The organism is Streptomyces sp. T12 (assembly GCF_028736035.1).
Classification (GTDB): domain Bacteria; phylum Actinomycetota; class Actinomycetes; order Streptomycetales; family Streptomycetaceae; genus Streptomyces.
In genome coordinates this window covers 1892038-2007380 of the sequence record NZ_CP117866.1, presented here as the reverse complement: position 1 = coordinate 2007380, position 115343 = coordinate 1892038, and the positions used below count along the sequence as shown (strand labels likewise).

Sequence of the window (115343 nt, the reverse complement as noted above, 5' to 3'; positions counted from 1 at the left end):
CATCACCATGAAGGTGCCGGTGCCGTACGTCGACTTGACCTCGCCCTCGGAGAAACAGGTCTGGCCGAACAGGGCCGCCTGCTGGTCGCCGAGCGCCGAGGCGACCGGGATGCCGCCGAGCAGGTCGCCCAGCTTGCCGCCGGTGACCTCGCCGTAGACCTCGGCGGAGGAGCGGATCTCGGGCAGGATCTGCAGCGGCACGCCGATCGACTCGGCGATCTTGTCGTCCCACTCCATGGTGTGGAGGTTCATCAGCATGGTGCGGGAGGCGTTGGTGACGTCGGTGACGTGCTTGCCGCCGTTGACACCGCCGGTCAGGTTCCAGATGACCCAGGTGTCCATGGTGCCGAAGAGGATGTCGCCGGCCTCGGCGCGCTCCTTGAGGCCCTCGACGTTGTCCAGCAGCCAGCGGGCCTTGGGACCGGCGAAGTAGGAGGCGAGGGGAAGGCCGGTCTCACGGCGGAAGCGGTCCTGGCCGACATTGCGGCCGAGCTCCTTGCAGAGCGCGTCGGTGCGGGTGTCCTGCCAGACGATGGCGTTGTGGACGGGCTCACCGGTGTTCTTGTCCCACAGCACGGTGGTCTCGCGCTGGTTGGTGATGCCGATGGCCTTGATGTCGTCACGGGTGATGCCGGCCTTCTGGATGGCTCCGGCGACGACTTCCTGGACGTTGGTCCAGATCTCGTTGGCGTTGTGCTCGACCCAGCCCGGCTTCGGGAAGATCTGCTCGTGCTCCTTCTGGTCGACGGAGACGATACGGCCGTCGCGGTCGAAGACGATGCAGCGGGACGAGGTGGTGCCCTGGTCGATGGCGGCGATGAAAGGGCCGGCGGTGTGGGCGTCGGTCACTGTGTGCTCCTGGAAGTTCCGTGGTTATGGGGCTTTACGTACGGCGCGCGCTGAGAGTTTCGGTGCTCCTCACCCGAACGGGTGAGGAGCGGTGCTCCTAAGCGAAGGCGACGTTGTAGATGCCTGCCGCGATGGCGCCGCCGATGAGCGGGCCGACCACCGGGATCCAGGCGTAGCCCCAGTCGGAACCGCCCTTGTTGGGCAGGGGGAGAAGGGCGTGGACAATGCGCGGACCGAGGTCACGGGCCGGGTTGATCGCGTAACCGGTCGGGCCGCCGAGCGACAGGCCGATCGAGACGACCACGAGCGCGGTGATCAGGGCGCCCAGGGTGCCCAGGCCCTTGCCGCTGTCGTTCAGGCCCTGGGTCAGGACCGCGAGCACCAGCACGACGGTGCCGATGATCTCCGTGAGGAGGTTCTGCACCGCGTGCCGGATCTCGGGACCGGTGGAGAAGATGCCCAGGACCGGGCCGGCGCCCTTCTCCTGTGCCTCGACGGCCTTGGCCGCGGTGGCCTGCGCGCCCGGACCGCCGACGATCTCCTTGTCGGTGAGGTGGGCGTGGAACTGGCCGTAGTAGGCGACCCAGACCAGGGCCGCACCGATCATGGCGCCGAGCAGCTGTCCGGCGAAGTACGTCGGAACGTTGCTCCAGTCGTTGTCCTTGATCGCGAGTGCGACGGTCACGGCCGGGTTCAGGTGGGCGCCGGACAGCGGCGCCGAGGTGTAGACCGCCGTGAGTACTGCGAAGCCCCACCCGAAGGTGATGGCGAGCCAGCCGGCGTTACGAGCCTTGGAGGCCTTCAGCGTGACAGCGGCGCAGACGCCGCCGCCGAGCAGGATGAGTATGGCGGTACCGATGGTCTCGCCGATGAAGATGTCGGAGCTGGACACCCGCGACTCCTTTGTCCTTCGTCCAGGGGAAGCCGAACCCCGGGTCCCTCCGGTGGTTCGCGTTGCCCTCGGGGGTGAGAGCGATGCCGGCCCTTGGCGTTGTCACACTCTAGCGCGTATTGCCGGTAGGTGTTCGACAATGCCGACCGATGGACGGGAGTCTTGCCCCGGCGTCAGGCGTGCGTCAAGGGTCCTGTTATCGAATGCTCGATCGTTATCGGATGTGTTGATTTATCGACACTGCCGGATCGGATGCGTACTGCCACGTAGGGGACACGGTGCGTTCCGTCCGGGTGATTTGCTTGGCTCTGTCCGGCTATGCCGAAGAACGGAACGCCCTATGACGTCCCGTTTGCCGACTCCCGTGCCGTGCGGTGCTCAGAACCGCCCGGCGCCCAGATCCCGCGACACCGCGCGGGCGCAGTCCCGTACCGCCGCGATCAGCTCGGGACGCAGCTCGCCGTCCCGGCACAGCCGCTCCACGGCGCCCGTGATGCCGACCGAGCCGACCGGCATGCGGCGCCGGTCGTGGATGGGGGCGGCGACCGAGGCGACGCCCTCCCAGGTCTCCTCGACGTCGGCGGCGTATCCGCGCGCGCGTGTCATGTCGAGGATGTGCTCGAAGCTGTCCAGCTCGCACACGGTCCGGTCCGTGAAGGCCTTGCGGTCGGCCTCTATCGCCTCGCTGTGCGCGACCGGGTCGTACGCCGACAGGACCTTGCCGAGGGCCGTGGAGTGCAGGGGCTGCATGGCCCCGATCTCCAGCACTTGCCTGCTGTCGTCGGGCCGGAAGACGTGGTGCACGATCAGCACGCCATGCTGATGCAGCACGCCCAGGTAGACGCTCTCCCCGCTGGAGCGGGCCAGGTCGTCCGTCCACACCAGGGCGCGCGCCCGCAGCTCGTGCACGTCCAGATAGGTGGTGCCCAGGCGCAGCAGCTCGGCGCCCAGCTGGTAGCGCCCGGAGGCGTCGTCCTGCTCGACGAAGCCCTCCTGCTGGAGGGTGCGCAGAATCCCGTGGGCGGTGCCCTTGGCGAGGCCCAGTGACGAGGCGATGTCCGACAGGCCGAGCCGCCGCTCACCACCTGCGAGGAGTCGCAGCATCGCGGCCGCCCGCTCGAGCGACTGGATGTTCCGTGCCATCGCCGTACTGCCTCCGTCCCCTTCGAGCGTCGACCATGCGACGTCGCTGCCGCTGTTCGGCAATGTCGAACACTACTAGTCGATGCCGACCTCCCGCTAATGGTCGGTCGGCATCCGTCCTCTTCTGTTGCGTCACCCGTATCCGGGAATGGACCCCGCCGTCATCCTCGTCCCGCCCCGTGGACGCCCCTGACCATTCGGCGGCGGTCCCGGCTACTCTGGCGGCGTGCGCCCCCTGCGGACGGACCCGCAAAGGGCGCAAAGCCGACAGCCGTCGCATTCCAGGGAGCCCTTTCATGGCCTCGTTGCCACCGACCCCTTCCGCCGACAGCCGGACCCGTGTGTCCGCCCTCCGTGAGGCGCTCGCCACCCGTGTGGTGGTCGCCGACGGAGCGATGGGCACCATGTTGCAGGCCCAGGACCCCACCCTCGAGGACTTCGAGAACCTCGAGGGCTGCAACGAGATCCTGAACCTCACCCGGCCCGACATCGTCCGATCCGTCCACGAGGCGTACTTCGAAGCGGGCGTGGACTGCGTCGAGACCAACACCTTCGGCGCCAACCACTCGGCCATGGCCGAGTACGACATCGCCGACCGGGTCTACGAGCTGTCCGAATCGGGCGCCCGTATCGCCCGAGAGACCGCCGACGCGTTCGGCGCCCGCGACGGCCGCCAGCGGTGGGTGCTCGGATCGATCGGACCCGGTACGAAGCTGCCGACCCTCGGCCACATCGGCTACGGCACGCTGCGCGACGGCTTCCAGGCGAACGCCGAGGGCCTGCTCGCCGGCGGTGCGGACGCCCTGATCGTGGAGACCACCCAGGACCTGCTGCAGACGAAGTCGTCGATCCTGGGCGCCCGGCGCGCCATGGAGGCGACCGGCACCGACGTGCCGCTGCTGGTCTCGATGGCCTTCGAGACGACCGGCACCATGCTGCTCGGCTCCGAGATCGGCGCCGCGCTGACCGCGCTGGAGCCCCTCGGCATCGACATGATCGGCCTGAACTGCTCGACCGGCCCCGCCGAGATGAGCGAACACCTGCGCTATCTGGCCCGGCACTCCCGCACCCCGCTGCTGTGCATGCCGAACGCCGGCCTGCCGATCCTCACCAAGGACGGCGCCCACTTCCCGCTCGACCCCGAGGGCCTGGCCGACGCCCAGGAGACCTTCGTACGGGACTACGGGCTGAACCTCATCGGCGGCTGCTGCGGCACCACCCCCGAGCACCTGCGCCAGCTCGTCGAGCGGGTCCGGGAAGCCGCGCCCGTGGAGCGCCGGCCGCAGCCCGAGCCCGGCGCCGCCTCGCTCTACCAGACGGTCCCGTTCCGCCAGGACACCTCCTACCTGGCCATCGGCGAGCGCACCAACGCCAACGGCTCGAAGAAGTTCCGCGAGGCCATGCTGGCCGCCCGCTGGGACGACTGCGTGGAGATGGCCCGCGAGCAGATCCGCGAGGGCGCCCACATGCTGGACCTCTGCGTGGACTACGTCGGCCGCGACGGCGTCGCCGACATGGAGGAGCTGGCCGGCCGCTTCGCCACCGCCTCCACGCTGCCGATCGTGCTGGACTCCACCGAGGTCGACGTCATCCAGGCCGGCCTGGAGAAGCTCGGCGGCCGCGCGGTCATCAACTCCGTCAACTACGAGGACGGCGACGGCCCCGAGTCCCGCTTCGCCAAGGTCACCAAGCTGGCCCAGGAGCACGGCGCCGCGCTGATCGCGCTGACCATCGACGAGGAGGGGCAGGCCCGCACCCCCGAGAAGAAGGTCGAGATCGCCGAGCGGCTCATCGAGGACCTGACGACGAACTGGGGCATCCTCGAGTCGGACATCCTCATCGACACCCTGACCTTCACCATCTGCACCGGCCAGGAGGAGTCCCGGGGGGACGGCATCGCCACCATCGAGGCGATCCGCGAACTCAAGCGCCGCCGCCCGGACGTACAGACCACCCTCGGCCTGTCCAACATCTCCTTCGGCCTCAACCCGGCCGCCCGCATCCTGCTCAACTCCGTCTTCCTCGACGAGTGCGTCAAGGCGGGCCTGGACTCGGCGATCGTCCACGCGTCGAAGATCCTGCCGATCGCCCGCTTCAACGAGGAAGAGGTGCAGACGGCCCTCGACCTGATCTACGACCGCCGCGCCGAGGGCTACGACCCGCTGCAGAAGCTGATGGCCCTGTTCGAGGGCGCCACCGCGAAGTCCCTCAAGGCCGGCAAGGCCGAGGAACTCGCCGCCCTCCCGCTGGAGGAGCGCCTCAAGCGCCGCATCATCGACGGCGAGCGCAACGGCCTGGAGGCCGACCTCGACGCGGCCCTCCAGGACCGCCCCGCCCTGGACATCGTCAACGAGACCCTCCTGGACGGCATGAAGGTCGTCGGCGAGCTGTTCGGCTCCGGGCAGATGCAGCTGCCGTTCGTGCTCCAGTCCGCCGAGGTGATGAAGGCCGCCGTCGCCTACCTCGAACCGCACATGGAGAAGACGGACGCCGACGGCAAGGGCACCATCGTGCTGGCCACGGTGCGCGGCGACGTGCACGACATCGGCAAGAACCTGGTGGACATCATCCTGTCCAACAACGGCTACAACGTGGTCAACCTCGGCATCAAGCAGCCGGTCTCGGCGATCCTGGAGGCGGCCGAGGAGCACCGCGCCGACGTCATCGGCATGTCCGGGCTGCTCGTGAAGTCCACGGTGATCATGAAGGAGAACCTGGAGGAGCTCAACCAGCGCGGCCTGGCGGCGAACTTCCCGGTGATCCTCGGCGGCGCGGCCCTCACGCGCGCGTACGTCGAGCAGGACCTGCACGAGATCTACGAGGGCGAAGTCCGCTACGCCCGGGACGCGTTCGAGGGCCTGCGCCTGATGGACGCCCTGATCGGCGTCAAGCGGGGCGTGCCCGGCGCGAAGCTGCCCGAGCTCAAGCAGCGCCGGGTCAGGAGCACCGCCGCCACGGCCGTACTGGACGAGCGTCCCGAGGAAGGCCACGTCCGCTCCGACGTCGCCACCGACAACCCGCTGCCCGAGCCGCCGTTCTGGGGCACCCGCGTCATCAAGGGCATCCAGCTCAAGGAGTACGCGTCCTGGCTCGACGAGGGCGCCCTCTTCAAGGGCCAGTGGGGCCTGAAGGAGACCCGCACCGGAGACGGCCCGTCGTACCAGGAACTCGTCGAGACCGAGGGCCGCCCGCGACTGCGCGGCCTGCTCGACAAGCTCCAGACGGACAACCTCCTCGAAGCGGCCGTGGTCTACGGCTACTTCCCCTGTGTCTCCAAGGACGACGACCTGATCCTCCTGGACGAGCACGGCAACGAACGCACCCGCTTCACCTTCCCGCGCCAGCGCCGCGGCCGCCGCCTGTGCCTGGCGGACTTCTTCCGCCCGCAGGAGTCGGGCGAGACGGACGTCGTGGGCCTGCAGGTGGTCACCGTGGGCTCGCGGATCGGCGAGGAAACCGCGCGGATGTTCGAGGTGAACGCCTACCGCGACTACCTCGAACTGCACGGCCTGTCCGTGCAGCTGGCCGAGGCGCTCGCCGAGTACTGGCACGCGCGCGTGCGCTCCGAGCTGGGCTTCGCCGGTGAGGACCCGGCCGACATCGAGGACATGTTCGCGCTGAAGTACCGAGGTGCCCGCTTCTCGCTGGGCTACGGCGCCTGCCCGAACCTGGAGGACCGGTCCAAGATCGCCGACCTGCTCCAGCCGGAGCGCATCGGCGTCCACCTGTCCGAGGAGTTCCAGCTGCACCCCGAGCAGTCCACGGACGCGATCGTCATCCACCACCCGGAGGCGAAGTACTTCAACGCCCGCTGACACCGCTCCGCGCGCCGCCCGTCGATCAAACCAGGCGTTTCAGCCGCGGGAGTCGTACACTGGTCGGTCCACCGCAGGCCGGTCCCCTTCGTGGGGACCGGCCTGATCGCCCCTTCAAGGAGGTACGTGGATGACCAGCACGGTCCCCGCACCAGGAACCCGTACGGCCGAGGGCTCAGCCCTGCAGGCCGTGCTGCTCGACATGGACGGAACCCTGGTGGACACGGAGGGCTTCTGGTGGGACGTCGAGGTCGAGATCTTCGCCGGCCTCGGCCACACGCTCGACGACACCTGGCGCCATGTCGTGGTCGGCGGCCCCATGACCCGCAGCGCCGGATTCCTGATCGAGGCCACCGGCGCCGACATCACCCTCGCCGAGCTCACGGTGCTGCTCAACGAGGGCTTCGAGGACCGCATCGACCGCGCCCTGCCGCTGATGCCGGGGGCCGCCCGGCTGCTGGCCGAGCTGGCCGCGTACGAGATCCCCACGGCCCTGGTCTCCGCCTCGCACCGGCGCATCATCGACCGGGTCCTCACCTCGCTCGGCCCCCAGCACTTCGCGCTGACCGTCGCCGGCGACGAGGTCCCGCGCACCAAGCCGCACCCGGACCCGTACCTGTTCGCGGCGGCCGGACTCGGCGCCGACCCGGCCCGATGCGCGGTCGTCGAGGACACGGCGACCGGCGTCGCCGCGGCCGAGGCTGCCGGCTGCCATGTGGTGGCCGTGCCGTCCGTGGCACCGATCACCCCGGCCGCCCGGCGCACCGTGGTGACCTCGCTCGAAGAGGTCGATCTGGCATTCTTGCGCGGGCTGATGGCGGCGTGACAACGGAAATACGATCGGCGTTCACGCAGCGTGCAACATCGATAGCGCGAGAATTCCGCAAGGAAATTCGAACGTGTCCGATGGCTGAATTCCGGTGCCCGCCAAGACCGTTCAGTTTGTGACGTTCGCCACGCGAAAGGGGGTCGACAGGCCGGTCGGGTCGTGATCTTCGGCCTCTTTCGGTGACTCTGCGCGAGTCCTTGTGTCCCAATTGATGGGATGGCGCACGAATCCTTCCACTGTCAGGTTTTCGTTGCGTCCGCACCCGGTTTCACTCCGTGATGAGGCCTCAACTCCGGTGGCTTCGAACCCTCCTGCAGGTGCGGACTAATCTCGTCGCGAGAACATCGCCCTAACCCCCGTGATCCGCCGCAACACCCCTGCATGCCGGGTACACGGAGTCGACAGCTGGAGAAACCCGAGCATGAACCGCAAGACTTTGGTGCTGCCGGCCGTCATCGGCCTGCTCGCGCCGGTTCTCGCCGCCTGTGGCGGAACCGACAGCGGTAGCGACAACGGCGACGCGATCGTCGTCGGCACCACGGACGCGTTCACTGCCTCGAAGGACGCTCCCGCCCCGCTCGACCCGGCCTACGCCTACGACGTCGGGACCTGGAACATCCTGCGCCAGACCGTGCAGACCCTGATGATCCAGCCGCGCGGCGAGGGCGACCCGGTGCCCGAGGCCGCCCAGAGCTGCGGCTTCACCGACAGCGGCAACGAACGCTACGCCTGCACCCTGCGCGAGGGCCTGAAGTTCGCGAACGGCGACCCCGTCACCGCGGCCGACGTGAAGTACTCCATCGACCGCGCCCGCTCCCTCAAGGCCGACAGCGGCGTCTTCGCGCTGCTGTCCACCATCGACACCGTCGAGACCAAGGGCGACCGCGAGGTGATCTTCCACCTCAAGACCGCCGACGCCACCTTCCCCTTCAAGCTGTCCACCCCGGTCGCCGGCATCGTCGACCCGGACATCTACGCCAAGGGCAAGCTGCGCGACGGCTTCGAGGTCGACGGCTCAGGCCCGTACACCCTCCAGGCCGAGGTCAAGAACGACGAGCTGGTCTCCGCCGTGTTCACCAAGAACCCCGACTACAAGGGGAGTCTGAAGGTGAACAACGACAAGGTCGAACTGCGCAACTTCGCCGACGCCGACGAGATGGGCACCGCCCTCGACCAGGGCGACATCGACCTGATGACCCGCACCATGTCGCCCGAGCAGATCCAGAAGCTGTCGGCCGACTCCGACGACAGCGTCGACCTCGTCGACATGTCCGGCCTGGAAATCCGCTACCTGGCCTTCAACACCGATGCCCCGAGCGTCCGGAGCAAGGCCGTACGCCAGGCGATGGCCCAGGTCATCGACCGCGGTGAACTCGTCTCCAAGGTCTACGGCTCCCAGGCCGAACCGCTGTACTCGCTGGTCCCCGCCAGCATCACGGGCCATTCCAACGCGTTCTTCAACAAGTACGGCGACCCGAGCGTGACCAAGGCCAAGTCGCTGCTGGAGAAGGCGGGCATCACCACCCCGGTGAAGCTGACCCTGCACTACACCACCGACCACTACGGCCAGGCCACCAAGAAGGAGTTCGAGCTGCTGCAGAAGCAGCTCAACGGCAGCGGCCTGTTCGACGTCGACATCCAGGGCGCCCCCTGGGCGACGTTCCGCCCCGCCGAACAGAAGGGCGAGTACGAGGTCTACGGCATGGGCTGGTTCCCGGACTTCCCCGACGCCGACAACTACCTCGCGCCGTTCCTCGACAAGGACAACTTCCTCGGCTCGCCGTACGCCAACAGCACGATCCGCAACACCCTCATCCCGGAGTCCCGCCGCGCGGCCGACCGGCTGTCCGCCTCCAACAGCCTGACGGACATTCAGGACATCGTCGCCAATGACGTGCCCGTGCTGCCGCTGTGGCAGGGCAAGCAGTACGTCGCCGCGGGCGACGACGTCACCGGCACGGCGTACGCGCTCAACTCCTCCTCGACCCTTCAGCTGTGGGAGCTCGGCCGTGGCGTGAGCGGCTGACGTCTCCCGCGCCCGGCGCCCACGACCATGGCGCCGGGCCCGGCCCGGGATCCAGGACGCGGCCCGGGCGTCTCACAACCGACGACAAGGCACTCGTACGTGAACATGCGCAACCAGTGGCCGGTCCTGCCCGTCGTGGCAGGGCTGGCCTCAGGCCTGCTGACCGGCTGTGGAACCGAGACGGGGGACTCCGGGGGGACCGGCACCTCGGTGGTCATGGGGATGTCGGACGACGTCCTGGCCACCGACCCCGCCTCCGGCTACGACCCGGGCTCGTGGCTGTTGTTCAACAACGTCTTCCAGTCGCTGCTCAGTTTCCCCAAGGGCGCCACCGAACCACAGCCCGAAGCCGCCGAGCAGTGCACCTTCTCCGACACGGAGGCCAAGGTCTACAAATGCACGCTGCGAGACGGGCTGAAATTCAGCAACGGTGACGCGCTCACCTCCGAGGACGTCAAGTTCTCCTTCGACCGCATGCTGAAGATCAACGACCCCGACGGCCCCTCGGTCATGTTCCCCACGCTCGACAAGGTCGAGACACCGGACGACGCGACCGTCGTCTTCCGGCTCAACACCCCCGACGCCACCTTCCCGAGCAAGATCGCCTCCGGTGCCGGCTCCATCGTCGACGAGGAGCAGTACGACGCGAAGGGCCTGCGCAAGGACGGTGACGCGGTCGGCTCAGGCCCGTACAAGCTGGACACGTTCGACGACGACGAGGCCGTCTTCTCCGTCAACGAGTACTACAAGGGCACGGCCGACGTGCAGAACTCCGGTGTGACGCTGAAGTTCTTCCACGGCGACCAGGACGCCCTGAAGAAGGCCCTGCTCGCAGACGAGGTCGACATCGCCTACCGAGGCCTCACCGCCGGCGACATCGCCGACGTCGAGAAGTCCGGCGGCGACTCCGGTGTCGAGGTCGTCGAGGGCAGCAGCGCCGAGGTCCAGCACCTGGTCTTCAACATGGACGACCCGGTCACCGGAAAGCTCGGCGTCCGCAAGGCCATCGCCTACCTCATCGATCGTGACGCCCTCATCAAGGACGTCTACCAGGGCACGGCGAGCCCGCTGTACTCGATCATCCCGGCCGGTATCGGCGGCCACAACACGGCCTTCTTCGACACCTACGGCGCCCGCCCCTCCAAGGCCAAGGCTGCCGCCGCGCTGCAGGACGACGGCATCACCGGCAAGGTCAAGCTGACCCTGTGGTCCACCCCGTCGCGCTACGGCCCCGCCACCGACCAGGAGTTGAAGGCGATAGCGCAGCAGCTCAACGACAGCGGCCTGTTCGACGCCGACGTGCAGTCCGTCGCGTTCGACCAGTACGAGAAGGACATCGCCGACGGCAAGTACGGCGTGTACGTGAAGGGCTGGATCCCGGACTACCCGGACGCCGACAACTTCACGGCCCCCTTCTTCGGCAAGGGCAACGTGCTGAGCAACAACTACAGCAACCGCTCGATCACCGGCTCGCTCATCCCGCGCACCGCCGCCGAGAGCGACCGCTCCGCGACGGACGACGAGTTCGGCCGGCTCCAGGACATCGTGGCCAGGGAACTCCCCGTCCTCCCGGTCTGGCAGGCCAAGCAGTACGCGGTCGTCCGCGACAACGTCTACGGCCTGGAGTACTGCCTCGACGCCTCCACCGTCTTCCGCTTCTGGGAGCTCAGCAAGGGCTGACGGAAGCCGTACCTGCCGTACACGCACGGAGGGCGCCCCTTCTCGAGAAGGGGCGCCCTCTTCGCTGCGCTTCAGGCCCCGCGCCGTGACGCGGACCCCTCACCGTGACGCGGGCTCCTACTGCGCGCCGGGGCGCACCAGCCCGCTCTCGTACGCGTACACCGCGGCCTGCACCCGGTCCCGCAGGCCCAGCTTGGTGAGCACATGGCCCACGTGCGTCTTCACGGTGGTCTCGCTGACGAACAGATCGGCGGCGATCTCCGCGTTGGACAGGCCCCGCGCCACCAGCTTCAGCACCTCCACCTCGCGCTCGGTGAGCGTATGCAGGGTGTCCGGAACGGGCTCGTCGCCGGACGGCAGATGCGTGGCGTACTTGTCGAGGAGCCGGCGCGTGATGCTCGGCGCGAGCATCGCCTCACCGGCGGCGACCACACGGATCGCCTGCACCAGCTCATTGGCCGGGGCGTCCTTCAGAAGGAAGCCGCTGGCACCCGCCCGCAGCGCCTCCACCACGTACTCGTCGAGATCGAAGGTGGTCAGCACCAGCACCTTCGCCGGGCCGTCCCGCCCGGGCCCGGTGATCTGTCGCGTCGCCTCGACACCGTCCATCCGGGGCATGCGGATGTCCATCAGAACCACGTCGGGCTGCAGGGCCCGCACCTGGTCGAGAGCTTGGAGGCCGTCGCCGGCCTCGCCCACGACCGCGAGGTCCTGCTCCGCTTCCAGGATCATCCGGAAGCCGGTGCGCAGCAGGGGCTGGTCGTCGACCAGTAGGACGCGGATGGCCACGTAAGTCTCCTTCGCTAGTCCGGCCCCATTCTGCCCTGCGTGTCGCCGCCGGACTCGCCCGCCCTGACCGGCAACGACTGCATCTCCCGGGGGCCAACCCCCGGACCCCCGGCCGGACCTGGGTCAGTCACCCTCACCGGCAGCGGATACGGTGGGGGAGTGCCGCCGAATTCCGGGCAGTGGGCCTGGTGGTCGCACCAGCCGCACAGCTTCGTCGGCCGGGGACGCCACTCGCCTGTCTCCGTCGCCTGCCGGATCGCGTCCCACAGCGCGAGCAGCTTGCGCTCCACCCGCTCCAGGTCGGCGAGGACCGGGTCGTACGTCAGCACGTCACCGCTGCCGAGGTAGACGAGCTGGAGCCGGCGCGGGATCACCTGCTTCAGCCGCCACACGACGAGCGCGTAGAACTTCATCTGGAACAGCGCACCCTCGGCGTATTCGGGCCGGGGCGCCTTGCCGGTCTTGTAGTCGACGATCCGCACCTCGCCCGTGGCCGCCACGTCGACGCGGTCGATGATGCCGCGCAACCGCAGCCCCGAGTCCAGCTCGGCCTCGACGAACAGCTCACGCTCGGCGGGCTCCAGCCGGGTCGGATCCTCCAGACTGAACCAGCGCTCCACGAGCCGCTCCGCCTCACCGAGCCATGTCGCCAGCCGCTCGCCCTCGGGGTCGTCCTCGAACAGCTCCACGACCTCCGGCCTGCTCTCCCGCAGTCGGTCCCACTGGCCGGGAATGAGGGACTTGGCGCGCGGCGCGGTCCGCTCGGCGGCCGGGGCGTCGAAGAGCCGCTCCAGCACCGCGTGCACGAGGGTGCCCTTGGTCGCCGCCGCGCTCGGCTTCTCGGGCAGCCGGTCGATCACCCGGAACCGGTAGAGCAGCGGGCACTGCATGAAGTCACTGGCACGGGACGGCGACAGCGAGGCCGGCGGTATGGCCGGGCGCGCGGCCACGCCGACCGCCGTGGCCGCACCCGCACCCGCCTCGCCCGCGTCCTCACCTGCCTCGACCGTCGCCACCGCACTGTCCGCCCCCGCCGGGTGCGGCTCCGGCCCCGCTGGGTACCCGTCCGCCACCGGCCCTGTCGCCGACGCGACGTCACTGCCGCAGTCCGCCGCGGCACCCTCCGTGCTCGTCTCCATGTCCACAGACCTTACGGCCCGCCACTGACAGTGACCCAGCCGCCGCCGTTGGGCCTGCGCCCGCGGGGGAAACTGAGGGGGTGCCGGGGCGAAAGGCGTCACCATGGCCGCATACCATCGACCACAGACCCATCCGCCCGGCAGGCGCGGAAGACGCTTCGAACGAGGGGACACCGTGGACGAGAGCGGCGGGAGCGGGCAGCCGCGGTCCGGCACCGACGAGTCGACCGATCGCCGAGCGGACCGTATGACCCCGGCCACCGACCCCACACGCCCCGACCCGGCCCCGAACGCCGAACAGCCCACGGACACTCAGCCAGGGGACACCGACCGGGACTCGCAGGACGAGGCCCCGCGACACTCGCGGGGCGCGGACACCCCGAGTGACACAGGCGGCGAGGCAGACAGCGAGAACAGCGACAGCGAGAACAGCGGGAACGGCCCTGCGGGTCGGTCACCGGCGCAAGAGCTCGCAGCCGACTCCGCGCCCCGGGCACCGCACGGCTCCACCGACGGTGAGGCAGCCCGTCAGGCGCCGGAGGCACCCGTAACCCAGCAGGGCCCCGACGACACCGCTCATGACCCCACGGCACCCGCGTCGCCCCAGCCCCCCGCGCAAGCGGCCCCCGACGCCGACGCCGACGCCGACGCCGACGCCGACGCGCACCCGCGCCCGCACACCCCCACCAAGCCGGACCACCAAGCCACCCAGCCCCACCCCACCCCCAGCCACCCCGGCCACGCCCTCGCCCACTCCGGCGCGGGAAAGACCCGCCCGCCCCAACGCCCCCGGGAGCCCCGAGGCGGGTTGCTGATGGGCCGGCCGTTCGGCGTTCCCGTGTACGTCGCCCCCAGCTGGTTCCTCGTCGCCGCCCTCATCACCTGGGTCTTCGGCGGGCAGCTCGACCGGGTATTGCCCGAGCTCGGCGCCGCCCGCTACCTCGTCTCCCTCTTCTTCGCCGTCGCCTTCTACGCCTCCGTCCTCGTCCACGAACTCGCGCACACCGTCGCCGCCCTCCGCTTCAAGCTCCCCGTGCGCCGCATCCAGCTGCAGTTCTTCGGCGGCGTCTCCGAGATCGAGAAGGAAGCCGAGACACCGGGACGGGAGTTCGTGCTCGCCTTCGTCGGCCCGCTGCTCTCCCTCGTCCTCGCCGGCGTCTTCTACGCAGCCATGCAGACCGTCGAACCCGGCACCGTACCCGGCGTCCTGCTGGCCGGCCTGATGGTCTCCAACCTCATCGTGGCCGCCTTCAACCTGCTCCCCGGCCTGCCCCTCGACGGCGGCCGCATGCTCCGCGCGGTCGTCTGGAAGATCACCGGCAAGCCGATGACCGGCACCATCGCCGCCGCCTGGATCGGCCGCGCCCTCGCCGTCTCCGTCCTCGTCGGCCTCCCGCTGCTCACCCAGTCCGGAGCCCTCGGCTCCGACGCCGTGGACAACGTCGGCATGGACACCGTCATGGACGCCCTGCTCGCCGCCATCCTCGCCGCGATCATCTGGACCGGCGCCGGCAACAGCCTGCGCATGGCCCGCCTGCGCGAGCACCTCCCCGAACTGCGCGCCCGCACCCTCACCCGCCGCGCCGTCCCGGTGGAGACCGACACCCCCCTCTCCGAGGCCCTGCGCCGCGCCAACGCCGCCGGCGCCCGCGCCCTGGTCGTCGTCGACGCCGACGGCAACCCCCTCTCCCTCGTCCGCGAGGCCGCCATCGTCGGCGTACCGGAACACCGCCGCCCCTGGGTCGCCGTCAGCGGCCTCGCCCAGGACCTGACCGACGGCATGCGCGTCTCCGCAGAGCTGGCGGGCGAAGAACTCCTCGACGCCCTGCGCGCGGCTCCGGCGACGGAGTACCTCGTCGTCGAGGAGACCGGCGAGATCTACGGCGTCCTGTCCGCGGCGGACGTGGAGCGCGCCTTCGTGAAGGCCATGGCCCGCCCCAGCTGAAGCACCGGCACACACGCGTGGTCGGCGACCCCCAGAAACGCCGGTAGGCTGTTCACATGTCCGAACCGACCGGTGCCGCCCGCAGGCGCGGGCCCTTCAAGGTCGGGGACCAGGTTCAGCTGACCGACCCCAAGGGCCGCCACTACACGTTCACGCTCGAGGACGGGAAGAACTTCCACACCCACAAGGGTTCCTTCCCGCACGACGAGCTGATCGGCGCTCCCGAGGGCAGCGTTGTCCGCACCACCGGGAACGTCGCCTACCTCGCGCTGCGCCCCCTGCTCCCCGACTACGTCCTGTCCATGCCCCGCGGCGCCGCCGTGGTCTACCCCAAGGACGCGGGGCAGATCCTCGCCTTCGCCGACATCTTCCCCGGCGCCCGCGTCGTGGAGGCCGGCGTCGGCTCCGGCTCGCTCAGCAGCTTCCTGCTGCGCGCCATCGGCGACCAGGGCATGCTGCACTCCTACGAGCGCCGCGAGGACTTCGCCGAGATCGCGAAGCAGAACGTGGAGCGCTACTTCGGCGGCCCGCACCCCGCCTGGCAGCTCACCGTCGGCGACCTCCAGGACAACCTGAGCGACACCGAGGTCGACCGCGTCATCCTCGACATGCTCGCCCCCTGGGAGTGCCTGGAGGCCGTCTCCAAGGCGCTCGTCCCCGGCGGCATCGTCTGCTGCTACGTCGCCACCACCACCCAGCTCGCCCGGACCGTGGAGTCCATCCGCGAGATCGGCTGCTTCAACGAGCCGACCGCCTGGGAGACGATGATCCGCAACTGGCACATCGAGGGCCTGGCCGTCCGCCCGGACCACCGCATGATCGGCCACACCGGCTTCCTGCTCACCGCCCGCCGCCTCGCCGACGGCGTCGAGCCGCCCATGCGCCGCCGCCGCCCCGCCAAGGGTGCCTACGGCGAGGACTACGAAGGCCCCAACGCCGACGGAGGCGCCGGCCGCTGAGGCGGCCTCGTGCCGCATTCAACGAACAAGCGCTGTGGCCGAGTTCCCGGAACACCCCCGGAACTCGGCCACAGCGCCTTTGTGTTGACGCAACACCAACAACCGACAATCCGAACGTCGCACAACACCCGTACGCCCCCTCCGCACCCCCAACCACCGGACATCCGGCACCGGAACTCCACACCCCGCCGTTCCCCCGGACTGTGACGTGTGGCACCATGCTGGCCACCCCCACCCCACCGGCACAGCCCTCACAGGAGACGCTCCTAGTGCAGCAATCCGCCGTCCCGGAACTGGCACACACTCACACCCGACCCATGCACTGGCTCGCCACCGCCACAGCGGTCGCCGGCGTCGTGGCCCTCTCCTCGGTCCTGCAGCCCAACTCGGCGACGGCGGCCCAGACAGCCGGCCCGGAAGCGAAGAACGCCCCCGCGGCCACCACACCCCCCGACCCCACCGGCGTCGACTTCCCGCTCGAATGCGGGCCGGTGAAGGCGATCGTGGTCAAGAAGGCCACCGGAGACCTGGACGGCGACGGCAGCCCCGAGACCGTGGCCGTCGTCCACTGCGACTCACCCATGGGCACCCCGCCCGACGGCCTCTACGTCCTCACCCGGACCACGGAGACCGCCGCGCCCCGCCTCATCGCGACCCTCATCAACCCGAAGGACAGCATCACCGTCAGTGACGTCGCCGTCCGTGACGGAGCCGTCGTCACCGACCTGCTCGGCTACTCGTCCATCGACGTACCGCGCTGCTGCCCGGACGTGAAGAACAGCGCGAAGTGGCAGTGGAAGAACGGCGCGTTCGTCCGCTCGACACCCGCCGGTGCCCACAGCGTCTGACCCATGTCACCGGCACATGTGAGAAATCAGACAGTCGTAACACCCCGTATGCGCAAGGTCACTCGGCGTCCGGACCGTACACCTCGACCTTGTCCGAAACGCGACGCACATGGATGCACTCGCCCGGACACTCCTTCGCCGAGTCCACCACATCCGTGAGAAGCGGCAACGGAACGGGCGTTGTGGCCCCCTTGGCCTGCAACAGCTCGTCCTCGCCGCTCTTCACATAGGCCAGACCGTCGATGTCCAGCTCGAACACCTCAGGCGCGTACTGGGCGCAGATGCCGTCGCCGGTACAGAGATCCTGATCGATCCAGACCTCCAGCACCTCACCGTCGACCCCGGCCGCCTGCTCCACGCTCATCTCTCCTGCCGTTGCTACGCCGAGCCGTACGGGAATCCGGCCAGCTCTGACGGGTGTTGAACACTTCGACCCTACCTCCGGCGGCTTCCCAATCATGTTCGGTGGGTATTCCCCTGGCGTGAGGGAGAGCGCAAGGGTGAAGATCGGACACACCTCGACAGTCTTTGTGATCTAGGGGTTTCAATCGACACCCACCCAGGTAGGGTCTGGAAGCGTCCAGCTCCCCTTGGAGGAGGTGAGGACCGTGGCAGCCCACGACGACGACATGAACCGCGGCATCCGCCCGGGACGAGGGTCCGACGACCCGGCCGGGCAGATCGCCTACCTTGAGCAGGAGATCGCCGTCCTGCGACGCAAGCTCGCCGACTCTCCGCGACACACGAGGATTCTCGAAGAGCGGATCGTCGAGCTGCAGACCAATCTGGCCGGCGTCTCCGCACAGAACGAGCGACTGGCCAACACGCTCCGTGAGGCCCGCGACCAGATCGTGGCCCTCAAGGAAGAAGTCGACCGGCTCGCACAGCCACCGGCCGGCTTCGGTGTCTTCCTGCAAGCCAACGAGGACGGCACCGCCGACATCTTCACCGGAGGCCGCAAACTCCGCGTGAACGTCAGCCCGAGCGTCGAACTCGACGACCTCAGGCGCGGCCAGGAACTGATGCTCAACGAAGCGCTCAACGTGGTCGAAGCCATGGAGTACGAGAGCGTCGGCGACATCGTCACCCTCAAGGAGATCCTCGAGGACGGCGAGCGCGCCCTCGTGGTGGGGCACACCGACGAGGAACGGGTGGTACGGCTCGCCGAGCCACTGCTGGACGTCACCATCCGTCCCGGCGACGCCCTGCTGCTCGAACCCCGCTCCGGCTATGTCTACGAGGTTGTCCCCAAGAGCGAGGTCGAGGAACTCGTCCTCGAAGAAGTACCGGACATCGGCTACGAACAGATCGGCGGTCTGGGCAACCAGATCGAAATGATCCGCGACGCAGTCGAGCTCCCGTACCTCTACCCCGACCTGTTCAAGGAGCACGAACTGCGCCCACCCAAGGGCGTCCTCCTTTACGGCCCCCCCGGATGCGGCAAGACACTCATCGCCAAAGCCGTCGCCAACTCGCTGGCCAAAAAGGTCGCCGAAGTCACCGGCCAGGCCCAAGGCAAGAGCTTCTTCCTCAACATCAAGGGCCCCGAGCTCCTCAACAAGTACGTCGGCGAAACCGAGCGACAGATTCGCCTCGTCTTCCAGCGAGCCCGTGAAAAGGCCAGCGAGGGCACACCCGTCATCGTCTTCTTCGACGAGATGGAATCCCTCTTCCGCACCCGCGGATCCGGCGTCAGCTCGGACGTGGAGAACACCATCGTCCCCCAGCTGCTCGCCGAGATCGACGGCGTGGAAGGCCTGCAGAACGTGGTCGTCATCGGCGCCTCCAACCGCGAGGACATGATCGACCCCGCCATCCTGCGCCCTGGCCGCCTGGACGTGAAGATCAAGATCGAACGTCCCGACGCCGAGGCCGCCAAGGACATCTTCGGCAAGTACCTCACAGAACGCCTCCCACTGCACCCCGAGGACCTCGGCGAACACGGCGACAGCAGGACGACCACGGTCCAGAGCATGATCCAGACCGCCGTCGAGCAGATGTACGCCGAATCCGAGGAAAACCGCTTCCTGGAAGTCACCTACGCCAACGGCGACAAGGAAGTCCTCTACTTCAAGGACTTCAACTCCGGCGCCATGATCGAAAACATCGTGGGCCGCGCCAAGAAAATGGCGATCAAGGACTTCCTCGAACACAACCAAAAGGGCCTCCGCGTCTCCCACCTCCTCCAGGCATGCGTGGACGAGTTCAAGGAGAACGAGGACCTGCCCAACACCACCAACCCGGACGACTGGGCCCGCATCTCCGGAAAGAAGGGCGAACGGATCGTCTACATCCGCACCCTCATCACCGGAAAGCAGGGCGCAGACACCGGACGCTCCATCGACACGGTGGCGAACACCGGTCAGTACCTGTAAAAGGCAGGGCGGCTGCGGGTGCCCTCACCGGGTACCCGCAGCCCACTGTTTTTCAGGCCAGAACCGGAACACGAGGCGTGCAAGGCAATGACGCAAATGATCTCCCCACCAGCGCAGAGGCGTTCTAGGCTCTTCCGTACCGCCGAGTCGCGCAGTGCGGGGACGGGCACCGCACACGCAACCGAGCGCCAGCGGTATCTGTGCGGCGCCCACGACCGAGGGTGCCGCCGGGCAAGGAGGGCCGCATGACCGTACGGCGAGTAATGGGCATCGAGACGGAGTACGGGATCTCCGTCCCCGGCCACCCCAACGCCAATGCCATGCTCACCTCATCCCAGATCGTCAACGCCTACGCGGCGGCGATGCACCGGGCCCGCCGGGCCCGCTGGGACTTCGAGGAGGAGAACCCGCTGCGGGACGCGCGAGGCTTCGACCTCGCCCGCGAGGCCGCCGACTCCAGCCAGCTCACCGACGAGGACATCGGCCTGGCCAACGTCATCCTCACCAACGGAGCGCGACTCTACGTCGACCACGCGCACCCCGAATACAGCGCGCCCGAGGTCACCAACCCACGGGACGCCGTCCTGTGGGACAAGGCCGGCGAGCGCATCATGGCCGAAGCCGCCGAACGCGCCGCCCAGCTCCCCGGCGCCCAGCCCATCCACCTCTACAAGAACAACACCGACAACAAGGGCGCCTCCTACGGCACGCACGAGAACTACCTGATGAAGCGGGAAACCCCCTTCTCCGACATCGTGCGCCACCTCACCCCCTTCTTCGTCTCCCGCCAGGTCGTCACCGGAGCAGGCCGCGTCGGCATCGGCCAGGACGGCCACGAACACGGTTTCCAGCTCAGCCAGCGAGCGGACTACTTCGAGGTCGAGGTGGGGCTGGAGACCACCCTGAAGCGCCCGATCATCAACACCCGCGACGAACCCCACGCCGACGCCGAGAAGTACCGCCGCCTGCACGTGATCATCGGCGACGCGAACCTCTCGGAGATCTCCACGTACCTGAAGCTGGGTACGACGGCCCTGGTCCTGTCGATGATCGAGGACAGCTTCATCGCGGTGGACCTGGCCGTCGACCAGCCCGTACGCACACTCCACCAGGTCTCGCACGACCCGTCCCTCAAGCGCCTGATCACCCTCCGCAGCGGCCGCACACTCACCGCCGTACAGCTCCAGATGGAGTACTACGAGCTGTCGCGCAAATATGTGGAGGAGCGCTTCGGCGCCGACGCCGACGAGCAGACCAAGGACGTCCTCACCCGCTGGGAGGACACCCTGAACCGCCTCGAACGCGACCCCATGAGCCTCGCCGGCGAACTGGACTGGGTCGCCAAGCGGGAGCTCATGGAGGGCTACCGCCGCCGCGACAACCTCGACTGGGACGCAGCCAGGCTCCACCTCGTCGACCTCCAGTACGCCGACGTACGCCCTGAAAAGGGCCTCTACAACCGCCTCGCGGCCCGGGGACGCATGAAGCGCCTCCTGGACGAGACGGAAGTCGAGAGGGCCAAGGCCAAGCCGCCGGAGGACACACGCGCGTACTTCCGCGGGCGCTGCCTGGAGCAGTACGCCGACGACGTCGCCGCGGCCTCCTGGGACTCGGTGATCTTCGACCTGCCCGGCCGGGACTCCCTCCAGCGTGTTCCAACCCTCGAACCACTTCGCGGAACGCGAAATCACGTCAAGGAGCTCCTGGACCGCTGCCGCACCGCAGAGGACCTGGTCAGGGTCCTGTCAGGCGGCTGAGGGGTACTCGGGCGGTGTCGGCCGGACGTCGGCTGGGCAGGGTGGAAAACCCGGCGTCCGGGAATCATCGAGATGGCCCCCGTACGTTGGAGAAACTGCGGGGCCGATGTCAGACCCGGCTTGTAGGGTCTGATCATCACCGATCGGCAGGAAAGCCGACCTGTCGACCATGTCGGGCGAACTGAGCGGGGTGAGGGATATGGCAACCAAGGACACCGGCGGCGGACAGCAGAAGGCCACGCGTTCCACTGAGGAGGTCGAGGAGCAGGCGGCAGAGACGCAGGCTTCCGAGGACCTCAAGGAGCGGCAGGAGAAGCTGAGCGACGACGTGGACTCGGTTCTGGACGAGATTGACGATGTCCTGGAGGAGAACGCCGAGGACTTCGTTCGATCATTCGTTCAGAAAGGCGGCCAGTAGCCTTCGAATCGAAGGTTACGGTGGGGTTCGAGTTGACAAGCGAAGAGAGCGTGAAGCGCTGCGTGCGGTGCGGTGAGGACAAGCCGTACGCAGCCTTCGCTCGTAGGCGGTCCAATCTGGACGGTCTGCAGCGACACTGCCGGGATTGCGCGTCGGACTATCACCGGACGCGTCAGCAGGGCCTCGGCCGGAAGGTCCGCCGGAAGGTTGAGGTGCCCGAGGGGCACAAGCTCTGCTTGAAATGCGGCGAGGTAAAGCCGTGGAGCGAGTGGCACCGCAACGCAACGGCCTCAGACGGGCTGTCGACGCGCTGCAAGGCGTGCCGAGCCGCCGAGGGCCGCGCGGGTCACTTGAAGCGCCACTACGGCCTCACCGAAGCCGAGCGTGACGAGATGGTTGCCTCTCAGATGGGGCTCTGCGTGATCTGTCTGAAGGCTCCGGCCGTACATGTGGATCACTGCCACAAGACGGGTAGGGTCCGTGGCGTACTGTGCTTCAACTGCAATTCGGCCATCGGCAAGTTGGGCGACGATCCCGACGCCGTCCGCCGGGCCGCCGCTTACTTGGAAGGAATCGCGTGGAAGCCAACACTCGTAGCACCGGGCGTCTACCAGCTGCCTTCCTGACGCCTGGGTCGTCCTCGTTCGTGGACTTTCTCTCCGAGCATCAGCCGGAGCTGCTGCCCGGCAACCGGCAACTCCCACCCACGCAGGGCGTGATCGAGGCGCCGCACGGGACGACCATCGTCGGTGTGACGTTCCCGGGGGGCGTGGTGCTCGCCGGTGACCGTCGGGCCACCATGGGCAACGTCATCGCCCAGCGCGACATCGAGAAGGTCTTCCCGGCCGACGAGTACTCGGCCGTGGGTATGGCCGGTACGGCCGGTCTGGCCATTGAGATGGTGAAGCTCTTCCAGTTGGAGCTGGAGCACTTCGAGAAGGTCGAGGGTGCGCAGCTGTCGCTGGAGGGCAAGGCGAATCGTCTGTCGACGATGATTCGGCAGAACCTGGGGATGGCCATGCAGGGGCTGGCCGTGGTGCCGATCTTCGCGGGGTATGACGTGGATCGGGAGAAGGGGCGGATCTTCTCCTACGACGTGACCGGTGGTCGTTCCGAGGAGACGGGTTACGCCGCCACCGGTTCGGGGTCGATCTTCGCGCGTGGTGCCATGAAGAAGCTCTTCCGTGATGACCTGAACGAGGCCGAGGCCACGACGCTCGTGGTGCAGGCCCTGTATGACGCGGCTGACGACGACTCGGCGACCGGTGGTCCCGATGTCGCCCGCCGGATCTACCCGATCGTCACCGTGATCACCGAGTCCGGCTTCCGTCGGCTCAGCGATGACGAGTCCTCTGAGATCGCCCGTTCCATCCTGGAGCGGCGTCTGGAGCAGCCCGACGGCCCGCGGGCCGCGCTGCTGTAGGCGGCGGGTCGGTCTTATCAAGGTGATCCTGTGACTTCGACAGAAAGGGACGGATAACCGGTGTCGACGCCGTTCTATGTCTCACCCCAGCAGGCCATGGCCGACCGGGCGGAGTACGCCCGTAAGGGCATCGCCCGTGGCCGCAGCCTGGTCGTGCTGCAGTACGCCGACGGCATTGTCTTCGTCGGCGAGAACCCGTCCCGCGCGCTGCACAAGTTCAGCGAGATCTATGACCGGATCGGCTTCGCGGCGGCCGGCAAGTACAACGAGTACGAGAATCTGCGGATCGGTGGTGTGCGGTACGCCGATCTTCGTGGTTACACCTACGACCGTGACGATGTGACCGCCCGTGGTCTTGCCAACGTCTACGCCCAGACGCTGGGCACGATCTTCTCTTCCGCGGCGGAGAAGCCGTACGAGGTGGAGCTGGTCGTCGCCGAGGTCGGTGAGACTCCGGAGGGTGACCAGATCTATCGGCTGCCGCATGACGGCTCGATCGTGGACGAGCACGGCTCGGTCGCGGTCGGCGGTAATGCCGAGTTGATCAGCAACTATCTGGATCAGCGTCATCAGGACGGCATGAGTCTTGCCGAGGCTCTCAAGCTGGCGGTCCAGGCTCTGTCCCGTGAGTCGAACGGCACGCAGCGGGAGATTCCCGCGGAGCGCCTGGAGGTCGCGGTGCTGGACCGTACGCGTCCGCAGTCGCGGAAGTTCAAGCGCATCGTCGGTCGCCAGCTGGCTCGGTTGCTGGAGGCGGGGGGAGCGGCCACCGAGGCCGAGAGCGCCGACGGTGCGGAGGACTCCGAGGACTCCGGCGGTTCCGAGGAGTAGCGCCAGCGTCGCTCGCTGATCTCATTTCGCCCGTACTGTGCCCCGGCCGCCCGCTCGGCCGGGGCACAGGGCGTTCGCGGCGGCTTCAGGGTGCGCTGGGCGGCGCTGTGGAGCCCCGTACGACGAGCTGGACCGGAATGTCGCCCCCTTGGGGCTCACGGCCTTCCAGGACCGCCAGGAGGGCTTGCATGCCGCGTTCCCCGAACAGTTCGGCGTCCAGTCGTACGGTGGTCAGTTCGGGGTCGATGGCGGTGGCGAGGGCGAGGTCGTCCAGGCCGGTGACGGAGATGTCGTCGGGGATGCGCAGGCCGAGGCGGCGTGCGGCCTTGTAGGTGCCGGCGGCGAGTTTGTCGTCGTCGCAGACGATCGCGGTGGGGCGGGGGCCCTTGGCGGAGAGTGCGGTTTCGGCTGCGGTGCGGGCGCCGTCGATGGAGATGGGGGCGCGGATCGTGAGCAGTGATGTGCCGGGCACCTCGCCGACGCGTGCGGCGAGTTCACGCGCGCGTACGTCGAAGGTCCAGGACGGCACGTCGGCCGCGAGGTGCAGGATGCGGCGGTGGCCGAGGGTGAGCAGGTGTTCGGCCACTTGGCGGATGCCGTCGGTGATGTCGAGGTTCACGGTGGCGGCGCCGAGGCTGCCTTTGGGGTCGCTGTCCAGCATGACCAGGGGGAGCTGGTCGCCGTGGATGGCGGTGAGGGCGTCGGCGGCCATGGAGGAGGCGATGACGCCGTCGAGGGCGGCCTGGGCGGAGGCGAAGGGGTCGCGGGCGGGGCCGATGCCCTCGGGGGAGGGGTAGAGGACGACGCCGAAGCCGTTCTGGGCGGCGATGCGGGCGGCGCCGGTGTAGACGCCGGCGAAGAACTCGGTCGTCAGGGCGGGGACGACGAGGAGGACGGTTCGGGTGTGGCCGAGGCGGAGGTTGCGGGCGGCGAGGTTGGGGCGGTAGCCCAGGTCGCGGGCGGCCTCGCGGACGCGTTCGGCGGTGGCCTCGGAGACGCGTCCGCGCCACTTGTCGCCGAGCACCAGGGAGACCGCGGCCTGGGAGACTCCCGCGGCCTGGGCGACGTCCCGGCTGGTGGGGCGGGTGCTGCCGTGTGCCACCGTGCACCTGCTCCTTCGTCTGGACTCATGAACAGCGCACATGGTACGTATGACGAAGGGCGTTATACGTAAAACTTCGGTGGAGGGCGGCGCGGCTGATGACCGGCGCATACGTGGAGATCCTCAGGGCGAGGCATGCCACGCGGCTGCTCGTGGGCACGCTCGTGGGCCGGCTGCCGAACGCTGTCGCCGCGCTCGCCATCATGCTGTTCGTGCGCGCGGAGGGCGGTTCCTACAGCCTTGCCGGGGGGCTGGCGGCCGTGTACGGGGTCGCCAATGCCGTGGGTCAGCCGCTGCTGGGGCGGCTGGTGGACCTGTACGGCCAGCCGCGGGTGCAGCTGCCCGCCGCGGTCGCCTCGGCCCTGGCGATGGCCGCGTTCGCCTTCGTGGGCATCGACCCGCTGCCGCTCGCCTATGCGGCCGTGGCCGCCTCCGGGCTGTTCACACCGCCCCTGGAGGGCGGTCTGCGGGCGTTGTGGTCGTCGGTCCTCCACAAGGAGAGCCAGGTGCACGCGGCGTATGCGATGGACGCGGTGGCGCAGGAAGTCATGTTCACCGTCGGGCCGTTGCTGCTCACGCTGTGCACGTCGTTGTGGTCGGCGCAGGCGGCGCTGCTCGTCCTGAACGCCATCGGGGTGCTGGGCGCCCTTTCGGTGGTCGTGTCGCCGCCCTCGCGCGCGTGGCGGTCGGCACCGCGTGAGGCGCACTGGCTGGGGGCGCTGCGCTCGGCCGGGCTGGTGGCGCTCCTCGCCTCCTTCCTGTTCGTCGGGATGGCGATGGGGTCGATCGCGGTGGCGGCCGTGTCGTACGCGGACGACAACGGCGGTGACGCGGTGTACGGCTGGCTGATGGCAGGCCTGGGGCTGGGTGCGCTGATCGGTGGCGTGGTGTACGGGGCGCGGCAGTGGAGCGGGGAGCCGGCGCGGCGACTGCGCCTGCTGGTGGCGCTTCTGGCGGTGTGTTACCTGCCTCTGATGCTGATGCCGGGTGCGTTCGCGATGACTCTGCTGGCCGTACTCGCCGGTGTGTTCCTCGCCCCGTGCATCGCCTGTGCCTTCGTGCTGGTCGACCGGCACGCGCCGCGTGGGACGGTCACCGAGGCGTTCTCCTGGCTTGTCACGACCTTCACGGTGGGTGCGTCGGTGGGAACGGGTCTGGCGGGGCCGGTCGTCGAGGCGGGCGGGGCCCTGTGGGGGTTCGCCGTGCCGAGTGCCGCGGGGGCCGTGTCGTTGCTGGTCCTGCTGGCCACGGGGCGGGTCCTCGCAGCTCCCGCGAAGGGGGCGGTGGTTGCGGCTTCATCGGAAAATGATCCAAACCGTGCCGTCGAACCCCGTTTCAGCTCAGGGGATCGGGCGTAATGTTCAGTCATGGACCGCCGCATTTTCGGGCTGGAGAACGAGTACGGCGTCACGTGCACGTTCAGGGGACAGCGCCGCCTGTCGCCTGACGAGGTGGCGCGGTACCTCTTCCGCCGTGTCGTGTCATGGGGCCGCAGCAGCAATGTCTTTCTGCGAAACGGCGCCCGCCTGTATCTCGACGTGGGCTCACATCCGGAATACGCGACACCCGAATGTGACAACGTGACCGAACTGGTCACCCACGACAAAGCAGGCGAGCGCATTCTCGAAGGACTCCTGGTGGACGCCGAACGACGCCTGCACGAGGAAGGAATCGCGGGCGACGTCTACCTCTTCAAGAACAACACCGACTCGGCGGGCAACTCCTACGGCTGCCACGAGAACTATCTGGTGGCCCGGCACGGGGAGTTCTCCCGGCTCGCGGACATCCTCATTCCGTTCCTTGTCACGCGCCAGTTGCTGTGCGGTGCGGGCAAGGTGCTCCAGACCCCGCGTGGCGCCGTGTACTGCGTCAGCCAGCGGGCGGAGCACATCTGGGAGGGCGTCTCCTCGGCGACGACCCGCTCCCGGCCGATCATCAACACGCGCGACGAGCCGCACGCGGACGCCGAGCGCTACCGGCGCCTGCACGTCATCGTGGGCGACTCGAACATGTCCGAGACGACCATGCTGCTCAAGGTCGGCGCCACCGACCTGGTGCTGCGCATGATCGAGGCGGGCACGGTGATGCGCGACCTGACCCTGGAGAACCCGATCCGGGCGATCCGCGAGGTCAGCCACGACATCACGGGCCGCCGCAAGGTGCGCCTGGCCAGCGGCCGGGAGGCTTCCGCGCTGGAGGTGCAGCGCGAGTACTACGAGAAGGCCGTGGACTTCTGCGAGCGCCGCGGTATCCGCACCGGCACGGTCGAGCAGGTCCTGGAGCTGTGGGGCCGCACGCTGGACTCGATCGAGGCCGAGGACCTCGACCGGATCGGCACCGAGATCGACTGGGTCATGAAGTACAAGCTCATCGAGCGGTACCGGGCCAAGCACAACATGACCATGTCGCATCCGCGGGTCGCTCAGATAGACCTCGCCTACCACGACATCCACCGCCGTCGCGGCCTGTACTACCTGTTGGAGAGGAAGGGTCAAGCCGCGCGTATCTGCAACGACTTGAAGATCTTCGAGGGCAAGTCGGTTCCGCCGCAGACCACTCGGGCCCGGCTGCGCGGTGACTTCATCCGCAGGGCCCAGGAACAGCGCCGCGACTTCACCGTCGACTGGGTGCACCTGAAGCTCAACGACCAGGCGCAGCGCACAGTGTTGTGCAAGGACCCGTTCCGTTCGGTGGACGACCGCGTGGAGAAGCTGATCGCGGGAATGTGACCCCGGAATTGAGGAAACGGACCACGGGCCCCGTACGTTCTCGTACGGGGCCCGCCGCACGCCTTAGAGTGGCGGGCGACCACAGTGCCGTCTGAGATCTGAGGAACACGTGCGCCGAATTGCCGGCCTTCTCGTCGTGCCGCTGCTGCTGCTCTCCGCGGCGGCCTGCGGCAGCGACGACGACAAGGGCTCCGACTCCAGCTCCACCAAGAACGGAGTGCCCGCGATCACCAAGGGTGCCGAGTTCGGGCAGAAGCCGACCCTGGCCAAGGGGGAGGGCGATCCGCCGAAGGAGCTGAAGGTCGAGGTCATCAAGGAGGGGGACGGCGCCAAGCTCAAGAAGGGCGATGCCGCCGAGGTGAACTACCTCGGTCAGGAGTACGACGAGTCCGAGCCGTTCGACAACAGCTTCGACCGCGGCCAGCCCTTCTCGCTCACCCTGGGTGCGGGTGGCGTCATCCAGGGCTGGGAGAAGGGGCTGGAGGGCCAGAAGGTCGGCAGCCGGCTGGAGCTGGTGATCCCCCCGGACCTGGGGTACGGGGCGCAGGGTCAGGGTGACATCAAGGCGAACGCCACGCTGGTGTTCGTCGTGGACATCGTGAAGGGCACGACCATCCCCGCGTCGGCGAAGGGGACGGAGGTCGCGCAGGACAGCATCGACCTGCCGAAGGTCGGCACGAACACCGACGGCAAGGCACCGACGGTGACGATGCCGAAGGACAGCGACCCGCCGAAGAAGCTCGTCTCCAACTACGTGCTGGAGAGCGACGGCGCTGTCGTGAAGGGTACGGACACTGTGGTCGTGAACTACGTGGCCCTGCTCTGGGACGGCGGCAAGCAGTTCGACAGCACGTACAAGACGGGCAAGCCGGCGACGTTTCCGCTGGACCAGTTGTCGATCAAGGGGCTGAAGAACGGTCTCGTGGGCAAGAAGGCCGGCAGCCGGGTGCTGCTCGTGCTGCCGCCCGACCAGGCCCTCGGTGACCAGGAGCAGCAGGGCATTCCGAAGAACTCCACGCTGGTCTTCGCCCTCGACATCCTGGCCGTGATGTAAGACTGGGCAGGTTGCCCATTCAGTCATCGCGCATGACATACGTACCAATAGGAGTCACTGCAGTGAGCATCGACAAGCCCGAGATCGACTTCCCGGGCGGCGAGCCCCCGGCGGACCTCGAGATCAAGGACATCTGGGAGGGCGACGGCGCGGTTGCGCAGGCGGGCCAGACCGTCACCGTCCACTACGTGGGTGTCGCTTTCAGCACGGGTGAGGAGTTCGACGCCAGCTGGAACCGTGGCACGCCGTTCCGCTTCCCGCTGGGTGGCGGCCGCGTCATCAAGGGCTGGGACCAGGGTGTGCAGGGCATGAAGGTCGGCGGTCGCCGCCAGCTGACCATCCCGGCCCACCTCGCCTACGGCAACCAGAGCCCCACCCCGGCGATCAAGCCCGGCGAGACCCTGATCTTCGTGGTCGACCTGCTCGGTGTCTGATCGTCGCGTCTGACGGCGTATGACTGATCGGCGTACGACCGGACACGACTACCTGGGGCCCATGCCTGTCCGGGCATGGGCCCTCGGCTTTTGCCACGCCACCGCGGGGCGGTACGGTCATCGGTCGTAAGCACCATAGGGGAGGCGAAGGGCGTCGATGGCCATTGCCAAGGCCGAGCGGCTCATGAACCTGGCGCTGTGTCTGCTCGGGACGCGGCGGCCGCTGAGCAAGCGTGAGCTGCGTGAGTCCATCGAGGCCTACCTGGAGGCCGGCTCCGACGACTCCTTCAACCGGATGTTCGAGCGCGACAAGGACGACCTGCGCGAACTCGGGCTGGTCATCGAGACCGTGGAGAACCTCGACGGCGAGGTCGGCTATCTGGCCCGCCGCGACAGCAACCGCCTGCCGCCCATCACCCTCGACGCCGAGGAGGCCGCCGCCCTGGGCCTGGCGGCCAAGGTGTGGCAGCAGGCCCGGCTCGCGGGCGCGGCCAGCGGCGCCCTGCAGAAGCTGCGCGCGGCCGGGTTGCCCGAGGACTTCGACCCGTATGAGGCGCACGGTGCGCTGGAGCCGCGTATTCCGGTGCACGAGGCGGCGTTCGAGCCGCTGATGCTGGCCTGCCGGGATCGGCGTCCGGTCGCTTTCGACTACCGCAAGGCCACCGCCGCCCGCCCCGAACCCCGGCATGTCGAGCCGTGGGCGCTGGAGTGCTGGCGCGGCCACTGGTATCTCGCGGGCTGGGACCGCGACCGTGGCGCCGAGCGGGTGTTCCGGCTGTCCCGGATCACCGGCAAGGTCCGCAGCCGCAGTGGCCGCTTCACGGCCGAGGTCCCCGATGTCGTCACCGTGCGGGAGACCGTGGCGAGCTGGGCGGGGGAGACCGCCGACCGCTCCGCGTCGATCCGGCTGCGTACGGGCGCCGGGTACCCCCTTCGGGCGAAGGCCACCTCGGTGCGGGAACTCGGGGACGGCTGGGACGAGTTGGAGATTCCGTACGGCCACGGGCTGGATGCCTGGCTGGTCGAGTTCGGGCCGGATGTGGTGGTCCTGGAGCCCGCGGAGCTGCGGGCCGACGTGGTGGACCGGCTGCGTGCCGTGGCCAAGGGCTGAGGGGGAGCGGAGCGACACAGTGGCAGGCAAACCGGTTCGGCCCGTCAACGCCATCGACCAGACCAGGCGGATGCTCTCCCTGGTGACGTATCTCAGGGAGCGCCCCGGCGCCCGCGTCGAGGACGTCGCGCGCGCCTTCGGCATCTCCGAGGACGAGCTGGTCTCCGACCTCGACGTGCTGCCCATGTGCGGCACCAGCTTCCGCGGCGGCGACCTGCTCGACATCGACACCGACGGCGAGCGCATCTGGTGGCACAACCCCGACGACGTCGCCGAGCCGTTGCGGATCGCCGCCGACGAGGCGACCGCGCTGCTGGTGGCCGCCCGGGCCGTGTCCACGCTGCCGGGACTGCGCGAGAGCGACCGGCAGGCACTGCTGCGGGCGACCGCCAAGGTGGAGACCGCGTCCGGGGAGGCGGCCGGCGCCAGCTCCCGGCTGTCGGTGACCTTCGAGTCCGAGGGCGGTGTCTTCGCCGACGTCGACCGTGCGATCTCCGAGCGGCGCCGGCTGTGGATCCGCTACTACTCGCCGGCCCGCGACGAGGTCACCGAGCGCGAGATCGACCCCATCCGCCTGGTCAGCGTCGGCCACACCTATGTCGAGGCCTGGTGCCGTCGCTCCGAGGCGCGCCGCACCTTCCGGCTCGACCGGGTCGCCGAGATCAAGATCCTGGACGAGCCGTCCGCGCCGCCCGAGGTCGAGCTGCGCGACCTGTCCGAGGGGCTGGTGCAGCCCGCCGCGGAAGATCCGGAGGTCGTCGTCGAGGTCGGCCCGGGCGGACGCTGGGTCGCCGAGTACTACCCGCACGACAGCGCGGATGAGCTTGCGGACGGCGGTCTGCGTATCACCCTGCGCACCCCCGAGCCCGCGTCGCTGCGGCGCCTGGCGCTACGGCTCGGGCGCGACGGCCGTATCGTCTCGCCGCCCGAGCTGGCCGACAGTGCCCGGCAGGCGGCCCGCGAGGCGCTGGCGGCGTACGACGGGGTCGAGGTGCAGGGCGCTCACGGGGCGCACCGGCTTCACGACGGGCAGTAGGGCATGCGGTTCCACAGGCAGTGCGACAGGCAGGAGCGAGGGCTTTGAGCGAGTCGGCGACGTCTGGTGCGGTGGGAATGTCGGTGGCGTCCGCGTTCGCCGGGATGAGAAGCGTGGCTCCGGTGGTGTTCAAGGCGGGCTGCCCGGACTGCCGGGGTCGTTTCGAGCTCGCCGCGAGCGCCCTGCGCCTCGCCATCGGCGCGACCAGCCGTACGACCTTCTACTCCTTCACCTGCCCCGACTGTGGCGCCTCCGTTCGCAAGCCGGCCGGGGAGCGGATCGTCGAGCTGCTGACGGGCGGCGGGGTCAGCACCCTGCGGCTGCACTCCACGCTGTAGGACGGTCTAGGCTCGGCGTCATGTTCTGGCCGATGTTCGCGGTAGCTGTGGGTTTTCTGGGTCTCGCCGTGCTCGGCGTGCTCGCCGTGCGGGTCTCCCTTGAGGCGCAGCGCCTCGGCAGGCAGGTCACGGACTCCGCGCGACGCATCAGCAGGGCGGCCGAGGATCTGGAGCGGGCGAGTATGAGCGCGGCCCGGGCTGTGGACTCGCTGTAGTGCGTCCAAGTATTGGGTGTGAGTCCTGCGCCGCATGCGTTTTGGGCCACTTCGCCCTGTCAACTTGACGGTCCGGACAGGTACGCTGCTGGTCGCGGCCCGGAGAACGAGGCCCGGTCCGCGGACAGGGAGTACGCACGGGGATTGCCTGACGTTTACCCCTGAGCGTTACGATCGCTGGCAACACGACCGTTCGGACACATGTCCGACCGGTCGTACAGCACCCCACCACAGCCGCCTCGGTGAGAAGGTAAAGACTTATGTTCGGAAGGCTCGGAGCCCCCGAGATCATTCTCATCCTCGTCGTCATCATCCTGCTGTTCGGCGCGAAGAAGCTTCCGGACATGGCGCGCTCGCTCGGCAAGTCCGCCCGGATCCTGAAGAGCGAGGCCAAGGCGATGAAGGACGAGGGCAAGACCACCGCCCCGGCCGACCCGCCGAACAACACCGACGAGCAGCCCCCGGCGCAGCGCATCATCCAGGCCGCCCCCGGCGACGCGACGAACGCACGCCCGGTCAACGAGCCGACGGACACCACCAAGCGCTGACGCAGGGCCGGTGACCTCCGGCCCGCTGCACGAGATGGGAACGTGGGTTGCTGAAGTCTGCCCGCAAAGAGGAGAAGGATCCCGAGGGGCGGATGCCCCTCGCGGAGCACCTTCGTGAGCTCCGCAACCGGCTCGCGAAAGCACTGCTCGCGATCGTCGTCGTCACGGTCATTGCCGCCTTCTTCTATCAGGACATCATCAACTTCTTCACCAAGCCGGTCCTTGAATCGGTCGGCTGCCCGAAGTCGTTCGAGGAACTGGCCAAGACGGCGCGCGACGAGAATCCGTGCGCGCAGATCACGATCAACGGTCTGCTCGCGCCGTTCACGCTGGCCCTGAAGGTGTCCCTGATGGCCGGTGTCGTTCTGGCCGCGCCGGTCTGGTTGTACCAGCTGTGGGCCTTCGTCGCCCCCGGCCTGCACAAGCACGAGCGGAGGTACGCCTACGCGTTCGTGGCCACCGGCTTTCCGCTGTTCCTCGCCGGTGCCTTCTTCGCCTACAAGGTGCTGCCCACGACCGCCGACGTCCTGATCGAGTTCACACCGTTCGGCGTCGACAACCTGCTGCCGCTCGACGATCTGCTCGACCTCGTCACGCGCATGGTCATCGTCTTCGGTCTCTCCTTCGAACTGCCCCTGCTGCTGGTGATGCTCAACTTCACGGGCGCCATCACCGGTAAGCGCATGCTCGGCTGGTGGCGCGGCATGATCATGGGCATCACGGTGTTCGCGGCGATCGCGACGCCGAGCACCGACCCGCTGACGATGATGGCCCTCGCCGGACCGATCTGGATCCTGTACTTCGGGGCGGTCGCCGTCTCCCTGGTCAACGACCGCCGCAGGCGCCGTCGCGAGGAGATGGGCCCCGCCGACGACGAGGCCTCCGACCTGGACCTGACCCCCGAGGACATCGGCGACGTCGAGACCGTCTCCGCCAGCCGGGCGCTGCCCGAGCAGGCCGGCACCGACCGGGTCAACGGCTACGACGACGTCACCTGAGAGGCGATCCCCTCAGATCCTGAGAGGCGGTTTTCAGGGATCCGAGGGACAGTGCGGCCGGGGCGCCTGCGGGGCGCGCCCGGCCGCTTCCGTTTCGCGGCCGTGAGCTGCGCGGATCCCGGGTCTGCGGAGTGCGGATCCGGATAATGATCGTCCTGTTGTCAGTGGCGCCCGGTACGCTCGAAAGCACGATGACAGAGGACCTCTCACCGGCCGAGCGGTATGCGGCAGCACGCAGGCGCGCTGCCGAGCAGGCCACCGCGCTCGCCTCCTTCCGCGAGATGTACGACTTCGGCCTCGACCCCTTCCAGATCGAGGCCTGCCAGGCACTCGAGGCGGGGAAGGGCGTACTGGTGGCCGCGCCCACCGGCTCCGGCAAGACGATCGTGGGCGAGTTCGCCGTCCACCTCGCCCTGATGCAGGGCAAGAAGTGCTTCTACACGACGCCCATCAAGGCGCTGTCGAACCAGAAGTACGCCGACCTGTGCCGCCGTTACGGGGACGGCATGGTCGGTCTGCTCACCGGCGACAACAGCATCAACTCCGACGCCCCGGTGGTCGTGATGACCACCGAGGTGCTGCGGAACATGCTGTACGCCGGGTCGCAGACCCTCCTCGGCCTCGGCTATGTGGTCATGGACGAGGTGCACTACCTCTCCGACCGCTTCCGCGGCGCCGTATGGGAAGAGGTGATCATCCACCTTCCCGAGTCGGTCACCCTCGTCTCGCTGTCGGCGACCGTGTCGAACGCCGAAGAGTTCGGCGACTGGCTCGACACCGTCCGCGGCGACACCGAGGTGATCGTCTCCGAACACCGGCCCGTGCCGCTGTTCCAGCACGTGCTCGCCGGGCGGCGGATGTACGACCTGTTCGAGGAGGGGGAGGGCCACAAGAAGGCCGTCAACCCCGACCTCACCCGGCTGGCCCGGATGGAGGCCCAGCGCCCGTCGTTCCAGGACCGCAGACGCGGGCGCGCGATGCGCGAGGCCGACCGGGAGCGGGAGCGCAGAGCGCGGTCCCGGGTGTGGACGCCGGGGCGTCCCGAGGTCATCGAGCGGCTCGACGCCGAGGGCCTGCTGCCCGCCATCACCTTCATCTTCAGCCGGGCCGCCTGTGAGGCCGCCGTACAGCAGTGCCTGTACGCGGGACTGAGGCTGAACGACGAGGAGGCGCGGGAAAAGGTGCGCGCCCTCGTCGAGGAGCGCACCGCCGCCATCCCGACCGAGGATCTGCACGTCCTCGGCTACTACGAGTGGCTGGAAGGTCTGGAGCGCGGTATAGCCGCCCACCACGCGGGCATGCTGCCGACGTTCAAGGAGGTCGTCGAGGAGCTGTTCGTCCGCGGCCTGGTGAAGGCCGTGTTCGCCACGGAGACGCTGGCGCTGGGCATCAACATGCCCGCCCGGTCGGTGGTGTTGGAGAAGCTCGTCAAGTGGAACGGCGAGCAGCATGCCGACATCACGCCGGGTGAGTACACGCAGTTGACCGGTCGTGCGGGGCGGCGAGGCATCGACGTCGAGGGCCACGCCGTGGTGCTGTGGCAGCGTGGGATGAGCCCCGATCACCTGGCCGGGCTCGCGGGGACGCGTACCTATCCGCTGCGGTCCAGCTTCAAGCCGTCGTACAACATGGCGGTCAACCTGGTCGAGCAGTTCGGGCGGCACCGCTCGCGCGAGCTGCTGGAGACGTCCTTCGCGCAGTTCCAGGCCGACAAGTCGGTCGTCGGGATCTCGCGGCAGGTGCAGCGCAACGAGGAGGGGCTCGACGGTTACAAGGAGTCCATGACCTGCCACCTCGGGGACTTCGAGGAGTACGCGCGACTGCGTCGCGAACTCAAGGACCGCGAGAACGAGTTGGCCAAGCAGGGTGCGGCCCAGCGGCGCGCCGAGGCCGCCGTCGCGCTGGAGAAGCTCAAGCCGGGTGACGTCATCCATGTACCGACGGGCAAGTACGCCGGTCTCGCGCTGGTGCTGGACCCCGGGCTGCCGGCCGGGCGGTCCAACGGCCACCGCGGCTTCGAGCAGCACGACGGCCCGCGCCCGCTGGTCCTGACCGCCGAACGGCAGGTCAAGCGGCTGGCGTCGATGGACTTCCCGGTGCCCGTCGAGGCGTTGGAGCGGATGCGGATCCCGAAGTCCTTCAACCCACGCTCCCCGCAGTCCCGTCGGGACCTCGCGTCCGCGCTGCGCACCAAGGCCGGGCACATTCCGCCCGACCGGCACCGCAAGCGGCGCTCCCAGGCGGCCGACGACCGCGAGATCGAGCGGCTGCGCAAGGCCCTGCGCGCCCACCCCTGCCACGGCTGCAACGACCGGGAGGACCACGCCCGCTGGGCCGAGCGCTACCACCGGCTGCTGCGGGACACCTCGCAGCTGGAGCGCCGTATCGAAGGCCGCACGAACACGATCGCGCGCACCTTCGACCGCATCGTCGCGCTGCTGACCGAGCTGGACTATCTGCGCGGCGACGAGGTCACCGAGCACGGCAAGCGGCTCGCGCGGCTGTACGGCGAACTCGACCTGCTGGCCAGCGAGTGCCTGCGGGAGCGGGTCTGGGAGGGCCTCGGCCCGGCCGAACTGGCCGCCTGTGTCTCGGCGTTGGTGTACGAGGCGCGGGTCGGGGACGATGCGATGGCGCCGAAGCTGCCTTCGGGCAAGGCCAAGGCCGCGCTCGGTGAGATGGTCCGGATCTGGGGGCGGCTGGATGCCCTTGAGGAGGACTTCCGGATCACCCAGAGCGAAGGGGTCGGGCAGCGTGAACCCGACCTGGGCTTCGCCTGGGCTGCCTATATGTGGGCCAGCGGCAAGGGGCTCGATGAGGTGCTGCGTGAGGCGGAGATGCCGGCGGGTGACTTCGTGCGGTGGTGCAAGCAGGTGATCGACGTGCTGGGGCAGATCTCGGCGGCGTCTCCTGTGGAAGGGTCGACTGTGGCGAAGAGTGCGCGGAAGGCCGTTGAGGGGTTGCTGCGGGGAGTTGTCGCCTACTCGTCGGTGGGGTGAGGTGTGGGGCGGGTACGGGGAGCGTCGTGGCTTGTCGCGCAGTTCCCCGCCCCGCGCCCCTTAGGCGTGCACTCGTCGTCTCTCAAGCGGTACGGGTGAGGATCACCAGTTGCCGGGTCGCGCGCGTCATCGCCACGTAGCGGTCCACTGCGCCTGCGATGCCCTCGCCGAACGTCTCCGGGGCGATGAGCACCACCAGGTCGAACTCCAGCCCCTTCGACAGCTCCGGGGTCAGTGACTGGACCCGGTCCGTCGGGCGGAACGTGGGGTCGCCGATGACGCAGGCGGTGCCCTCGGAATGCGTGGCGAGCCACGTGTCCAGGATCGAGTCGAGGTCCGACACGGAGCCGTGGGCGACGGGGACGCCGCCGCTGCGGATGGACGTCGGCACGTTGGCGTCGGGGAGCGCGGCCCGGATGACCGGCTCGGCCTCCGTCATGATCTCTTCCGGCGTCCGGTAGTTGATGCTCAGGGCGGCCAGGTTGATCCGGTCGAGCCCGATCCGCTCCAGCCGTTCCTGCCACGACTCCGTGAAGCCGTGCCGGGCCTGGGCGCGGTCCCCGACGATGGTGAAGCTGCGGGACGGGCAGCGCAGCAGCAGCATCTGCCACTCCGCGTCGGTCAGTTCCTGAGCCTCGTCCACGACGACGTGCGCGAACGGGCCGGCGAGCAGGTCCGGTTCGGTCGTGGGCAGCTCGGACTCGTCGACCAGGTTGCGCTGGAAGTCCGCTCGGCGCAGCTGCGTCATGAGGCCCTCACCGTCGGCATCGGCCGCGATCAGGTTGTCGACGACCTGCGCCATACGTTCGCGCTGGGCGGCGAGGGCCGCCTCCTGCCGGCGCCTTCGCCGTGACGCCGCCGGGTCGCCGAGCCGCTGCCGTGCCGCGTCCAGGAGCGGCAGATCGGACACCGTCCAGGCCTGGGCGTCCGCACGCTGCAGCCTCCGTATCTCGTCGCGGCCGAGCCAGGGGGCGCACAGGCGCAGGTAGGCGGGAACCGACCACAGGTCCCCGACGAGGTCGGCGGCTTCGATCAGCGGCCACGCGCGGTCGAACGTCGTCAGCAGCTCCCTGTCCTGCAGCAGCGACTTGCGGAGCAACTCGGGCGAGACGTCGCCGTCGTGCTTGTCCATCAGGATCGCGAGCAGTTCCTCCCAGATCAGGTCACGTGCCTCGTTGTGCGGAATACCGGGTTCCGCGGCTTCGAACGCCTCGGCCCAGTCGTCGGCGCTCAGCCAGATGTCGGACCAGTGGGTGGTGACCGTCATCCCCTTGGCGGGCGGCTCCTCGTAGAACCTGGCGGCCGTCTCGATCGCCTTCACCAGATCCGCCGACGACTTCAGACGGGCCACCTCCGGGTCGGCCTCCGCCGTCGCCGCGGCGCCCTCGGCGACGAGGTCGCGCAGGGTGCAGGTCTGCACGCCCTCCTCACCGAGGCTCGGCAGGACATCGGCGACGTAGGCGAGGTAGGGCCGGTGCGGGCCGACGAACAGCACGCCGCCGCGACGGTGACCGAGGCGCGGGTCGGAGTAGAGGAGGTAGGCGGAGCGGTGCAGGGCGACGACGGTCTTGCCCGTGCCGGGACCGCCGTCCACGACGAGAGCGCCGCGCGAACCCGCGCGGATGATGGCGTCCTGGTCGGCCTGGATGGTGCCGAGCACGTCTCGCATCCGTGCCGACCGGTTGCTGCCCAGGCTCGCGACGAAGGCGGACTGGTCGTCGAGCGCGGCGTGCCCGGCAAGCCCGTCCGCGGTGAACACCTCGTCCCAGTAGTCGCTGATCCGGCCGCCGCTCCAGCGATACCTGCGGCGGCTCGCCAGGCCCATCGGGTTGCCGTGCGTGGCTCCGAAGAACGGCTCGGCCGCGGGGGAGCGCCAGTCGATCAGCAGCCGGCGGCCCGTGCTGTCGGTGAGGCCGAGCCGTCCGACGTACAGGGGCTCGGAGTCGTCCGCGCCGACCATGCGTCCGAGGCACAGGTCCAGACCGAAGCGGCGCAGTGCGCGCAGGCGAGCGGTCAGCCGGTGGATCTCCGCGTCCCGGTCCATCGCCTGCCGGCCCGCGCCGCCGGGTGCCCTGCGCTCGGCGGCGAGACGGTCGGTCAGCTCGGCGATCGACTGCTCCAGACACTCCGCGATGGCCACGAAGTGCTGCTCGTCGTCGGCGATCAGCGTCGGGTCGGCCTTGGCGGAGAGGCGGTCGGGAAGGGCGAACGCGCTGGTGGTCAGGGGGTGATTCAAGGCATCAGCTCCGAAATGAGGTCGCTTGCGACCGTGCGCATGGCAAGGCGTCTGGACCGGCGTGACGAACTTCGCCGGTTCGCGAGTTCCGTGCTCTGTGCTCTGTGTTCTGTGCTCTGGGTCCCTGCTCCGTGCTTTGTGCTCTGAGTTCTGGCTCGGCGGTCCCGCGCGTTCACGCGGGACCGGGCGGCGCCCTATCGGCTGATCTCGTCGAGCAGCAGCTTCGCGGCCACCGTCGCCCCGTCCGTGCGGACCTCGTCGGCCACGGCGGTCGCCCGTGCACGGGTCTGAGGGGTCAGGGCCGTCTTCAGCGCGGCCGACAGGGACTCGAAGGTCGGCGTCGGACCGTCGTGTGCCGCGCCGATGCCCAGCTCGGCGACCCGGCCGGCCCAGTACGGCTGGTCGGCCATCTGGGGCACCACCACCTGTGGCGCACCGGCCCGGGCGGCCGTCGTCGTCGTGCCCGCCCCGCCGTGGTGGACCACGGCGGCCACCCGGCCGAACAGCGCCTGCTGGTTGACCTCGCCGACGGCGAAGCAGTCGTCCTGGTCGTCGATCAGTGTCAGGTCGGCCCAGCCGCGCCCGACGAGTACGCGGTGCCCCTGCGCGCGCACCGCCTCGATGGCCGCCCGGGAGACGTCCTGCGCGTCGCGCAGGGGGATGCTGCCGAAGCCCACGTAGACCGGGGGCGCGCCCGCGTCCAGGAACGCCTCCAGATCGGCCGGGAGCGGTCGTTGGTCCGGCCGGATCCAGGCGCCGGTCTGCACCACGTCGAGATCCGCCGGCTCCGGCCACGGGGCCAGGACCGGGTCCGCCGCCAGCAACGGCCGGTCGGACAGGACGTGGTCGCGGATGTTGTTCACCGGCGGCAGGCCGATCGAGGCCCGGTGGTCGTTGACCGCGTCACCGAACAGCGCGTTCAGACTCTCGGTGTTCAGGTCCCACAGCACCCGGTTGTCGGTCACGTCCGGCGGGAGCGGCCGGCCCGGCCATTCGAGCGGCGGGTGGTGCGGCGACGGCAGGTAGGACGGGAAGTAGGACACGAACACATACGGGATGCCCAGCTTCTCGGCCACCGCCCGCCCGGCGGCCCCGGCCGGAAGTGAGCCGGTCGCCACCAGCACGTCACAGCCCTCGGCCACCGGGGCGACCGCGTCGTACGTCGAGGCGACCAACTCGGCCGCGCGCTGGGGCAGGGTCTTCGCCGGCATCGGCGCCGTCCCGGTCACCGCCCCCTTCGTCATCGCACGCACGGGCCAGCCGATCGGCACCAGCGGCAGGCCGAAACCCTCCAACAGCTCCTCGAAGTCCGGCGGCGCGCACATCTGCACCTCCGCGCCGAGCGCCCGCAGCCGCACCGCGAGTCCCACCATCGGTTCGACGTCCCCGCGCGACCCATACGTCATCAACAGCACACGCACTTTGTGAATCCCCCATTACCGCAGGTCTTTGGCCTAGGCCGATGATTGTGCGGTACGACGGGGGCCTTGCCGCAAGCCCCCCGGTGCGCTATAAGTTGAACATGGCAAGGAGTCGGTGACCTCCTTGCCTTCGCTGTTTCTCGGAGCCTTCGCCGTTCTCGGGACCCGACGTCAGGAGCGGCCGCCCCCGAGGTACGCCCGCCAGCCCCCGTACGACGTGATGTCCTCGGCGTCCGTGAGGGCCGCCGGCTCGCACAGGAACCCGGGGACATGGCTGCCGTCCGCCAGCTCCACGCGCCCCAGGGCCATCGGGCGGGGCAGCTGAGCGAGAAGCCGGCCGAGCCCCTCCGCCGGGAGCCGCCACACCTCGGCCTCGATCGCGGCCCCACCCTCGCCGAGACCGACGTGGACCAGGCCCGGCTTGGGCGGGGTCGTGGACAGGGCGTGCAGGCGGTACACGGGGGCCGTGGCGGTCGTACGGTCGAATCGGGCGCCCAGGGACAGCAGCTGCGGGTTGAGGGGCTGGTCGCAGAGGTGGGCGCCGACCACGGCGAGAGGGACCTCCGGGCGGAGCAGCCCGGCGATCCTCGCGAGCCGTTCGTCCGTGAACGCCGGGCCGATCAGCATCACGCCGAAGGGCAGGCCGTTCACCTCACCGGCCGGGACGGCGGCCGCAGCCAGGTCGAAGAGGTTCGTGGAGTTGGTGAAGCGGCCGAGGCGGGCGTTGGCCCCCAGCGGGTCGGCGGCCACCTCGGCCAGGGTGGGGTGGCCGGGTGTGGTGGGGAGCAACACGGCGTCCACGTCGGCGAGTTCGGCCTCGGCCCGGGCGCGCAGGGCGGCCAGCCGGTCCTGGTCCGCGAAGAGCCGGTGGGCCGGGATGTCGCGGGCGCGGGCGATGATGCCGGCGACGGTGGGGTCGAGGGTGTCGTCGCCCGCCGCCATCGCCTTGTCGACAAAACTCCCCACGGCCGTGTAGCGCTCGGCGACGAAGGCACCCTCGTAGAGCATGGCGGCGGCTTCGGTGAAGGGGGTGAGGTCGAGAGTGCGGATCTCGGCACCCGCGGCGGTGAGCTGCCGTACGGCTGCCTCGTAGGCCTGGGCCCAGCCCTCGTCCAGGTCGCCGAGCCGGTCCGTCGGCGGGACCGCGATGCGCCATGGCCCCGGTGTGCGCTGGGGGAGCGGAGGCAGGGCGCGGCCGGGCGGGGACGCCATGAACGACAGTGCCTGCTCGGCCTCCGGCAGCGTCCGCGCGAACACCGTCACACAGTCGATGGACGCACAGGCCGGGACGACGCCCTCCGTCGGGACCAGACCCCGGGTGGGCTTGAGGCCGACGATGCCGTTGAAGGCGGCGGGAACCCGGCCCGAGCCGGCCGTGTCCGTGCCGAGCGCGAAGTCGACGACGCCGAGCGCCACCGCGACGGCCGAGCCGGCGCTGGAGCCGCCGCTGATCCTGGCCGGATCATGGGCGTTACGGACCGCGCCGTACGGAGAGCGGGTGCCGACCAGGCCCGTGGCGAACTGGTCCAGGTTCGTGGTGCCGAGCACGATGGCACCGGCCGCGCGCAGGCGGGCGACGACCGGGGCGTCGGCTTCGGGGACGTAGGCGTACGACGGGCAGCCCGCGGTCGTGGGCAGGCCGCCGACGTCGATGTTGCCCTTCGCTGCGAACAGGCGCCCCGCCAGGGGGAGTCGCTTCCCGCCCGTCACGCGGTCGTCGATCAGCCGGGCCTCCGCCTCGGCCTCCTCGCGTGGGCGCAGGTCGATCCAGATCTCGGGGCGGTCCACGGCCTCGATGCGGGCGTAGGCGGCGCGGACGCGGGCGAGGGCGGTGGACATGCGGTGCTCCTTGACTGTCAACTCATCAACTCACGGATCCGGCAGTGGAGTCGGCGGCCGGCGCGAGGACCACCAAGGGTGTCCCCGCCTCGACCTGGTCACCGGGCCTGGCAAGGATCTGTGCGACCACGCCGTCGATCGGCGCGTGCACCCTGGACTCCATCTTCATCGCCTCCAGGGCGAGCAGCGGCTGTCCGGCGCTCACCTCGTCACCCGACCGGACGTTCACCTGCCACACCGACGCGGCGAACTCCGCCTCCACCAGCCGCCCGCCGGCCGGGACGGCCACCTCGACCGCCGGTGCGGCCGGCGCCGGCGCCTGGTCCGCCCGCGCGAACTCGCCGGCCGCCTCCCACGCGTCCCGTTCCGCCGCGAAGGCGGCCTGCTGCCGGGCCCGGAACTCCGCGATCGCCTCGGCGTTCTCGGCCAGGAAAGCCTGGTACTCCGCAAGCGAGAAGGTGCCCTCCTCGATGCGCGGCACGAACCGCCCGGACGTGATGTCCGCCCGTAGCTCCACAAGCTCCTCGGCGCCCACCGGATACCACCTGATCCGGTCGAAGAACCGCAGCAGCCAGGGCGACCCCGGCTCGAACGCCCCGCGCTGCTGCCACCCCGACCACACCTGGGTCGTACGGCCCACGAACTGGTAGCCGCCGGGCCCCTCCATGCCGTAGATGCACAGATAGGCCCCGCCGATGCCGACCGAGTTCTCCGCCGTCCAGGTGCGCGCCGGGTTGTACTTGGTGGTCACCAGACGGTGCCGCGGATCCAGCGGGGTCGCGACCGGGGCGCCCAGGTACACATCGCCCAGCCCCAGGACCAGGTACTCCGCGTCGAAGACCGTGCGGTAGACGTCCTCGACCGATTCCAGGCCGTTGACGCGGCGGATGAACTCGATGTTCCACGGGCACCAGGGCGCGTCGTCGCGTACGCCCGCCATGTAGCGGGCGATGGCCTCGCGGGTGGCCGGGTCGTCCCAGGAGAGGGGGAGGTGGACGGTGCGGGACGGGACGACGAGCTCGTCGGTGGGTGGCAGGGCGGCGACCGTCTCCCGTACCTCGGCGAGGAGTTCGTGCTGCGGCAGCCGGGCCGGGTCCGTCTGGATCTGGAGGGAGCGGATGCCCGGGGTCAGATCGCTGATCCCGTCCCGGCCCGCCTCGGCCACCGCCTCCATCAGCGCGTGGACGCGCATGCGCAGGGCCAGGTCCAGCTGCATGGGCCCGAACTCGACCAGCAGATTGTCGTCACCGCTGCGGCGGTACGTCACGTCGCCGTCCCGCGCCAGCACCCCGCCGTCGACGATCTCCGGGCGCGCCGAGCCGTCGGCCTGCACGGGCATGAACCGCACCGTGTCGCCCGGCCGCAGCTGCCCCAGCTTCCAGCGCTCGCCGCTGATCACCGTCGCCGGGCACACGAACCCGCCAAGCGACGGGCCGTCCGGGCCGAGCAGCACCGGCATGTCGCCGGTGTAGTCGACGGCGCCGACGGAGTACGGGGTGTCGTGGATGTTGGACGGGTGCAGGCCCGCCTCACCGCCGTCGGCGCGTGCCCAGCGCGGCCGGGGACCTATGAGCCGTATGCCGGTCCGCGCCGAGTTGAAGTGGACCTTCCAGTCGGCGGCGTAGAAGTCGCGGATGTCGTCCTCGGTGAAGAACTCCGGTGCGGCGTGCGGTCCTTCGACTGCCTTGATGTGCCATACGGCACCGAAGGAGGGGCGGGCGGGCAAGGGAACCGGTGTCCCCTCGGTGACCGCCCCGCCGTGCAGTACGTCGCCCGTCCGCAGCGCGCGTCCGCCGTGCCCGCCGAACCTGCCGAGCGTGAATGTGCTCGCGCTGCCCAGGAAGGCGGGGACGTCGAGACCGCCCGCGACCAGGACATACGTCCGCAGGCCGTGCTCGGCCGGCGCTCCGACCTCCAGTACGGCCCCCGCCGGCACCGTCACCGGCTCCCACTGGGCCATCGCCGTACCGTCGACCGTGACCGGGGCCGGGGCGCCCGTCACGCACACGGTGGTGGGGTGCGTGAACCGCAACGTCGGTCCCTGGAGCGTGCATTCGAGACCTGGCGCGCCCTCGTGGTTGCCCAAGGCGCGGTTGCCGAGCCGGAAGGACAGGTCGTCCATCGGGCCGCACGGCGGCACGCCGACCTGCCAGTGGCCGGTGCGGCCCGGCCAGTCCTGCACGGTGGTGAGGGTGCCGCCGGTGAGGACCTCGATGCGGGGCGTCGGGTCGGGCACGGTCGCGAGGGTCGCCGTCGAGTGGGCGGCGGCCAGGAAGTCCGGGTTCGCCAGCGCCGCCCGCACCAGGCCGAGGTTCGTCTCGATGCCGTCGATGCGGGTGCGGGCCAGCGCCTCGTCCAGCCGTTCCAGCGCGTGCGCGCGGTCGGGGCCGTACGCGACGATCTTCGCGAGCATCGGGTCGTACGCCGTCGTCACCTCGGTGCCCGTCTCGACCCAGCCGTCCACTCGCACGCCGTGCGGGAACTCCACTCGCGTCAACAGGCCCGCGCTGGGCCGGTGTTCGCGGGTCGGGTCCTCGGCGTAGAGGCGGGCCTCGACGGCGTGGCCGCGCGGTGGGCCGGGCTCGTGGACGACGTCGCGCTCGCCGCGCGCCAGGCGCAGCATCCAGGCGACCAGGTCGACGCCGTAGATCTCCTCGGTGACCGGGTGCTCCACCTGGAGGCGGGTGTTGACCTCCAGGAAGTAGGCCTCCTCGCGGACGGCGTCGTACACGAACTCGACGGTTCCGGCCGAGCGGTAGCCGACGGAGGCGCACAAGTCACGGGCGGAGAGCGCGAGTTGCTCGCGTATGCGAGCGGGGAGCCCGGGTGCCGGGGCCTCCTCCACCACCTTCTGGTGGCGCCGTTGCAGCGTGCAGTCCCGGTCGCCGAAGGTGACCACCCTGCCGTCGCCGTCGCCGAAGACCTGCACCTCGACATGGCGGGCCCGCTCGACGAGCCGCTCCAGGAAGACGCCGGCGGAGGAGAAGGAGGCGGCGGCGACCCGCTGCACCCGCTCCCAGGCCCCGGTCAGTTCATCGGCGCAGCGACATGCCGACATGCCGATACCGCCTCCGCCGCCGGTCGCCTTGAGCATGACGGGATAGCCGACGGCCTGGGCTGCTTCGAGTGCCTCGGCGAGTGACCCCAGCAGTCCGGTCCCCGGTGCCAGCGGTACGCCCGCCGCCTCGGCCGCCGCCCGCGCCGTGTGCTTGGCCCCGAACAGCTCCAACTGCTCGGGCGTCGGCCCCACGAACACGATCCCGGCCTCCTCGCACCGCCGGGCGAACGCCGCGTCCTCGGACAGGAAGCCGTAGCCGGGGTGGATCGCCCCGGCCCCGCTGTCCTTGGCCGCCTTGAGGACCAGGTCGGCGTCGAGGTACGACTCCTTGGCGGGTGCCGGGCCGAGCCGTACGGCCGTGTCGGCGAGCCGGACGTGCGGCGCCGAGCGGTCCGCGTCGGAGTACCCGGCCACGGTGCGCAGGCCCAGTTCGCGGGCCGTACGGATGATGCGGACGGCGACCTCGCCCCGGTTGGCGACGAGCAGCGTGTCGAAGCTCATGCGCCGCCCGCCCCGGCTCCGTGGCCCGCCCCGGTGATCGTCATCTCCACTGCCGTCGGGTCGAAGCCGTTGCAGGGGTTGTTGATCTGGGGGCAGTTGGAGACGAGGACGAGGACGTCGCGCTCGGCGCGCACGGTCAGGGACAGACCCGGTGCCGAGATGCCGTCGACGATGCCGAGGGTGCCGTCCTTCTCGACCGGCACGTTCATGTACCAGTTGATGTTGGAGACGAGGTCGCGCTTGCCGAGGCCGTACTTGGCGCCCTCGGCGAGGAAGTTGTCCACGCACGCGTGCTGCGACCAGGTGTGGTGGCCGTACCGGAGGGTGTTCGACTCCTTGGAGCAGGCGCCGCCGACGGTGTCGTGCCGGCCGACCTCGTCGGCGACGACGGTCATCAGCGGGGTGTGCTCGTTGGACATGAGCACGCTTGACGTGGTGAGGAAGATGCCGCCCTGCGCCTGGACCGTGTCGGGCGCGCTGTAGCGGACGGACGTGTCGTGGGCGTCGTACACGAGGAAGTCGACGGCCTGGTTGCCGTGCAGATCGGTGATGGTGAGCCACTCGCCCTCGCGGACGACGGACGACCAGGGGGCGCGGGCCGGAACGACGGAAGTGGTCGTGGTCGTGCTCATGCGAGCCCCCTCGCGGCAAGGAATTCGGCGGTGTTGAGGAAGGCGCGGCGGCCCTCGGGAGTGGCGTCCCACAGGGGGGCGTCGGGGCCGGTCGGGGCCGCGCGCCAGGCGAGCACCTCCAGCGGGGTGCTGACGTACGCGGCGCGGGGGTCGGCCGGATGCGGCACGTTGGCGATCAGCACGGTCACGTCCTGCTCGGCGCGCAGGGTCACGCTGCCGCCCGGCCCGGTCGAGCCGGTGAAGTCGAGGGTGCCGTCCTCGCGCACCTCCACGCCCTGGAAGAAGGACAGGGACGGCGGCAGATCCCTGGGCTCGAGGCCGTTCTTCGCGGCGGCCAGCTTGAACAGTTCGCGGCCGGCGGGGGAGGGGGACTGCGGGCTGCCGTCGCCGTAGCGCTCGGTGTTGCGTACGAGGGTGGAGGTGCCGCACAGCGCGTCGTGCCGGCCGGAGGTGTCGGTGACGACGGAGGCGAGCACGCGGCCCTGGTCGGACAGCAGGAGTCGGCTCTCGCCGAGGTAGGCGTTCCACTGGACCTTGACCGTGTCGGCGACGTTCAGCCGCTCCCAGGGGCGGTCAGCCACGTACAGCAGCAGATGCGCGCAGGCGTCGCCGCGCAGATCGGTCAGCCGCAGCTCCGTGCCGCGGGCGAGCACCTTGTGCGTGTAGTTGCCGCCCGCCACCGTCTCCGCCCACACCAGCCGCCCCGCCTGACCGGGCGGCGCCGCCCAGTCCTGGGCCGGCACGACGGGCATGGCCTCGGCCCGGCTCCCCTCCTGGGCGCGGGCATGGTCACGGGCTCCGTACGTGGTCTCTGTCGCCATTCGCGGGACCTCCGGCTCGGGTGTCGGCCTCCTGGTTCATTTCTGTCGCCCGACAGAAATTAGGGGCGGGGTGGGTCGGGAGGATTACCGGAGTGTTGCCGGGCGGTTACCGCGCGTGCGGGACGGGACCCTCGCGGAGATCGTCGTGCGCCCCCGTGTGCGAGGATCGAACCCATGGGTACGTCAGGCGAGCCGGGCAGCCGGCGGGTCGGCAGGCCGCGGGCCGCTCAGCGGCCGGACAGCGGGCTGGAGCCGCGTGCCGAACTCCTCGCGGCCGCCGCCGAGTTGTTCACCACCCGGGGCTACGCCGCCACCACCACCCGCGCCGTCGCCGAGCGTGCGGGCATGCGCCAGGCGTCCATGTACCACTACGTCTCCGGCAAGGAGGAACTCCTCGCCGAGCTCCTGGAGTCCACGGTCACGCCCTCGCTCGTGTACGCCCGTGAGCTCCTCGCCGACGACTCGGCCCCGGCCGAGGACCGGCTGTGGGCGCTGTGCCGGGCCGATGTGGAGCTGCTGTGCGGCGGCCCGCACAACCTCGGCGGCCTGTACCTGCTGCCCGAGGTGCGCGCCGAACGCTTCGCCGGCTTCCATGCCGTGCGCGCCGAACTCAAGGACGCCTACGGCCAGTTGCTCGCCGCCACGGCCGCCGGCGGCGCACTCGCCAAGAGCGAGCTGGAGCTGCGTACGGACCTGCTCTTCGGCCTGATCGAGGGCGTCATCCTCGTCCACCGCTCGGACCCGGAGCGTCCGGTGTCGGTGTTCGCCGAGGCCACGGCGGACGCGGCCCTGCGGATCGCCGGCATCTGAGCCGGCCTCTGAGGCGACCTTTCACCCGTCACGGTGAGTATTTTTCGTACGCCTGTACGCCGTGACGCACCGTGTACGAATGTAATCCGAGCGTATAAATGAGGCCGAGCGTACTCCTGTCGCGAGCCCCATTTCAGGTGCTTGCTGAATATGACACGGCGATGATCCGGTCGGACTAAGCTCGCCCGCAGCGCACCGAGTTGAGGTGTAATCGTGCGCTTGTTCCCAATCATGCAGAAGATCCCGACATACCCATGACATTCCCCCTTGCAGGCTCCCCCTACACCCACCCGATTCATTTCAGAGGGCCCACATGGTGAGCGTTCAATCCCCGCCCAGCCGGCGTGAACTCCCGTACGCGCGCGTGCTTTTGCTGCCTGCCATAGTGATGGCCGCGGCGACCGGAGCCGCCGTCGCCGTGGTGACGGAACCGGCCCGGACGGCCGTCGGCGTATGCGGTGCCGTGGCCTTGCTGCTGGTGCTGGTATCCGCGGCCGAAGCAGCGCGCCGCGGCCGCACTCTGCGGGACGCACGGGCCGAGCACGCCCGTCACGCCGCGTATCTGGAGCGGCGCGTGGCCGCCCACGAGGCGGAGATGGTCCGCCTCGCCACGGAGATCACGCCCGCCGCGATCCACCGGCTGCGCTGTGGCGCTTCACCCTATGAGGTGATGCGCGACCTCGCCGAGATCGATCCGTCCTATGCCCAACTCTCGCCGGTACAGATCGAGTTCGTGAGGTCGATGGTCGACATCGTCGATCACGAGGAAGCCGTCCGCGACTCCGCCCAGCGCTCCTTCGTCAACATCGCCCGCCGCGTCCAGTCGATCGTCCACCAACAGGCCGTGGAACTCCGGGAGATGGAGGAGGACCACGGCCGCAACCCCGAGGTCTTCGACGACCTGCTGCGCATCGACCACGGCACCATGCTGATCGGCCGCCTCGCCGACTCCATCTCCGTGCTCGGCGGCGGCCGCCCCGGCCGCCAGTGGCCCGAACCCGTCCCGCTGTACAGCGTGCTGCGCGGTGCCATGTCCCGGATCCTGGAGTACCGCCGCATCAGCCTGGACTCCATCGTCAAGGTCAACATCGCCGGCATCTCCGTCGAGCCGATCATCCACGCCGCGGCCGAACTCCTCGACAACGCCACGCGCTACTCGCCGCCGCAGACCAAGGTGCACGTCACCGCCACCGAGGTGCAGACCGGCGTCGCGATCGAGATCGAGGACGCCGGTGTCAGCCTCAGCGAGGAGGCCCGCGCCCGGGTCGAGGGCATGCTCGAGCGCGCCAAGCAGGGCACCGACCTCCAGGACCTCGGCGAGTCCCCACGCCTGGGCCTGGCCGTCGTCGGCCGCCTCTGCACGGCCTTCAACATGCAGGTCTCGCTGCGGTCCTCCGCGTACGGCGGCGTCCGCGCCGTCCTCGTGGTGCCGCGCGAGATGATGACCACCGACCCCGCCCCCGGACTCGCCCACGGCATCGGCGCCGGGTCGGCGCCCAAGGCCGACGGCCCCGATGTGATCGAAGGTCCCAAGCGCGCCCCCAAGAAGCGGCGCCCCACCAGCCCGAAGATCCCCGCCGCGGCCTCCCTGTCGGACGACGTCCCCGTCGTCACCGAGTGGACCGCGGGCGGGCTGCCCCAGCGCCGCAGCCGGGTCAAGACCCCGCTCAGCAAGCGGCTCGCCGAGCAGGCGGCCATCGAGCAGGCCGAACGCGAGGGCCGGCCGACCATCTGGTCGACGCGCAAGCCAGAGCCCGAGCCGGTGGTGGACGAGCCCGCCCCCGGAGCGTGGGTCGAGGCGTTCTGGAACGGACTCAAGGACCAGCCGGACCCGCTCACACTCAAACCGCGAACCCAACCGGCCCGCCCCGAGGCCGATGAGGAGGGGGACCTCAAGTGATCCAGCAGCGCGCCAACTTCGACTGGATGCTCAAGGAGCTCCACGACGGCGTACCGGGCATCCAGATGATCGTGGTGCTCTCCGCCGACGGACTGCGCATCGCCCGTTACGGCGGCGACCCGGACACCGCCGACCGCGTCGCCGCGGCCTGCGCAGGCCTGCAGAGCCTGGCGAGCGCCGTCGCCCAGGAGATCCCGAAGAGCGACGGCAAGATGAAGATGGTCCTGATCGAGATCAACGGCGGGTACTTCTACCTGATGGCCGCCGGCGCCAACGCCTATCTCGCGGTGCTCTCCGACACGTTCGCCGAACCGGGCCGGATGAGCAACCGCATGACCGACCTCGTCGCCCGCATCGGCGCCCATCTCACCAGTCCGCCCCGGCGTAACGGGCAGACCGTATGACTCCTCCGCAACGCCAGCGGCGATCTCCCACCGAACAACCGCCTCCGCCGCCTGCCCAGGCCGGGAAGCAGAAGAACCCGGAACGGCTCTTCGTGGTGGCCGGTCCGGACGGCGGCGAGCGCGACGGGGACCTCGACCTGGTCACCTTAATCGTGGCGCGCGCCGACCCCCCGCCTTCCGCCACGCCGGAACAATCGGCGCTGCTCCGGCTCTGTACCGCCCCCCTGTCCGTGGCCGAGCTCTCGGCCTATCTCAACCTGCCGTACAGCATGATGACGGTCGTGCTCACCGACATGCTGACGGCCGGACTGGTGACGGCGCGCGCCCCCATCGTGCGCCAGGCCGTCACCGACCGTTCAATTCTCGAAGCGGTGATGCATGGACTTCAAAGGCTCTGAGATCATTCCCGGTCCACGGACCGAGGACCAGTTGCCGCACACGGCCGAGGCCGCGGTCAAGATCGTGATCGTGGGTGGCTTCGGCGTCGGCAAGACGACCATGGTCGGCTCGGTCAGCGAGATCAAGCCACTGACCACCGAAGAGACCATGACGCAGGCCGGTATCGGCGTCGACGACAACTTCGGCTCGGACTCCAAGACGGCCACCACCGTCGCGATGGACTTCGGCCGCATCAGCATCACGGACCAACTCGTGCTGTACCTCTTCGGCACCCCGGGCCAGCAACGCTTCTGGTTCCTGTGGAACGGGTTGTTCGAGGGGGCGCTGGGCGCGGTCGTGCTCGTCGACACCCGCCGCCTCGAGGTCAGTTTCGACGTCATAGGGCGACTGGAGGAGTGCGGCGTGCCCTTCGTGGTGGCCGTCAACACCTTCCCGGACGCGCCCCGTTACCCCATCTCCGAACTCCGTACGGCACTCGACCTGCCCGAGGAGATCCCGATCGTCGACTGCGACGCCCGCCGCCGGGCCTCCAGCCGCGATGTCCTGATGACCCTGATGCACTTCCTGCATTCGCTGGCTACGGCGAGGGCTCCGGCGTGACCCACATACCGGTCGAGCCGTACGACCGCCCCACGCTGTCCCCGAGCCGTTCGGCCTGCTCACGTCCCATGAGCCGCATACGCGTTGCCTGAGCCGCGCACGCCCCCAGGTTCTCGGCCTTGCTGAACCGCCCGAACCGGGGGACCCCCTCACCTCCTGCACACCGGAATCACTTCAGCTTCGGAGCGACCATCGTGACGCCTGAATCCCTCTTCCCGACCGGTACGGACGAGCCCACGGCCACTCCGCCCCCCGGCTGCCCCGCACACGGCATCGGCCCCGGCGGGCTACGCCGGTTGTACGGCCCCGAGGCGGAGGACCTGGGAGCCGTGTACGAGAAACTCCGCGCCGAGCACGGGCCCGTGGCTCCCGCGCTGCTGCACGATGACGTGCCGATCTGGGTCGTGCTGGGCCACACCGAGAACCTGCACATGGTGCGTACTCCCTCGCAGTACTGCAGGGACACCCGGCAGTGGACCGCCCTGCAGGACGGCACGGTCAAGCCCGACCATCCGCTCATGCCGCATTTCGCCTGGCAGCCCATCTGCAGTCACGCCGAGGGCGACGAGCATCTGCGGCTGCGCGGTGCGGTCAACGGCGCCATGTCGACCATCGACCACCGGGGCATCCGCCGCTACATCAACCGCGCGACCCAGCACCTCGTCAACAAGTTCTGCGAGGAGGGCAGGGCCGAACTGGTCAGCCAGTTCGCCGAGCACCTGCCGATGGTGGTGATGTGCGAGATCCTCGGCATGCCCGAGGAGTACAACGACCAGATCGTGCAGGCCGCTCGCGACATGCCCAAGGGCACCGAGACCGCAATCGCCAGCAACGCCTACCTCATGGACGTCCTGATGCGGCTCACCGCCCGCCGCCGGGCCGAACCCAAGGACGACTTCACCAGCCACCTGATCAACCACCCGGCGCGGCTCACCGACGACGAGGTCGGCCAGCACCTGCGCATCATCCTGGTCGCCGCATACGAGGCCACCGCCAACCTGATCGCCAACGTGCTGCGGGTGGTGCTCACCGACCCGCGGTTCCGCGCCCAGCTCAGCGGCGGCCAGATGACAGTGAACGAGGCGGTCGAGCAGTCCCTGTGGGACGAGCCGCCGTTCAGCACCGTCCTTCCCTACATCGCCAAGCAGGACACCGAGCTGGGCGGCCAGCGCATTCGCAAGAGTGACGGCCTCATCCTCGGCATCGCGCCGGGCAACGTCGACCCGCGCGTCCGGCCCGACCTCACGGCCCACATGCAGGGCAACCGCTCCCACCTCGCCTTCGGCGGCGGCCCCCACGAGTGCCCGGGCCAGGACATCGGCCGCGCCATCGCCGAGGTCGGCGTAGACGCGCTGCTCACCCGCCTGCCCGACGTCCAACTCGCCTGCGAGGAACACGAGCTGTCCTGGCGGGCGTCCATCTCGAACCAGCACCTGGTGGAACTGCCGGTGAAGTTCGCGCCCAAGCCCCAGCAGGACGTCATGGCGCGGCCCGCGCACCCGCTGGCGTCGCAGCGTCCCAGTGCCTGGCCCAGCACGCCACAGCCCCAGCCGGCGGCTTCGGAGCCCACCATTCCGTCCACCGCTCCGTCGCCGACCCCGGAACCGGCCGACCGGCCGGGCGTGTTCCGGCGCCTCCTGCGCTGGTGGCGCGGCGACTGAGCCGTACCGGCACCGGGGCTACCCGGCCCACTCGTCGTACGACGACCAGGCCCGCAGCACACGCGGGCTGACGAACCGGTGCTCCCGCCCCGTGACCGGATCGGTGAACTCCAGTACCCGCGCCAGCAGTTGGAGCGGTCGCCGGAAGTCACCGGCCGGCACGGGGCCGGTCACCACCGGATAGAGGGGATCGCCGAGGATCGGCACCCCCAAGGCGCTCATGTGCACCCTCAGCTGGTGTGTCTGCCCGGTACACGGTGTCAACCGGTACCGGGCAAGCCCGTTCCGGTGTTCCAGCAACTCGATCCGGCTGACGGCGTTCGGCTCGCCCTCGACCTCACGGGCCGCAAGGACCCCGCGCTCCTTGACGATCTTGCTGCGCACGGTGCGCGGCAGGTCCAGTGCGGGATCGTACGGGGCCACCGCCTCGTACTCCTTCGCCACCCGCTTGTCGCGAAACAGGGTCTGGTAGGCGCCGCGCTCCTCCGGTCGCACGGTGAACAGCACCAGGCCTGCCGTCAGCCGGTCCAGCCGGTGCGCCGCGCCCAGCGTCGGGATCCCCAGTTCCCGCCGCAGCCGCGCCAGGGCCGTCTCGGTCACATGGCTGCCGCGTGGCGTAGTGGCCAGGAAGTGCGGTTTGTCGGCCACCACCACGTGCGCGTCCCGGTAGACGACATCGACCGGGAACGGCACCCGCTCCTCGTCCGGCAGCTCCCGGTGGAACCACACGTACATCCCCGGCACGTACGCCATGTCCCGCGACACCGGGCGCCCGGCGGCGTCCACGATCAGTCCCGCGTCCAGCATCCCGTCGATCACCCCGGCCCCGGCCGCGAGTCGTGCCACGAGATGATCGCGCACGGTCGCCCACGCGTCCCCGGTCGGCAACCGCACACGCACCGGATCCACCCCGTCGCGCTGCGGCAGGGGAGGGGGCGGGGGCGGAGTACGGCGTCTCATCAGGACCAAGCCTACGAGGGGGCACTGACAGCGAGGGGGAGGAGGCGGGACACCACGAGATCTGCTTCCACCGCCCCGAAGCTGCCGGTCACCGCCTGGACTGTGTGAGGGGACGGTGCACAGCGTTCAGTCGCTTGCACCGTCCCACAAAGCAGAGTCTGCGCTGGTCAGCTGCCGTACGCCGTGGTGTGGCGTCGGCGACCACCTGTGCAGCGCCGTCCCAGGCAGCGGCAAGGGGACACTAGGTAGACACCGGCGTGAGGTTTGCGGGGTGAAGCTGGCCGGTCACATTCGGGCTCAAGGCGCTCGCGGTGCCTGGGGAATAACGGCCGTTGCTGCGGCTCCAGTCGTAGCTGCCGCGTATCCATGTGAGCATGGCGGTCGCATAGCGTTGGACCTTCTCGGCCTCGGTGCTCGTGAGCCCGAGCCGGGAGCAGAACAGGGGGGTCCGCCTCACCTGCTCAAAGAGCTGACTGACTGCTGCCTGGACGAGGTTCACGGCCAGCCTGATGGCTTCCTGCCGGGAGCAGTTGCGTTGTCGCATGAGGCAGTGCACCAAGTTGGGATCGCCTCGTGCGTCGTCGTTCTCCAGGGACATCACCTCGTTGATGAGTTTGACGGCATCGACAGCTGCTCGTCGCATCGAGTCCAGATGACTGCTGTGCCAAATGATCTGTCGGATCTCGAAGTGTCCCACTCTTTCGGCCAGGTCGAGCGAGGGAGTCAGCCCCAGGGTGCGGTGCCCTATCCTCATCCGGGTGGCGAAATCCTGGGGGACCCAAGTGCGACGGTCGATTTCCTCGGTGAGGTTTCCCGCCAGGTAGTCCACCCAGTTGTGAGCGGCCCGTATCTGCCATTCCTCGGACATGCCCGTCTTGGCTCGACGCCAGATGTCCGCGAAGGCGCTCACCAGAGGTGTGTCGTGGTCGACCCTCCGCGGCGAGGGGTGGGTGATGAGTGCGATGAGTTGCTGGCACACGTCGACGGCTTCATCGGCTCTGCGTCCCTCGGGGACATCAAACAGGTCGTCGAACAGGAAGAACCAGCCCATGGTGTCAAAGGCCAGGTCGAGGTCGTCGCCTGTGGCGTCCGGGTAGCTGTAGGCAGCCAAGTCCGCCACTGCCGAGAATACGTAGCGACGGGCGGCGCTATGTCCCAACACCAGTTTCTGCTGGCGCATCCATTCCAGATTGCGTTCCCTGGCGGCTGCCAAACCGGTGTTGAGTCGGGACGGAATGGGTAAATTGATGGTGACGTTCTGGGGCATGACTCTCTCCCAGTTTCTGCCTCAGCATGCTTGTTGGCCCAGGAGGTCGGGTGGTCGTCGATGCCTGGCGCCTTCGGGTGTCACTGCCTCAGGACCTTTGTCCGGAGGCCACATCTAATGGATCGGTGACCTAGGCGACTCTCCAACCGAGATGAGCGGAAATCGCTGTCTTGTCTCGGGACGGCAGTCCAAATGCTGCGTCCCCACCTCGACCGGCCCGTGGAGGGCGGAAACCCCGAAACCCTCCGGCGCCATCAGGGCAGCGTCCGCAACGGTCATGAGTCACGCGCACCAACTGAGGTGTGTGCCCGACCAGGGGAACGGCCCGAGGTAACTGGGCGCGAGCAGAGCCTTTCATGATGCCCTCCGGTTCGCGGAGCCGACCAAGTTCATGAACTACGCGCTGTGCTCCATACGCTGTGACTGCGGCGTGGCTGACTCGTGCACGGCTTGGGCCTGTTGACCGAACTGGTCGGCCGGGGCCTCGTCAACCGGGTGCCGGACGGTGTCGCCGGCCGTGGCCTTCGAGGCTACCGCCGGACGGCACAGATAATCGGTGGTCACCACCGCCACGACCGCGGCGTCGGCGACGCGGTCGTGGATCACCTCCACCTTCCAGTGCCCCTATGGGTTTCGTCAACTGTTCAATCGTGGCGGGGCTGGTGGAAGGCGCCGTCGCGGAGCATCGCGAAGAGCGCGTCGGGCAGAAGCCGACCCCATGTTCTCGGCGAATCGGCGGATGACCCGGTCGGCGGTGACAACAAAGAGTCCTTCTCCGGCTGATTCGTCCCGCCATGCGAATGTATCGACCACATGGGTATGTTTCTCGGAGCCGCACTCCCAAGACGCCACAGGACGCTGCTCACCGTGGCCACCCGGTACCGCCCCAGCTCGGCTGGCTCGTTGTAGCGATCCCGAGGCGCACTGCCGAGCATCGCGGGCATCCGGACACCACCCCCATGGGCCCGGGGGCGACACCTGTCGTGCCGTCAACTCTCCCTGACAGCCCTACTTCGCACCATGCGATGGTTTCCGGCCGCCGGAAAGGGCGTGCACCCGGGCGCATGGGCGGACCCCGTCGTCGCCGCATGCGCGGTCTCATATCCCACGGCCGGTGCGCCGCTGATCCGGGCCGTTCGCGGCAGCTGGGAAAGCGGTTCGTTGCCGGGGCAGGGCATCCGACCCCCGAGCGTCCATGACGTGCCGCACTCCGGGCAACGAAGAGAGCCCGGCGGCGTTACGGAGTCTGTTCCCGGAGTGTCTCAGCAGGTTCCGCAGCAGAGCGCACCCGTTGCGCACGCGTCATCCGGTACAGCACACCACTGCCCACCGTGACCAGCAAGAACAGAACAGTGAACCACTGGAAGTACCAGTGCCCACCCGCCGGGTCGTACACCGCGGCCCGCGGCCAGGCGAGGTTGACGGTCATGGCGAGGCCGTAGAGCAGGGCAAGGGCGTTGAGCGGGACGCCCCAGAGGCCGAGGGAGAACAGGCGGGCGCCCGTCTCGTCGGTGCCGTCGGTCGTGAAGCGGCCGCGCAGGCGGGCCACCAGCAGGGGGCCGGTGACCATCGCGTACGCCAGGTACAGCATGACGATGCAGGTCGTGCCGATGGCCAGGAACGCCTCCGGCGAGGCGAAGTTGAGCAGCAGCAGGGCCGCCGCGAGGACGCCGACGACTACGGCGGGGGCGTTGGGCATGCCGGTGCGCGGGTCGACCTTCGCTAGGCGGCGGGAGAACGGGAGTTGGCCGTCGCGGGCCATCGAGAACAGCATCCGGCAGGCGGCCGTCTGGATGGCGAGGGTCGCCACCGTGATCGCCACCACCACGTCGGCCAGCAGCGCCCTGCCCACACCGTCGCCCAGGCTGCTCGTCAGGACGTAGCTCAGGCCGTCGACCGCCAGGCGGCCGTCCGTGAGGCTGGGCGCGGCGAGCAGCCCGCCGAGCACGAGCAGGCCGCCGAGCAGGCCCGCGGCGCCCAGTGCGGTGAGGATCGTGCGGGGCGCGGTGCGGCGCGGATGGTGCGTCTCCTCGCTCATCTCGCCCGCGCTGTCGAAGCCGATCATCACGTACGCCGCCGTGAACGACCCCACCAGCAGCGCGCCCAACAGGCCGGACTCGGCGGCGCCTTCGGTATGGAAGGTGATGCCGGGGGAGCGCTCGGAGTGGGTCAGCAGCAGCGTGATGATCAGCACCGCGCCGATGATCTCGGCGGTCACCCCGACCCGGTTGACCAGCGACAGCACGCGGTTGTCCAGGAGGTTCACGAGTGTGGTGAGGGCCAGCAGGATCACGCCGAGCAGCGCCGCGTTGGCCGCGCCGTCCGCCGAGGTGGGGGCGGGGTCGGTGCCGATCAGCTGGAAGCCGGACCAGAGCGCAGGCAGCACCATCTGCAGCGCCAGCGCCGCCGCCGCGACCACCACGATCTGCCCGATCACCATGATCCAGCCGGCGAACCAGCCGAAGGTGACGTTCGAGAGCCGGGACGACCACTGGTAGATCGCGCCCGAGATCGGATAGCGCGCGGCCAGCTCCGCGAAGCACGCCGCCACCAGCAGCTGTCCGACGAGCACCGCGGGCCAGGCCCAGAAGAAGACCGGGCCGCCGAACGCGTACCCGAACGCGAAGAACTGGAAGACCGTCGTCAGGACGGAGATGAAGGAGAAACCCGCCGCGAACGAGGCGTACCGGCCGAGGCTGCGGTGCAGTTCCTGGCGGTATCCGAAGGCGGCGAGGGAGCGCTCGTCAGGGTCGTGCGGTGGGTCGGGGCGAGGTGTGGCGGGGGCGGTGCTCGTCATGGCGGCAACCTGCTTTCGCACAGCGGCGCGAGAGTTCCTGTCGGGCGACAGAAATTAGGGAGGGGCTGTTTCGAACGCATGACGTGCTCATGTCCGAGTCGATCCTAAGTCCTCACGGATGGGCGTAGCAGGCCTCTCGCGGATGCCGGCGCGAAGATCAAGGCGGCTCGGTCGGCCTGCCCTCCGCCTTCATGGCGCCCTCGCGCCGACCCCGGGGACCTGGCGGCGGCACGGCGAAGGGGCGGCTCCCGTGAAGGTGCCGCCCCTTTGGGTCCACGCAGGGCTACGCCGCCGGCGCCGCCCCCTCCTGTTCCGCCTCGATCCGTGCGTTCCAGTCCCGCTTGGAGGCCTGCCAGCCGTCCTCGTCGTGGCCGAGCCGCCAGTAACCGGAGATCGACAGGTCCTCGCGGGACACGCCGCGGTCAACCCGCAGCAGATGGCGCAGCTCCTTCACGAAGTGCGCCTCGCCGTGCACGAACGCATGCACCCGGCCCTCGGGGAACTCCAGCGCGCGCACGGCCTCGACCAGCGCCTCGCCGACGGGGCGGGAGCCGCGGTGCAGCCAGACGACCTCCACATCGGAGTCGATCTTCTGCTCCTCCTGGGGGCCGGCGATCTCCACGAAGGCGTACGCCGTGGCGCCGTCGGGCAGCGACTCCAGGGAGCGGGCGATCGCGGGCAGCGCGCTCTCGTCACCGACGAGCAGATGCCAGTCGGCGTCCGGGGCGGGGGCGTAGGCGCCGCCGGGGCCCATGAAGCGCACGGTCTCGCCCGGCTGGGCGCGCATCGCCCACGGGCCGGCCAGGCCCTCGTCGCCGTGAAGCACGAAGTCGAGGGTCAGTTCGCGGTGCTCGGGATCCCAGGCCCGCACGGTGTACGTCCGCGTCACCGGCCACTGCTCGCGCGGCAGCTCCTCGCGGATGCGCTCCAGGTCGAAGGGCTCGGGGTAGCTCACGCCCTCGGGGGAGAACAGCATTTTCACGTAGTGGTCCGTGCAGGTGTCCGCCGCGAAGTCGGCGAGCCCCTCGCCGCCCAGCACCACGCGCTGCATGTGCGGGGTCAGCCGTTCGGTACGGACGACCTGCGCGGAGTGGGGCTTCCGCGGCTTGCGGGCAGGGCGTAGTGCCATCACTGACCTCCCTCGTTCCAAGCTTAGGTTTACCTAAGTTAGCACCTCCGTCCGGTGAATGGAGCTGTGACTCGCGACGGCTCGTTCACGAAAGGGCGCATATCGCGCACACAAGGAACGAATTCCCCGCGCCAGGAACCCCATGCACTGCCTCGGGACCCCCTTCACGCCCCCGGCGTGGGCACGCCCCCGGGCGCCCTCGCACCCCCGGCCGCCCTCACGCCCCCAGCGTCACAAGCAGCCGCTGCAGCGACCCGCCGAGCCCCCACCGCATCGCCAGCTCGTCCAGCCCCGCCGGATCCCGGGGCGCACGCGGCAGCGCCGTGTCGACGTCCGGCAGCTGGACGTCGTCCGCGACCCGCACCACGGTCGGCGCGACGGCGACGTACGGCCGCGACTCGTCCAGCCGCTTGCGCTGCGAAGGCGTCAGCTTCGCCTTCGGGTCGTCGACCGCCGCCATGATCCCGGCCAGGTCGCCGAACTCGGCCAGCAGCTTCGCGGCCGTCTTCTCACCGATGCCGGGCACGCCCGGCAGGCCGTCGCTCGGGTCGCCGCGCAGCAGCGCCAGATCCGCGTACCCCCGGCCGTCGACGCCGTACTTCTCGCGCAGCCACGCCTCGTCGGTGAGCTGGAGGGTGCCCACGCCCTTGAGCGGGTACAGCACCCGCACCCCGCGCGCGTCGTCCACCAGCTGGTACAGGTCGCGGTCGCCGGTGACGATGTCGACCGGGCCCTTCGCCCGCCCGGTGAACGTGCCGATCACGTCGTCCGCCTCGTACCCCTCGACCCCCACGCGCGCGATGCCGAGCGCGTCGAGGACGGCCTCGATGACCGGCACCTGCGGCGACAGGGTGTCGGGCACCTCCTCCTCGTCCGGCCCGACCTCGTGCTCCTCGGCGACGCGGTGTGCCTTGTAGGAGGGGATCAGGTCGACCCGCCACTGGGGCCGCCAGTCGGCGTCCATGCAGGCCACCAGCGCGTCCGGGCGGTGGTCCTTGACCAGGCGGTCGATGAAGTCGAGGAGTCCGCGCACGGCGTTCACCGGCGTGCCGTCGGGGGCCTTCACGGAGTCCGGGACGCCGAAGTAGGCGCGGAAGTAGAGCGAGGCGGTGTCGAGGAGCATCAGTCGTCCGGTCACGCCACGCATCATGCCGTACGCCACTGACACCGGCCCGCTGATGCGCGGACGGCGACGGTGCGGGGAGCGCGGCCCTTCGGTGTGCAGCCGGCCGCCCTTCGATGCGCAACGCGTTGCGGTGTGCGCCTGCACTGTGGGCTGGACCACTTGTGCGTTTGCGATCAGGGAACGAGGGCAGGCGCCCCGCCCGGAGCGACGCGCTTGCGCATTCAACTGTTGCGCCCGTCGCTCTCTTCTCATTTGCCGTCGAGACAAGAGGTACCCGTGTCATCCAGGCTTGAGGCCGAACATCTCTACAAGGTGTTCGGCAGACGACCGGACGAGGCTGTCGAGCGGCTCCGCCAGGGAGCCGACCGGGAGGAGCTGCGCGCCGACGGCACCACCGCCGCCGTGATCGACGCCTCCTTCACCGTGGAACCGGGCCAGATCTTCGTCGTCATGGGCCTGTCCGGGTCCGGCAAGTCCACCTTGCTGCGCATGCTGAACGGGCTTCTGGAGCCGACCGCGGGTCACGTCCGCTTCGACGGCCAGGACCTGACCGCGCTCGGCGACCGTGAGCTGCGTAAGGTCCGCGCGCAGAAGATCAGCATGGTGTTCCAGCACTTCGCGCTGTTCCCGCACCGCAGCGTCCTGGAGAACGCCGCCTACGGCCTCGGGGTCCAGGGCGTGCCCCGCGTCGAGCGCGAGAAGCGCGCCGCCGAGGCCCTGGAACTGTGCGGTCTGGCCGGCTGGGAGAAGTCCTGGCCCGACGAGCTGTCCGGCGGCATGCAGCAGCGCGTGGGTCTCGCCCGCGCCCTCGCCACCGACGCCGACCTGCTCCTCATGGACGAGTCCTTCAGCGCGCTCGACCCGCTGATCCGCCGTGACATGCAGGACCAGCTGCTCCAGCTCCAGCAGACCCTGAAGAAGACGATCGTCTTCATCACCCACGACCTCAACGAGGCCATGCGCCTCGGCGACCGCATCGCGGTCATGCGCGACGGCCGCATCGTCCAGACCGGCAGCGCCGAGGACATCCTGGTCCGCCCGGCCAACGACTACGTCGCCTCCTTCATCCAGGACGTCGACCGCTCCCGGGTCCTGACCGCGGCGGCCGTCATGGACGAGGACGTCCACGGCGACGAGGTCAACTGCGGCTGCGAGACCGCGACGCCGGACACACCGTTCACCGAACTCTGCGCGATCAGCGCCCGCCTGACGCACCCCGTGGCAGTCCTCGACGCGAAGGGGACCCTCGTCGGTCGCGTCCCCAGACAGCGCCTCGTCGGCCTCCTCGGCGACCAGCAGGGCGAGCCCGAGCCCTGCGACAACCCGCGCGGCACCCGCGACGGGAAGGTGATCGCCAATGCCTAGGATCCACTTCGGGGACTGGATCGAAAACCTGGTGGACTGGCTGCAGTCCCACCTGACCTGGGTTTTCGACATCATCAAGGCCGCCCTCGGCGGCATGTACGACGCTGTCGACGCCGTCCTCGGCGGCGGCGAGCCGCTGCTGATGGCCGGCATCCTCGCCGTGGTCGCGTGCTGGCTGCGCGGTCTGCTGCCCGGTGCCATGGCCTTCGTCGGCCTCGCCCTGATCGACTCGCTCGGGCTGTGGGACGACGCGATGGACACGCTCTCGCTCGTCCTCGTCGCCGCGGTCATCACCATCGTCTTCGCGGTGCCGCTGGGCATCTGGGCCGCCCGCAGCAACCGGATCAGCGCCCAGCTGCGGCCGGTGCTCGACGTCATGCAGACGATGCCGGCCTTCATCTACCTCATCCCCGGCGTCATGTTCTTCGGCGTCGGCACCACCCCCGGCCTCCTCGCGACGATCATCTTCGCCATGCCACCGGGCGTGCGGATGACGGAGCTCGGCATCCGGCAGGTGGACGGCGAGCTGATCGAGGCGGCCGAGGCGTTCGGCACCAGTCAGCGCACCACACTGGCACGCGTCCAGCTGCCGCTCGCGCTGCCGACGATCATGGCCGGCGTCAACCAGGTGATCATGCTGGCACTGTCGATGGTGGTCATCGGCGGCATGGCCGGTGCCGGCGGCCTCGGTGAGCAGGTCTACTCCGCCATCACCCAGCTCAAGGTCGGCCTGGCCGCCGAGAGCGGTGTGGCCGTGGTCGTCCTCGCGATGTACCTGGACCGGATGACCGGCGCGCTGGGCCAGCGGGTGTCCCCGCTCGGGCGCCGCGCCGCGGCCAAGGCGGCGGGCGCCGCCGCGAGCCGCTTCAGGCTCGCGCGCTACAAGCCGGGCGGCGCCGTGGCGGTCATCGGCGTCGTGGTCCTCGCCCTCGTCGCCGGCGGCATGAACCTGACCGGCTCCGACGGCAGCGCGCAGACCGCCGCCGGGAACAGCACGAACGTGGGCCAGGGCAAGAAGATCAACATCGGCTACATCCCCTGGGACGAGGGCACCGCCACCACGTACCTGTGGAAGGAGCTCCTGGAGCAGCGCGGCTACGCGACCGACGTCAAGCAGCTCGACCCCGGTCCGCTCTACTCGGGCGTGGCCCGAGGCGACATCGACTTCCAGACCGACGCCTGGCTGCCGACCACGCACAAGGCGTACTGGGACAAGTACAGCTCCCAGCTCGACGATCTCGGCGCCTGGTACGGGCCGACGTCGCTGGAGCTGACGGTGCCGTCGTATGTGAAGGGCATCGACTCGCTCGCTGATCTGAAGGGTCGGGGGAAGGAGTTCGGCGGGAAGATCATCGGCATCGAGGCGAGTGCCGGGATGATGGGGACGCTGAACAAGTCGGTGCTGAAGGCGTACGGCCTGGAGGGCGAGTACAAGGTCGTGTCGTCGAGTACGTCGTCGATGCTGGCGGAGCTGGACCGGTCGATCAAGAAGCGTGAGCCCGTGGTCGTGACGCTGTGGTCGCCGCACTGGGCGTACGGCAAGTACGACCTGAAGAAGCTCAAGGACCCCGAGGGCGCCTGGGGCAAGGGCGAGCAGATCCACACCGTCGCGCACAAGGGCTTCGACCAGAAGGACCCGACCGTCGCGAAGTGGCTGAAGGACTTCAAGCTCACCGAGACGCAACTGACCAGCCTGGAGAACGACATCCGCGCGGCGGGCGAGGGCCAGGAGCAGGACGGCGTGCGCGCCTGGCTGAAGAAGAACCCCGGCCTGGTCGACAAGCTCGCCCCGGTCGCCGGCGGCGCGAAGGCGCAGGGCCGGGACGCGGGCAAGACCGTGGACATCGGCTACTTCCCGTGGGACGAGGCCATCGCCGCCACCTATCTGTGGCAGAACATCCTCGAGGACCGCGGCTACAAGCCGAAGGTCGAACAGCTCGACCCCGGCCCGCTGTACACCTCGCTCGCGCAGGGGCAGATGGATGTGCAGCTGGACGGCTGGCTGCCGACCACGCACAAGGAGTATGTGGACCGCTTCAAGGGCCAGTTGGACGACCTGGGCGCCTGGTACGGGCCGACGTCGCTGGAGCTGACGGTGCCGTCGTATGTGAAGGGCATCGACTCGCTCGCTGATCTGAAGGGTCGGGGGAAGGAGTTCGGCGGGAAGATCATCGGCATCGAGGCGAGTGCCGGGATGATGGGGACGCTGAACAAGTCGGTGCTGAAGGCGTACGGCCTGGAGGGCGAGTACAAGGTCGTGTCGTCGAGTACGTCGTCGATGCTGGCGGAGCTGGACCGGTCGATCAAGAAGCGTGAGCCCGTGGTCGTGACGCTGTGGTCGCCGCACTGGGCGTACGGCAAGTACGACCTGAAGAAGCTCAAGGACCCCGAGGGCGCCTGGGGCAAGGGCGAGCAGATCCACACCGTGGCCAAGAAGGACTTCGGCCGGGAATTCCCCGAACTGAACGGCTGGCTGAAGAACTTCAAGCTGACCGAGGGGCAACTCGCCTCACTGGAGGTGGAGATCCAGAAGGGCGGCGCCGGAAACGAGAAGGAATCGGCACGCCGGTGGATGGACGCCAATCCGGGGATCGAGGACAAGCTGGCGCCTGTGACGGGATAGCCCCGCAGGCCCTGATGTAGAAAAATGCGCCGGGTGCGGGATTCACGCGTACGTGAATCCCGCACCCGGCGCTGTTTGCGTCACCGCCGGCATCGTCCGGACCGAGACCCGTCCGCGCCTACGAGAGGGATCCGGCCAACCACACAGCGCTACGCCACCCCCCCCGAGCCCTTCAGTCCCGGCCAGGCACGCCACCCGCGACCACGAGGGAACACAGGAGGCCGCCGCAGCATTGAAATGAACACGGGGTACTCGTGCTGATCGGGAGTCAGCGGTGCCGCGCGGGCGGCCGACGCGTCCGGCAGCCGATCCCGCTGGCGCGAACCGATGGGTCGTACTCCCCCTGCTGTGCCGTCGATGTGACGGGCGCATGAAACGGTTTGCCGAACATGCGTAGGGTGCAGAGAACTCAACAGAAGGTGTGCCCCGGGAAGCGGGCGCGAGGACATCGGACCGACGAGCGAAGGAGGGAGCCGAAGCGATGGGCGACCACAAAGAACAGTCCCTTCGAGTGGGCGCGGCCGTGCGGCGGCGGCGCCGCGCGCTGGACCTCACCCTTGCCGTCGTCGCCGAGCGCAGCGGCCTTTCGGTGCCCTTCCTGAGCCAGGTCGAGAACGACCGGGCGCGCCCGAGCAGAAGCTCCCTGGAAAAGGTCGCCGACGCGCTGCGTACGACCGCCGTCGAACTCCTCGCCGCGGCCGACCCGGCGTGCAGTGTGGACGTGGTGCGGGCCGACGGCACGGAGCTGGCGCCGGAACCCCGGGTGCGGTCCCTGGTGCGCGGTCACCATCAGATGCATGCCTCGGAGTTCACCGGCGACCATGACGCGGGCCGTGAATTCCAGTACCGCAACGACCAGTTGATGTACGTCGCCGACGGCGCCGTGGAGATCGAGGCGGAGGGGCGCGCGTACCGCCTCGGCCGCGGCGACACCCTGTACCTGACCGGCGGAGTGCGCCACCGCTGGCGGGCGACCGTGCCGGACACGCGCGTGGTCGTCGTCGCGGTGGCGGAGCACATCGAGGCGGTCCGGGACCGGCCGGGGCGCTGATGCGCGTCGTCTCCCTGGTGCCGTCCCTGACGGAGGCCGTGGCCGTCTCGGCCCCCGGCACCCTCGTCGGCGCCACGGACTGGTGCAGCCATCCGGCCGACCTGGACGTCACCCGCGTCGGCGGCACCAAGAATCCCAAGGTCGACCGGATCGTCGCCCTCGCCCCCGACCTGGTGATCGCCAACGAGGAGGAGAACCGCGAGCCCGACCTCGCCGCCCTCCGCGCGGCCGGCATCGAGGTCCTGGTGACCGAGGTGCGGGAGGTCCCGCAGGCCTTCCGGGAACTGGCGCGCGTGCTGGACGCCTGCGGAGTGACGGCCCGCCCGCGCTGGCTGGACGAGGCGGAGCGGACCTGGTCGTCGCTGCCGCTCCCCGAACGCCGGACGACGGCCGTGGTCCCGATCTGGCGGCGCCCCTGGATGGTGCTGGGCCGCGACACCTTCGCGGGCGACGTACTGACCCGCCTCGGCGTGGACCACCTCTACGCGACCCACGAGGACCGCTACCCCCGCATCCCCCTGGACGATCTGCGAGCAGCGGCCCCGGACGTCGTCGTCCTCCCCGACGAGCCGTACCGCTTCACGGCCGACGACGGCCCGGAGGCGTTCTCCGGCCTGCCCTGCGCACTCGTCAGCGGACGGCACCTGACGTGGTACGGCCCGTCACTGGCCGAGGCACCGCAGGTGCTGTCCGAGGCCCTGCGAGCAGCGCACCGCTGAGCAGACCGCGGGCGGTGCAAACGGCGGCGACGGCCCACGCGCCGACGAGCACGACATACAGCCCGATGGAGAGGAGGCCGTAGATCCCGAGCCCGGTGTGCCGGGCGAGTGCCCCGGCGCCGGTGACACAGGTGCCGACGGGGAAGGTGAACGCCCACCACGTCATCGCGAACGCCATCCCGTGCCGCCGAGCCCGCAGCACGTGGGCGGTGGCGAGCCCGATCCACAGGAGCGCGAAGCCCATGACGGGCACGCCGTAGAGCACCGCGAGAACGCCGAAGCCCTGGCTGTACGGCGCCGGGACCACGCCGGGTGCGACGTCGGCGAACATGCCGACGGCGGTGGTCGACTGCCCGAGCGGACCCAGCACCAGGAACAGGGTCGGGGTGAGGGCGAGGGGCAGGGGCCCGCCCGCGACCAGCCGGGCGAAGACCAGCGGCAGCATCAGCAACGTGGCGAGCAGACTCAGCCCGAACATCGCGAAGCAGGCGAGCAGCAGGGTCTCCTGGGCCTGCCCGGGCGGCAGATGCGGCACCAGGAGCGGCCCGAGCGCGGCGGACACCATGGGCGCGACGAGCGGCAGCAGCCACACGGGCGTGGCCTGTGACGGTTCTGCGCGGTGACGTACGGCCATGAGGTACGGGACGGCGATCGCGGCCGCCAGCCCGACGACCGTACCGGCGGTGAACAGCACGGCGTCGAGCGCGACCGCCGCGCCGGTCCCGATCCAGTCCCGGCCGACGGTCAGGGCACCGCTGCCGACGGCCGACAGGGCCATGGCCAGGCAGCCGTAGAAGGGCGCCGTGGCCGGGTCGAGGAGGTGGGCGCGGGCCTGGTCACGGTGGTGGGTCCAGTGCAGGGCACGGGCGCCGAGCAGGGCGACGAGCAGGGCGAGGGAGAGGGCCCAGACGGCCGTGCAGGCGGTACGCAGGCCGGGGAGGTGCAGCGGCAGTCCGGCTCCGGCGGTGGCGACGGCGGCGGTGCCCATGACGGACGCGTACCAGTTGGGTCCGAGATGACGGACGGCGGTGACCATGAGCTCAGGGTCACCGCGTGAATTGCGCACCACCAGGGAGTTTGCCTCTATGGCGACATAAACTGGGCTTATGACTCAAGCGGCGGAGGGGCAGTTTCGCGCGGGAACCCTGGCACATCGCGTCCCGGATCTCGGCGCGCTGGAGCTGTTGCTGGCGGTGGCGCGGCTCGGCAGTCTGGGCGGGGCGGCGCGCGAGTTGGGGATCACCCAGCCGGCGGCGAGCAGCCGGATCCGCTCGATGGAACGGCAGTTGGGCGTGGCCCTGGTCGACAGGTCGCCGAGGGGCTCCCGGCTCACGGACGCCGGGGCGCTGGTGACGGACTGGGCGCGGCGCATCGTGGAGGCCGCGGATGCCTTCGACGTGGGCGCGCAGGCGTTGCGGGACCGGCGTGACTCGCGGCTGCGGGTGGCGGCGAGCATGACGATCGCGGAGTACCTGCTGCCGGGGTGGCTCCTCGCGCTGCGCGCCCAGCGCCCGGACACGGCGGTGTCGCTGCTCGCCGGGAACTCGGCGGCGGTGGCGGAGCGGCTGCTGGCGGACGAGGCGGACCTGGGGTTCGTGGAGGGGCTGACCGCTCCGACGGGGCTGGACTCCGTGGTCATCGCCCACGACAACCTGATCGTGGTGACAGCGCCGGGCCACGCCTGGTCCCGGCGCCGACGGCCGCTGGAGGCCTCGGAGCTCGCGGTGACTCCGCTGATCCTCCGTGAGGAGGGCTCGGGTACGCGACAGGTCCTGGACGCGGCGCTGGGCGGGCTGGCCCGTCCGCTGATCGAGCTGTCCTCGACGACCGCGGTCAAGGCGGCCGCGGTGAGCGGGGCGGGGCCGGCGGTGCTGAGCGAGCTCGCCGTGGGGGAGGAACTGGCGATGCGGCGTCTGGTGAGCGTGCCGGTGGCGGATGTGTCCTTGGCGCGGGACCTGCGGGCGGTGTGGCCGACGGGCCACCGCCCGGTGGGCCCGGCGCGGGACCTGCTGTCGCTGACGCGGGGGTAGTTCCTCGCCCCCGCCGCCCCTACCCGTCCCATCCTGAAGGGGCGGAGCCCCTTCGACCCCGCCAGGGGCTCTGCCCCCTGGACCCCCGCTCCTCAAACGCCGGAGGGGCTGATTTCAGCCCGTCCGGCGTTTGAGGACGAGGCCCGTTCAGGGCCGAAGCGGGGGTCTGGGGGCGGCAGCCCCCAGGGACGGGACGGGTAGGGGCGGCGGGGGCGAGAAACTCCCGTCAGCCACCAGCCGCCCGCACCAACCCCCGCATCACCCGCAGATCCTCCCCCATCTCCGGATGCCACTGCACCCCCAACACCCAACCCCCGGACGGCAGTTCCACCGCCTCCACCGTCCCGTCCCCCGCATACGCCGACGCGACAAGCCCCTCGCCCAGGCGCTCCACGGCCTGGTGGTGATACGTCGGCACCGACGCCTCCTCGGGCACGACACCGGCGTACAAACTCCCCGGCACCGGCTTCACGGTGTGGCTGCCGAACACGCCCACGACCTCCGCGTGCCCGTCGATGTGCTGGACGAGCGTGCCGCCGAGGGCGACGTTCAGCAGTTGCATGCCCCGGCAGATACCCAGCAGAGGGATGCCCGCGGCCAGCGCCGCGTCGATCAGGGCCAGCTCCCAGGCGTCCCGCGCCCGCGCCGGCGGCCCGGTGCGGGGGTGCGGCTCGGCGCCGTACCGTACGGGCTCCACGTCGGGGCCGCCCGCGATGACCAGCCCGTCCAGCCGGGCCACGGCCGCGGCCGCGTGCGCCGGGTCGTCCGGCGGGAGCATCGCGGCCAGGCCGCCGGCCCGCTGCACCAGCCGCGGGTAACCGGCCGGCAGCAGCGCCGCCTCCAGCTCCCACACGCCCCAGCGCGCACCGGACTCCAGATAGGTGCTGACACCGATCAACGGCCTGGCCACCACAACTCCCTCACAGTCGACGGTTCAGTCCCGTGCCAACTCTGCCTCGGCCGCCGCCAGCGCCGCGAACTCCTCCTCCGGCGCCTTCGCCACCAGCCGCTTACGGCTGTACAGGCCGAAGTACCCGATCGCGACCACGTACACCGCCAGCGCGATCAACGCCGCCGTGACGTCCACCAGGAACGTCGCCACCAGCGCCGCGCACGCCAGCACCAGGGCGATCGACGACGTCAGCACGCCGCCCGGCGTGCGGTACGGCCGCGGAAGTTCCGGCTCGCGGCGGCGCAGCACGATGTGCGACAGGGACATCAGCGCGTAGGAGATGGTCGCGCCGAAGACCGCGATGTTCAGCATCCGGGCGCCGTCGCCCGACACCGCCGCCAGCAGGAAGCCGATCGTGCCGGGCACCAGCAGGCCCAGGTACGGCGCCTTGCGGCGGCTGGTGAGGGAGAGGAAGCGGGGCAGGTAGCCCGCGCGGGACAGGGCGAACAGCTGGCGCGAGCCCGCGTAGATCAAGGAGAAGAACGATGCCACCAGGCCCGCCAGACCCGCGTAGTTCACGATCCGGCTCAGCGTCGTGGCCTTGCCGTCCGGCTGCAGCGCCTCGACCAGCGGGTTGCCCGCCTCCTGGATCGCCGCCGAGCCACGCGCGCCGGCGGCCGCGAAGAAGGTCACCACGGCCAGCACCACCAGGATGGCCATCGACCAGCGGATCGCCTTCGGCAGCGTGCGGGCCGGCTCCTTGGTCTCCTCGGCGGCCAGCGGCACGCCCTCGACGCCCAGGAAGAACCACATCCCGAAGGGGAACGCCGCCCAGATGCCGAGCAGGCCGAACGGCAGCCACGAGCTCGACCCCGTGGCCGAGGAGTCGACCGGGATGTCGTCCAGCGACGCGAAGGAGAAGTCGGGCAGTGCCGCCAGCGCGAACACGAGCAGGGCGACCACCGCGATCCCGGTCACGACGAAGCTGAAGCGCAGAGCCTCGCCCACGCCCCACAGGTGGATGCCCAGGAAGATCGCGAAACAGACCAGGTACATCGGCCAGCCGGACTCCAGGCCGAACAGGCCCAGCGACTCGACGTAGTCGCCGATGAAGATGACGATGGCGGCGGGTGCGAGGACGTACTCGATGAGGATCGCCGTACCCGTCAGGAAGCCGCCCCACGGGCCCAGCGCCCGGCGTGCGAAGCCGTAGCCGCCGCCCGCCGTCGGCAGGATCGAGGACAGCTCGGCGAGGGCGAAGACCATGCACGCGTACATCGCGCCCATGAGCACCATGGCGATCGCCAGGCCCCCGAAGCCGCCTTCGGCGAGGCCGAAGTTCCAGCCCGAGTAGTCGCCGGAGACGACGTAGGCGACGCCGAGACCGGTCAGCAGCACCCAGCCGGCGCTGCCGCGGCGCAGCGTTCTGCGCTCCAGATAGTCGTCCGCCTCGGGGGCGGGTGTGCTTGTGGATTCCAGGGACATGGGCCAACTCCCCACGGGCGGCGGACACCGGGCATTTCCGGGCACGGTGGGGTCGACCGAGCTCCGGCTCAATGGAATAGATCCATACCTTTGCGATCCATACCTTTGCGGTGTCGGCCACGGGAAGGCAATACCCCTGCGTTAATCGCCCGTAAATCCTTGGCTCACCGGAACGTGCCGCGGCTCAGCCGAGGAAGCCGCGCAGCAGCGCCGCCGTGCCCCCGCAGTGCTCGCGCATGATCTCCCGCGCGCACTCGGCGTTGCCCTCGATCACGGCCTCCACCAGGGCGGCGTGCTGCCGCTGCGAGTGCTCCAGGTTGCGTACCAGGAGCGGGATGCAGTCGAGCAGGTCGTTGACGCTCGCGCGGACGGCCGCGTACTGGGCGGTGAGCGTGGGGGAGCCGGACAGCTCGGCGAGCGTCAGGTGCAGCAGGGTGTCCAGGCGGCGGTACTCGGCGAGCGGGGCGTCGTGCGTGCGCGCCAGGGCCTCGCGCAGCCGGTCCGCCTGCTCCTCCTCCAGCCCGTGCGCCGCGCACAGCCCGGCCGCACCCACCTCCAGCACCTCGCGGAAGCGCAGCGTGTCCTCGACGTCCACGTCCTTCAGGCGGCGGCGCAGCTCCTCCTCGCCGGGAGTCTCGGGGCGCGGCAGCACGAACGTGCCGCCGTAGCGCCCGCGCCGCGACTCCACCAGGCCCTGGTCCTGGAGCACCTTCAGCACTTCGCGCAGCGTCACCCGGCTGATCCCGAGCCGGTCGGCCAGCTCGCGCTCCGCGGGCAGCCGTTCACCGCCCGGCACCAGGCCGAGCCGGACGACCTGGAGGATCTGCTCCAGGGCCTCCTCGAAGCCGTTGCCGGCCCGCACCGGACGCAGCACCGACGTCAGCCGGTCGTCGGCCCCGGGCGCCCCGTGCTCCGTGCCCGCCTGCGACATATGGCCGGACCCCCTTCCCAATCAATGGTCCTGGGCAATACCTTATGGCTCCCGGCTGACCGAAGTAAGCCGAATGGAGGCTCTCCCGTGGCAGACCGCACACCCCCGCTGAGCGTCGAGGAGCTGCACGCCCTCGTCGCAGGCGGTGAGATCGACACTGTCGTCCTGGCCTTCCCCGATATGCAAGGGCGGCTCCAGGGCAAGCGGTTCGCCGCCCGCTTCTTCCTCGACGAGGTCCTCCACCACGGCACCGAGGGCTGCAACTACCTCCTCGCCGTCGACACCGAGATGAACACCGTCGACGGCTACGCCATGTCCTCCTGGGACCGCGGCTACGGCGACTTCGCCATGCACCCCGACCTGGCCACGCTCCGCCGCCTGCCCTGGAACGCCGGTACGGCCATGCTCGTCGCCGACCTCGCCTGGAACGACGGCTCGCCCGTGGTCGCCGCACCCCGCCAGATCCTGCGCCGCCAGCTGGAGCGCCTCGCCGAGCACGGTTACACCGCCAAGGTCGGCACCGAGCTGGAGTTCATCGTCTTCAAGGACACCTACGAGCAGGCCTGGGACGCGAACTACCGCGGGCTGACCCCGGCCAACCAGTACAACATCGACTACTCGGTGCTGGGGACCGGCCGGATCGAGCCGCTGCTGCGCCGCATCCGCAACGAGATGACGGGCGCCGGGCTCACCGTCGAGTCCGCCAAGGGCGAATGCAACCCCGGCCAGCACGAGATCGCCTTCAAGTACGACGACGCCCTGGTCACCTGCGACCAGCACGCCGTCTACAAGACCGGCACCAAGGAGATCGCCGCCCAGGAGGGCGTCTCGATCACCTTCATGGCCAAGTACAACGAGCGCGAGGGCAACTCCTGCCACATCCACCTCTCGCTCGCCGACCCGGCCGGGAACAACGCCATGGCGGGCTCCTCGGACGACCCCGGTGGCATGTCCGAGGTCATGCGGCACTTCCTCGCCGGACAGCTGGCCGCCCTGCGGGACTTCTCGCTGCTCTACGCCCCCAACATCAACTCCTACAAGCGGTTCCAGCCGGGCTCCTTCGCCCCGACCGCCGTCGCCTGGGGCTACGACAACCGCACCTGTGCCCTGCGCGTCGTCGGCCACGGCCGCTCGATGCGCTTCGAGAACCGGCTCCCCGGCGGCGACGTCAACCCGTACCTCGCGGTGGCCGGACTGGTCGCGGCCGGCCTCTACGGCATCGAGCAGAAGCTGGAGCTGCCCGAGCCCTGCCCCGGCAACGCCTACGCCGCCGACTTCGCGCACGTCCCCACCACGCTGCGCGAGGCCGCCGAGCTCTGGGAGAACAGCCCGATCGCCAAGGCGGCCTTCGGCGACGAGGTCGTCGCGCACTACCGCAACATGGCGCGCGTCGAGCTGGACGCCTTCGACGCCGCGGTCACCGACTGGGAGCTGCGCCGCTCCTTCGAACGTATGTGAGGCCCTTCTTGTCTGCCGAGTACATGTCTTCCGAGCACGTACTGGAAGTACTGAACCCCGCCACCGAGGAGGTCGTGGCCACCGTCCCGGCGGCCACCGCGGCCGACGTGGACGCGGCCGTCGTACGCGCCACGAAGGCGCAGTCCGCGTGGGCGGCCCTCGCCCCCGGCGAACGCGCCCGGCTGCTCCGCCGTTTCGCCGTCGCGGTCGACGAACACCTCGAAGAACTGGCCCAGTTGGAGGTCCGCGAGGCCGGGCACACCGTCGGCAACGCCCGCTGGGAGGCGGGCAACGTCCGCGATCTGCTGGACTACGCGGCCGGGGGAGTGGAACGGCTGACGGGACGCCAGATCCCGGTGCCCGGCGGCCTGGACGTGACGATCCTCGAACCGCTCGGCGTCGTGGGCGTCATCGCCCCCTGGAACTTCCCGATGCCGATCGCGGCCTGGGGCACGGCCCCGGCGCTCGCGGCAGGCAATGCCGTCCTCCTCAAGCCCGCCGAGACCACCCCGCTGACCGCGATGCGGCTGTCCGAACTCGCCCTGGAGGCAGGCCTTCCGGAGGGGCTGTTCCAGGTCCTTCCCGGCCACGGTCCCGTCGCGGGCAACGCCCTCGTCGAGCACCCGGGTGTCGCGAAGATCGTCTTCACCGGGTCAACGACCGTGGGCAAACAGGTGTTGGCGAAGGGCTCGGCGCTCCTCAAGCGCGTCACCCTCGAACTCGGCGGCAAGAGCCCCAACATCGTCTTCGACGACGCCGACCTCGAAGCCGCCGCGGCCGCCACCCCCATGTCCTTCCTCGACAACTCCGGCCAGGACTGCTGCGCCCGCACCCGCATCCTCGTCCAGCGCTCCGCCTACGACCGGTTCCTGGAGCTGCTGAGCCCGGCGATCGAGGCGGTGACGGTCGGTGACCCGGCCGACGAGAAGACCGACATGGGCCCGCTCATCTCCAAGGCCCAGCTGGACCGGGTGCGTTCGTACGTCGACTCAGGCGCCGACGGCATCCGGGGCAAGGCCCCCGAGGGCCCGGGCTTCTGGTTCCCGCCCACCGTCCTCACCGGCGTCGACCCACGCGCGCGCGTGGCCGTCGAGGAGGTCTTCGGCCCGGTCGCCGTAGTGCTCCCCTTCGAGGACGAGGCGCAGGCCGTGGCCCTCGCCAACGCCACCGACTACGGCCTCTCCGGCTCCATCTGGACCCGTGACGTCGGCCGCGCCCTGCGCGTCTCCCAGGCGGTCCGGGCCGGCAACCTGTCCGTCAACTCCCACTCCAGCGTCCGCTACTGGACCCCCTTCGGCGGCTTCAAGCAGTCCGGCATCGGCCGCGAGCTGGGCCCGGACGCCCTGACCGCCTTCACCGAAACCAAGAACGTCTTCATCAGCACGGAGGCCTGAGCCGCTCATGACCGACAACACCGAGGGAACCATCTGCCGCCGCCTGGTGGGCCGTACGGCCGTCATCACCGGAGCCGGCAGCGGCATCGGCCTCGCCACTGCCCGCCGACTCGCCTCCGAGGGCGCTCACGTCGTCTGCGGCGACGTCGACGAGCAGCGCGGCAAGGCCGCCGCCGAGGAAACCGGCGGGATCTTCGTGAAGGTCGACGTCACCGACGCCGAGCAGGTCGAGGCGCTGTTCAAGACGGCGTACGACACCTACGGCAGCGTCGACATCGCCTTCAACAACGCCGGCATCTCGCCGCCCGACGACGACTCCATCCTGGAGACCGGCCTGGAGGCCTGGAAGCGCGTCCAGGAGGTCAACCTGACCTCCGTCTACCTGTGCTGCAAGGCCGCCATCCCCTACATGCGGCAGCAGGGCAAGGGCTCCATCATCAACACGGCGTCCTTCGTGGCCCGGATGGGCGCGGCCACCTCCCAGATCTCGTACACGGCCTCCAAGGGCGGCGTGCTGGCCATGTCCCGCGAACTGGGCGTGCAGTTCGCCCGAGACGGCATCCGGGTCAACGCCCTGTGCCCGGGACCGGTCAACACCCCCCTCCTCCAGGAGCTGTTCGCCAAGGACCCGGAGCGCGCCGCGCGCCGCCTCGTCCACATCCCGGTCGGCCGTTTCGCCGAGGCCGACGAGATCGCCGCCGCCGTCGCCTTCCTGGCCAGCGACGACTCCTCCTTCGTCAACGCCACCGACTTCCTGGTCGACGGCGGAATCTCGGGGGCGTACGTCACGCCGCTGTAGGCCGCCCTACAGTGGCCGGGATGAGCATGACACCCTCGCCCGGCTGGTACCGCGACCCCAAGGCCCCGCACCTGGAGCGCTGGTGGGACGGAACGGCCTGGACCGAGCACCGGCGCGCTCCCGAGGTTCCGGGACCGCCGGTGCCGACGCCGCCCGGCCCGCCGGTGCCCGGCCCATCGCCCGCCGGTGATGTCGCCGCGCAGCGGTCCAGGGTCATCGCCCTCACCGCCGCCGGAGCCGTCCTGGTCTCCGCGATCGTCACGGGCGCGATCGTGCTCGGCAAGGACGAGGGGGGCCCGGAGGTGAACACCGCGCCGACGCTCGCGACTTCGGAGCCCGCGCCCCGCGAGCCGGCCACCGACACCCCCACCCCCACCCCCTCGGAGTCCACCTCCGAGCCCTCCGCCGACGACCCGGCCGTCGTGGAGGACCAACTCAACGGCATCACCCTGCCGTTGCTCGACGGCTGGGTCAGGCCACAGACCTTCACCGAGCCCGACGTCCTCATGTCCACGGACGGCACCTACGAATGCCCCGGCGACGACTTCGGCTTCTGCCGGCACGGCAAGGTCATCTCGCGCACGGCGACCCAGAACGGCGAGACGTCCCCCGAGGCCCTCGCCAAGACGGACATCAAGGAGGCGGCCGACGAGGCCTACGACCGCGACCGCCTCGGTCGGCGCCCCTTCGGTGGCATCGAGTCCCACCAGGTCGTCAAGTCCGGCCCGGTCAAGGTGGCGGGCCGCACCGGCTACTTCGTGCGCTGGCGGGTCACGACCGCCGAGGGACCGGGCGGCTACGTCCAGTCCCTCGCCTTCGCGTCCCCCGTCGGCACCGGGGCGCCGGTCCTCGTCCGCTACGTCTTCGACGCGGGCGAGGACGGGCCGCCCCTGGCCGACATGGACCGCTTCACGCGGGGCATCCGGCCCACGACGGACTGAGCCGCGGGAACTGCGCTGCAGGAACTGAGCTAGAGGAAGGTGTGCCCCTCACCCCGATACGTCGGCACGGTGGCCGTCACGGAGTCCCCCTCGATGAGATGGAGCATCTCGAACCGCTCGCACAGCTCACCCGCCTTGGCGTGCCGGAACCACACCTTGTCGCCGATCAGCAGATCGTCGGCGGGGGAGCCGAGCAGCGGCGTCTGCACCTCGCCGGGCCCCTCCTGAGGGTCGTACCGCAGCCCCTGAGGCAGATACGGCACCGGCAGCCGGTCGGGCCCGGCCGCACCCGAGGCCGGATACCCACCGCCGAGCACGGTCACCACCCCGACCCCCGGCCGGCGCACGACCGGCTGGGCGAACAGCGCGGCCGGACGCCCGCTGAAGGATGTGTAGTTGTCGAACAGCCGCGGCACATACAGCCCCGACCCGGCCCCGATCTCGGTGACGGAGTCCTCGGCGGCGGTGTGCTGCACACTGCCGGTCCCGCCGCCGTTGACGAACTCAAGCCCCGGCGCCACGGCCCGCACCGCCCGCACCACCTCGGCCCGTCGCTCGGCCAGTTCCCGGCGCGCGGCGGCCTGCATCAGCCGCACGGCACGCGACCGCAGCGGCCGCCCCGCCACGGCGTCCCCGACCCCGGCGATGTGCCCCTCGTACGCCATGATCCCGACCAGCTCGAACCCGGGCCGCCGGGCGACGACCCGAGCCATGTCGGCGACCTGCGCGGGAGAGTGCAGCGGCGAACGCCGGGCCCCGACCCGCACGCGCCCGCCGAGCAGCTTCAGCGAGGTGTCCAACTCCAGGCAGACCCGGACGACTTCACGTCCCCCCTCCCGGGACTCGTCGATGAGCCGGAGCTGTGCCGGATCGTCGATCATCACGGTGACGGCGGAGGCGAGCTTGGGATCGCCGGCCAGCTCGGCGAAGGCGGCGCGGTCGGCGGACGGATAGGCGAGGAGGACGTCGTCGAACCCGGACCGTGCCAGCCACAGGGACTCGGCGAGCGTGAAGGACATGATCCCCGCGAACCCGTCCTTCGCGAGCACCCGCTCCAGCAGGGCACGGCAGCGTACGGACTTGCTGGCGACGCGGATCGGCTTTCCACCGGCCCGGCGGACGAGGTCGTCCGCGTTGGCGTCGAAGGCGTCCAGGTCCACGATCGCGAGAGGGGCGTCGAGAGGGGCGGTGGCCCGGTCGTAACGGGCCCGGTCGGCGGCGCGCGCAGTCATGAACGAAGCCTGCCATGCAGGATTACCGCAGGGTAGGGGGATGTTCCGGGCAGATGCACACGGGGTCCCGGACTGGTTCCCGTTCGCCCAGGATCAACCCGTAGAGTGACGCGCACGCATGTGTGGGGAAAGCCCCGGCCGCACGACCGCGCCGGGATGACGCCCCGCCCGTGCGGGTATGCGTGCCTGGTCGGACGAGTCCGCGCCGGGCAGACGGACAACGCGACGACGGCCCGCGTACGAGGATGGGCCCGGGCATGAGGAAACGGGGGGTGCATGAGCACGGAAGCGCGCCGCGCCCCCGTCCCGCCACGCCCCACGGCACCCCCACCGCCCGCCGCCCCACCCCGTCCGGCCACACCGCCGAGACCCGCCCAGCCGCCGACGCCCGGCGACACACAGGGTGAGCAGACGGCCTTGGGCGCCCAGACCACACGGGCACCCGGCGAGGGTTCGCGAACGGAGGGATCGGTGCCTGACGGTGTCGGCGCAGGGCCGGGCCCGGGGTCGCGAGGGGCGCCGCAGGGGACGGTGCGTGGTGGTGCCGGCGTGAGGCCGGGCTCGGCCGGTCCTGTGCCGGCCCGCGGCGAGGCCGCCGCGCCGCCGCAGACCGACGGCGTCGGCTCCGGTTCCGGATCCCCGGACCCGCGTGCCTGGGCCGGATCGCCGGGCTTGGACGGCTCACGTGCCGTGCCGTCGCCTCGGAGCAGCGGCGTCGCCGACGGCGTCCGCGCCGGGTCGACGGGCGCAGACGGCGCCCCTTCGTCGCCCCCGCACGGCGACCGGACCGGACCCACGGGCCCCAGCGGACGCACGTCCGCCGACTCCGCCGCCCCGCGCCGCACCCCGGCCCCCACCGAGGCCGCCCCCACGTCCCCGCCCCCACCCCGTGCCTCGGCACGCTTCCCGGACACGCCGCCGACGGCGGGACGTCCCGACGCCCGCGACGGGCATCGGGACAGTGGCGGATCGTTGCGCCGCGAGGACACCGGACAGGCCGTACCCGAGGGCACACCGCCCCGCCCGGCCGACCGTCCCTCGCCGCCACGCCGTACGGGCGCCCCCGCCGAGACCGCTGCGGAGACCACCTTCCGCCTCCGTCCGATCCCCGCGGAACCGTCGCCCGAGGCCGACAACCGCCCATCCTCCGCACGGGGCCCCGCCGGCGCACCTGCCCAGCCGGGCACCGTCCCCGCGCAGGGCTCCGTCGGCATGCCCCAGAAGCCGGCCACCCGCCCCGGTGCCGCGCCTGCCGAGCCCGCTCGCCCCGCCGGTTCCGGCCCTCTGCCTCCCCTGCGTCCCGCCCCGGAGCCGTCGGCCGGAGACGGTCCGGCGAGCCGGGGGCACGCGGTCTCGACCCCCGCCGGGCCCACCCACGCCACGACCGGCCACGCCACGAGCACCCACGGCCACGCCACTAGCACCCACGGCCACGCCGCGAACGGCCACGGCGCCGCCGCTTTCTCCCCGGACCCGTCCCTCTCCTGGAGCGCCCCCATGGCGCCGGGCGGGGCACCGGGATCCCAGCGCCCCGTCGTGTCGTTCGCGGAGCCCGAGGGCTACGACGCGCAGGCTCGACCGCGGCCCCTGGGGGTGCGCATCCGGCCACGGATTGCCGGGGCGGCCGCCTGTGTCGTGCTCGGACTCGGGCTCATCGGCGGGGCCCTGACCGGGAGTTGGCTGATCGGCGACCCGGGCGAAGCTGGTGCTCAGGACACCTTCGCCGCGGCCGGGAGCCTGTGGCACAGCATCCCCGTCGACAAGCTGTTCCCGCCCACCGTGATCGGGCAGGGCGCCGGACCCGGTGGCGCCGACCGGACGTGGACGCGGATCGCCGTGGCCCCGGACACCGGCTGTGCGAACGCCTTCGACCCGCTGCTGCGCAAGGCCCTCGCCCCCGCAGGCTGCCAGCGCCTCCTGCGCGCCACCTACATCGACGCCACCCAGAGCTACGTCACCACCGTCGGCCTGCTCTTCACCAAGGCCGACGCCGCTGCCATGCGCGCGCTCGACACCGAGTTCACCAAAGAGGGCCTCGACCGCCGCAGCGACCTCATGCCCCGCCCCTACGCCGCCAAGGGCACCCTGGCCGCCGGATTCGGCGCCGAACAGCGCGCCTCGTGGACCGTCTCCGTCCTCACCGACGCCCCGGTCGTCGTCTACGCCGTCTCCGGCTGGGCCGACGACCGCACCGTCGACGAGCCCGAGCCCGCCCAGGAGGCCATGCAGTCCGGCGCCACCACGGACGTCGCCCAGGCCGGCCTCGGCCACGAGGCGCAGGGCCTCGCCGACCGCGTCGAACGCTCCCTGCGCAAGAACGTCAGCCCGTCCACGGAGCAGTCGTCATGAACACCGGCCCGAACAGCGCGGCGGCCTCTGCCGCGACCGCAGCGACCGCCGAGACCGCCGACACCAGCGCTGTGAAGTCCGTCCTGACCCGGCGCACCGGCCCCCTCGCCGTCCTCCTCGGCGCCTGTCTCGCCCTTCTGCCGCCCACCGCCGCGCACGCCGACTCCATACGTGCCCGGCAGTGGGCCCTGGACGCCATGCACACGCAGGAGGCCTGGCAGACCACCAAGGGCAAGGGCACCACCGTCGCCGTCCTCGACACCGGCGTCGAGCCCGACCACCCCGACCTGTCCGGCAACGTCCTCGACGGCCAGGACATGGTCGGCTTCGGGGCCGAGCCCGGCGACCGCGCCTGGGCCCGGCACGGCACCGCGATGGCCGGCATCATCGCCGGCCACGGACACGGCGCCGGCAACGGCGACGGCGTCATGGGCATCGCCCCCGAGGCCAAGATCCTCCCCGTCCGCGTCATCCTCGAGGACGGCGACCCCGCCCGCGCCAAGGCCCGCAGCACCCGTGGCAACGCCCTCGCCGACGGCATCCGCTGGGCCGCCGACCACGGCGCCGACGTCATCAACCTCTCCCTCGGCGACGACTCCAAGTCCGCCCACCCCGAGGCGGGCGAGGACGAGGCCGTCCAGTACGCCCTGAAGAAGGGCGCCGTCATCGTCGCCTCGGCCGGCAACGGCGGCGAGAAGGGCGACCACATCTCCTACCCGGCGGCCTACCCGGGCGTCATCGCCGCGGCCGCCGTCGACCGCTACGGCACCCGCGCCTCGTTCTCCACCCGCCGCTGGTACGCCACGGTCAGCGCCCCCGGCGTCGACGTCATCATCGCCGACCCCGACCACAAGTACTACGAGGGCTGGGGCACGAGCGCCGCGGCGGCCTTCGTCTCCGGAGCGGTGGCCCTGCTCAAGGCCGCCCACCCTGGCCTGACCCCGGCCCAGATCAAGAAGCTCCTGGAGGACACGGCCCGCAACGCCCCCGCCGACGGCCGCGACGACTCCCGCGGCTACGGCTTCATCGACCCGGCGGCGGCCATCAAGGAGGCCTCCCGCATCAAGCCGAAGGGCCTGACGGCCGTGGCGTACGGCGAGGAGTACTTCGGCTCGGGTCCCGATGCCGCCAAGTCGGAGGACGACACGACGAGTTGGGCCGCCTGGCTCGCGGGCGGCGCCGGCGGCGTCCTGCTGGTCTCGGCGGTCGCACTGTGGCGCGGCCGCCGCGCACGCTACGAGTTCTAGCCGCCGGGTCCGTCACGAGGAGGTGGCGGAGGTCGCCGCAGCCGGGGAGGCGGACGAGGTCTGGCCGGCGAGCACGGACACCGCCGCCTGCGCCGCCGCCTCGATCAGCGAAACCCCCTTCGCCTTCGTCGAGTTGCCGTCGGACAGTGCCGCCACCAGGTAGCCGTGGCCGTCCACCGTCACCCGCCCGATGCTGTTGATGTCCCACAGCCCGGTGGCGGTGCGCGGCAACCAGCCGTTCTTCAACGCCCACGCCGAGCCGTCGGCCGCGGCCGACACCCCCCACTGCTGGTCGACCGCTATCTCCCCCATCAACTCCTGCAGATACGCCCGCGACCGCCCGCTCAGCTCCGAATCCTCCCCGAACACCTGCTGCAGCAGCGTGAGTTGGTCGGCGGCAGTGGTCTGCGTCAGTCCCCAGTACATGCCGTCGCCGCCCTCGGTGTCCGCGAGCCCGAGGCGCGCATTCGCGGCGTCGAGCCCCTCCGCCTTCCCGATCGCCCGCCACAGGGCCGACGCGGCGGTGTTGTCACTGTTCTCGATCATGTCGGCCGCGTACGACTTCTCCGTGGCGGTGAGCTCACGCCCCGCGTCCTGCGCCTGGAGCAGCAGCGCGGCCAGGATGTCGACCTTGACGATGCTCGCGGTGTCGAAGCTGCTGTTCCCGTACCTGGCGCCGGCACCGGACTCCAGGTCCAGCACCGCCACCGACACCTCGGCGCCCTCCTCGACGGTCACCGACTCCATGGCCTCGGCCAGCAGTACGTCATGGTCCACCGTCGGCTGTGCCACGGGTTCCACAGAAGCCTCCCCACCCGCCCGGGCCGAAACCGACGCCGAGGCCGACGGCGTCACCGCTGACGATACGGCGCTCCCTCCCGAGTGCGCCTGAGCCTGCATGTACACGGTCCCCGCGGCGGCACCGCCGACGATGACGACGAACGCGAGCGCGGTGTACGGCAGGGGCCGGCGACGTCGGCGGGCTCTGGAAGACTCCATGTCCGCGATCGTCGGGCCGGCGACTGTGCGGGCCGTTAGACGGACGTTAGATGTGTGTCAGGGAAATCTGAGATTCCGGTGAAACGCGTCACAGCCGGGTTTCCGGGGCCGCACAAGCGCAGCAGCATCCCCCCGATAGGGTCGGTGACCGTGGCGAACAAGAACATTCCCGACTCCCCCTTCTCCGACGACGACGGCACCGCCGACCCCCGGCTGAGCGCCGCGCTCGCCGCCTGGGCCGAGGACCGCACCGCCGAGGGACCCGTGCTGGAGGCGCTCAAGGGCGCCCGGCTGCTCGTCCCCGTCGTGGCCGTGCTCGGCGAGGTGGAGGAGGACGAGAACGGGCTGCGCCACGAGAAGACCAGCGACATGGCCGTACCGACCCTGAAGGCCGGCGACCGCACCGCCCTGCCCGCCTTCACGTCCACCGACTCGCTCGCCCGCTGGGACCCGGCGGCCCGCCCCGTCGCCGTACCCCTGCACCAGGCCCTGCAGGCCGCGGCACACGAGAAGGCGGACACGATCGTGCTGGACATGGCCGGGCCAGTGACGTACGAGCTGACGGGGCGCGCGCTGCTCGCGCTCGCCGAGGGCCGTACGACGACCGACCCGCTCGCCGACCCGGCCGTCGTTGCGGCCGTGCGCACTGCTGTCGCCGCCGAGCCCGCCGTCCTGCGTGCCCACCTCGGGCCCGGGCAGGCCGACGGCACCCTCGCCCTCGTACTGGACCCGGCCGAGCCCCCGGCCCGGGCCGCGCGGTCGGTGGCGGAGCGCCTCGCCGCCGACGAAACACTGAGGGCCCGCCTGGTGCGCGGCCTCGACCTGGCACTGCTGCCGGCCGAGGCGACGCCACCGGGCGAGCCCCTGTACGTACGGGGATGAACTAGCCGTAGATCGGGCCGGTGTACTTCTCGCCCGGCCCCTGACCCGGCTCGTCCGGGACGATCGACGCCTCACGGAACGCCAGCTGCAGCGACTTCAGCCCGTCGCGCAGCGGCGCCGCGTGGAACGAGCTGATCTCCGTCGCGCTCGCGTCCAGCAGACCGGCGAGGGCGTGCACCAGCTTGCGGGCCTCGTCCAGGTCCTTGAACTTGTCGCCCTCCTCGGTCAGACCGAGCTTCACGGCGGCGGCGCTCATCAGATTGACGGCGACCGTCACGATCACCTCGACCGCCGGGACCTCGGCGATGTCGCGGGTCATGGCGTCGAAGTCGGACGTGCCGGGGGTCTCGGGGCTGTCCGAGGGGGAGGTCTCACTCATGCCCCACACGATAGGGGGCCGGGGCGGAGCGGGCCCCGGTTGCCCTCGGTTAGCCGTTCCTGGCCCGAGCTGCTAACCTTGTGTAACGACCGGCCGGACACTCATGTGCTCGGCCCACAAGTGGAGGCTCCGATCTCCCACCTGACCGTCCCCCGGGACGGCGGGTCACCCCGGTCAGGCGGCCACCATCGTTCCGTACGGACGATGGAGTCGCCCGAAAGTGCGCCCCCGCGATCACCGCGAAGGTGCTCCGGCAGTGTTTTGGAGCCCCGCCTGTGATCGTCCGGGGCATTTTTTGTGCTTCGGCGCGGTTAGGTCTTACGAAAGAGACATACGCGGCTGTCCGCCAGACCGCCGTGTGGTGCTAACCGAGGAGGATCCATCAGCGCCGAGCCCCGCATCAACGACCGGATTCGCGTTCCCGAGGTGCGACTTGTCGGTCCCAGTGGCGAGCAGGTGGGCATTGTCCCGCTGGCCAAGGCACTGGAGCTTGCGCAGGAGTACGACCTGGACCTGGTCGAGGTCGCGGCGAACGCCCGTCCGCCCGTGTGCAAGCTCATGGACTACGGGAAGTTCAAGTACGAGTCGGCCATGAAGGCCCGTGAGGCGCGCAAGAACCAGGCGCACACGGTCATCAAGGAGATGAAGCTCCGGCCGAAGATCGACCCGCACGACTATGACACCAAGAAGGGTCACGTCGTCCGGTTCCTCAAGCAGGGCGACAAGGTCAAGATCACGATCATGTTCCGTGGTCGCGAGCAGTCCCGGCCCGAGCTGGGCTACCGACTGCTGCAGCGCCTCGCGGAGGACGTCCAGGACCTCGGTTTCGTCGAGTCGAACCCGAAGCAGGACGGCCGAAACATGATCATGGTTCTCGGTCCGCACAAGAAGAAGACCGAGGCGATGGCCGAGGCCCGCCAGGCACAGGAAGCCCGCAAGGCAGACGCGAAGGCCAACCCCGGCAAGTCGCAGAACGTCGCGGAGTCCGCGGACGCCGAGAGCGTCGTGGAGACCGAGGCACCTGCCGAGGCTTCTGCCGAGGCGTGATCCCGGGGGGCGCGAGTCCCCAGGATGTAACCGATACAACAGCGACGTTCCACCGTGCCCGGTTTCACGACCGGGCACCGGAACGCCACCGACGAGGAGAGAACGGCGCTATGCCGAAGAACAAGTCGCACAGCGGTGCCAGCAAGCGCTTCAAGATCACCGGCTCCGGCAAGGTGCTCCGCGAGCGTGCCGGCAAGCGCCACCTGCTCGAGCACAAGTCGTCCCGCGTGACGCGTCGCCTCACCGGCAACGCCGAGATGGCCCCGGGCGACGCCGCGAAGATCAAGAAGCTTCTCGGCAAGTGACGTCAGCGGCGCCCCCACTGAGCGCCGTACGTCTGGACCGGGACCCAATCGATTCCGGGCCGTGTGAGTCCAACCACGGCCCCGCTACAAGGAGTAAAAAGTGGCACGCGTCAAGCGGGCAGTGAACGCCCACAAGAAGCGCCGGGCGATCCTCGAGCAGGCTTCCGGCTACCGCGGTCAGCGTTCGCGCCTGTACCGCAAGGCCAAGGAGCAGGTCACCCACTCGCTGGTCTACAACTACAACGACCGCAAGAAGCGCAAGGGTGACTTCCGTCAGCTGTGGATCCAGCGCATCAACGCCGCTGCCCGCGCCAACGGCATCACGTACAACCGCTTCATCCAGGGTCTGAAGGCCGCGAACGTCGAGGTCGACCGCAAGATCCTGGCCGAGCTGGCGGTCAACGACGCGAACGCGTTCGCCGCGCTCGTCGAGGTCGCGCAGAAGGCGCTGCCGTCGGACGTCAACGCGCCGAAGGCTGCGTGACGCTCCGCCGGCTCTAGGCCGACGTGACTGAAGGGACCCGCAGGCCGAGGAGGCTTGCGGGTCCTGTTGTGTCCGTGAACTTCGAAACACCAAGGTGAACCCCATGCCCTCCGTCAGCCCCGAGCTGATCTCCCCCCGTTCCCCCCGCGTCTCCGCCGCCCGGCGGCTCGCCAAGCGGAACTTCCGGGGCAAGGAGCGGCTGTTTCTCGCGGAGGGGCCGCAGGCCGTGCGGGAGGCGGCGGCGTACGGGTCCACGCTCGTCGAGCTGTTCACGACCGTCGAGGCGGCGGAGCGGTACGCCGACATCATCGGCGAGGCCCGTGAGGCGGGCGCCCGAGTGCACCTGGCCGCGGAGCAGGTGATCGCCGACATCTCCACCACCGTCACCCCGCAGGGGCTCGTCGGGGTCTGCCGGTTCATCGACACCCCCTTCGAGGAGATCCTCGCCGCCCGGCCCAAGCTCGTCGCCGTACTCGCGCACGTGCGGGACCCCGGGAACGCCGGGACCGTGCTGCGGTGTGCGGACGCCGCCGGGGCCGAGGCCGTCGTACTCACCGACGCGTCCGTGGATCTGTACAACCCCAAGGCCGTACGGGCCTCCGTGGGGTCGCTGTTCCACCTGCCCGTCGCCGTCGGTGTCCCTGTCGAGCGGGCCGTGGCGGGGCTCAAGGACGCCGGTGTGCGGATCCTCGCCGCCGACGGGGCGGGGACGGACGATCTCGACGACGAGCTCGACAAGGGGAGCATGGGCGGGCCCACCGCCTGGGTGTTCGGGAACGAGGCCTGGGGGCTTCCGGAGGAGACCCGCGCGCTGGCCGACGCCGTCGTGCGCGTCCCGATCCACGGGAAGGCCGAGAGCCTGAACCTCGCCACCGCCGCCGCCGTATGTCTCTATGCGTCGGCCCGTGCACAGCGCGCCTCCGGAGGGTGCCGCACCGTCACCGAGAGCTAAGCCCCTGCCGCCGGATTCCCGCCTGCCCCGCGGCGTCTGGCACGCACGCTCGCCGCGTTGCCGAACCGCCCACGTGGCTCCGCCACGAGGGCGCTCCGGCGCCTTGCGATCGCACGCACCAGACGCCGCGGGGCCCGCCCTTCGGGCGGACGGCGGGAATCCGGCGGCAGGGGCTAGTAGGGTGACCAGCTCGGGGCCCCTCAGCCGTCGTGAGAGGTGGGGTACGGGGATGAGTGTCGGCACGAGCAGCGCGCCGGGGGCACGGGAGGTGCGGCGGCCGTCCGCGTCCTGTCCCGGTGATCTCGCCGAGCTCGGCATCGATCCCGACGACCTGCCCGACGGCCTCGTCGTCGCCGACGAGCACGGGCACGTCATCTGCTTCAACGCCGCTGCCGAGCGCATCACCGCAGTCCGCGCCGCCGACGCCCTCGGGCAGCGGCTGGAGAAGGCCCTGCCGTTAGAGGACCTGGAGGGGCGGCGCTGGTGGCAGCTGACCGATCCGTACGGCGGGCTCGCCATTCGGCGCAGGCAGCCGGAGCGCAATCTCCTCCTTCCCGGCGGGCGTGAGGTGCTCGTCTCGGTGCGGTACGTCCGCAGCGAGCCCACCGGCCCCGTGCGCCGCGTCGTCGTCTCGCTCCGCGACACCGAGGCCCGTCGCCGCACCGAGCGCAGCCACGCCGAGCTGATCGCCACCGTCGCCCACGAACTGCGCTCACCGCTCACCTCGGTCAAGGGCTTCACCGCCACCCTCCTCGCCAAGTGGGAACGGTTCACCGACGACCAGAAGCGGCTCATGCTGGAGACCGTCGACGCCGACGCCGACCGCGTGACCCGGCTCATCGCCGAGCTGCTCGACATCTCGCGGATCGACTCCGGGCGGCTGGAGGTGCGCCGCCAGCCCGTCGACATAGGCGCGGCCGTGGGGCGGCACATCCAGGCCTACGTCGCCGCCGGCCAGCCCGCCGACCGGTTCCTGCTGCGCATCGAGCAGCCGCTGCCCGCCCTGTGGGCCGACCCCGACAAGATCGACCAGGTGCTCAGCAACCTCATCGAAAATGCCGTGCGGCACGGCGACGGAACGGTCACCATTGACATCACGGCCACGGCGTCCCCGCGCGAAGACGAGGACACCGGCACGTCGGTCACGGTGAGCGACGAGGGGCCTGGCATCCCGGAGGAGTCCATGAACCGCGTCTTCACCCGCTTCTGGCGGGGCAGCAAGCGCGGCGGCACGGGCCTCGGGCTCTACATCGTCAAGGGCATCGTCGAGGCGCACGGCGGCGCCATCGAGGTCGGCCGCGCCCCCGGCGGCGGCGCGCAGTTCCGATTTACGTTGCCCGTGGCGGCACCGGCGTATCTCACCTGAGATCCGGACCGGGCACCACGGGCGCATTCGCATTCCTCAACCCCGTTAGACTCGGCCTTTGGCACCTTTGTGTCCCAAAAACCGTGACGATCTGTCCACGAGTCGGTACGGGGACCTTCAGCCAGCCAATCGGAAGCACGGGAAGAGATGTCGGCACCGAATAAGTCGTACGACCCTGTAGAGGTCGAGGCGTTGAAACCGGAAGAGATCGAGCGCATGCGGGACGAGGCGCTCGCCGCCTTCGCCGCCGCGGACTCCCTCGACGCGCTCCAGGAGGCCAAGGTCGCCCACACCGGCGGCACCTCGCCGCTGGCGCTGGCCAACCGCGAGATCGGCGCCCTGCCCCCGCACGCCAAGGCCGAGGCCGGCAAGCGCGTGGGCCAGGCCCGCGGCGCCGTCAACAAGGGCCTCGCCGCCCGCCAGGCCGAGCTGGAGGCCGAGCGCGACCAGCGGGTACTGGTCGAGGAGGCGGTGGACGTCACGCTGCCGTACGACCGCGTACCGGCCGGCGCCCGCCACCCGCTCACCACCCTGTCGGAGCGCATCGAGGACGTCTTCGTGGCCATGGGCTACGAGGTCGCCGAGGGCCCGCAGGTCGAGGCCGAGTGGTTCAACTTCGACGCCCTGAACATCGGCCCGGACCACCCGGCCCGCGGCGAGGCCGACACCTTCTTCGTCGAGGGCCCCGACGGCGGCAGCGACTCCGGTGTCGTGCTGCGCACCCACACCTCGCCCGTGCAGGTCCGCTCGCTGCTCGACCGCGAGCTGCCGGTCTACGTGATCTGTCCCGGCCGCGTGTACCGCACCGACGAGCTGGACGCCACGCACACCCCGGTCTTCCACCAGGTCGAGCTGCTGGCCGTGGACGAGGGCCTGACCATGGCCGACCTCAAGGGCACCATGGACCACATGGTCCAGGCCCTGTTCGGCGAGGGCATGAAGACCCGGCTGCGGCCGAACTTCTTCCCGTTCACCGAGCCGTCCGCCGAGATGGACATGGTCTGCTACGTCTGCCGCGGCGAGTCCGTCGGCAACCCCGACCGCCCCTGCCGCACCTGCTCCTCCGAAGGCTGGATCGAGCTCGGCGGCTGCGGCATGGTCAACCCGCGGGTGCTCACCGCCTGCGGCGTCGACCCGGAGAAGTACAGCGGCTTCGCCTTCGGGTTCGGCATCGAGCGGATGCTGATGTTCCGCCACAACGTCGAGGACATGCGAGACATGGTCGAGGGTGACGTCCGGTTCACCCGGCCGTTCGGGATGGAGATCTGATGCGGGTCCCGCTTTCTTGGCTGCGGGAGTACGTCGACCTGCCGGCGACCGAAACCGGCCGTGACGTCCAGGCCAAGCTCATTTCGGCCGGTCTCGAGGTCGAGAGCGTCGAGCAGCTCGGCGCCGACCTCAAGGGCCCGCTCGTCGTCGGCCAGGTGCTGACCATCGAGGAGCTGACGGAGTTCAAGAAGCCGATCCGCTTCTGCACCGTCGACGTCGGCCAGGCCAACGGCACCGGCGAGCCCCAGGAGCTCATCTGCGGCGCCCGCAACTTCCAGGTCGGCGACAAGGTCGTGGTCGTCCTCCCGGGTGCCGTGCTGCCCGGCGGCTTCGCGATCGCCGCGCGCAAGACCTACGGCCGTGTCTCGCACGGCATGATCTGCTCCACCAGCGAGCTGGGCATGGGCGACGACGGCACCCACGGCATCATCGTGCTGCCGCCGGAGACCGAGGTCGGCAAGGACGCCATCGAGCTCCTGGAGCTGGTCGACGAGGTCCTGGACATCGCCGTCACCGCCAACCGCGGCGACTGCCTGTCCATCCGCGGCGTCGCCCGCGAGACCGCCATCGGCTACGGCCTGCCGCTGCGCGACCCGGCGCTGCTCGACGTGCCCGGCCCCAACGCCTTCGGCTACCCGGTGCAGGTGTCCGACCCGATCGGCTGTGACCGCTTCACCGCCCGCACGGTGACCGGCCTCAGCCCCGAGGCGCGCTCTCCGATCTGGCTCCAGCGCCGGCTGCAGAAGGTCGGCATGCGCCCGATCTCGCTCACCGTCGACGTCACCAACTACGTGATGATGGAGCTCGGCCAGCCGCTGCACGCCTACGACCGCAACCTGGTCCACGGCACCATCGGAGTGCGCCGGGCCGAGGAGGGCGAGCGGCTCGTCACCCTCGACGACGTCGAGCGCAAGCTGCACGCCGAGGACCTGGTCATCACCGACGAGCGCGGCCCGATCGGCCTCGCGGGCGTCATGGGCGGCGCCCACACGGAGATCGCCGACCACGACGACGTGGAGAACGCGACGACCGACGTGGTCATCGAGGCAGCCCACTTCGACCAGGTCTCCATCGCGCGTACGGCTCGCCGTCACAAGCTGTCCTCGGAGGCGTCCCGCCGCTACGAGCGCGGCGTCGACCCGGCCGCCGCCGCGGCGGCGGCCCAGCGCACGGTCGACCTGCTGGTGCTGCTCGCGGGCGGCACCGCCGACGCCGGTGTCACCGAGGTCGTCACGCCGAACGCCCCGCACACGCTCACCGTCGCGGCCGACCACCCGGACAAGGTCGCGGGTGTCGAGTACGGCCGCGAGACCGTCGTCCGGCGGCTCCAGCAGATCGGCTGCGACGTGTACGGGCAGGACGAGCTGATCGTCACCGTGCCGTCCTGGCGTCCCGACCTCCTTGAGCCGAACGACCTGGCCGAAGAGGTCATCCGCCTGGAGGGCTACGAGAACCTGCCCTCCACGCTGCCCAAGCCGCCGTCCGGCCGTGGTCTGACCCACCGCCAGCGGCTGCACCGCCGGGTCGGCCGCGCGCTGGCCGGAGCGGGCTACGTCGAGGCGCCGAACTACCCCTTCGTCAGCGAGCAGGTCTTCGACCAGCTCGGCCTGGCGGCCGACGACCCGGCCCGCCGCGTCGTCAAGCTGGTCAACCCGCTCAACGACCAGGAGCCCGCGCTTCGTACGTCGCTGCTGCCCGGTCTGCTCGGTGCGCTGCGCCGCAATGACGGGCGGGGCTCGCACGACCTGGCTCTGTTCGAGACGGGTCTGGTCTTCCAGCCGCGTGAGGAGCAGCGCGTCGCCGGTCATCTGCCGGTCGACCGCCGTCCGACCGACGAGGAGATCGCCGCGCTGAACGCCGTGCTGCCCGAGCAGCCGCGCCACGTCGCCGTCGTTCTCGCCGGTGCGCGTGAACAGGCCGGCTGGTGGGGCGGTGGCCGTCCGGCCGGGTGGGCCGACGCGGTCGAGGCGGCGCGTGCCGTGGCGCGGGAAGCCGGGGCCGAGCTGATCGTGCGGGTCGGGCAGTACGGGCCTTGGCATCCGGGGCGGTGCGCCGAGCTGGCGATCACCGTCGACGGTGCGCAGCGGGTTGTCGGTCACGCCGGTGAGCTGCACCCGAGGGTGCTCAAGGCGCTGGGGTTGCCCGCGCGCACCTGTGCGATGGAGCTGGACCTGGACGCCCTGGAGCAGGTCGGTGACGGTACGCCTCAGGCGCCGAGCATCTCGACGTTCCCGGTGGCCACGCAGGATGTCGCCCTCGTGGTGGACAAGCCGGTGCCGGCCGCGGAGGTCGAGGCCGCGCTGCGTGACGGGGCGGGTGAACTCCTCGAGGCGATCCGGCTGTTCGACGTGTACGTCAATGACGAGCAGCTCGGTGACGGGAAGAAGTCGCTCGCGTATGCGCTGCGGTTCCGTGCGGGCGACCGGACGCTGACGGTCGATGAGGCGTCGGCGGCTCGGGACGCGGCGGTTGCCCTGGCGGGCGAGCGTACGGGGGCCGTTCTGAGGGGGTAGTTCGCAGTTCCCCGCGCCCCTGATAGGGCGCGTTGCGGTCACCTCACTCAATAGGGTGACTTCTCTGGGTGATCTGGTACTTCCGGACCATCTCTCGACAGAATCGGACCGGCCTTTCGGGGTCGGTCCGATTCTGCGTTGTCAGGGCCTATTGGGGGGCCATCGGCATGTTCCGCATCAAGGCTCGGGTTCCCCGCAAGGTGCTGGCGATGGGGCTGCCCACCGCATGGGGCGCGATGGCGATCACCTACAAGCTGGCCTGCCCGCTCGCCCAGCAGGACGGCTTCGGGGCTCGTGTGGTCACCAGTGCCGTCTTCTTCGCCGTGGGTACGGGGCTGATCGTGCACGTCCGGCGGGCGTTGCTGCGGGAGCTCCGGCAGGTCCGCAAGGTCGCCGGTGCCGCGCAGAGCGCGCTGCTACGGCCGCTGCCTTCGCGCATCGACGGGTTGAACGTCGCCGCCGCTCAGCTCTCCGCGGACCGCAGTGCCTGTGTCGGCGGTGACCTGTACGAGGTCATCGCCACCGAGCACGGCGTACGGGCGGTGATGGGCGACGTACGCGGCCATGGCATCGCCGCCCTCGGCACGGTCGCCGCGGTCCTCGGCAGCTTCCGCGAGGCCGTTCACGACGAACCCGACCTGGGCCGGGTCCTGCACAGACTGGACCGGGCCCTGGCCCGGCACCTGCGCGAGCGGGCCCGCGAAGAGCACCCTTCCGCGGGCCGGGAGCCCGACAGCCCGGTCGCCGAGGAGTTCGTCACCGTCCTGTTGCTGCAGATCGGGCGGGACGGCGAGATCACCGCCCTCAACTGCGGTCACCCCTGGCCGTATCTGCTGACCGGCGGCGGCGTCGAACCCCTCGCCCGCGCCGATCCCCTCCCGCCCCTGGGCCCGTTCCCCCTCCCCGTCGAACTGACCCCATTGCCCTGTGGCTCCCTGCAGCCCGGTGACTCCCTGGTCCTGTACACGGACGGCGTCGAGGACGCGAGGGACGCGAGAGGCCGGTTCTTTTCCCTGCAGGCGGCGCTCATGGGAGTCGTACGCAACGCCCCGATCACTCCGCAGACAGTCCTGCGCACCCTCTTCACGGCCCTCCTGCGCCACACAAGAGGAAGGCCGGCAGACGACGTGGCGCTACTGGTCCTACGGAACGGCAGAACCAGGGTGGAGTGCAGCCAACCTTCAGGGGCGCGGGGAACTGCGCGACCAGCCACACACAACCCGCAGCCGACCAACCACCTTTAGCGCAACGGCGTTCAGTCGCACGGCCAAGCTGCCGGCAGGCCGTCCGCCCCGCCACGGAGTGTCGGGCAGGCAGCTGGGCGGACGGCGCGGATGCGGGCCGCCGCACTGTACGAGGGGGAGCCGGCGGCCCGGCCGGCCTCTTGCGAGGCATTTCAGTCAACCGGCTGGAAACTCTCCGCAACAGCGCGCGCACGCTGCGGATTCGCGCACTCCGTTCACACCCCGTGTGAAGGCGTTCGCACTACTCTGACGGCACCGAGTCATCCGGGGGGCATACATGCAGCCCAATACCTTGCTCGACGCGATCCTGGACGAGGCGGGGATCTCGCACGCGGGGCTGGCCGCACACGTGAACCAGGCGGGGAGAGCGCGCGGGCTCGCGCTCAGGTACGAACACACCGCCGTCGCACGGTGGTTGAAGGGGCAGCGGCCGCGCGGCCAGGTGCCCGACCTGATCTGCGAGGTGCTCGCCACCCGGCTGCACCGTACGGTCACGCTCGACGACATCGGCCTCGGTGTGCCCGGCGAACAGTCGGTCGCGCACACCACCTCGCTGTCCGGCTTCGTGGAGCGGGCCACCGCGCTGTGGCGCTCCGACGAGCAGCAGCGGCCCCACATCCTGGGCGCGCCCGCGGTCACGGGTACGCCGGCCGTCATGCCCGTGTGGGAGTGGGAGAACCCGCCCGAGGACGTGGACGTGTCGCGCGGCGGTCGGCATCGGGTGACCCCCGCCGACCTCGAGATGCTGCGTGCCGCGCGCACCCACTACGAGCAGATGTACCGCAAGGCGGGCGGCATAGCGACCCGCACCCGGATCGTCGGATTCCTCAACGCGGAAGCCGCCCCGCTGCTGCGCGGCAGCTACACCGATGCCACGGGACGTCAACTGCACCGGGCCACGGGCGGGTTGGTGGCGGTCGCCGGTATCTGCGCGTACGACTCCGACGCGCACGGGCTCGCCCAGCGCTACTTCCACCAGGCGCTGCGGCTCGCGAAGGCCAGTGGCGACCGGGGGTTGGGCGCGTATGTGATCGCCCTTCTCGTCAACCAGGCGCTGTTCATGCGGGAGTTCCGGCAGGCCGTCGCCTTCGCGGAGGCCGCGCTGCGGGCGGCCGGCAAGCACATCACCCCGGCCCTCGCCTCCGACCTGTACGCGATGCAGGCGAAGGCGTACGCCCACCTCGGCGACGGCACGAGCGCCCTGTCCTGCATCCGGCGTGCCGAGCAGGCCGCCGAACGCATCCGTCGTGGATACGAACCCGACGAAACGGGCTATGTCCAGCCCGGACTCGTCAACGTCCAGGTGGCGGAGGCGTTGCTCAGCCTCGGGGAGCTGGCCGCAGCGGGGGAGCACGCCGCGGCCGCCGTCGACAATCCCGCCCACGACCGCGGCCGGGTGCACCGGCTCGCCATGCTCAGCACGATCGAGCTGCGCCAGGGCCATGCCGACAAAGCGGTGGCCACCGCGGTGCAGATGGCCGAGCAGGCCCGGGGGATGGAGTCCCAGCGCCTGCGCGACAGACTCCGGGCGGTACGCGAATACCTGGTGCGAAGCGGTTGCGCGGGCACCTCCGAGGCCGCCGAACTCATCGACGGAGCACTGCGCGTACCGCTTTAGGCCGCCGCAAGCCGGTACTCGAACACCGACACCTCATAGTCCCTGCTGCGATATTGCCACTTACTCGACGGAAGGTGGCAGAACCGTGCAGTGGACGAAACAGAACGAACAAACTGTGTATGAAAACCGCTGGTTCACCGTCAACCTGGCAGACGTGGAGCTGCCGGACGGCCGACACCTGGACCACTTCCTCATACGGCTGCGGCCGGTCGCCGTGGCCACGGTGGTCAACGAGGCCAATGAAGTCCTCCTCCTGTGGCGCCACCGTTTCATCACCGACAGCTGGGGGTGGGAGCTCGCGGCGGGCGTCGTCGAGGACGGCGAGGACATCGTCCGCGCGGCCGCCAGGGAGCTGGAGGAGGAGACCGGCTGGCGGCCGGGACCCCTGCACCACCTCATGAGCGTGGAGCCCTCCAACGGGCTCACCGACGCCCGGCACCACATCTACTGGGCCGACGAGGGCGAGTACGTCGGGCATCCCGTGGACGACTTCGAGTCGGACCGCCGGGAATGGGTCCCGCTCAAGCTCGTCCCCGACATGGTCGCCCGTGGGGAGGTCCCGGCCGCCAACATGGCGGCCGCGTTACTGCTGCTGCACCATCTCAGGCTCGGGCAGGACGTCTTGCCCTGAAGTGACGTCCCGGATCTAATGCCCGACGACCTGCCAGATCGCCACGACGAGAGCACCCACGGCGGTGAGGGCGGCGACCGCGGGCAGCGGCCAGCGCGCGTGTTCCAGTGTGTGGATCCGGGTGTTCAGCTCGTCGATTTCCTTGGCGGTCTCCTCGGTGCGGTGGGTGAGCAGAGCCAGCCCGCCCTCCACGCGGGCGTAGGCGACGTCGAGGCGACGTCGTAACTCTGCGAGTTCTCCTTGTACGACGGGATGCTCGGGATCGGCGGTCACGAGTCCGCTCCTTTCCGTAGTCATCTCGAATCCCTGGCATGCGCAGGGAAAGTGAACTCGCCTGGTGGGCCCGTGGGGAGAGTGTGCGAGGGGCATATGCGAGCCCGGAGCGCACACGGTGTGTGAATGGCGCGGGCCCGGCACCCTCTCGGTGCCGGGCCCGTGTGCTTGGCCGGAATCTGACGGTCTGTAATCAGCCGTAGGTGTAGAAGCCCGAGCCGGTCTTACGGCCGAGCCGGCCCGCGTCGACCATGCGCAGCAGCAGCGGGGGAGAGGCGTACAGCGGCTCCTTGAACTCGTCGTACATGCTCTGCGCCACCGAGGCGACCGTGTCCAGACCGATCAGGTCGGAGAGCTTCAGCGGGCCCATCGGGTGGGCGCAGCCGAGCTCCATGCCGTTGTCGATGTCCTCGCGGCTGGCGATGCCCGACTCGAACATCCGGATCGCGGAGAGGAGGTAGGGGATCAGCAGCGCGTTCACCACGAAGCCGGAGCGGTCCTGGGCGCGGATGGCGTGCTTCCCGAGCAGTTTCTCGGCGAACTGCTGGGCACGGGCGAGCGTGCCCTCGGAGGTGGTGAGCGCCGGGATCAGCTCGACGAGCTTCTGCACCGGGGCCGGGTTGAAGAAGTGGATGCCGATGACCTGGTCGGGGCGGGAGGTGGCGACCGCCAGCTTCACCAGCGGGATCGAGGAGGTGTTGGAGGCCAGGATGGCGTCCGGGCGGGTCACGACCTGGTCGAGTACCTGGAAGATCTCGGTCTTCACCTGCTCGTTCTCGACGACGGCCTCGATCACCAGGTCACGGTCGGCGAACTCGCCCAGGTCCGTGGTGAAGGACATCCGCGCCTGCGTGGCGTCCCGCTCCTCCTCGCTGATCTTGCCGCGCTCGGCCGCCTTGGCCAGAGAAGTGAACAGCCGGGTACGGCCGATCTCCAGGGCCTCGCCGGTGGTCTCGGCGACCATCACGTCCAGCCCGGCGCGGGCGCACACCTCGGCGATGCCCGCTCCCATCTGGCCGCAGCCCACCACACCGACGCGTGCAATATCTCCGGAGATGCCGGTCACATCGACCCCTTCGCTGGTCCACGAGTGCGGCAGGACCGCCGTTGTTCGGCTCCTGCTCCAAACCTGCACGTTACCTTCGGCGAAGCATGATCGATCGTTCGGGTGCCTCATGAAAGGCTGATGCGGGGCGCGATCCGCAGAGCACGGATCGGTCACGGGGTGGGCTCTTGACCATGGCACACGGAGGTATGAAGAAGATGCTGCACCGCAAGTCGCGGATGTCACGGCGGGCGTTCGCGGTGACCACCCTGTCGGCACTCGTGGCGGGAGGCGGCGCGGTGGCGGCCGGCTCCGCCATGGCGGGCGGAACGACGAAGCCGGCCCGGCGCCGGGCGACCCGCGAGATGCGCGGTGTGTGGGTGGCGACCGTGGCGAACCGGGACTGGCCCTCCAAGCCGGGGCTGACCGCCGACGAACAGTGCGCCGAGCTGATCGCTCACCTGGACGCGGCGGTGGAAAGCCGCCTGAACGCGGTCATCCTCCAGGTGCGGCCCACGGCCGACGCCCTGTGGCCCTCGCCGTACGAGCCGTGGTCGCAGGTCCTCACCGGTACTCAGGGCGAGGACCCCGGCTGGGACCCGCTCGGTACGGCCGTCGAGGAGGCCCACGCCCGTGGGCTGCAGTTGCACGCCTGGTTCAACCCGTACCGCATCGCCAACCACACCGACCCCACCAGGCTGGCCGAATCCCACCCCGCCCGCCGGCACCCGGACTGGGTGGTGACGTACGGCGGCAAGCTCTACTACAACCCGGGGCTGCCCGAGGTCCGCGCGTTCGTGCAGAAGGCGATGCTCGACGCGGTGAAGCGGTACCCGGTGGACGCGGTCCACTTCGACGACTACTTCTACCCGTACCCGGTGGCGGGCCAGACCTTCGACGACAACGACGCCTACGACCGCTACGGCGGCGGCTTCGCGACCCGGGCCGAGTGGCGGCGGGACAACATCGACCGGCTGGTCCAGGAGATGGCGGCCGGCATCAGGAAGATCCGGCCCAGCACGGAGTTCGGCATCAGCCCGTTCGGCGTGTGGCGCAACGCCGCCACCGACCCCCTCGGCTCCGACTCACGGGCGGGCGTGCAGACGTACGACGACCTGTACGCGGACACCCGCAAGTGGGTCCGCGAGGGCTGGATCGACTACATCTGCCCGCAGCTGTACTGGAACATCGGCTTCGCGGCCGCCGACTACGCCAAGCTCGTGCCCTGGTGGGCGGAGGTGGCGCGCGGCAGCCGGACGAGGCTGTACCTCGGCGAGGCGCTGTACAAGGCCGGCGATCCGGCGCAGCCCGCCGCCTGGCAGGACAAGGCCGAGCTGTCCCGGCACCTCACCCTGGCCAAGGACCACGTGGAGGCGCGCGGGCACGTCTTCTTCGCCGCGAAGGACGTGGCGGCGGACCGGATCGGGGCGATGGCACGGGTGGTCGCCGACCACTATGGGCGGCCGGCGATTCCGCCGCGCTGATCTGCTCGCTCTGCGCGCCGAGCTACTTCATCGTGTCCCTGTGACGGATCTCGGTGTCGGGGCCGGGGGAGCACAGGCCCTCGTGCCCGTCCTCGAAACGGACGCGGTACGGGGGGTTGCCCTCCTGGCCCAGGATTTCGACGATCTCGCCGACCTTGTCGTGTTGCCCGACCACCCTGCCGTGCTGGACAAGCTGGTCGCCCACGGTTGCACGCATCTCTTGGGTCTCCTCACCAGGTGCGGGAGCAGCGGTCCGTGGCCTTGAGTCTACGGCGTGGAGCGGTGGTTGGAAGTGGGTCGTCGGGGCCCGCTCAGCCACGCGCGCGCTGGGTCACGGCGATGCACACGAGCACCGCCGCGGCCGTCAGCGGGGCGGCCACTGTCAGGTGCTCGCCCAGCAGCAGCACCGACCACACCAGTGTGAGCAGGGGTTGGGCCAACTGCAACTGGCTGGCCTTCGGGATGCCGATGGCCGCCATGCCCCGGTACCAGACGACCAGGCCGAGGAACTGCGAGCCCGCCGCGACCCACAGCACTCCGGTCACGCCGTGCCAGGTCAGGTGGACGGGTTCGTACGACAGCGCCAGTGCGGCGGCCGGCACGCTCAGCGGCAGACACAGCACCAGCGCCCAGCCGATCACCTGCCAGCCCGGCATGACCCGGGCCAGCCGGCCGCCCTCGGTGTAGCCGGCCGCGCACACCACCAGCGCCGCGAACAGGTACAGGTCGGCGGTGGTCAGGGCGCCGCCGCTCTGCTGCACGGTGAAGGCGACCACGGCGGCCGCGCCCGCGAAGGCCGCCGTCCAGAAGGTGCGGGAGGGGCGGGTGCCGACGCGCAGGGCGGAGAACAGGGCGGTGGTGAGCGGGAGCAGCCCGACCACGACGGCGGCATGCGCGGTGGTCGACGTCTGAAGCGCCAGGGTGGTGAGGAGGGGGAAGCCGACGACCACTCCGGCGGCGACCACCGCGAGGCCCGCCCAGTGCCGGCGGGCGGGGAGCGGCACGCGCAGGAGGAGCAGACAGCCGCCCGCGATCAGCGCGGCCAGCACGCTGCGCACGGCGACCAGGGACCAGGCGCCGAAACCCTCCAGGCCCCAGGCGGTGGCGGGGAAGGTGAGCGAGAAGGCCGCGACACCGAGGGCGGCCTGGAGGGTGCCACGGAGGGTTGTCCTGGCCGGGGTGGCCGGGGTGGCCGGGATGGCCGGGGTGGTCGGCGTAGTGACTGCTATCGACCTTGGAGCGGTAGCGCTATTCTCTGTTCCCATGCACGAGCGTAGCAGTGTCGGTGAACTGGCGAGTCAGCTGCGGCGAGAGCTGGACCGCTACTCTCCGGGTGGAAAGCTCCCGTCGAGTCGAGCCCTTGTCGAACGGTTCCGGGTGAGCCCGGTGACCGTCTCCCGTGCCCTCGCGCAGCTGTCCGCCGAGGGCCTGGTGGTCACCCGGCCCGGCGCCGGAGCCTTCCGCGCCGAGCCGCACGCGCGGTCCGCTTCCGTCGGGGACACCTCCTGGCAGGAGGTGGCGCTCAGCGCGGACGCCGCCACGGAGCTCGTGCCGCGCTCGGTGGACGCCTCCGGCGTGCTGGTCTCGCTGTCCGCTCCGCCGCCCGGCGTGATCGAGTTCAACGGTGGTTACCTGCACCAGTCGTTGCAGCCCGAGCGGGCGATGTCCGCCGCGCTGTCCCGGGCCGGCCGTCGCCCCGGCGCGTGGGGGAGGCCGCCCATGGAGGGGCTGCCGGAGCTGCGGGAGTGGTTCGCGCGCAGCATCGGCGGGCCGGGCGGCGCCGTCACGGCCGCCGAGGTGCTGATCACCGCGGGCGGCCAGTCGGCCCTGACGACCGCGCTGCGGGCACTCGCTCCGCCGGGAGCGCCGGTGCTGGTCGAGTCGCCCACCTACCCGGGCATGCTGGCCATCGCCCGCGCGGCCGGTCTGCGCCCGGTCCCCGTCCCGGTCGACGCCGACGGTGTACGGCCGTCCCTGCTCGCCGACGCCTTCCGGGCGACCGGCGCCCGCGTGTTCGTCTGCCAGCCGCTGTTCCAGAACCCGACCGGCGCGATGCTCGCCCCCGACCGGCGCGGCGAGGTGCTGCGCATCGCGCGCGAGGCCGGTGCCTTCGTCGTCGAGGACGACTTCGTGCGGCGGCTGGTGCACGAGGACGCGGGACCCCTGCCGCGTCCGCTGGCCGCCGACGATCCCGACGGCGTCGTCGTCCATGTCTCCTCCCTGACCAAGGCGACCTCGCCGAGCTTCCGGCTGAGTGCGCTCGCCGCCCGTGGGCCGGTGCTGGAGAGGCTGCGCGCCATCCAGGTCGTCGACACCTTCTTCGTGCCCCGGCCCCTGCAGGAGGCCGCGCTCGAACTGGTGGGCTCGCCCGCCTGGCCGCGCCATCTGCGGGCGATCTCCGCCGAGTTGAAGACGCGTCGCGACGCGATGACGTCCGCCCTGCGCCTCGACCTCCCCGAACTCGCCCTCCCGCACATCCCGTCCGGCGGCTACCACCTGTGGCTCCGCCTGCCCGACGGAACGGGGGGCACCTCCCGGGCTTTCGGCCCTGGGGGAGAGTCCGCCCTGGCCTCCGCCGCCCTGCGTGCGGGCGTCGCGATCACGCCCGGCCGTCCGTACTTCAGCGCGGAACCTCCGGCCGGGCATCTGCGGTTGAGCTTCGCGGCGGTGGCGGGGGTGGGGGAGATCACGGAGGGGGTACGGCGGCTGCGGGCGGCCTGTGACGAGGTGCTCTAGCCGCGGGGCAGCCGCGGGGCAGCGGGGCGATGCCGCACACGAACTCGGCGGACTCGAAGAGCGTCCTTCGCGTGGTTGTGCGTCCAGCAGCTGTACTTGAATGTCCAACAGCCGATTTCAGCGACTTGTCCGCCTGATCCTGACCCCGCAGTAAGGCTTCGTCCACCCTCGGTGACGCCTACACAATGCCTCTTGACCTGCGCACTTTCGCGACACACCATCGCCGCATGTCGCTTCGGGTCACGTTCGTCGCCGCCGCGCGCAGCTCCCCGCTGCTCGCGGAGCGCTTCGAGGACGACCGGCCACTGGACCAGGCCGGCTGGGACGAGGTGCAGGGCGTTGCGCGCGACCTGCTGCCACTGGCGGCGGCCGAGCTGCGCTACTGCTCGCCGACCCCGCGCAGCCGCGCCACCGGCGACGCCCTCGGCTATGCCCCGCTGGTGCAACTCGCCCTGCGGGACTGTGACATGGGCCGCTGGCGCGGGCTCACGCTCGGCGAGGCGATGGCCCGGGAGCCGGAGGCGGTGGACGCCTGGCTGGCCGACCCGCGCGGCACACCGCACGGCGGCGAGTCGCTGCTCGCGTTCATCGCCCGCGTCGGCGGCTGGCTGGACACCCGGCCCGTGGAGGACGGCGGCCGTATCGTCGCCGTGGCCGAACCCTCCGTGATCCGCGCCGCCCTGGTGTACGCGCTGAAGGCGCCGCCCGCCACGTACTGGAACATCGATGTACGCCCCCTGTCGACGACCACCGTGACCGGCCGCGCGGGCCGCTGGTACCTCCGCTTCGACGGGGCGCCGGCTCAGCCCTCGCGTGCGTAGTCGGTGCTGAGGACGAGGTCCTTGGCCGGGCCGCGCACCCGCCACACCGTCCGCCAGTGGTCCTCGTCGAGGACGGTGAACTCGCCCCGGTAGAGGTCCGCCGAGCACGGGTGATCGGCGATGTACCGCCCGGACGACAGGTCCAGGTCGTGGAAGGGCCGCCCGTCGGCGAACCGTACGTCCGCTGTGCCGCGCGCGGCGCCCGGCAGGAAACGCAGCGTCCGCTCGGCGGGTCGGGGCACGCCCTGCCAGACGAACGTGCCGGACTCGTGGTGCAGCAGCCCGCCGCCCTCCAGTGGGCTGAAAACCGTCGTGCCGGAGAACTCCCCGGCCGCCCCGCCCGCCCCGCTCGCGAAGTCGCGCACGGACCGTTCGACCCGCCAACTCCCGGCCAGATACGCCAGAACGTCCGGTACTGGCCAGAACTCGCCCATCCGTCCCTCTCTTCCGGCGCTTCCGACACTTTCGATCTCGCCCGACCCGTTGACGCTCTTGAATCCCCTCCCTATCTTGCCGTTCGAAGTGCTGATCAAGGTCTGATATTTCGAACATCGAGCCGCGGAGTATCCATGTCACGCACGCGCACCCGTTGGAGACTCGGTCTGACGGCGACCGCCTTCCTGGTGGCCGCCGGTCTCGTCCCGGCCCCCGCTCACGCCGAGGACGTCACCGACTACGCGATCACCGTCGACCCCGCCACCAAGGGCGCGAAGATCGACGACACGATGTACGGGGTCTTCTTCGAGGACATCAACCGGGCCGCGGACGGCGGTCTGTACGCCGAGCTCGTACAGAACCGGTCCTTCGAGTACTCCACGGACGACAACCGGTCGTACACACCGCTCACCTCCTGGACGGTCGACGGCACCGCACAGGTCCTGAACGACGCCGGCCGGCTCAACGAGCGCAACCGCAACTACCTCTCCCTGGGCGCCGGTTCCTCCGTCACGAACGCCGGATACAACACCGGCATCCATGTCGAGGCGGGAAAGACGTACGACTTCTCGGTGTGGGCCCGCGCCGAGAGCGGCACCCGGCTCACCGTCACCCTGAAGGACGCCGACGGCACGCTCGCCGCCGCCCGCGAGGTGGCCGTGGGCAAGAGCGGCTGGGCCAAGTACCGCGCCACCTTCACCGCGACCCGCACCAGCAGCGACGGCCGCCTGGCGGTCGCCGCCTCCGGGGCCGCCGCGCTGGACATGGTGTCCCTGTTCCCGCGCGACACCTACAAGCACCAGCCGGGCGGCCTGCGCAAGGACCTCGCCGAGAAGGTCGCCGCCCTGCACCCGGGCTTCCTGCGCTTCCCCGGCGGCTGCCTGGTCAACACCGGCTCCATGGAGGACTACAGCGAGGCCTCCAACTATCAGCGCAAGCGGTCCTACCAGTGGAAGGACACCATAGGCCCGGTCGAGGAGCGCGCGACCAACGCCAACTTCTGGGGCTACAACCAGTCCTACGGCCTCGGCTACTACGAGTACTTCCGCTTCGCCGAGGACATCGGCGCCATGCCGCTGCCCGTGGTCCCGGCCCTGGTGACCGGCTGCGGCCAGAACAAGGCCGTCGACGACGAGGCCCTGCTCAAGCGGCACATCCAGGACGCCCTCGACCTCATCGAGTTCGCCAACGGTCCGGTGACCTCGACGTGGGGCAAGAAGCGCGCCCAGATGGGCCACCCGAAGCCCTTCCACCTCACCCACATCGGGGTCGGCAACGAGGAGAACCTGCCGGTCGAGTTCATGGCCCGGTTCAAGCAGTTCCGCGCCGCCATCGAGGCGAAGTACCCCGACATCACCGTCGTCTCCAACTCCGGCCCGGACGACGCCGGCCAGACCTTCGACACGGCCTGGCAGCTCAACCGCGAGAACAAGGTCGACATGGTCGACGAGCACTACTACAACAGCCCGCAGTGGTTCCTGCAGAACAACGACCGCTACGACTCCTACGACCGCAGCGGCCCGAAGGTCTTCCTCGGCGAGTACGCCTCCTGGGGCAACGCCTTCAAGAACGGCCTCGCCGAAGCCGCCTTCATGACCGGCCTGGAGCGCAACGCGGACGTCGTCAAACTCGCCTCTTACGCACCGCTGTTCGCCAACGAGGACTATGTGCAGTGGAGCCCGGACATGGTGTGGTTCAACAACCACGCCTCCTGGAACTCCGCCAACTACGAGGTCCAGAAGCTGTTCATGAACAACGTCGGCGACCGGGTGGTCCCCTCCAAGGCCACCGGAACGCCGTCGCTGCTGGGCCCGATCACCGGTGCCGTCGGCCTGTCGACGTGGGCGACCAGTGCGGCGTACGACGATGTGAAGGTCACGGACGCCGACGGGAAGACGCTGCTCAGCGACGACTTCTCCGGTGACGCCGCGAAGTGGACGCACACCGGCGGCGGCAGCTGGAGCATCCAGGACGGGCAGTACGTGCAGACGGACGCGGCCGCCGAGAACACGATGGTCTCGGCCGGCGACCCGACCTGGCACGACTACGACCTGCACGCGAAGGCCACCAAGAAGTCCGGCAAGGAGGGCTTCCTCGTCGCCTTCGGGGTCAAGGACACCGGCAACTACTACTGGTGGAACCTGGGCGGCTGGAACAACACCCAGTCCGCCGTCGAGCAGGCCGTGGACGGCGGCAAGTCGACGCTGTTCTCCAAGGCCGGGACGATCGAGACGGGGCGCACCTACGACATCGACATCAAGGTGCGCGGCCGCCAGGTCACCCTGTACCTCGACGGCCAGGAGTGGGGCGGCTTCACCGACGACAAGCCGGCCGAGCCGTTCCGCCAGGTCGTCACCAAGGACGCGACGACGGGTGACCTGATCGTCAAGGTCGTCAACGCCCAGTCGTCGGCGGCCCGTACGGCGATCGACCTGGGCGGCGCGAAGGTCGCGTCCCAGGCCCGGGTGACGACCCTGTCCGCCGACCCGAACGCCGTGAACAGCGAGACGCAGACGCCGGTCGCGCCGGTGGCGTCCACCTTCTCGGGGGTCGCCGACAAGTTCACGTACACCTTCCCGGCGAACTCGATCACCTTCCTGCGGATCAAGCAGAGGTAGCCGGTTCTGGCGCGGTCCGCTGTCCGAGCGGCAGCGGACCGCGCCTTCGTTGTGCGGTCGATCACCCGGCCGCGGCGAGCAGTTCGTCGATCGCGGTGCGGATCGACTCGTCCGTCTCGAAGCCGCGCCAGCCGCTGAAGTAGTGCAGACGCCGGTCGAGGGCCGGGACCTCGCGCAGGAGCCGGGCGGCGGGCCGGGCCGGTCCGCCGATCCGGGTCAGGTGGCGCACCGCGGGGAGCATGACCGGTAGGTAGCGGCCCTCCGCCAGCCCCCGAACCGCCGTCACCAGGGCCTGGACGGGAACCTCGGTGTCGCCGGTCGCGGCCCACAGCGCGTGCGCCGCCTCGACGCTCGTCCACTCGTCCCCGGTCCGGGCCAGCGCGTGCAGCCGGTCCGCGAGGCCCGCGGCGTGCGGGCCGAGGTCGGCCAGCCTGCGCAGAGAGGGGTGGCGGACGCCGTCCCGGGCGATGGCGGGGCCCAGCACCTCCAGGGCTCGTCCCGGCTCGCCTCCCGTCCGCCAGTAGGCCCAGGCGGCGAGTGTCGCGTCGCCGTCAGCCGCGTCCGCCGACCGCGCGAGCAGGAGGTCTCGCGTCGCGTCGTCCGCCACCCCGATGCCCCCCAGCGCCGTCGCCGCCGCCGACCAGCTCCCGTCGTGCTCCAGCAGCCGGACCAGCCGGGGTACGGCCGCCCGCGCGCCGGGCCCCCAGTCGGCCAGCACCTCGCACAGGCGTGAGCGCTCGCGCGCGTCCTCGGTGGCATCGAGCCGCTCGCAGAGCGCCGGGAGCAGCCGGTCGGCGTGGGCCGGGAGGAGGGCGAGCACCTCGTGCAGCGCGGGCAGGGCGGGGAAGTGGTTCCCGCCGGCGTGGATGCCGTACCTGGAGAAGGTCGACGGCGCTCCGGCCACCCGCTCGATCAGGCCCGGCACACACCGCGCGTCGTTCATCCGGGCCAGCGCCCACAGGGCCGCGTCGGCGACGCTCTCGCCCCTGCGGGTGCCGCGTCTGCCGGTGTCGTCCAGCAGTTCGGCGACCGCGTCGGCACAGTCGGCGGCCGCGGATCCGAGACAGGCCAGCAGCTCGGTCGCCCGGTAGCGGACCTCGGCGCTCGGGTCCGCCAGCCGCGCCGCGACGGCCGGCACCAGCTCGCCGGTCGGCGAGCGCCAGCGGCGCAGCAACTCGGCCGCCTGGGCGAGGGCGCCGATCCGGTGATCCTCGTCGAGGGGGGTCTCCCCGGTCGAGTCCGTGCGAGAGCGGGGGAGGTCGGCCAGCAGGCCGAGCACGTACGAGGTGGAGGCGGCCGGGGAATCGGCGAACAGGGTGCCGATCCGGTACTGGACGGCCCGCGGCCCACCTCCCACCGCACTGGTGTGCCGCCACACCTCCACGCCGGGCTCCCGGACGGCGTCCAGCAGCAGGCCCATGTGCTGCTCGGCGAGCCCGGGGTCACCCGCTGCCAGCGCGTGCACCGCCGCCGCGCGCAGCTGCGGTTCGGGATCGCCCAGCAGCCCGCGCAGCAGGGAATGGGCCTCGGCCCCTCGGGGCCCCGCCGGCTCCCGCCGGACCGCCGTGCCGAGGGCGACGACGAGGTCGAGACGGGTCGCGAGGTCGCTCTCCGTCCGCCAGCGCTCCAGCAGGGCGGGCAGGACGGTCTCCCCGGGGCTCGTGCAGTCGGCGAGGATGTCGGCGGCCACCCGCCGGAACTCGGCCTCGGGGACGGCCAGCAGGGCGAGCACTTCGGGCAACGCCCGCTCCCAGGCCGCCGCCCAGCCCGGGGCGACGTACCGCTCCTCGACCCGTCCGGCCTCCGCCGCCAGCACCGAGACGATCTCCAGCACCGTGCGCCGGCACGGAACGTCCTGCCGGGCTCCCAGCCGTAGCAGGAAGGGCAACGCGGCCGGGGCGGCGGGGCAGATCCAGCCGCCCTGGTGGAAGAGCAGGTTGAGCAGGTCGTCCGCCGCCGACTCCGCGTCCTGCGGATCCGGGCCCGCGCAGCGGCGCAGCAGAGGGGGTACGTCCTCGGCCGCCCCGTAGTTGTGCTTCAGCCCCGCCCAGTCGACCGCGTCGAGTCCCTCCCACATGCGAGGGGACCCTACTACCGCCCCACCGCCGTCGGGACGAGGGCGCTGGGGCAGGTGGGGCGGGGGCGTCGAAATATTCCGTGCCATGCCCATCGGCCGAGGTGCAGACTCGCTGCATGGCGGACATGCGAGCGTTCCGGGACGAGGTCCGTGGCTGGGCGGCCGGCGGCCCCGGCGGGACGGCGAGTGATCTGGCGGTGCGGCTGGGGGTGCGGACGGCGGTGCTGCTGGAAGGCCCGAGTGACCTCGCGGCCGTCGAGGCGCTGGCCGCCCGGCGTGGCCGGGACCTGGCTGCCGAGGGCGTGTGCGTCGTGCCGATGGGCGGGGCGATGAGCGTCGGCCGCTACACCGGCCTCCTCGGCCCGTCCGGCCTCGGCCTGCGCCTGGCAGGACTGTGCGACGAGGGCGAGCAGCGCTTCTACGACCGCGCCCTGCAGCGGGCCCGGGCGGCGTCGCAGTCGGCCTTCTTCGTCTGCGTGCGAGACCTGGAGGACGAGCTCATCCGCGCGCTGGGTACGGCGAGGGTCGAGGAGATCGTCCGCACCGAGGGCGACCTGCGTGCCTGGCAGACCTTCCTGCGCCAGCCCGCACAGCACGGCCGGCCCCGGCCGCAGCAGTTGCGGCGCTTCCTCGGCACCAAGAAGGGCCGCAAGATCCGCTACGGCCACCTCCTCGTCGAGGCCCTGGACCCCGAACAGGTACCGGCGCCCCTCGACGACCTCCTCGCGAGCCTGTGACCGACGCCCGCCCCTGACGGCAGCAGCCGGCCAAAAAGCCGCACCACGAGTCTCCGTGCATACCCACTCGGCGAGATTGCATAAACGTGCAGCGAAACGTATAGTCATGCCGTCTAAGAGGAGGTTTCCATGGCGGTACGTGCGGCAGTGGCCGGAGCGAGTGGATACGCGGGCGGGGAACTGCTGCGTCTGCTCCTGGCGCACCCCGAGGTGGAGATAGGGGCCCTGACCGGCAACTCGAACGCCGGGCAGCGGCTCGGTGCGCTGCAGCCGCACCTGCTGCCCCTCGCCGACCGCGTACTCCAGGAGACCACGACCGAGGTGCTGGCCGGGCAGGGCCGGCGGCATGATGTGGTTTTTCTCGCCCTGCCCCACGGACAGTCCGCCGCCGTCGCCGAGCAGCTCGGGCCGGATGTGCTGGTCGTCGACATGGGGGCCGACTTCCGGCTGAAGGACGCGGGTGACTGGGAGACGTTCTACGGCTCCCCGCACGCCGGCACCTGGCCGTACGGTCTCCCCGAACTGCCGGGTGGCCGCGCTCCGCTTACGGGGGCCAAGCGCATCGCGGTACCGGGCTGCTACCCCACCGCCGTCTCGCTCGCCCTCTTCCCGGCCTACGCCGCCGGCCTCGCCGAGCCCGAGGCCGTGATCGTCGCCGCCTCCGGCACGTCCGGCGCGGGCAAGGCGCCCAAGCCGCATCTGCTGGGCAGCGAGGTCATGGGCTCCATGTCGCCGTACGGCGTCGGCGGCGGTCACCGGCACACGCCCGAGATGATCCAGAACCTCAGCGCGGCGGCGGGCGAGCGGGTCTCCGTCTCCTTCACGCCGACCCTCGCGCCGATGCCCCGCGGCATCCTCGCCACGTGCACCGCGAGCGCGCGCCCCGGCGTCACGGCGGACTCCGTCCGCGCCGCGTACGAGAAGGCCTTCGCCGACGAGCCGTTCGTCCACCTCCTCCCCGAGGGGCAGTGGCCGGCCACGGCGTCCGTCTACGGTTCGAACGCCGTTCAGGTGCAGGTCGCATTCGACGCCGCCGCGAACCGCATCATCGCGATCAGTGCCATCGACAACCTGACCAAGGGCACGGCCGGTGGTGCCGTCCAGAGCATGAACATCGCCCTCGGGTTTCACGAGAACACCGGGCTTTCCACGATCGGAGTCGCACCGTGAGTGTCACGGCAGCAAAGGGATTCACGGCGGCGGGCATCGCCGCCGGGATCAAGGAGAACGGCAACCCGGACCTGGCCCTCGTGGTCAACACCGGGCCCCGCCGATCCGCCGCGGGCGTCTTCACCTCCAACCGCGTCAAGGCCGCGCCGGTGCTGTGGTCCGAGCAGGCCCTGAAGGGCGGTCAGGTCTCCGCGGTCGTCCTCAACTCCGGTGGCGCCAACGCCTGTACGGGACCCAAGGGCTTCCAGGACACGCACGCCACCGCCGAGAAGGTCGCCGAGGTGCTCGGCCGGGGCGCCATCGAGGTCGCCGTCTGCTCGACCGGCCTCATCGGTGTGCTGCTGCCCATGGACAAGCTGCTCCCCGGCGTCGAGACCGCCGCCGCCCAGCTCTCCGAGCACGGCGGCGAGAAGGCCGCCATCGCCATCAAGACCACCGACACCGTGCACAAGACGTCCGTCGTGACCAAGGACGGCTGGACGGTCGGCGGAATGGCGAAGGGCGCCGGCATGCTCGCCCCCGGCCTCGCCACCATGCTCGTCGTCCTCACCACCGACGCCGCCCTCGACAGCGACGTACTGGACACGGCGCTGCGCGCCGCCACCAAGGTCACCTTCGACCGCGTCGACTCCGACGGCTGCATGTCCACCAACGACACCGTGCTGCTGCTCGCCTCCGGCGCGGCCGAAGTCACCCCGGGGTACGAGGAGTTCGCCGAGGCCGTACGGGCCGTCTGCGACGACCTCGGGCAGCAGCTGATCCGGGACGCCGAGGGCGCCAGCAAGGACATCAAGGTCGAGGTGGTCAACGCCGCGACCGAGGACGACGCCGTCGAGGTGGGCCGCTCCATCGCCCGCAACAACCTCCTCAAGTGCGCCATCCACGGCGAGGACCCCAACTGGGGCCGCGTGCTCTCCGCGATCGGCACGACGTCCGCCGCCTTCGAGCCGGACCAGCTCAACGTCGCCATCAACGGCGTCTGGGTGTGCAAGAACGGCGGCGTCGGCGAGGACCGGGAGAAGGTCGACATGCGCTACCGCGAGGTGCACATCGTCGCCGACCTCGCCGCCGGCTCCGAGACCGCCACGATCTGGACCAACGACCTCACCGCCGACTACGTCCACGAGAACAGCGCCTACTCCTCATGAGCACCACGCGTAAGCACACCGCGCTCCCCAAGGCCCAGATCCTCATCGAGGCGCTGCCCTGGCTGGTCCGCCACAACGGCAAGACCGTCGTCATCAAGTTCGGCGGCAACGCCATGATCGACGAGGACCTGAAGGCCGCGTTCGCCCAGGACGTCGTGTTCCTGCACCACGCCGGCCTCAAGCCCGTCGTCGTGCACGGCGGCGGCCCGCAGATCAGCGCCGCCCTCGACCAGCACGGCATCGTCAGCGAGTTCAAGGCCGGGCTCCGGGTCACCACCGAAGAGGCCATGGACGTCGTACGGATGGTGCTGGCCGGGCAGGTCCAGCGCGAGCTCGTCGGACTGCTCAACCAACACGGGCCGCTGGCCGTGGGGCTGACCGGCGAGGACGCGCACACCATCACCGCCACCAAGCACCAGCCCGAGATCGACGGCGAGTTGGTCGACATCGGGCGGGTGGGCGAGATCACCGAGATCGACACGGGCGCGATCGAGGCCCTGCTCGCCGACGGCCGTATCCCGGTCGTCTCCTCGATCGCCCGGAGCCAGGACGACGGACATGTCTACAACGTCAATGCTGATACGGCGGCTGCGGCACTCGCTGCTGCTCTGGGCGCCGAAACCCTCATGGTCCTCACGGACGTCGAGGGCCTCTACGAGGACTGGCCCCACTCCGACGAGGTGATCAGCCGCCTCACCGCTTCCCAACTGGAGAAGCTGCTGCCGGAGTTGAGCTCCGGCATGGTGCCGAAGATGGAGGGCTGCCTGCACGCCGTACGCAACGGCGTCACCACCGCCCGCGTCATCGACGGCCGGGTCCAGCACTCGATCCTGCTGGAGATCTTCACCGACGAAGGCATCGGCACGATGGTCGTGCCGGACGCGCAAGAGGGGGATGCCGGATGACCGAGACGGCGACGAACGCAGAGCTCACCCAGCGGTGGCAGGGCTCGCTGATGAACAACTACGGCACCCCGAGGCTCCCTCTCGTGCGCGGTGAGGGCGTCAAGGTCTGGGACACCGAGGGCAAGCAGTACTTCGACTGGATCGGCGGCATCGCCACCAACGCGCTCGGCCACGCCCACCCGGCGATCGTCGAGGCCGTGAGCCGGCAGATCGCGTCCCTCGGCCACATCTCCAACTTCTTCATGGCCGAGCCGACCGTCGCCCTCGCCGAACGGCTGCTGCAGCTCTTCGGCCGGGACGGCAAGGTCTTCTTCTGCAACTCCGGCGCCGAGGCCAACGAGGCCGCGTTCAAGATCGGCCGGCTGACCGGGCGGACCCACGTCGTCGCCACCGAGGGCGGCTTCCACGGCCGCACGATGGGCGCCCTCGCGATGACCGGCCAGGCCGGCAAGCGGGAGCCGTTCCTGCCGCTGCCCGGCGACGTCACGCACGTGCCGTTCGGCGACGCGCAGGCGCTGGCCGCCGCGGTCACCGACGAGACCGCCCTCGTGATCATCGAGCCGATCCAGGGCGAGCTCGGGGTCGTGGTGCCGCCGGCCGGCTATCTGAAGGCGGCGCGGGCGATCACCGCCGCCAGCGGTGCGCTGCTCGTCCTCGACGAGGTGCAGACCGGCATCGGCCGTACCGGGCACTGGTTCGAGTACCAGGCCCACGAGGGCGTGCTGCCCGACGTCGTCACGCTCGCCAAGCAGCTCGGCGGCGGGCTGCCGCTGGGTGCGACGGTCGCCTTCGGGCGGGCCGCGGAGCTGCTGCAGCCCGGTCACCACGGGACGACCTTCGGCGGCAACCCGGTCGCGTGTGCCGCGGGACTGGCCGTTTTGGACACCATCGCGAACGACGGGTTGCTGGAGAACGTCAAGCGGCAGAGCGAGAAGTTGCGGGACGGGATCGAGGCGCTGGGCCACCCGTTGATCGATTATGTCCGGGGCGCGGGACTACTCCTGGGTATCGTGCTCACCGAGCCGCTCGCCGCCAAGGTGCAGCAGGCGGCTCAGGACGCCGGTTTCCTGGTGAACGCGCCCGCCCCCGATGTCGTACGGCTCATGCCGCCGCTGAACCTCGGTGACGACGAAGTGGAGGCGCTTCTTCAGGCCCTTCCCGGCATCCTTGACGCGGCCAACGGGGACGGATGATCCGGGAAATGAGACGACGATGAGTCAGGCGCAGGACCACGAGCACAACGGGGCCGCCGGGCCTGCCGTGCCGCAGACCCGCACCGCACGCCACCGCCGGATCGTGGACATCCTCAACCGGCAACCCGTGCGGTCGCAGAGCCAGTTGGCGAAGCTGCTCGCCGACGACGGGCTGAGCGTCACCCAGGCGACGCTCTCCCGGGATCTGGACGAGCTCAACGCGGTGAAGATCCGTAACAACGAGGGCGATCTGATCTACGCGGTGCCCAGTGAGGGGGGTTTTCGGACCCCCCGTGCGCCGCTGGGCGAGTCGGCCAAGGAGGAGCGGATGCGGCGGCTCTCCCAGGAGTTGCTGATCTCCGCGGAGGCTTCCGCGAACCTCGTGGTCCTGCGTACCCCTCCGGGGGCCGCGCAGTTCTTGGCCTCGGCCATTGATCAGGCTGAGCTGCAGGACATTCTCGGCACGATCGCCGGTGACGACACGTTGCTGCTGATCAGTCGGAATCCTACGGGGGGTCAGGCGCTGGCTGATCATCTGCTGCGGTTGGCTCAGAACGGGCACTGATCGCCGTAGGCGTGCGGGGAGGTCACCCGAGTCGCGAGGCCAGGCCTCCTGTGCAGCGGACCTCGTCCCCTGCCGTGATCAGCAGCGCCTCCACGTCCGGCAACGACTCCAGCCAGCGCAAACCCTGTCGCGAACCCATCGCGAAAGCCGCCGTCGCCCAGCAGTCCGCCCAGGTCAGGTGTGGGGCCACCACGGTGACCGCCACCAGGTCCGTCACCGCTGAGCGGCCCGTGCGGGGGTCGACTATGTGGGCGCCGCGTTCCGAGGTGCCGGATGTGGCGACCGCCAGTTCGTCCAGGCCGGCGGCGGAGATGACCGCCGCGAGGCCGCCCGGGCGGAGGGGGTCGGAGACTCCTACGCGCCAGGGGCGCTGTGCGCCCGGTACGCCGAGGAGTTGGACGTCGCCGCCGCCGTTGACGCTGACGCCGCTGACGCCGGGGACCTTCGCCAGGCGGCGGGCCGCGCGTTCGACCGACCAGCCCTTGACGATGCCGGTCGGGTCGAGGCGGCCCTCGTACGACGTGCTGAACCAGCCCTCGCTGAGCCGCTCCGCCTCGGCACCCAGTTCGAGTACCTCGGCGACCTCCGGATCGCACCGCTCGACGGTCAGCTCGCCGCGCGCCAGCAGGGAGATCTGGCTGTCGTCGCGGTAGGTGCTGAACACCTCGTCGACCCGGTGCAGTGCGGTGACCGCCTCTTCCAGTGCCGACTTGACGGCACCGGGTTCCCCGCCGCGGACGTCGAAGGAGAAGACCGTCCCCATGACCTCCTCCGCATGACGTACCGCGGCGGGAGCTTCTGTCGGTTCCGCCACCGTGTCAGCCACCGGCCTGGTCCAGGGCCGACTGGAGGGATTCCTTGTAGCCGGCGCTGGTGTACGTGGCTCCGGAGACCGCGTCGATGTCGGCGCTGCCCGCCGCCACGGCAGCCTGGTTGAGCTTCGGTACGGCGTTCGCGGTGACCTGGTCGCTCTGGCCGCCCTTGGGCGTCTGCACCGCCTCGGCCTTGGTGATCTTTCCGCCGTTGACGGTGATCCGGACCTGGACCGGCCCGTACTGCGTCTGGGCGACGCTGCCGGTGACGGTACGGACCTGGGCGGCGCCCGACCCTTGCGAACCGGAGCCCTGCGACCCGGAGCCCTGTGACCCCGAGCCCTGCGACGAACCGGCGCTCGCCTTCGCCTTGTCGATGGCCGACTGGAGGGATTCCTTGTAGCCGGCGCTGGTGTACGTCGCTCCGGAGACCGCGTCGATGTTCGCGCTCTGCGCGGTGACCGTCGCCTGGTTGAGCTTGGGTACGGCGTTCGCCGTGATCTGGTCGCTCTGGCCGCCCTTGGGCGCCTGGACGGCCTCCGCCTGGGTGATCTTCCCGTTGGCCACGGTCAGCCGCACCTGCACGGCCCCGTACTGGGTCTGCGCCGCGTCACCGGTGACCGTGCCGCTGCCGGCGGCCTGGGCGCCGCCCTGCGGCGACTGCGCCGCGACGGGTGGTGCCCCGCCCGCGGCCTGTGCGGAGGCCGGGTCGGTCGCCGGCTTCAGCGACAGCAGCAGCACGATCCCGGACACGGTGGCCGCGCCGGCCAGCACGACACGTCGGATGGGGTGACTCTTCCTCATGGCTCCTACAGCTCCTGAAGTCTTTTGAGTCCCGTCGCTCACATCTCGAACGACTCGTGATGGATGCGGCGGGCGGGCACACCCGCGCCGCGCAGTGCTTCGTAGACGGACTGCGCGAAGCCGGCCGGCCCGCACATGAACACGTCGTGCTTGTCGATGTCGGGCAGCTTCTGGAGCAGCCGCTCCGCGGAGATGTCCGGCCGCTCGCCGTCCGGGCTGTTGACCGCGTACATCAGCCGGGCACCGCGCTCGTCGGCGATGGCCGCGAGCTCGTCCCACAGCGCCAGGTCCTGGGTGCTGTTGGCCCGGTAGAGCAGGGTGATGTCGCCGGACGCGCCGGGCAGCGTCTCGAACAGGGCCCGCATCGGCGTGATACCGACCCCGCCCGCCACCAGCAGCACCTTGCCCCGGCTGCGGCGCTGGGCGGTCATCGCGCCGTACGGCCCCTCGGCCCACACCTTGGTGCCGGGCTTCAGGTCGCGCAGCCGCGAGGTGTGGTCGCCGATCGCCTTGACCGTGATCCGCAGCATGTCGGGGCGAGGCGCCGCCGACAACGAGTAGGGATGGGAACTGAACCTCATCCCCGGCGCCTTGAACCGCCACCGGAAGAACTGCCCGGCCTCCGCACCCATGCGGTGCAGCTTGCGCCCGCCGATCAGCACCGACACGATGCCCGGCGTCTCCTCGATGACCGCCTCGACGTACATCCGGTGCCGCAGGTTGAGGCGGATCGGGGTGAGGATCCGGTACCAGACCACCAGCGCGGTCACGGCCCCGTACAGCCCGTACCAGAAGGTCTTCGCGGACGGCTCGACGGCGAACTCGTTGCCGGTGGTGATCTGGTGCCAGAACGTCAGGTACACCGCCGCGTACGTGAGCAGGTGCACGTGGTACCAGGTGTCGTACGGGATCCGGCGGCGGATCCCGCCGATCGAGATGAACGCGATGAAGAACAGCAGCCCGGTGCCGATGGCCGCCTTGCCCATGTCCGGCAGCGTGTTGACCGAGTCGATCGTCTGCTGGACGACGTCGCCGAGCGTCTTGCCGGCCTGGAGCGCGTACGCCCACATGGTGAGGAAGACATGCGCGATGACCAGGCAGATCGTGTACCGGCCGCTCATCGCGTGCCACCGCGCGACCCGGTCCGAGCCCACCCGCCGCTCCAGCGCGGGCACCCGGGCCATCTGCAGCACGACGAGCGCCATGAGATAGCCGGCCAGCAGACCGGTGATCCGCCCGGCGGCGAGGATCTTGGCGGTGTTGTCCGCGAGGGACGGCGTGTTGTCCCACCACAGCCACAGCACCGCCGCCGCGCCCGCCCATAGGGCGATCACCAGCGGGACGGCCGGTGAGCGGCGCGGGCGGATGCGGCGCATCGTCTGGCGGCGAGCGGCACGGCCGCCTGCGAGCGTGGTGGTCACGGTTCCTCCGGGGACGGGAGCAAGGGGAGTGCGTGATGGGCGTGGTCCCTTGGCCCTGAGATACGTGCGGGGAGGTCCGTGTGTTCAGTGGGGCTTGCCCGGTGATTGCCCAGCGCTTCTTCAGTGCTCGCTCAGTACCGGGTGATCGCCGTGGTGCCGCTCGCCGTCCCGATCGCGATGTGCGGCCTCTGCCCGGGATCGGCCCAGTCGAGGATGCGCTTCATCGCCGCCCGCGGCACCGACACACAACCGGCTGTCGCCCCACGCCCGTTGACATGCAGGAAGATCCCGGCACCCCGCCCCTTCACCGGACGCTCGTAGTTGAACCCGATGACGAGCGCGTACGAGTACCTCGCTCCGTAGGCGATGAGGTGCTCGGCCTCCGCGGCGCGGCAGTGCGCGGGGCGCGGCTCGGTCCAGCGGTTGTACGCACGGGAGTCGTTGTCCTGGCACCACCAGGAGTCCCGGTCGACACGGCGGTACCGGTACGCCGTACCGGGCGGTGCCGCCTCGATGCCGAAGGCGTACGGCAGCCCGTACAGCCCCGTGGGCGTCGTGTTCGTGCTCTGCTTCCGCCCGGCCCCCTCGACGAGCCCTTTCGCCCCGAAGCGGGCCGGCGCCGAACCGGTCTTCACCCACTGCCCGTCGACGCGATCCCACCAGGTGACCGTCCCCGACGTCGAGCCGGTCCTCGGTGCCACCGCGGTGATCAGCTGGGTACCGCCCCCGGTGTCGGCCATGCGTGCGGGCAGCGGTCGTGGCGGTCCTTCGCCCGGCGCGGCGCCGAGCGCGAGGAGAGACACGGACGCGAGGGCGACGACACCGGGGCGCATGGCTCAGACGCTAGACGGAGGCAGCGGCAACGGCAGCCCGGGTAGGCCATCCAGGCTCGTCGCGATGTGCTCCTTCTTGGCGAAGTACGCGCTGAGCGAGTCGTCGTCCTCGCGCGCGAACCGCCTCGCGTGCAGGTCGCGGTCCTCGTCGTACGTCATGAGGGGCACCGCGTACCCGCAGGAGTCGCGAACGAGCTCGGCCCGCACCACGATGATCG

At 70.4% G+C, this 115343-nt stretch carries 98 protein-coding genes and 1 pseudogene (2 of these 99 only partly in view); 62 read left to right on the top strand and 37 right to left on the bottom strand.

All coding sequences use genetic code 11. The features are described from left to right. From glpK to PBV52_RS08835, 3 genes are all read right to left on the bottom strand, one after another. Positions 1-849, bottom strand: the 5' portion of a protein-coding gene (gene glpK / locus PBV52_RS08845) for a glycerol kinase GlpK (RefSeq protein ID WP_274237733.1). The gene continues 693 nt to the left of window position 1, outside the view; 849 of the gene's 1542 nt are visible here — the first part of the coding sequence; it begins with the start codon at positions 847-849; its stop codon lies off the left edge, out of view. Between the two features lie 97 nt (positions 850-946). Continuing rightward, complete coding sequence (locus PBV52_RS08840) at positions 947-1741, bottom strand: MIP/aquaporin family protein (RefSeq protein WP_274237732.1); 795 nt, start codon at positions 1739-1741, stop codon at positions 947-949. Positions 1742-2119: 378 nt separating this feature from the next. After that, positions 2120-2884, bottom strand: coding sequence for an IclR family transcriptional regulator (locus PBV52_RS08835; protein WP_274237731.1), 765 nt, complete (start codon positions 2882-2884; stop codon positions 2120-2122). Positions 2885-3180: 296 nt separating this feature from the next. Here PBV52_RS08835 and metH point away from each other — a divergent pair, with 296 nt between their 5' ends. The 4 genes from metH to PBV52_RS08815 all read left to right on the top strand — a co-directional run bounded on the left by metH (position 3181) and on the right by PBV52_RS08815 (position 11234). After that, complete coding sequence (metH, locus tag PBV52_RS08830) at positions 3181-6699, top strand: methionine synthase (protein ID WP_274237730.1); 3519 nt, start codon at positions 3181-3183, stop codon at positions 6697-6699. Between the two features lie 130 nt (positions 6700-6829). Then, entirely contained in the window at positions 6830-7525 is a 696-nt protein-coding gene (locus PBV52_RS08825; protein WP_274237729.1) for an HAD family phosphatase, read from the top strand. A gap of 424 nt (positions 7526-7949) precedes the next feature. Then, positions 7950-9554 carry an ABC transporter substrate-binding protein gene (locus tag PBV52_RS08820; protein ID WP_274237728.1) on the top strand — a complete coding sequence of 535 codons (1605 nt, stop codon included), beginning with the start codon at positions 7950-7952 and terminating at the stop codon, positions 9552-9554. A 99-nt stretch (positions 9555-9653) separates the two neighbouring features. Beyond that, entirely contained in the window at positions 9654-11234 is a 1581-nt protein-coding gene (locus PBV52_RS08815; RefSeq protein ID WP_274237727.1) for an ABC transporter substrate-binding protein, read from the top strand. A 117-nt stretch (positions 11235-11351) separates the two neighbouring features. Here PBV52_RS08815 and PBV52_RS08810 read toward each other — a convergent pair whose 3' ends face one another. Together PBV52_RS08810 and PBV52_RS08805 are read right to left on the bottom strand one after the other, a co-directional pair. Next, complete coding sequence (locus tag PBV52_RS08810; protein WP_058926326.1) at positions 11352-12023, bottom strand: response regulator transcription factor; 672 nt, start codon at positions 12021-12023, stop codon at positions 11352-11354. Between the two features lie 14 nt (positions 12024-12037). Further along, the gene (locus PBV52_RS08805; RefSeq protein WP_274237726.1) at positions 12038-13162 is read right to left on the bottom strand and encodes a RecB family exonuclease; all 1125 of its coding nucleotides are present in this window, start codon (positions 13160-13162) and stop codon (positions 12038-12040) included. Between the two features lie 175 nt (positions 13163-13337). On the opposite strand from PBV52_RS08805, the gene PBV52_RS08800 reads away from it, so the two are divergent. The 3 genes from PBV52_RS08800 to PBV52_RS08790 all read left to right on the top strand — a co-directional run bounded on the left by PBV52_RS08800 (position 13338) and on the right by PBV52_RS08790 (position 16914). After that, positions 13338-15107 carry a site-2 protease family protein gene (locus PBV52_RS08800; protein WP_274237725.1) on the top strand — a complete coding sequence of 590 codons (1770 nt, stop codon included), beginning with the start codon at positions 13338-13340 and terminating at the stop codon, positions 15105-15107. Between the two features lie 56 nt (positions 15108-15163). Continuing rightward, on the top strand, positions 15164-16066 hold the full coding sequence (locus tag PBV52_RS08795) for a tRNA (adenine-N1)-methyltransferase (RefSeq protein WP_274237724.1): 903 nt from the start codon (positions 15164-15166) through the stop codon (positions 16064-16066). Between the two features lie 269 nt (positions 16067-16335). Continuing rightward, complete coding sequence (locus tag PBV52_RS08790) at positions 16336-16914, top strand: hypothetical protein (RefSeq protein WP_274237723.1); 579 nt, start codon at positions 16336-16338, stop codon at positions 16912-16914. A 58-nt stretch (positions 16915-16972) separates the two neighbouring features. On the opposite strand, the gene PBV52_RS08785 is transcribed toward PBV52_RS08790, so the two are convergent. Further along, the gene (locus PBV52_RS08785; RefSeq protein WP_274237722.1) at positions 16973-17278 is read right to left on the bottom strand and encodes a ferredoxin; all 306 of its coding nucleotides are present in this window, start codon (positions 17276-17278) and stop codon (positions 16973-16975) included. A gap of 244 nt (positions 17279-17522) precedes the next feature. On the opposite strand from PBV52_RS08785, the gene arc reads away from it, so the two are divergent. From arc to prcA, 6 genes are all read left to right on the top strand, one after another. Beyond that, entirely contained in the window at positions 17523-19289 is a 1767-nt protein-coding gene (gene arc / locus PBV52_RS08780; protein ID WP_128427956.1) for a proteasome ATPase, read from the top strand. A gap of 245 nt (positions 19290-19534) precedes the next feature. Further along, the gene (gene dop, locus PBV52_RS08775; protein ID WP_346283454.1) at positions 19535-21046 is read left to right on the top strand and encodes a depupylase/deamidase Dop; all 1512 of its coding nucleotides are present in this window, start codon (positions 19535-19537) and stop codon (positions 21044-21046) included. Positions 21047-21245: 199 nt separating this feature from the next. Next, a complete protein-coding gene (locus PBV52_RS08770) occupies positions 21246-21464 on the top strand; it encodes a ubiquitin-like protein Pup (protein ID WP_019757212.1) in 219 nt (72 codons plus the stop codon). 32 nt (positions 21465-21496) lie between these two features. Further along, positions 21497-22090, top strand: a complete 594-nt coding sequence (locus tag PBV52_RS08765) for an endonuclease VII domain-containing protein (RefSeq protein WP_274249338.1) — start codon at positions 21497-21499, stop codon at positions 22088-22090. Continuing rightward, complete coding sequence (prcB, locus tag PBV52_RS08760) at positions 22042-22887, top strand: proteasome subunit beta (protein WP_274237721.1); 846 nt, start codon at positions 22042-22044, stop codon at positions 22885-22887. The genes PBV52_RS08765 and prcB overlap by 49 nt, the downstream gene beginning before the upstream one ends. 60 nt (positions 22888-22947) lie before the next feature. Further along, positions 22948-23718: a proteasome subunit alpha gene (gene prcA, locus PBV52_RS08755; RefSeq protein ID WP_274237720.1), complete on the top strand. Its 771-nt coding sequence runs from the start codon at positions 22948-22950 to the stop codon at positions 23716-23718. Between the two features lie 85 nt (positions 23719-23803). On the opposite strand, the gene PBV52_RS08750 is transcribed toward prcA, so the two are convergent. Further along, the gene (locus PBV52_RS08750) at positions 23804-24820 is read right to left on the bottom strand and encodes a LacI family DNA-binding transcriptional regulator (protein WP_274237719.1); all 1017 of its coding nucleotides are present in this window, start codon (positions 24818-24820) and stop codon (positions 23804-23806) included. 98 nt (positions 24821-24918) lie between these two features. On the opposite strand from PBV52_RS08750, the gene PBV52_RS08745 reads away from it, so the two are divergent. The 11 genes from PBV52_RS08745 (at position 24919) to PBV52_RS08695 (ending at position 36282) form a co-directional block, all read left to right on the top strand. Next, a complete protein-coding gene (locus PBV52_RS08745; RefSeq protein ID WP_274237718.1) occupies positions 24919-26178 on the top strand; it encodes an MFS transporter in 1260 nt (419 codons plus the stop codon). A gap of 9 nt (positions 26179-26187) precedes the next feature. Further along, a complete protein-coding gene (pafA, locus tag PBV52_RS08740; RefSeq protein ID WP_127181046.1) occupies positions 26188-27549 on the top strand; it encodes a Pup--protein ligase in 1362 nt (453 codons plus the stop codon). A gap of 109 nt (positions 27550-27658) precedes the next feature. Next, positions 27659-28603, top strand: coding sequence for an FKBP-type peptidyl-prolyl cis-trans isomerase (locus tag PBV52_RS08735; RefSeq protein ID WP_274237717.1), 945 nt, complete (start codon positions 27659-27661; stop codon positions 28601-28603). 62 nt (positions 28604-28665) lie between these two features. Then, positions 28666-29037, top strand: a complete 372-nt coding sequence (locus tag PBV52_RS08730; protein WP_030053355.1) for an FKBP-type peptidyl-prolyl cis-trans isomerase — start codon at positions 28666-28668, stop codon at positions 29035-29037. Positions 29038-29194: 157 nt separating this feature from the next. Continuing rightward, complete coding sequence (locus PBV52_RS08725; RefSeq protein WP_274237715.1) at positions 29195-30148, top strand: YafY family protein; 954 nt, start codon at positions 29195-29197, stop codon at positions 30146-30148. Between the two features lie 19 nt (positions 30149-30167). Further along, positions 30168-31184 carry a YafY family protein gene (locus PBV52_RS08720; RefSeq protein ID WP_274237714.1) on the top strand — a complete coding sequence of 339 codons (1017 nt, stop codon included), beginning with the start codon at positions 30168-30170 and terminating at the stop codon, positions 31182-31184. A gap of 44 nt (positions 31185-31228) precedes the next feature. Then, on the top strand, positions 31229-31522 hold the full coding sequence (locus PBV52_RS08715; RefSeq protein ID WP_274237713.1) for a hypothetical protein: 294 nt from the start codon (positions 31229-31231) through the stop codon (positions 31520-31522). 20 nt (positions 31523-31542) lie between these two features. After that, positions 31543-31737, top strand: coding sequence for a hypothetical protein (locus PBV52_RS08710; protein WP_274237712.1), 195 nt, complete (start codon positions 31543-31545; stop codon positions 31735-31737). Positions 31738-31997: 260 nt separating this feature from the next. Then, entirely contained in the window at positions 31998-32285 is a 288-nt protein-coding gene (gene tatA / locus PBV52_RS08705) for a Sec-independent protein translocase subunit TatA (RefSeq protein ID WP_274237710.1), read from the top strand. A gap of 47 nt (positions 32286-32332) precedes the next feature. After that, on the top strand, positions 32333-33283 hold the full coding sequence (gene tatC / locus PBV52_RS08700; protein WP_274237709.1) for a twin-arginine translocase subunit TatC: 951 nt from the start codon (positions 32333-32335) through the stop codon (positions 33281-33283). A gap of 146 nt (positions 33284-33429) precedes the next feature. Further along, positions 33430-36282: an RNA helicase gene (locus PBV52_RS08695; protein WP_274237708.1), complete on the top strand. Its 2853-nt coding sequence runs from the start codon at positions 33430-33432 to the stop codon at positions 36280-36282. A gap of 82 nt (positions 36283-36364) precedes the next feature. Here the strand turns inward: PBV52_RS08695 and helR are convergent, their stop codons facing one another. The 6 genes from helR to PBV52_RS08665 all read right to left on the bottom strand — a co-directional run bounded on the left by helR (position 36365) and on the right by PBV52_RS08665 (position 46790). Then, a complete protein-coding gene (gene helR, locus PBV52_RS08690; RefSeq protein ID WP_274237707.1) occupies positions 36365-38518 on the bottom strand; it encodes an RNA polymerase recycling motor ATPase HelR in 2154 nt (717 codons plus the stop codon). Between the two features lie 194 nt (positions 38519-38712). Continuing rightward, positions 38713-39939 (bottom strand): glycosyltransferase, encoded by a 1227-nt coding sequence (locus PBV52_RS08685; protein ID WP_274237706.1) that lies wholly within the window; start codon positions 39937-39939, stop codon positions 38713-38715. Between the two features lie 171 nt (positions 39940-40110). Beyond that, positions 40111-41778 carry an allophanate hydrolase gene (atzF, locus tag PBV52_RS08680; RefSeq protein WP_274237704.1) on the bottom strand — a complete coding sequence of 556 codons (1668 nt, stop codon included), beginning with the start codon at positions 41776-41778 and terminating at the stop codon, positions 40111-40113. 25 nt (positions 41779-41803) lie between these two features. After that, positions 41804-45337, bottom strand: a complete 3534-nt coding sequence (locus PBV52_RS08675; RefSeq protein ID WP_274237703.1) for a 5-oxoprolinase/urea amidolyase family protein — start codon at positions 45335-45337, stop codon at positions 41804-41806. Next, positions 45334-45969: an urea amidolyase associated protein UAAP2 gene (locus PBV52_RS08670; RefSeq protein ID WP_274237702.1), complete on the bottom strand. Its 636-nt coding sequence runs from the start codon at positions 45967-45969 to the stop codon at positions 45334-45336. The genes PBV52_RS08675 and PBV52_RS08670 overlap by 4 nt, the downstream gene beginning before the upstream one ends. After that, complete coding sequence (locus PBV52_RS08665) at positions 45966-46790, bottom strand: urea amidolyase associated protein UAAP1 (RefSeq protein ID WP_274237701.1); 825 nt, start codon at positions 46788-46790, stop codon at positions 45966-45968. Before PBV52_RS08665 ends, PBV52_RS08670 begins: the two co-directional genes overlap by 4 nt. Positions 46791-46964: 174 nt before the next feature. Here PBV52_RS08665 and PBV52_RS08660 point away from each other — a divergent pair, with 174 nt between their 5' ends. The 6 genes from PBV52_RS08660 to PBV52_RS08635 all read left to right on the top strand — a co-directional run bounded on the left by PBV52_RS08660 (position 46965) and on the right by PBV52_RS08635 (position 52564). After that, the gene (locus tag PBV52_RS08660; RefSeq protein WP_274237700.1) at positions 46965-47600 is read left to right on the top strand and encodes a TetR/AcrR family transcriptional regulator; all 636 of its coding nucleotides are present in this window, start codon (positions 46965-46967) and stop codon (positions 47598-47600) included. A gap of 313 nt (positions 47601-47913) precedes the next feature. Then, entirely contained in the window at positions 47914-49500 is a 1587-nt protein-coding gene (locus PBV52_RS08655) for a sensor histidine kinase KdpD (RefSeq protein ID WP_274237699.1), read from the top strand. After that, positions 49497-49904 (top strand): roadblock/LC7 domain-containing protein, encoded by a 408-nt coding sequence (locus PBV52_RS08650; protein WP_274237698.1) that lies wholly within the window; start codon positions 49497-49499, stop codon positions 49902-49904. The genes PBV52_RS08655 and PBV52_RS08650 overlap by 4 nt, the downstream gene beginning before the upstream one ends. Beyond that, complete coding sequence (locus tag PBV52_RS08645) at positions 49901-50302, top strand: DUF742 domain-containing protein (RefSeq protein ID WP_274237697.1); 402 nt, start codon at positions 49901-49903, stop codon at positions 50300-50302. Before PBV52_RS08650 ends, PBV52_RS08645 begins: the two co-directional genes overlap by 4 nt. Then, the gene (locus tag PBV52_RS08640; protein WP_274237696.1) at positions 50283-50903 is read left to right on the top strand and encodes an ATP/GTP-binding protein; all 621 of its coding nucleotides are present in this window, start codon (positions 50283-50285) and stop codon (positions 50901-50903) included. The genes PBV52_RS08645 and PBV52_RS08640 overlap by 20 nt, the downstream gene beginning before the upstream one ends. A gap of 194 nt (positions 50904-51097) precedes the next feature. Next, positions 51098-52564: a cytochrome P450 gene (locus PBV52_RS08635; protein ID WP_274237695.1), complete on the top strand. Its 1467-nt coding sequence runs from the start codon at positions 51098-51100 to the stop codon at positions 52562-52564. Between the two features lie 18 nt (positions 52565-52582). Here PBV52_RS08635 and PBV52_RS08630 read toward each other — a convergent pair whose 3' ends face one another. The 6 genes from PBV52_RS08630 to PBV52_RS08605 all read right to left on the bottom strand — a co-directional run bounded on the left by PBV52_RS08630 (position 52583) and on the right by PBV52_RS08605 (position 59864). Beyond that, positions 52583-53524: an RluA family pseudouridine synthase gene (locus tag PBV52_RS08630; protein WP_274237694.1), complete on the bottom strand. Its 942-nt coding sequence runs from the start codon at positions 53522-53524 to the stop codon at positions 52583-52585. 241 nt (positions 53525-53765) lie between these two features. Then, the gene (locus PBV52_RS08625) at positions 53766-54791 is read right to left on the bottom strand and encodes a pentalenene synthase (protein WP_274237693.1); all 1026 of its coding nucleotides are present in this window, start codon (positions 54789-54791) and stop codon (positions 53766-53768) included. Between the two features lie 396 nt (positions 54792-55187). Continuing rightward, complete coding sequence (locus tag PBV52_RS08620) at positions 55188-55397, bottom strand: DUF6192 family protein (protein WP_274237692.1); 210 nt, start codon at positions 55395-55397, stop codon at positions 55188-55190. Between the two features lie 631 nt (positions 55398-56028). Then, a complete protein-coding gene (locus PBV52_RS08615; RefSeq protein WP_274237691.1) occupies positions 56029-57588 on the bottom strand; it encodes an amino acid permease in 1560 nt (519 codons plus the stop codon). 283 nt (positions 57589-57871) lie between these two features. After that, positions 57872-58717, bottom strand: coding sequence for a siderophore-interacting protein (locus tag PBV52_RS08610; RefSeq protein WP_274237690.1), 846 nt, complete (start codon positions 58715-58717; stop codon positions 57872-57874). A 217-nt stretch (positions 58718-58934) separates the two neighbouring features. Continuing rightward, a complete protein-coding gene (locus PBV52_RS08605) occupies positions 58935-59864 on the bottom strand; it encodes a 5'-3' exonuclease (RefSeq protein WP_274249337.1) in 930 nt (309 codons plus the stop codon). A 255-nt stretch (positions 59865-60119) separates the two neighbouring features. Here PBV52_RS08605 and PBV52_RS08600 point away from each other — a divergent pair, with 255 nt between their 5' ends. From PBV52_RS08600 to PBV52_RS08585, 4 genes are all read left to right on the top strand, one after another. Then, the gene (locus PBV52_RS08600; protein WP_274237689.1) at positions 60120-61208 is read left to right on the top strand and encodes a glycine betaine/L-proline ABC transporter ATP-binding protein; all 1089 of its coding nucleotides are present in this window, start codon (positions 60120-60122) and stop codon (positions 61206-61208) included. Beyond that, positions 61201-63831 carry an ABC transporter permease/substrate binding protein gene (locus tag PBV52_RS08595; protein ID WP_274237688.1) on the top strand — a complete coding sequence of 877 codons (2631 nt, stop codon included), beginning with the start codon at positions 61201-61203 and terminating at the stop codon, positions 63829-63831. The genes PBV52_RS08600 and PBV52_RS08595 overlap by 8 nt, the downstream gene beginning before the upstream one ends. Positions 63832-64312: 481 nt before the next feature. Further along, positions 64313-64882, top strand: coding sequence for a helix-turn-helix domain-containing protein (locus PBV52_RS08590; RefSeq protein ID WP_062709954.1), 570 nt, complete (start codon positions 64313-64315; stop codon positions 64880-64882). After that, positions 64882-65601 (top strand): helical backbone metal receptor, encoded by a 720-nt coding sequence (locus PBV52_RS08585; RefSeq protein WP_274237687.1) that lies wholly within the window; start codon positions 64882-64884, stop codon positions 65599-65601. Before PBV52_RS08590 ends, PBV52_RS08585 begins: the two co-directional genes overlap by 1 nt. Here PBV52_RS08585 and PBV52_RS08580 read toward each other — a convergent pair. Next, entirely contained in the window at positions 65513-66637 is a 1125-nt protein-coding gene (locus PBV52_RS08580; RefSeq protein WP_274237686.1) for a TDT family transporter, read from the bottom strand. The genes PBV52_RS08585 and PBV52_RS08580 overlap by 89 nt on opposite strands. 70 nt (positions 66638-66707) lie before the next feature. On the opposite strand from PBV52_RS08580, the gene PBV52_RS08575 reads away from it, so the two are divergent. Continuing rightward, on the top strand, positions 66708-67631 hold the full coding sequence (locus PBV52_RS08575) for a LysR family transcriptional regulator (protein ID WP_274237685.1): 924 nt from the start codon (positions 66708-66710) through the stop codon (positions 67629-67631). A 226-nt stretch (positions 67632-67857) separates the two neighbouring features. On the opposite strand, the gene PBV52_RS08570 is transcribed toward PBV52_RS08575, so the two are convergent. The 3 genes from PBV52_RS08570 to PBV52_RS08560 all read right to left on the bottom strand — a co-directional run bounded on the left by PBV52_RS08570 (position 67858) and on the right by PBV52_RS08560 (position 70939). Then, a complete protein-coding gene (locus PBV52_RS08570; RefSeq protein ID WP_274237684.1) occupies positions 67858-68544 on the bottom strand; it encodes a gamma-glutamyl-gamma-aminobutyrate hydrolase family protein in 687 nt (228 codons plus the stop codon). 21 nt (positions 68545-68565) lie between these two features. Continuing rightward, positions 68566-70008 carry an ethanolamine permease gene (eat, locus tag PBV52_RS08565; RefSeq protein WP_274237683.1) on the bottom strand — a complete coding sequence of 481 codons (1443 nt, stop codon included), beginning with the start codon at positions 70006-70008 and terminating at the stop codon, positions 68566-68568. Between the two features lie 184 nt (positions 70009-70192). Beyond that, the gene (locus PBV52_RS08560) at positions 70193-70939 is read right to left on the bottom strand and encodes a FadR/GntR family transcriptional regulator (RefSeq protein ID WP_274237682.1); all 747 of its coding nucleotides are present in this window, start codon (positions 70937-70939) and stop codon (positions 70193-70195) included. Between the two features lie 87 nt (positions 70940-71026). Here PBV52_RS08560 and PBV52_RS08555 point away from each other — a divergent pair, with 87 nt between their 5' ends. Genes PBV52_RS08555 through PBV52_RS08540 form a run of 4 tightly spaced genes read left to right on the top strand, consistent with a single transcriptional unit; the run spans position 71027 to position 75531 of the window. After that, positions 71027-72397 carry a glutamine synthetase family protein gene (locus PBV52_RS08555; protein WP_274237681.1) on the top strand — a complete coding sequence of 457 codons (1371 nt, stop codon included), beginning with the start codon at positions 71027-71029 and terminating at the stop codon, positions 72395-72397. A 23-nt stretch (positions 72398-72420) separates the two neighbouring features. Continuing rightward, the gene (locus tag PBV52_RS08550; RefSeq protein ID WP_274237680.1) at positions 72421-73791 is read left to right on the top strand and encodes an aldehyde dehydrogenase; all 1371 of its coding nucleotides are present in this window, start codon (positions 72421-72423) and stop codon (positions 73789-73791) included. Between the two features lie 7 nt (positions 73792-73798). Next, entirely contained in the window at positions 73799-74590 is a 792-nt protein-coding gene (locus PBV52_RS08545; protein WP_274237679.1) for a 3-oxoacyl-ACP reductase, read from the top strand. Between the two features lie 26 nt (positions 74591-74616). Then, a complete protein-coding gene (locus PBV52_RS08540; RefSeq protein WP_274249336.1) occupies positions 74617-75531 on the top strand; it encodes a DUF2510 domain-containing protein in 915 nt (304 codons plus the stop codon). Positions 75532-75560: 29 nt separating this feature from the next. On the opposite strand, the gene PBV52_RS08535 is transcribed toward PBV52_RS08540, so the two are convergent. Continuing rightward, positions 75561-76763, bottom strand: coding sequence for an amino acid deaminase/aldolase (locus PBV52_RS08535; RefSeq protein ID WP_274237678.1), 1203 nt, complete (start codon positions 76761-76763; stop codon positions 75561-75563). A 549-nt stretch (positions 76764-77312) separates the two neighbouring features. Here PBV52_RS08535 and PBV52_RS51400 point away from each other — a divergent pair. Continuing rightward, positions 77313-79112: a hypothetical protein gene (locus tag PBV52_RS51400; protein WP_306801423.1), complete on the top strand. Its 1800-nt coding sequence runs from the start codon at positions 77313-77315 to the stop codon at positions 79110-79112. Next, positions 79109-80359 carry a type VII secretion-associated serine protease mycosin gene (gene mycP / locus PBV52_RS08525; protein WP_274237677.1) on the top strand — a complete coding sequence of 417 codons (1251 nt, stop codon included), beginning with the start codon at positions 79109-79111 and terminating at the stop codon, positions 80357-80359. The genes PBV52_RS51400 and mycP overlap by 4 nt, the downstream gene beginning before the upstream one ends. A gap of 12 nt (positions 80360-80371) precedes the next feature. Here mycP and PBV52_RS08520 read toward each other — a convergent pair whose 3' ends face one another. Further along, positions 80372-81358 (bottom strand): serine hydrolase, encoded by a 987-nt coding sequence (locus tag PBV52_RS08520; protein ID WP_274237676.1) that lies wholly within the window; start codon positions 81356-81358, stop codon positions 80372-80374. 150 nt (positions 81359-81508) lie between these two features. On the opposite strand from PBV52_RS08520, the gene PBV52_RS08515 reads away from it, so the two are divergent. Continuing rightward, complete coding sequence (locus PBV52_RS08515) at positions 81509-82240, top strand: SseB family protein (protein ID WP_274237675.1); 732 nt, start codon at positions 81509-81511, stop codon at positions 82238-82240. A 1-nt stretch (position 82241) separates the two neighbouring features. Here the strand turns inward: PBV52_RS08515 and PBV52_RS08510 are convergent, their stop codons facing one another. After that, positions 82242-82619 (bottom strand): DUF1844 domain-containing protein, encoded by a 378-nt coding sequence (locus PBV52_RS08510; RefSeq protein WP_274237674.1) that lies wholly within the window; start codon positions 82617-82619, stop codon positions 82242-82244. Positions 82620-82975: 356 nt separating this feature from the next. On the opposite strand from PBV52_RS08510, the pseudogene infC reads away from it, so the two are divergent. The 10 genes and pseudogenes from infC (at position 82976) to PBV52_RS08460 (ending at position 94048) form a co-directional block, all read left to right on the top strand. After that, positions 82976-83666: pseudogene (infC, locus tag PBV52_RS08505) on the top strand (translation initiation factor IF-3). A 110-nt stretch (positions 83667-83776) separates the two neighbouring features. Further along, positions 83777-83971: a 50S ribosomal protein L35 gene (gene rpmI / locus PBV52_RS08500; protein ID WP_003977225.1), complete on the top strand. Its 195-nt coding sequence runs from the start codon at positions 83777-83779 to the stop codon at positions 83969-83971. A gap of 100 nt (positions 83972-84071) precedes the next feature. Then, positions 84072-84455, top strand: coding sequence for a 50S ribosomal protein L20 (rplT, locus tag PBV52_RS08495; protein WP_006141703.1), 384 nt, complete (start codon positions 84072-84074; stop codon positions 84453-84455). Positions 84456-84558: 103 nt separating this feature from the next. Continuing rightward, positions 84559-85407 (top strand): RNA methyltransferase, encoded by an 849-nt coding sequence (locus PBV52_RS08490; RefSeq protein WP_274237672.1) that lies wholly within the window; start codon positions 84559-84561, stop codon positions 85405-85407. A 229-nt stretch (positions 85408-85636) separates the two neighbouring features. After that, entirely contained in the window at positions 85637-86773 is a 1137-nt protein-coding gene (locus tag PBV52_RS08485) for an ATP-binding protein (RefSeq protein WP_274237671.1), read from the top strand. 147 nt (positions 86774-86920) lie between these two features. Further along, positions 86921-88042, top strand: a complete 1122-nt coding sequence (pheS, locus tag PBV52_RS08480; protein WP_274237670.1) for a phenylalanine--tRNA ligase subunit alpha — start codon at positions 86921-86923, stop codon at positions 88040-88042. Beyond that, positions 88042-90555, top strand: a complete 2514-nt coding sequence (gene pheT / locus PBV52_RS08475; protein ID WP_274237669.1) for a phenylalanine--tRNA ligase subunit beta — start codon at positions 88042-88044, stop codon at positions 90553-90555. Before pheS ends, pheT begins: the two co-directional genes overlap by 1 nt. Before the next feature lie 167 nt (positions 90556-90722). Continuing rightward, positions 90723-91799, top strand: a complete 1077-nt coding sequence (locus tag PBV52_RS08470) for a PP2C family protein-serine/threonine phosphatase (RefSeq protein WP_274237668.1) — start codon at positions 90723-90725, stop codon at positions 91797-91799. A gap of 277 nt (positions 91800-92076) precedes the next feature. Beyond that, positions 92077-93417, top strand: a complete 1341-nt coding sequence (locus tag PBV52_RS08465) for a transcriptional regulator (protein WP_274237667.1) — start codon at positions 92077-92079, stop codon at positions 93415-93417. Positions 93418-93502: 85 nt separating this feature from the next. Next, positions 93503-94048 (top strand): NUDIX hydrolase, encoded by a 546-nt coding sequence (locus PBV52_RS08460; RefSeq protein WP_030054968.1) that lies wholly within the window; start codon positions 93503-93505, stop codon positions 94046-94048. 15 nt (positions 94049-94063) lie between these two features. Here PBV52_RS08460 and PBV52_RS08455 read toward each other — a convergent pair whose 3' ends face one another. After that, entirely contained in the window at positions 94064-94321 is a 258-nt protein-coding gene (locus PBV52_RS08455) for a hypothetical protein (protein ID WP_274237666.1), read from the bottom strand. 193 nt (positions 94322-94514) lie between these two features. After that, positions 94515-95387, bottom strand: a complete 873-nt coding sequence (locus tag PBV52_RS08450; RefSeq protein ID WP_274237665.1) for a 3-hydroxybutyryl-CoA dehydrogenase — start codon at positions 95385-95387, stop codon at positions 94515-94517. 173 nt (positions 95388-95560) lie between these two features. Between PBV52_RS08450 and PBV52_RS08445 the strand changes: the two genes are divergently transcribed. Further along, a complete protein-coding gene (locus PBV52_RS08445; protein ID WP_274237664.1) occupies positions 95561-96850 on the top strand; it encodes a glycoside hydrolase family 10 protein in 1290 nt (429 codons plus the stop codon). Between the two features lie 22 nt (positions 96851-96872). On the opposite strand, the gene PBV52_RS08440 is transcribed toward PBV52_RS08445, so the two are convergent. Continuing rightward, positions 96873-97067 carry a DUF1918 domain-containing protein gene (locus tag PBV52_RS08440; protein WP_128427901.1) on the bottom strand — a complete coding sequence of 65 codons (195 nt, stop codon included), beginning with the start codon at positions 97065-97067 and terminating at the stop codon, positions 96873-96875. Positions 97068-97161: 94 nt separating this feature from the next. Further along, positions 97162-98115, bottom strand: coding sequence for a DMT family transporter (locus PBV52_RS08435; protein WP_274237663.1), 954 nt, complete (start codon positions 98113-98115; stop codon positions 97162-97164). Here PBV52_RS08435 and PBV52_RS08430 point away from each other — a divergent pair. Both PBV52_RS08430 and PBV52_RS08425 read left to right on the top strand, forming a co-directional pair. Beyond that, positions 98114-99586, top strand: coding sequence for a PLP-dependent aminotransferase family protein (locus PBV52_RS08430; protein WP_274237662.1), 1473 nt, complete (start codon positions 98114-98116; stop codon positions 99584-99586). The genes PBV52_RS08435 and PBV52_RS08430 overlap by 2 nt on opposite strands. A gap of 227 nt (positions 99587-99813) precedes the next feature. Beyond that, on the top strand, positions 99814-100407 hold the full coding sequence (locus PBV52_RS08425; RefSeq protein ID WP_274237661.1) for a histidine phosphatase family protein: 594 nt from the start codon (positions 99814-99816) through the stop codon (positions 100405-100407). On the opposite strand, the gene PBV52_RS08420 is transcribed toward PBV52_RS08425, so the two are convergent. Beyond that, the gene (locus PBV52_RS08420) at positions 100389-100841 is read right to left on the bottom strand and encodes a DUF6314 family protein (protein WP_274237660.1); all 453 of its coding nucleotides are present in this window, start codon (positions 100839-100841) and stop codon (positions 100389-100391) included. The genes PBV52_RS08425 and PBV52_RS08420 overlap by 19 nt on opposite strands. A gap of 135 nt (positions 100842-100976) precedes the next feature. Between PBV52_RS08420 and PBV52_RS08415 the strand changes: the two genes are divergently transcribed. After that, on the top strand, positions 100977-103460 hold the full coding sequence (locus tag PBV52_RS08415) for an alpha-L-arabinofuranosidase C-terminal domain-containing protein (RefSeq protein ID WP_274237659.1): 2484 nt from the start codon (positions 100977-100979) through the stop codon (positions 103458-103460). Positions 103461-103521: 61 nt separating this feature from the next. Here PBV52_RS08415 and PBV52_RS08410 read toward each other — a convergent pair whose 3' ends face one another. Continuing rightward, on the bottom strand, positions 103522-105537 hold the full coding sequence (locus tag PBV52_RS08410) for a HEAT repeat domain-containing protein (RefSeq protein ID WP_274237658.1): 2016 nt from the start codon (positions 105535-105537) through the stop codon (positions 103522-103524). A gap of 116 nt (positions 105538-105653) precedes the next feature. Between PBV52_RS08410 and PBV52_RS08405 the strand changes: the two genes are divergently transcribed. The 6 genes from PBV52_RS08405 (at position 105654) to PBV52_RS08380 (ending at position 111255) form a co-directional block, all read left to right on the top strand. Beyond that, positions 105654-106274 (top strand): TOPRIM nucleotidyl transferase/hydrolase domain-containing protein, encoded by a 621-nt coding sequence (locus PBV52_RS08405; protein WP_274237657.1) that lies wholly within the window; start codon positions 105654-105656, stop codon positions 106272-106274. A 129-nt stretch (positions 106275-106403) separates the two neighbouring features. After that, on the top strand, positions 106404-107444 hold the full coding sequence (gene argC, locus PBV52_RS08400) for an N-acetyl-gamma-glutamyl-phosphate reductase (protein WP_274237656.1): 1041 nt from the start codon (positions 106404-106406) through the stop codon (positions 107442-107444). After that, on the top strand, positions 107441-108592 hold the full coding sequence (argJ, locus tag PBV52_RS08395; protein ID WP_274237655.1) for a bifunctional glutamate N-acetyltransferase/amino-acid acetyltransferase ArgJ: 1152 nt from the start codon (positions 107441-107443) through the stop codon (positions 108590-108592). The genes argC and argJ overlap by 4 nt, the downstream gene beginning before the upstream one ends. Continuing rightward, positions 108589-109497 (top strand): acetylglutamate kinase, encoded by a 909-nt coding sequence (gene argB, locus PBV52_RS08390; protein ID WP_274237654.1) that lies wholly within the window; start codon positions 108589-108591, stop codon positions 109495-109497. The genes argJ and argB overlap by 4 nt, the downstream gene beginning before the upstream one ends. Next, positions 109494-110690 carry an acetylornithine transaminase gene (locus tag PBV52_RS08385; RefSeq protein WP_274237653.1) on the top strand — a complete coding sequence of 399 codons (1197 nt, stop codon included), beginning with the start codon at positions 109494-109496 and terminating at the stop codon, positions 110688-110690. Before argB ends, PBV52_RS08385 begins: the two co-directional genes overlap by 4 nt. A gap of 19 nt (positions 110691-110709) precedes the next feature. Further along, entirely contained in the window at positions 110710-111255 is a 546-nt protein-coding gene (locus PBV52_RS08380) for an arginine repressor (RefSeq protein ID WP_062715470.1), read from the top strand. 22 nt (positions 111256-111277) lie between these two features. On the opposite strand, the gene PBV52_RS08375 is transcribed toward PBV52_RS08380, so the two are convergent. The 5 genes from PBV52_RS08375 to PBV52_RS08355 all read right to left on the bottom strand — a co-directional run. After that, positions 111278-112081 (bottom strand): FAD:protein FMN transferase, encoded by an 804-nt coding sequence (locus PBV52_RS08375; RefSeq protein ID WP_274237652.1) that lies wholly within the window; start codon positions 112079-112081, stop codon positions 111278-111280. Next, the gene (locus PBV52_RS08370; RefSeq protein WP_274237651.1) at positions 112074-112871 is read right to left on the bottom strand and encodes an FMN-binding protein; all 798 of its coding nucleotides are present in this window, start codon (positions 112869-112871) and stop codon (positions 112074-112076) included. The genes PBV52_RS08375 and PBV52_RS08370 overlap by 8 nt, the downstream gene beginning before the upstream one ends. 38 nt (positions 112872-112909) lie before the next feature. After that, a complete protein-coding gene (locus tag PBV52_RS08365; protein WP_274237650.1) occupies positions 112910-114292 on the bottom strand; it encodes a ferredoxin reductase family protein in 1383 nt (460 codons plus the stop codon). 131 nt (positions 114293-114423) lie between these two features. Next, complete coding sequence (locus tag PBV52_RS08360) at positions 114424-115125, bottom strand: L,D-transpeptidase (protein ID WP_274237649.1); 702 nt, start codon at positions 115123-115125, stop codon at positions 114424-114426. A gap of 3 nt (positions 115126-115128) precedes the next feature. Further along, positions 115129-115343: the 3' portion of a pyridoxamine 5'-phosphate oxidase family protein gene (locus PBV52_RS08355; RefSeq protein WP_274237648.1), read on the bottom strand. Its footprint extends 373 nt past the window's final position; the window shows 215 of its 588 coding nt (coding positions 374-588); its start codon lies off the right edge, out of view; its stop codon occupies positions 115129-115131.

Coding starts and splice junctions, on each gene's coding strand:
- PBV52_RS08535 (WP_274237678.1), bottom strand. CDS start 76,763: ATGACTGCGCGCGCCGCCGACCGGGCCCGTTACGACCGGGCCACCGCC.
- PBV52_RS08405 (WP_274237657.1), top strand. CDS start 105,654: ATGGCGGACATGCGAGCGTTCCGGGACGAGGTCCGTGGCTGGGCGGCC.
- tatA (WP_274237710.1), top strand. CDS start 31,998: ATGTTCGGAAGGCTCGGAGCCCCCGAGATCATTCTCATCCTCGTCGTC.
- PBV52_RS08575 (WP_274237685.1), top strand. CDS start 66,708: ATGACTCAAGCGGCGGAGGGGCAGTTTCGCGCGGGAACCCTGGCACAT.
- PBV52_RS08640 (WP_274237696.1), top strand. CDS start 50,283: ATGGACTTCAAAGGCTCTGAGATCATTCCCGGTCCACGGACCGAGGAC.
- PBV52_RS08550 (WP_274237680.1), top strand. CDS start 72,421: ATGTCTTCCGAGCACGTACTGGAAGTACTGAACCCCGCCACCGAGGAG.
- PBV52_RS08385 (WP_274237653.1), top strand. CDS start 109,494: ATGACCGAGACGGCGACGAACGCAGAGCTCACCCAGCGGTGGCAGGGC.
- PBV52_RS08415 (WP_274237659.1), top strand. CDS start 100,977: ATGTCACGCACGCGCACCCGTTGGAGACTCGGTCTGACGGCGACCGCC.
- pafA (WP_127181046.1), top strand. CDS start 26,188: ATGGACCGCCGCATTTTCGGGCTGGAGAACGAGTACGGCGTCACGTGC.
- PBV52_RS08435 (WP_274237663.1), bottom strand. CDS start 98,115: ATGGGAACAGAGAATAGCGCTACCGCTCCAAGGTCGATAGCAGTCACT.
- PBV52_RS08580 (WP_274237686.1), bottom strand. CDS start 66,637: ATGGTCACCGCCGTCCGTCATCTCGGACCCAACTGGTACGCGTCCGTC.
- PBV52_RS08625 (WP_274237693.1), bottom strand. CDS start 54,791: ATGCCCCAGAACGTCACCATCAATTTACCCATTCCGTCCCGACTCAAC.
- pheT (WP_274237669.1), top strand. CDS start 88,042: ATGCGGGTCCCGCTTTCTTGGCTGCGGGAGTACGTCGACCTGCCGGCG.
- PBV52_RS08445 (WP_274237664.1), top strand. CDS start 95,561: ATGGCACACGGAGGTATGAAGAAGATGCTGCACCGCAAGTCGCGGATG.
- PBV52_RS08645 (WP_274237697.1), top strand. CDS start 49,901: ATGACTCCTCCGCAACGCCAGCGGCGATCTCCCACCGAACAACCGCCT.
- rpmI (WP_003977225.1), top strand. CDS start 83,777: ATGCCGAAGAACAAGTCGCACAGCGGTGCCAGCAAGCGCTTCAAGATC.
- argB (WP_274237654.1), top strand. CDS start 108,589: ATGAGCACCACGCGTAAGCACACCGCGCTCCCCAAGGCCCAGATCCTC.
- metH (WP_274237730.1), top strand. CDS start 3,181: ATGGCCTCGTTGCCACCGACCCCTTCCGCCGACAGCCGGACCCGTGTG.
- PBV52_RS08540 (WP_274249336.1), top strand. CDS start 74,617: ATGACACCCTCGCCCGGCTGGTACCGCGACCCCAAGGCCCCGCACCTG.
- PBV52_RS08590 (WP_062709954.1), top strand. CDS start 64,313: ATGGGCGACCACAAAGAACAGTCCCTTCGAGTGGGCGCGGCCGTGCGG.
- PBV52_RS08425 (WP_274237661.1), top strand. CDS start 99,814: ATGTCGCTTCGGGTCACGTTCGTCGCCGCCGCGCGCAGCTCCCCGCTG.
- PBV52_RS08360 (WP_274237649.1), bottom strand. CDS start 115,125: ATGCGCCCCGGTGTCGTCGCCCTCGCGTCCGTGTCTCTCCTCGCGCTC.
- PBV52_RS08670 (WP_274237702.1), bottom strand. CDS start 45,969: ATGAGCACGACCACGACCACTTCCGTCGTTCCGGCCCGCGCCCCCTGG.
- PBV52_RS08695 (WP_274237708.1), top strand. CDS start 33,430: ATGATCGTCCTGTTGTCAGTGGCGCCCGGTACGCTCGAAAGCACGATG.
- PBV52_RS08605 (WP_274249337.1), bottom strand. CDS start 59,864: ATGCGTGGCGTGACCGGACGACTGATGCTCCTCGACACCGCCTCGCTC.
- PBV52_RS08785 (WP_274237722.1), bottom strand. CDS start 17,278: ATGAGCGTGGAGCAGGCGGCCGGGGTCGACGGTGAGGTGCTGGAGGTC.
- PBV52_RS08805 (WP_274237726.1), bottom strand. CDS start 13,162: ATGGAGACGAGCACGGAGGGTGCCGCGGCGGACTGCGGCAGTGACGTC.
- PBV52_RS08440 (WP_128427901.1), bottom strand. CDS start 97,067: ATGCGTGCAACCGTGGGCGACCAGCTTGTCCAGCACGGCAGGGTGGTC.
- PBV52_RS08675 (WP_274237703.1), bottom strand. CDS start 45,337: ATGAGCTTCGACACGCTGCTCGTCGCCAACCGGGGCGAGGTCGCCGTC.
- PBV52_RS08825 (WP_274237729.1), top strand. CDS start 6,830: ATGACCAGCACGGTCCCCGCACCAGGAACCCGTACGGCCGAGGGCTCA.
- PBV52_RS08710 (WP_274237712.1), top strand. CDS start 31,543: ATGTTCTGGCCGATGTTCGCGGTAGCTGTGGGTTTTCTGGGTCTCGCC.
- PBV52_RS08490 (WP_274237672.1), top strand. CDS start 84,559: ATGCCCTCCGTCAGCCCCGAGCTGATCTCCCCCCGTTCCCCCCGCGTC.
- PBV52_RS08370 (WP_274237651.1), bottom strand. CDS start 112,871: ATGAGGAAGAGTCACCCCATCCGACGTGTCGTGCTGGCCGGCGCGGCC.
- PBV52_RS08560 (WP_274237682.1), bottom strand. CDS start 70,939: ATGTCGCAGGCGGGCACGGAGCACGGGGCGCCCGGGGCCGACGACCGG.
- PBV52_RS08610 (WP_274237690.1), bottom strand. CDS start 58,717: ATGGCACTACGCCCTGCCCGCAAGCCGCGGAAGCCCCACTCCGCGCAG.
- mycP (WP_274237677.1), top strand. CDS start 79,109: ATGAACACCGGCCCGAACAGCGCGGCGGCCTCTGCCGCGACCGCAGCG.
- PBV52_RS08545 (WP_274237679.1), top strand. CDS start 73,799: ATGACCGACAACACCGAGGGAACCATCTGCCGCCGCCTGGTGGGCCGT.
- PBV52_RS08485 (WP_274237671.1), top strand. CDS start 85,637: ATGAGTGTCGGCACGAGCAGCGCGCCGGGGGCACGGGAGGTGCGGCGG.
- argC (WP_274237656.1), top strand. CDS start 106,404: ATGGCGGTACGTGCGGCAGTGGCCGGAGCGAGTGGATACGCGGGCGGG.
- PBV52_RS08660 (WP_274237700.1), top strand. CDS start 46,965: ATGGGTACGTCAGGCGAGCCGGGCAGCCGGCGGGTCGGCAGGCCGCGG.
- eat (WP_274237683.1), bottom strand. CDS start 70,008: ATGTCCCTGGAATCCACAAGCACACCCGCCCCCGAGGCGGACGACTAT.
- PBV52_RS08665 (WP_274237701.1), bottom strand. CDS start 46,790: ATGGCGACAGAGACCACGTACGGAGCCCGTGACCATGCCCGCGCCCAG.
- PBV52_RS08470 (WP_274237668.1), top strand. CDS start 90,723: ATGTTCCGCATCAAGGCTCGGGTTCCCCGCAAGGTGCTGGCGATGGGG.
- PBV52_RS08615 (WP_274237691.1), bottom strand. CDS start 57,588: ATGACGAGCACCGCCCCCGCCACACCTCGCCCCGACCCACCGCACGAC.
- PBV52_RS08770 (WP_019757212.1), top strand. CDS start 21,246: ATGGCAACCAAGGACACCGGCGGCGGACAGCAGAAGGCCACGCGTTCC.
- PBV52_RS08520 (WP_274237676.1), bottom strand. CDS start 81,358: ATGGAGTCTTCCAGAGCCCGCCGACGTCGCCGGCCCCTGCCGTACACC.
- PBV52_RS08585 (WP_274237687.1), top strand. CDS start 64,882: ATGCGCGTCGTCTCCCTGGTGCCGTCCCTGACGGAGGCCGTGGCCGTC.
- PBV52_RS08835 (WP_274237731.1), bottom strand. CDS start 2,884: ATGGCACGGAACATCCAGTCGCTCGAGCGGGCGGCCGCGATGCTGCGA.
- PBV52_RS08380 (WP_062715470.1), top strand. CDS start 110,710: ATGAGTCAGGCGCAGGACCACGAGCACAACGGGGCCGCCGGGCCTGCC.
- PBV52_RS08595 (WP_274237688.1), top strand. CDS start 61,201: ATGCCTAGGATCCACTTCGGGGACTGGATCGAAAACCTGGTGGACTGG.
- PBV52_RS08745 (WP_274237718.1), top strand. CDS start 24,919: ATGACCGGCGCATACGTGGAGATCCTCAGGGCGAGGCATGCCACGCGG.
- dop (WP_346283454.1), top strand. CDS start 19,535: ATGACCGTACGGCGAGTAATGGGCATCGAGACGGAGTACGGGATCTCC.
- PBV52_RS08630 (WP_274237694.1), bottom strand. CDS start 53,524: ATGAGACGCCGTACTCCGCCCCCGCCCCCTCCCCTGCCGCAGCGCGAC.
- PBV52_RS08655 (WP_274237699.1), top strand. CDS start 47,914: ATGGTGAGCGTTCAATCCCCGCCCAGCCGGCGTGAACTCCCGTACGCG.
- PBV52_RS08820 (WP_274237728.1), top strand. CDS start 7,950: ATGAACCGCAAGACTTTGGTGCTGCCGGCCGTCATCGGCCTGCTCGCG.
- pheS (WP_274237670.1), top strand. CDS start 86,921: ATGTCGGCACCGAATAAGTCGTACGACCCTGTAGAGGTCGAGGCGTTG.
- PBV52_RS08420 (WP_274237660.1), bottom strand. CDS start 100,841: ATGGGCGAGTTCTGGCCAGTACCGGACGTTCTGGCGTATCTGGCCGGG.
- atzF (WP_274237704.1), bottom strand. CDS start 41,778: ATGTCCACCGCCCTCGCCCGCGTCCGCGCCGCCTACGCCCGCATCGAG.
- PBV52_RS08410 (WP_274237658.1), bottom strand. CDS start 105,537: ATGTGGGAGGGACTCGACGCGGTCGACTGGGCGGGGCTGAAGCACAAC.
- PBV52_RS08510 (WP_274237674.1), bottom strand. CDS start 82,619: ATGAGTGAGACCTCCCCCTCGGACAGCCCCGAGACCCCCGGCACGTCC.
- PBV52_RS08465 (WP_274237667.1), top strand. CDS start 92,077: ATGCAGCCCAATACCTTGCTCGACGCGATCCTGGACGAGGCGGGGATC.
- PBV52_RS08725 (WP_274237715.1), top strand. CDS start 29,195: ATGGCCATTGCCAAGGCCGAGCGGCTCATGAACCTGGCGCTGTGTCTG.
- PBV52_RS08795 (WP_274237724.1), top strand. CDS start 15,164: ATGTCCGAACCGACCGGTGCCGCCCGCAGGCGCGGGCCCTTCAAGGTC.
- PBV52_RS08430 (WP_274237662.1), top strand. CDS start 98,114: ATGCACGAGCGTAGCAGTGTCGGTGAACTGGCGAGTCAGCTGCGGCGA.